The organism is Haloarcula sp. CGMCC 1.2071 (genome assembly GCF_037078445.1).
GTDB lineage: Archaea > Halobacteriota > Halobacteria > Halobacteriales > Haloarculaceae > Haloarcula > Haloarcula amylolytica.
Window position 1 is genome coordinate 1 of record NZ_JAYMGY010000001.1, and the last position, 109,404, is coordinate 109,404.

Annotated in this window: 117 protein-coding genes (1 of these 117 only partly in view); 61 read left to right on the plus strand and 56 right to left on the minus strand. The window is 64.6% G+C overall.

What is annotated here, in order from left to right:
- The 9 genes from VI234_RS00005 to VI234_RS00045 all read left to right on the plus strand — a co-directional run.
- Positions 1 to 235 (plus strand): transposase (locus VI234_RS00005; RefSeq protein WP_336328909.1); only part of this gene is annotated, 235 nt, incomplete at its 5' end.
- A gap of 549 nt (positions 236 to 784) precedes the next feature.
- Positions 785 to 1,282 carry a ribosomal protein S18-alanine N-acetyltransferase gene (gene rimI / locus VI234_RS00010; protein ID WP_008307891.1) on the plus strand — a complete coding sequence of 166 codons (498 nt, stop codon included), beginning with the start codon at positions 785 to 787 and terminating at the stop codon, positions 1,280 to 1,282.
- Positions 1,283 to 1,377: 95 nt separating this feature from the next.
- Complete coding sequence (locus VI234_RS00015) at positions 1,378 to 1,845, plus strand: DUF5810 domain-containing protein (protein ID WP_336328910.1); 468 nt, start codon at positions 1,378 to 1,380, stop codon at positions 1,843 to 1,845.
- 23 nt (positions 1,846 to 1,868) lie between these two features.
- The gene (locus tag VI234_RS00020; RefSeq protein WP_336328911.1) at positions 1,869 to 2,282 is read left to right on the plus strand and encodes a DUF5809 family protein; all 414 of its coding nucleotides are present in this window, start codon (positions 1,869 to 1,871) and stop codon (positions 2,280 to 2,282) included.
- Positions 2,282 to 2,695 carry a hypothetical protein gene (locus tag VI234_RS00025; RefSeq protein ID WP_336328912.1) on the plus strand — a complete coding sequence of 138 codons (414 nt, stop codon included), beginning with the start codon at positions 2,282 to 2,284 and terminating at the stop codon, positions 2,693 to 2,695. The genes VI234_RS00020 and VI234_RS00025 overlap by 1 nt, the downstream gene beginning before the upstream one ends.
- Positions 2,692 to 3,234: an NUDIX hydrolase gene (locus VI234_RS00030; RefSeq protein ID WP_008307898.1), complete on the plus strand. Its 543-nt coding sequence runs from the start codon at positions 2,692 to 2,694 to the stop codon at positions 3,232 to 3,234. Before VI234_RS00025 ends, VI234_RS00030 begins: the two co-directional genes overlap by 4 nt.
- A 38-nt stretch (positions 3,235 to 3,272) precedes the next feature.
- Positions 3,273 to 3,659 carry a rhodanese-like domain-containing protein gene (locus VI234_RS00035; RefSeq protein ID WP_008307899.1) on the plus strand — a complete coding sequence of 129 codons (387 nt, stop codon included), beginning with the start codon at positions 3,273 to 3,275 and terminating at the stop codon, positions 3,657 to 3,659.
- A gap of 406 nt (positions 3,660 to 4,065) precedes the next feature.
- The gene (locus VI234_RS00040) at positions 4,066 to 5,331 is read left to right on the plus strand and encodes a Fic family protein (protein WP_336328913.1); all 1,266 of its coding nucleotides are present in this window, start codon (positions 4,066 to 4,068) and stop codon (positions 5,329 to 5,331) included.
- A 315-nt stretch (positions 5,332 to 5,646) separates the two neighbouring features.
- A complete protein-coding gene (locus VI234_RS00045) occupies positions 5,647 to 6,432 on the plus strand; it encodes a DUF7260 family protein (protein WP_008307901.1) in 786 nt (261 codons plus the stop codon).
- Between the two features lie 43 nt (positions 6,433 to 6,475).
- Here the strand turns inward: VI234_RS00045 and VI234_RS00050 are convergent, their stop codons facing one another.
- Positions 6,476 to 7,480, minus strand: a complete 1,005-nt coding sequence (locus VI234_RS00050) for a phosphate uptake regulator PhoU (protein WP_008307902.1) — start codon at positions 7,478 to 7,480, stop codon at positions 6,476 to 6,478.
- A 331-nt stretch (positions 7,481 to 7,811) separates the two neighbouring features.
- Between VI234_RS00050 and VI234_RS00055 the strand changes: the two genes are divergently transcribed.
- Genes VI234_RS00055 through thiE form a run of 7 tightly spaced genes read left to right on the plus strand, consistent with a single transcriptional unit; the run spans position 7,812 to position 16,152 of the window.
- Entirely contained in the window at positions 7,812 to 8,963 is a 1,152-nt protein-coding gene (locus VI234_RS00055; RefSeq protein ID WP_336328914.1) for a substrate-binding domain-containing protein, read from the plus strand.
- A 59-nt stretch (positions 8,964 to 9,022) separates the two neighbouring features.
- Positions 9,023 to 10,144, plus strand: a complete 1,122-nt coding sequence (gene pstC / locus VI234_RS00060) for a phosphate ABC transporter permease subunit PstC (RefSeq protein WP_008307904.1) — start codon at positions 9,023 to 9,025, stop codon at positions 10,142 to 10,144.
- A complete protein-coding gene (gene pstA, locus VI234_RS00065) occupies positions 10,141 to 12,795 on the plus strand; it encodes a phosphate ABC transporter permease PstA (RefSeq protein ID WP_336328915.1) in 2,655 nt (884 codons plus the stop codon). Before pstC ends, pstA begins: the two co-directional genes overlap by 4 nt.
- A complete protein-coding gene (gene pstB / locus VI234_RS00070) occupies positions 12,788 to 13,729 on the plus strand; it encodes a phosphate ABC transporter ATP-binding protein PstB (RefSeq protein WP_008307907.1) in 942 nt (313 codons plus the stop codon). Before pstA ends, pstB begins: the two co-directional genes overlap by 8 nt.
- A 3-nt stretch (positions 13,730 to 13,732) precedes the next feature.
- Entirely contained in the window at positions 13,733 to 14,410 is a 678-nt protein-coding gene (gene phoU / locus VI234_RS00075; RefSeq protein ID WP_336328916.1) for a phosphate signaling complex protein PhoU, read from the plus strand.
- A gap of 2 nt (positions 14,411 to 14,412) precedes the next feature.
- Positions 14,413 to 15,474, plus strand: coding sequence for a phosphate uptake regulator PhoU (locus tag VI234_RS00080; RefSeq protein ID WP_336328917.1), 1,062 nt, complete (start codon positions 14,413 to 14,415; stop codon positions 15,472 to 15,474).
- A 42-nt stretch (positions 15,475 to 15,516) separates the two neighbouring features.
- Positions 15,517 to 16,152 (plus strand): thiamine phosphate synthase, encoded by a 636-nt coding sequence (gene thiE, locus VI234_RS00085; RefSeq protein WP_336328918.1) that lies wholly within the window; start codon positions 15,517 to 15,519, stop codon positions 16,150 to 16,152.
- A gap of 85 nt (positions 16,153 to 16,237) precedes the next feature.
- On the opposite strand, the gene VI234_RS00090 is transcribed toward thiE, so the two are convergent.
- Together VI234_RS00090 and VI234_RS00095 are read right to left on the minus strand one after the other, a co-directional pair.
- Positions 16,238 to 16,534 carry a hypothetical protein gene (locus VI234_RS00090; protein ID WP_008307913.1) on the minus strand — a complete coding sequence of 99 codons (297 nt, stop codon included), beginning with the start codon at positions 16,532 to 16,534 and terminating at the stop codon, positions 16,238 to 16,240.
- A 105-nt stretch (positions 16,535 to 16,639) separates the two neighbouring features.
- Positions 16,640 to 16,894: a glutaredoxin family protein gene (locus VI234_RS00095; protein ID WP_008307915.1), complete on the minus strand. Its 255-nt coding sequence runs from the start codon at positions 16,892 to 16,894 to the stop codon at positions 16,640 to 16,642.
- 85 nt (positions 16,895 to 16,979) lie between these two features.
- Between VI234_RS00095 and VI234_RS00100 the strand changes: the two genes are divergently transcribed.
- The 3 genes from VI234_RS00100 to VI234_RS00110 all read left to right on the plus strand — a co-directional run bounded on the left by VI234_RS00100 (position 16,980) and on the right by VI234_RS00110 (position 19,906).
- Positions 16,980 to 17,921: an oxidoreductase gene (locus VI234_RS00100; RefSeq protein WP_336328919.1), complete on the plus strand. Its 942-nt coding sequence runs from the start codon at positions 16,980 to 16,982 to the stop codon at positions 17,919 to 17,921.
- An 83-nt stretch (positions 17,922 to 18,004) separates the two neighbouring features.
- Complete coding sequence (locus VI234_RS00105) at positions 18,005 to 19,081, plus strand: hemolysin family protein (RefSeq protein WP_336328920.1); 1,077 nt, start codon at positions 18,005 to 18,007, stop codon at positions 19,079 to 19,081.
- Between the two features lie 39 nt (positions 19,082 to 19,120).
- Entirely contained in the window at positions 19,121 to 19,906 is a 786-nt protein-coding gene (locus tag VI234_RS00110) for a hypothetical protein (RefSeq protein ID WP_336328921.1), read from the plus strand.
- Between the two features lie 5 nt (positions 19,907 to 19,911).
- Here the strand turns inward: VI234_RS00110 and VI234_RS00115 are convergent, their stop codons facing one another.
- Together VI234_RS00115 and VI234_RS00120 are read right to left on the minus strand one after the other, a co-directional pair.
- Positions 19,912 to 20,214 carry a cupin domain-containing protein gene (locus tag VI234_RS00115; RefSeq protein WP_336328922.1) on the minus strand — a complete coding sequence of 101 codons (303 nt, stop codon included), beginning with the start codon at positions 20,212 to 20,214 and terminating at the stop codon, positions 19,912 to 19,914.
- Positions 20,215 to 20,271: 57 nt separating this feature from the next.
- Positions 20,272 to 21,504 (minus strand): hypothetical protein, encoded by a 1,233-nt coding sequence (locus VI234_RS00120; RefSeq protein WP_336328923.1) that lies wholly within the window; start codon positions 21,502 to 21,504, stop codon positions 20,272 to 20,274.
- A gap of 154 nt (positions 21,505 to 21,658) precedes the next feature.
- On the opposite strand from VI234_RS00120, the gene VI234_RS00125 reads away from it, so the two are divergent.
- A complete protein-coding gene (locus VI234_RS00125) occupies positions 21,659 to 21,838 on the plus strand; it encodes a ribbon-helix-helix protein, CopG family (RefSeq protein ID WP_050037068.1) in 180 nt (59 codons plus the stop codon).
- Between the two features lie 28 nt (positions 21,839 to 21,866).
- Here VI234_RS00125 and VI234_RS00130 read toward each other — a convergent pair whose 3' ends face one another.
- The 3 genes from VI234_RS00130 to VI234_RS00140 form a co-directional block, all read right to left on the minus strand.
- The gene (locus tag VI234_RS00130) at positions 21,867 to 23,102 is read right to left on the minus strand and encodes an MBL fold metallo-hydrolase (RefSeq protein ID WP_336328924.1); all 1,236 of its coding nucleotides are present in this window, start codon (positions 23,100 to 23,102) and stop codon (positions 21,867 to 21,869) included.
- A gap of 412 nt (positions 23,103 to 23,514) precedes the next feature.
- The gene (locus tag VI234_RS00135) at positions 23,515 to 23,820 is read right to left on the minus strand and encodes a hypothetical protein (RefSeq protein WP_008307932.1); all 306 of its coding nucleotides are present in this window, start codon (positions 23,818 to 23,820) and stop codon (positions 23,515 to 23,517) included.
- A gap of 238 nt (positions 23,821 to 24,058) precedes the next feature.
- Positions 24,059 to 24,922, minus strand: a complete 864-nt coding sequence (locus VI234_RS00140; protein WP_008307934.1) for a sulfurtransferase — start codon at positions 24,920 to 24,922, stop codon at positions 24,059 to 24,061.
- 263 nt (positions 24,923 to 25,185) lie between these two features.
- On the opposite strand from VI234_RS00140, the gene VI234_RS00145 reads away from it, so the two are divergent.
- Positions 25,186 to 25,986 carry a sulfurtransferase gene (locus VI234_RS00145; RefSeq protein WP_008307935.1) on the plus strand — a complete coding sequence of 267 codons (801 nt, stop codon included), beginning with the start codon at positions 25,186 to 25,188 and terminating at the stop codon, positions 25,984 to 25,986.
- A 31-nt stretch (positions 25,987 to 26,017) separates the two neighbouring features.
- On the opposite strand, the gene VI234_RS00150 is transcribed toward VI234_RS00145, so the two are convergent.
- Together VI234_RS00150 and VI234_RS00155 are read right to left on the minus strand one after the other, a co-directional pair.
- Entirely contained in the window at positions 26,018 to 27,022 is a 1,005-nt protein-coding gene (locus VI234_RS00150) for an AI-2E family transporter (RefSeq protein ID WP_008307936.1), read from the minus strand.
- Between the two features lie 64 nt (positions 27,023 to 27,086).
- Positions 27,087 to 28,169: a geranylgeranyl reductase family protein gene (locus tag VI234_RS00155; protein ID WP_336328925.1), complete on the minus strand. Its 1,083-nt coding sequence runs from the start codon at positions 28,167 to 28,169 to the stop codon at positions 27,087 to 27,089.
- Between the two features lie 198 nt (positions 28,170 to 28,367).
- Between VI234_RS00155 and VI234_RS00160 the strand changes: the two genes are divergently transcribed.
- Positions 28,368 to 28,754, plus strand: coding sequence for a hypothetical protein (locus VI234_RS00160; protein WP_336328926.1), 387 nt, complete (start codon positions 28,368 to 28,370; stop codon positions 28,752 to 28,754).
- 42 nt (positions 28,755 to 28,796) lie between these two features.
- On the opposite strand, the gene VI234_RS00165 is transcribed toward VI234_RS00160, so the two are convergent.
- From VI234_RS00165 to VI234_RS00175, 3 genes are all read right to left on the minus strand, one after another.
- A complete protein-coding gene (locus VI234_RS00165; protein ID WP_008307949.1) occupies positions 28,797 to 29,771 on the minus strand; it encodes a WD40/YVTN/BNR-like repeat-containing protein in 975 nt (324 codons plus the stop codon).
- Positions 29,772 to 29,872: 101 nt separating this feature from the next.
- Positions 29,873 to 31,780, minus strand: a complete 1,908-nt coding sequence (locus tag VI234_RS00170) for a S9 family peptidase (RefSeq protein WP_336328927.1) — start codon at positions 31,778 to 31,780, stop codon at positions 29,873 to 29,875.
- Positions 31,781 to 31,889: 109 nt separating this feature from the next.
- Positions 31,890 to 32,657, minus strand: a complete 768-nt coding sequence (locus tag VI234_RS00175) for a hypothetical protein (RefSeq protein WP_008307953.1) — start codon at positions 32,655 to 32,657, stop codon at positions 31,890 to 31,892.
- Positions 32,658 to 32,783: 126 nt separating this feature from the next.
- Between VI234_RS00175 and VI234_RS00180 the strand changes: the two genes are divergently transcribed.
- Together VI234_RS00180 and VI234_RS00185 are read left to right on the plus strand one after the other, a co-directional pair.
- Positions 32,784 to 33,080, plus strand: coding sequence for a UPF0175 family protein (locus tag VI234_RS00180; RefSeq protein ID WP_008307955.1), 297 nt, complete (start codon positions 32,784 to 32,786; stop codon positions 33,078 to 33,080).
- Positions 33,077 to 33,658, plus strand: coding sequence for a DUF3368 domain-containing protein (locus VI234_RS00185; protein ID WP_336328928.1), 582 nt, complete (start codon positions 33,077 to 33,079; stop codon positions 33,656 to 33,658). The genes VI234_RS00180 and VI234_RS00185 overlap by 4 nt, the downstream gene beginning before the upstream one ends.
- On the opposite strand, the gene uvrA is transcribed toward VI234_RS00185, so the two are convergent.
- The gene (uvrA, locus tag VI234_RS00190) at positions 33,655 to 36,657 is read right to left on the minus strand and encodes an excinuclease ABC subunit UvrA (RefSeq protein WP_336328929.1); all 3,003 of its coding nucleotides are present in this window, start codon (positions 36,655 to 36,657) and stop codon (positions 33,655 to 33,657) included. The two genes, VI234_RS00185 and uvrA, sit on opposite strands and share 4 nt — an antisense overlap.
- A gap of 135 nt (positions 36,658 to 36,792) precedes the next feature.
- Between uvrA and VI234_RS00195 the strand changes: the two genes are divergently transcribed.
- Together VI234_RS00195 and VI234_RS00200 are read left to right on the plus strand one after the other, a co-directional pair.
- The gene (locus VI234_RS00195) at positions 36,793 to 37,371 is read left to right on the plus strand and encodes an LURP-one-related/scramblase family protein (RefSeq protein WP_008307958.1); all 579 of its coding nucleotides are present in this window, start codon (positions 36,793 to 36,795) and stop codon (positions 37,369 to 37,371) included.
- Positions 37,372 to 37,423: 52 nt separating this feature from the next.
- Positions 37,424 to 38,833: an LVIVD repeat-containing protein gene (locus tag VI234_RS00200; protein ID WP_336328930.1), complete on the plus strand. Its 1,410-nt coding sequence runs from the start codon at positions 37,424 to 37,426 to the stop codon at positions 38,831 to 38,833.
- Positions 38,834 to 38,862: 29 nt separating this feature from the next.
- Here the strand turns inward: VI234_RS00200 and VI234_RS00205 are convergent, their stop codons facing one another.
- The 3 genes from VI234_RS00205 to VI234_RS00215 are packed head-to-tail and all read right to left on the minus strand — an operon-like array spanning position 38,863 to position 40,843.
- Entirely contained in the window at positions 38,863 to 40,266 is a 1,404-nt protein-coding gene (locus VI234_RS00205; RefSeq protein WP_336328931.1) for a DUF402 domain-containing protein, read from the minus strand.
- A complete protein-coding gene (locus VI234_RS00210; RefSeq protein ID WP_008307961.1) occupies positions 40,263 to 40,637 on the minus strand; it encodes a DUF7532 family protein in 375 nt (124 codons plus the stop codon). The genes VI234_RS00205 and VI234_RS00210 overlap by 4 nt, the downstream gene beginning before the upstream one ends.
- 44 nt (positions 40,638 to 40,681) lie before the next feature.
- On the minus strand, positions 40,682 to 40,843 hold the full coding sequence (locus tag VI234_RS00215; RefSeq protein ID WP_004514908.1) for a preprotein translocase subunit Sec61beta: 162 nt from the start codon (positions 40,841 to 40,843) through the stop codon (positions 40,682 to 40,684).
- A 115-nt stretch (positions 40,844 to 40,958) separates the two neighbouring features.
- Here VI234_RS00215 and VI234_RS00220 point away from each other — a divergent pair, with 115 nt between their 5' ends.
- Positions 40,959 to 41,225, plus strand: coding sequence for a thioredoxin family protein (locus VI234_RS00220; protein WP_008307970.1), 267 nt, complete (start codon positions 40,959 to 40,961; stop codon positions 41,223 to 41,225).
- 284 nt (positions 41,226 to 41,509) lie between these two features.
- Here the strand turns inward: VI234_RS00220 and npdG are convergent, their stop codons facing one another.
- From npdG to VI234_RS00240, 4 genes are all read right to left on the minus strand, one after another.
- On the minus strand, positions 41,510 to 42,178 hold the full coding sequence (gene npdG / locus VI234_RS00225) for an NADPH-dependent F420 reductase (RefSeq protein WP_336328932.1): 669 nt from the start codon (positions 42,176 to 42,178) through the stop codon (positions 41,510 to 41,512).
- Positions 42,179 to 42,307: 129 nt separating this feature from the next.
- Positions 42,308 to 42,697: a hypothetical protein gene (locus tag VI234_RS00230; protein ID WP_336328933.1), complete on the minus strand. Its 390-nt coding sequence runs from the start codon at positions 42,695 to 42,697 to the stop codon at positions 42,308 to 42,310.
- Between the two features lie 70 nt (positions 42,698 to 42,767).
- A complete protein-coding gene (locus tag VI234_RS00235) occupies positions 42,768 to 43,640 on the minus strand; it encodes a TIGR01548 family HAD-type hydrolase (RefSeq protein ID WP_336328934.1) in 873 nt (290 codons plus the stop codon).
- A 19-nt stretch (positions 43,641 to 43,659) separates the two neighbouring features.
- Positions 43,660 to 44,073 carry a UPF0146 family protein gene (locus VI234_RS00240; protein WP_336328935.1) on the minus strand — a complete coding sequence of 138 codons (414 nt, stop codon included), beginning with the start codon at positions 44,071 to 44,073 and terminating at the stop codon, positions 43,660 to 43,662.
- Between the two features lie 30 nt (positions 44,074 to 44,103).
- Here VI234_RS00240 and VI234_RS00245 point away from each other — a divergent pair, with 30 nt between their 5' ends.
- The gene (locus tag VI234_RS00245) at positions 44,104 to 44,625 is read left to right on the plus strand and encodes an archaemetzincin family Zn-dependent metalloprotease (RefSeq protein WP_004514915.1); all 522 of its coding nucleotides are present in this window, start codon (positions 44,104 to 44,106) and stop codon (positions 44,623 to 44,625) included.
- Positions 44,626 to 44,693: 68 nt separating this feature from the next.
- The gene (locus VI234_RS00250; RefSeq protein WP_008307977.1) at positions 44,694 to 44,909 is read left to right on the plus strand and encodes a hypothetical protein; all 216 of its coding nucleotides are present in this window, start codon (positions 44,694 to 44,696) and stop codon (positions 44,907 to 44,909) included.
- Positions 44,910 to 45,188: 279 nt separating this feature from the next.
- Here the strand turns inward: VI234_RS00250 and VI234_RS00255 are convergent, their stop codons facing one another.
- Both VI234_RS00255 and VI234_RS00260 read right to left on the minus strand, forming a co-directional pair.
- A complete protein-coding gene (locus VI234_RS00255; RefSeq protein WP_336328936.1) occupies positions 45,189 to 47,018 on the minus strand; it encodes a ribosome biogenesis/translation initiation ATPase RLI in 1,830 nt (609 codons plus the stop codon).
- A gap of 2 nt (positions 47,019 to 47,020) precedes the next feature.
- Positions 47,021 to 47,317: an EMC6-like membrane protein gene (locus tag VI234_RS00260; protein WP_023843411.1), complete on the minus strand. Its 297-nt coding sequence runs from the start codon at positions 47,315 to 47,317 to the stop codon at positions 47,021 to 47,023.
- A gap of 125 nt (positions 47,318 to 47,442) precedes the next feature.
- Between VI234_RS00260 and VI234_RS00265 the strand changes: the two genes are divergently transcribed.
- Positions 47,443 to 47,706 (plus strand): winged helix-turn-helix domain-containing protein, encoded by a 264-nt coding sequence (locus VI234_RS00265; protein WP_004514919.1) that lies wholly within the window; start codon positions 47,443 to 47,445, stop codon positions 47,704 to 47,706.
- Positions 47,707 to 47,829: 123 nt separating this feature from the next.
- On the opposite strand, the gene VI234_RS00270 is transcribed toward VI234_RS00265, so the two are convergent.
- Both VI234_RS00270 and VI234_RS00275 read right to left on the minus strand, forming a co-directional pair.
- Positions 47,830 to 49,707 (minus strand): PINc/VapC family ATPase, encoded by a 1,878-nt coding sequence (locus VI234_RS00270; RefSeq protein WP_336328937.1) that lies wholly within the window; start codon positions 49,705 to 49,707, stop codon positions 47,830 to 47,832.
- A gap of 101 nt (positions 49,708 to 49,808) precedes the next feature.
- Positions 49,809 to 50,063, minus strand: a complete 255-nt coding sequence (locus VI234_RS00275; RefSeq protein WP_008307988.1) for a hypothetical protein — start codon at positions 50,061 to 50,063, stop codon at positions 49,809 to 49,811.
- A 137-nt stretch (positions 50,064 to 50,200) separates the two neighbouring features.
- Between VI234_RS00275 and VI234_RS00280 the strand changes: the two genes are divergently transcribed.
- The 5 genes from VI234_RS00280 to VI234_RS00300 all read left to right on the plus strand — a co-directional run bounded on the left by VI234_RS00280 (position 50,201) and on the right by VI234_RS00300 (position 55,464).
- The gene (locus VI234_RS00280) at positions 50,201 to 51,289 is read left to right on the plus strand and encodes a M20 family metallopeptidase (protein WP_336328938.1); all 1,089 of its coding nucleotides are present in this window, start codon (positions 50,201 to 50,203) and stop codon (positions 51,287 to 51,289) included.
- Between the two features lie 212 nt (positions 51,290 to 51,501).
- Complete coding sequence (locus tag VI234_RS00285; RefSeq protein ID WP_336328939.1) at positions 51,502 to 53,004, plus strand: carboxypeptidase M32; 1,503 nt, start codon at positions 51,502 to 51,504, stop codon at positions 53,002 to 53,004.
- Positions 53,005 to 53,093: 89 nt separating this feature from the next.
- Complete coding sequence (locus VI234_RS00290) at positions 53,094 to 54,068, plus strand: methyl-accepting chemotaxis protein (RefSeq protein ID WP_336328940.1); 975 nt, start codon at positions 53,094 to 53,096, stop codon at positions 54,066 to 54,068.
- A gap of 96 nt (positions 54,069 to 54,164) precedes the next feature.
- The gene (gene ubaA / locus VI234_RS00295; RefSeq protein ID WP_336328941.1) at positions 54,165 to 54,980 is read left to right on the plus strand and encodes an SAMP-activating enzyme E1; all 816 of its coding nucleotides are present in this window, start codon (positions 54,165 to 54,167) and stop codon (positions 54,978 to 54,980) included.
- 112 nt (positions 54,981 to 55,092) lie between these two features.
- Positions 55,093 to 55,464 carry a DUF5658 family protein gene (locus VI234_RS00300; protein WP_336328942.1) on the plus strand — a complete coding sequence of 124 codons (372 nt, stop codon included), beginning with the start codon at positions 55,093 to 55,095 and terminating at the stop codon, positions 55,462 to 55,464.
- On the opposite strand, the gene VI234_RS00305 is transcribed toward VI234_RS00300, so the two are convergent.
- Positions 55,461 to 56,372: a cobalamin-binding protein gene (locus VI234_RS00305; RefSeq protein WP_336328943.1), complete on the minus strand. Its 912-nt coding sequence runs from the start codon at positions 56,370 to 56,372 to the stop codon at positions 55,461 to 55,463. The genes VI234_RS00300 and VI234_RS00305 overlap by 4 nt on opposite strands.
- Before the next feature lie 95 nt (positions 56,373 to 56,467).
- Between VI234_RS00305 and VI234_RS00310 the strand changes: the two genes are divergently transcribed.
- Complete coding sequence (locus tag VI234_RS00310) at positions 56,468 to 56,992, plus strand: RNA-binding protein (RefSeq protein ID WP_008308000.1); 525 nt, start codon at positions 56,468 to 56,470, stop codon at positions 56,990 to 56,992.
- Positions 56,993 to 57,018: 26 nt separating this feature from the next.
- Here VI234_RS00310 and VI234_RS00315 read toward each other — a convergent pair whose 3' ends face one another.
- On the minus strand, positions 57,019 to 57,438 hold the full coding sequence (locus tag VI234_RS00315) for a hypothetical protein (RefSeq protein WP_008308003.1): 420 nt from the start codon (positions 57,436 to 57,438) through the stop codon (positions 57,019 to 57,021).
- Between the two features lie 144 nt (positions 57,439 to 57,582).
- Here VI234_RS00315 and VI234_RS00320 point away from each other — a divergent pair, with 144 nt between their 5' ends.
- The 3 genes from VI234_RS00320 to VI234_RS00330 all read left to right on the plus strand — a co-directional run bounded on the left by VI234_RS00320 (position 57,583) and on the right by VI234_RS00330 (position 59,774).
- Positions 57,583 to 57,942, plus strand: coding sequence for a cell division protein SepF (locus VI234_RS00320; protein ID WP_008308005.1), 360 nt, complete (start codon positions 57,583 to 57,585; stop codon positions 57,940 to 57,942).
- Positions 57,943 to 58,065: 123 nt separating this feature from the next.
- Positions 58,066 to 59,010, plus strand: coding sequence for an ABC transporter ATP-binding protein (locus tag VI234_RS00325; RefSeq protein ID WP_008308007.1), 945 nt, complete (start codon positions 58,066 to 58,068; stop codon positions 59,008 to 59,010).
- Positions 59,007 to 59,774 carry an ABC transporter permease gene (locus VI234_RS00330; protein WP_008308008.1) on the plus strand — a complete coding sequence of 256 codons (768 nt, stop codon included), beginning with the start codon at positions 59,007 to 59,009 and terminating at the stop codon, positions 59,772 to 59,774. The genes VI234_RS00325 and VI234_RS00330 overlap by 4 nt, the downstream gene beginning before the upstream one ends.
- Positions 59,775 to 60,181: 407 nt before the next feature.
- Here VI234_RS00330 and VI234_RS00335 read toward each other — a convergent pair whose 3' ends face one another.
- Positions 60,182 to 60,574: a DUF5611 family protein gene (locus tag VI234_RS00335; RefSeq protein WP_008308010.1), complete on the minus strand. Its 393-nt coding sequence runs from the start codon at positions 60,572 to 60,574 to the stop codon at positions 60,182 to 60,184.
- 38 nt (positions 60,575 to 60,612) lie between these two features.
- Positions 60,613 to 61,470: a DUF7093 family protein gene (locus VI234_RS00340; RefSeq protein ID WP_008308011.1), complete on the minus strand. Its 858-nt coding sequence runs from the start codon at positions 61,468 to 61,470 to the stop codon at positions 60,613 to 60,615.
- Between the two features lie 148 nt (positions 61,471 to 61,618).
- On the opposite strand from VI234_RS00340, the gene VI234_RS00345 reads away from it, so the two are divergent.
- From VI234_RS00345 to VI234_RS00360, 4 genes are all read left to right on the plus strand, one after another.
- The gene (locus tag VI234_RS00345) at positions 61,619 to 62,959 is read left to right on the plus strand and encodes a PKD domain-containing protein (protein ID WP_336328944.1); all 1,341 of its coding nucleotides are present in this window, start codon (positions 61,619 to 61,621) and stop codon (positions 62,957 to 62,959) included.
- Positions 62,960 to 63,019: 60 nt separating this feature from the next.
- A complete protein-coding gene (locus tag VI234_RS00350) occupies positions 63,020 to 63,433 on the plus strand; it encodes a hypothetical protein (RefSeq protein ID WP_049942807.1) in 414 nt (137 codons plus the stop codon).
- Entirely contained in the window at positions 63,426 to 64,100 is a 675-nt protein-coding gene (locus VI234_RS00355) for a hypothetical protein (RefSeq protein WP_336328945.1), read from the plus strand. The genes VI234_RS00350 and VI234_RS00355 overlap by 8 nt, the downstream gene beginning before the upstream one ends.
- Positions 64,101 to 64,266: 166 nt before the next feature.
- Positions 64,267 to 64,560 (plus strand): DUF6432 family protein, encoded by a 294-nt coding sequence (locus VI234_RS00360; RefSeq protein WP_008308015.1) that lies wholly within the window; start codon positions 64,267 to 64,269, stop codon positions 64,558 to 64,560.
- Between the two features lie 19 nt (positions 64,561 to 64,579).
- Here the strand turns inward: VI234_RS00360 and VI234_RS00365 are convergent, their stop codons facing one another.
- The gene (locus VI234_RS00365; RefSeq protein WP_336328946.1) at positions 64,580 to 65,758 is read right to left on the minus strand and encodes an MBL fold metallo-hydrolase; all 1,179 of its coding nucleotides are present in this window, start codon (positions 65,756 to 65,758) and stop codon (positions 64,580 to 64,582) included.
- Positions 65,759 to 65,828: 70 nt separating this feature from the next.
- Between VI234_RS00365 and VI234_RS00370 the strand changes: the two genes are divergently transcribed.
- Positions 65,829 to 66,431 carry a transcription antitermination protein gene (locus VI234_RS00370; RefSeq protein ID WP_336328947.1) on the plus strand — a complete coding sequence of 201 codons (603 nt, stop codon included), beginning with the start codon at positions 65,829 to 65,831 and terminating at the stop codon, positions 66,429 to 66,431.
- Here VI234_RS00370 and VI234_RS00375 read toward each other — a convergent pair.
- The 4 genes from VI234_RS00375 to VI234_RS00390 all read right to left on the minus strand — a co-directional run bounded on the left by VI234_RS00375 (position 66,428) and on the right by VI234_RS00390 (position 70,783).
- Positions 66,428 to 68,038: a hypothetical protein gene (locus tag VI234_RS00375; RefSeq protein WP_336328948.1), complete on the minus strand. Its 1,611-nt coding sequence runs from the start codon at positions 68,036 to 68,038 to the stop codon at positions 66,428 to 66,430. The genes VI234_RS00370 and VI234_RS00375 overlap by 4 nt on opposite strands.
- Positions 68,035 to 68,775, minus strand: coding sequence for an ABC transporter ATP-binding protein (locus tag VI234_RS00380; protein ID WP_336328949.1), 741 nt, complete (start codon positions 68,773 to 68,775; stop codon positions 68,035 to 68,037). Before VI234_RS00380 ends, VI234_RS00375 begins: the two co-directional genes overlap by 4 nt.
- Positions 68,776 to 69,058: 283 nt before the next feature.
- Positions 69,059 to 70,432 (minus strand): RNB domain-containing ribonuclease, encoded by a 1,374-nt coding sequence (locus tag VI234_RS00385; RefSeq protein WP_008308023.1) that lies wholly within the window; start codon positions 70,430 to 70,432, stop codon positions 69,059 to 69,061.
- Positions 70,433 to 70,498: 66 nt separating this feature from the next.
- On the minus strand, positions 70,499 to 70,783 hold the full coding sequence (locus VI234_RS00390) for a DUF7562 family protein (protein ID WP_151145319.1): 285 nt from the start codon (positions 70,781 to 70,783) through the stop codon (positions 70,499 to 70,501).
- A 128-nt stretch (positions 70,784 to 70,911) separates the two neighbouring features.
- On the opposite strand from VI234_RS00390, the gene VI234_RS00395 reads away from it, so the two are divergent.
- The 4 genes from VI234_RS00395 to VI234_RS00410 all read left to right on the plus strand — a co-directional run bounded on the left by VI234_RS00395 (position 70,912) and on the right by VI234_RS00410 (position 75,516).
- On the plus strand, positions 70,912 to 72,492 hold the full coding sequence (locus tag VI234_RS00395; RefSeq protein WP_151145322.1) for a bacterio-opsin activator domain-containing protein: 1,581 nt from the start codon (positions 70,912 to 70,914) through the stop codon (positions 72,490 to 72,492).
- A gap of 256 nt (positions 72,493 to 72,748) precedes the next feature.
- Positions 72,749 to 73,720, plus strand: a complete 972-nt coding sequence (locus VI234_RS00400) for a phytoene/squalene synthase family protein (protein ID WP_008308030.1) — start codon at positions 72,749 to 72,751, stop codon at positions 73,718 to 73,720.
- 48 nt (positions 73,721 to 73,768) lie between these two features.
- A complete protein-coding gene (locus tag VI234_RS00405; protein ID WP_008308032.1) occupies positions 73,769 to 74,494 on the plus strand; it encodes a lycopene cyclase domain-containing protein in 726 nt (241 codons plus the stop codon).
- Positions 74,491 to 75,516, plus strand: coding sequence for a Brp/Blh family beta-carotene 15,15'-dioxygenase (locus VI234_RS00410; RefSeq protein ID WP_336328950.1), 1,026 nt, complete (start codon positions 74,491 to 74,493; stop codon positions 75,514 to 75,516). Before VI234_RS00405 ends, VI234_RS00410 begins: the two co-directional genes overlap by 4 nt.
- 307 nt (positions 75,517 to 75,823) lie before the next feature.
- Here the strand turns inward: VI234_RS00410 and VI234_RS00415 are convergent, their stop codons facing one another.
- Complete coding sequence (locus tag VI234_RS00415) at positions 75,824 to 76,414, minus strand: 50S ribosomal protein L15e (protein WP_008308034.1); 591 nt, start codon at positions 76,412 to 76,414, stop codon at positions 75,824 to 75,826.
- A 258-nt stretch (positions 76,415 to 76,672) separates the two neighbouring features.
- Here VI234_RS00415 and VI234_RS00420 point away from each other — a divergent pair, with 258 nt between their 5' ends.
- Positions 76,673 to 78,619: an aldehyde ferredoxin oxidoreductase family protein gene (locus VI234_RS00420; protein ID WP_008308035.1), complete on the plus strand. Its 1,947-nt coding sequence runs from the start codon at positions 76,673 to 76,675 to the stop codon at positions 78,617 to 78,619.
- 36 nt (positions 78,620 to 78,655) lie between these two features.
- Positions 78,656 to 79,021: a hypothetical protein gene (locus VI234_RS00425; protein ID WP_336328951.1), complete on the plus strand. Its 366-nt coding sequence runs from the start codon at positions 78,656 to 78,658 to the stop codon at positions 79,019 to 79,021.
- On the opposite strand, the gene VI234_RS00430 is transcribed toward VI234_RS00425, so the two are convergent.
- From VI234_RS00430 to VI234_RS00440, 3 genes are all read right to left on the minus strand, one after another.
- Positions 79,005 to 79,373 carry a hypothetical protein gene (locus VI234_RS00430; RefSeq protein WP_336328952.1) on the minus strand — a complete coding sequence of 123 codons (369 nt, stop codon included), beginning with the start codon at positions 79,371 to 79,373 and terminating at the stop codon, positions 79,005 to 79,007. The genes VI234_RS00425 and VI234_RS00430 overlap by 17 nt on opposite strands.
- Positions 79,374 to 79,383: 10 nt before the next feature.
- Positions 79,384 to 79,638 carry a hypothetical protein gene (locus VI234_RS00435; protein WP_004958362.1) on the minus strand — a complete coding sequence of 85 codons (255 nt, stop codon included), beginning with the start codon at positions 79,636 to 79,638 and terminating at the stop codon, positions 79,384 to 79,386.
- Positions 79,639 to 79,745: 107 nt separating this feature from the next.
- Positions 79,746 to 80,114 (minus strand): hypothetical protein, encoded by a 369-nt coding sequence (locus VI234_RS00440; RefSeq protein ID WP_008308040.1) that lies wholly within the window; start codon positions 80,112 to 80,114, stop codon positions 79,746 to 79,748.
- Positions 80,115 to 80,205: 91 nt separating this feature from the next.
- Here VI234_RS00440 and VI234_RS00445 point away from each other — a divergent pair, with 91 nt between their 5' ends.
- On the plus strand, positions 80,206 to 80,607 hold the full coding sequence (locus VI234_RS00445; protein ID WP_008308042.1) for a MoaD/ThiS family protein: 402 nt from the start codon (positions 80,206 to 80,208) through the stop codon (positions 80,605 to 80,607).
- Positions 80,608 to 80,637: 30 nt separating this feature from the next.
- Here the strand turns inward: VI234_RS00445 and VI234_RS00450 are convergent, their stop codons facing one another.
- Complete coding sequence (locus tag VI234_RS00450; RefSeq protein ID WP_008308044.1) at positions 80,638 to 80,910, minus strand: ubiquitin-like small modifier protein 1; 273 nt, start codon at positions 80,908 to 80,910, stop codon at positions 80,638 to 80,640.
- Between the two features lie 164 nt (positions 80,911 to 81,074).
- Here VI234_RS00450 and VI234_RS00455 point away from each other — a divergent pair, with 164 nt between their 5' ends.
- Positions 81,075 to 82,037, plus strand: a complete 963-nt coding sequence (locus tag VI234_RS00455; protein ID WP_008308046.1) for a C-terminal binding protein — start codon at positions 81,075 to 81,077, stop codon at positions 82,035 to 82,037.
- Positions 82,038 to 82,101: 64 nt separating this feature from the next.
- On the opposite strand, the gene VI234_RS00460 is transcribed toward VI234_RS00455, so the two are convergent.
- Positions 82,102 to 82,503 carry a hypothetical protein gene (locus VI234_RS00460; protein WP_008308049.1) on the minus strand — a complete coding sequence of 134 codons (402 nt, stop codon included), beginning with the start codon at positions 82,501 to 82,503 and terminating at the stop codon, positions 82,102 to 82,104.
- A gap of 95 nt (positions 82,504 to 82,598) precedes the next feature.
- On the opposite strand from VI234_RS00460, the gene VI234_RS00465 reads away from it, so the two are divergent.
- A complete protein-coding gene (locus VI234_RS00465; protein ID WP_008308050.1) occupies positions 82,599 to 83,384 on the plus strand; it encodes a helix-turn-helix domain-containing protein in 786 nt (261 codons plus the stop codon).
- Between the two features lie 218 nt (positions 83,385 to 83,602).
- Positions 83,603 to 84,622, plus strand: a complete 1,020-nt coding sequence (locus VI234_RS00470; RefSeq protein WP_008308052.1) for a transcription initiation factor IIB — start codon at positions 83,603 to 83,605, stop codon at positions 84,620 to 84,622.
- Positions 84,623 to 84,647: 25 nt separating this feature from the next.
- Here the strand turns inward: VI234_RS00470 and VI234_RS00475 are convergent, their stop codons facing one another.
- From VI234_RS00475 to VI234_RS00490, 4 genes are all read right to left on the minus strand, one after another.
- Complete coding sequence (locus tag VI234_RS00475) at positions 84,648 to 85,442, minus strand: HpcH/HpaI aldolase family protein (RefSeq protein ID WP_336328953.1); 795 nt, start codon at positions 85,440 to 85,442, stop codon at positions 84,648 to 84,650.
- Between the two features lie 78 nt (positions 85,443 to 85,520).
- Positions 85,521 to 85,847: a cupin domain-containing protein gene (locus tag VI234_RS00480; RefSeq protein ID WP_008308055.1), complete on the minus strand. Its 327-nt coding sequence runs from the start codon at positions 85,845 to 85,847 to the stop codon at positions 85,521 to 85,523.
- Between the two features lie 368 nt (positions 85,848 to 86,215).
- Positions 86,216 to 86,947, minus strand: coding sequence for a class I SAM-dependent methyltransferase (locus VI234_RS00485; RefSeq protein ID WP_336329289.1), 732 nt, complete (start codon positions 86,945 to 86,947; stop codon positions 86,216 to 86,218).
- A complete protein-coding gene (locus VI234_RS00490) occupies positions 86,944 to 87,828 on the minus strand; it encodes an aldo/keto reductase (protein ID WP_336328954.1) in 885 nt (294 codons plus the stop codon). Before VI234_RS00490 ends, VI234_RS00485 begins: the two co-directional genes overlap by 4 nt.
- Before the next feature lie 127 nt (positions 87,829 to 87,955).
- On the opposite strand from VI234_RS00490, the gene VI234_RS00495 reads away from it, so the two are divergent.
- Together VI234_RS00495 and VI234_RS00500 are read left to right on the plus strand one after the other, a co-directional pair.
- On the plus strand, positions 87,956 to 88,915 hold the full coding sequence (locus tag VI234_RS00495) for a S49 family peptidase (RefSeq protein WP_336328955.1): 960 nt from the start codon (positions 87,956 to 87,958) through the stop codon (positions 88,913 to 88,915).
- Complete coding sequence (locus VI234_RS00500; RefSeq protein ID WP_151103769.1) at positions 88,908 to 89,951, plus strand: DUF4350 domain-containing protein; 1,044 nt, start codon at positions 88,908 to 88,910, stop codon at positions 89,949 to 89,951. Before VI234_RS00495 ends, VI234_RS00500 begins: the two co-directional genes overlap by 8 nt.
- Before the next feature lie 33 nt (positions 89,952 to 89,984).
- On the opposite strand, the gene VI234_RS00505 is transcribed toward VI234_RS00500, so the two are convergent.
- From VI234_RS00505 to VI234_RS00530, 6 genes are read right to left on the minus strand one after another with little or no spacing between them, the layout of a single operon-like run.
- On the minus strand, positions 89,985 to 90,515 hold the full coding sequence (locus VI234_RS00505; RefSeq protein WP_336328956.1) for a hypothetical protein: 531 nt from the start codon (positions 90,513 to 90,515) through the stop codon (positions 89,985 to 89,987).
- A 42-nt stretch (positions 90,516 to 90,557) separates the two neighbouring features.
- Positions 90,558 to 91,874 (minus strand): ABC transporter ATP-binding protein, encoded by a 1,317-nt coding sequence (locus VI234_RS00510; protein WP_151103767.1) that lies wholly within the window; start codon positions 91,872 to 91,874, stop codon positions 90,558 to 90,560.
- Positions 91,867 to 93,045 (minus strand): ABC transporter ATP-binding protein, encoded by a 1,179-nt coding sequence (locus VI234_RS00515; protein WP_336328957.1) that lies wholly within the window; start codon positions 93,043 to 93,045, stop codon positions 91,867 to 91,869. Before VI234_RS00515 ends, VI234_RS00510 begins: the two co-directional genes overlap by 8 nt.
- Positions 93,045 to 94,082 (minus strand): ABC transporter permease, encoded by a 1,038-nt coding sequence (locus VI234_RS00520; protein WP_336328958.1) that lies wholly within the window; start codon positions 94,080 to 94,082, stop codon positions 93,045 to 93,047. Before VI234_RS00520 ends, VI234_RS00515 begins: the two co-directional genes overlap by 1 nt.
- A 3-nt stretch (positions 94,083 to 94,085) precedes the next feature.
- A complete protein-coding gene (locus VI234_RS00525) occupies positions 94,086 to 95,039 on the minus strand; it encodes an ABC transporter permease (protein WP_058994369.1) in 954 nt (317 codons plus the stop codon).
- Between the two features lie 3 nt (positions 95,040 to 95,042).
- On the minus strand, positions 95,043 to 96,992 hold the full coding sequence (locus tag VI234_RS00530; protein ID WP_336328959.1) for an ABC transporter substrate-binding protein: 1,950 nt from the start codon (positions 96,990 to 96,992) through the stop codon (positions 95,043 to 95,045).
- A 208-nt stretch (positions 96,993 to 97,200) separates the two neighbouring features.
- On the opposite strand from VI234_RS00530, the gene VI234_RS00535 reads away from it, so the two are divergent.
- Entirely contained in the window at positions 97,201 to 98,862 is a 1,662-nt protein-coding gene (locus VI234_RS00535) for an aldehyde ferredoxin oxidoreductase family protein (protein WP_336328960.1), read from the plus strand.
- Between the two features lie 216 nt (positions 98,863 to 99,078).
- Here the strand turns inward: VI234_RS00535 and VI234_RS00540 are convergent, their stop codons facing one another.
- Positions 99,079 to 99,501 carry a metal-dependent transcriptional regulator gene (locus VI234_RS00540; protein ID WP_008308073.1) on the minus strand — a complete coding sequence of 141 codons (423 nt, stop codon included), beginning with the start codon at positions 99,499 to 99,501 and terminating at the stop codon, positions 99,079 to 99,081.
- A 694-nt stretch (positions 99,502 to 100,195) separates the two neighbouring features.
- The gene (locus tag VI234_RS00545; RefSeq protein WP_008308075.1) at positions 100,196 to 101,104 is read right to left on the minus strand and encodes a serine/threonine-protein kinase RIO2; all 909 of its coding nucleotides are present in this window, start codon (positions 101,102 to 101,104) and stop codon (positions 100,196 to 100,198) included.
- Positions 101,105 to 101,956: 852 nt separating this feature from the next.
- Between VI234_RS00545 and VI234_RS00550 the strand changes: the two genes are divergently transcribed.
- Positions 101,957 to 103,189 (plus strand): DolP-mannose mannosyltransferase, encoded by a 1,233-nt coding sequence (locus VI234_RS00550; protein ID WP_008308077.1) that lies wholly within the window; start codon positions 101,957 to 101,959, stop codon positions 103,187 to 103,189.
- Positions 103,190 to 103,199: 10 nt separating this feature from the next.
- Here VI234_RS00550 and VI234_RS00555 read toward each other — a convergent pair whose 3' ends face one another.
- The 4 genes from VI234_RS00555 to VI234_RS00570 all read right to left on the minus strand — a co-directional run bounded on the left by VI234_RS00555 (position 103,200) and on the right by VI234_RS00570 (position 107,131).
- Positions 103,200 to 104,384, minus strand: a complete 1,185-nt coding sequence (locus VI234_RS00555) for an AI-2E family transporter (protein WP_008308079.1) — start codon at positions 104,382 to 104,384, stop codon at positions 103,200 to 103,202.
- Positions 104,385 to 104,488: 104 nt separating this feature from the next.
- A complete protein-coding gene (locus VI234_RS00560) occupies positions 104,489 to 104,908 on the minus strand; it encodes an acyl-CoA thioesterase (protein WP_008308081.1) in 420 nt (139 codons plus the stop codon).
- Complete coding sequence (gene msrA, locus VI234_RS00565) at positions 104,905 to 105,429, minus strand: peptide-methionine (S)-S-oxide reductase MsrA (protein ID WP_336328961.1); 525 nt, start codon at positions 105,427 to 105,429, stop codon at positions 104,905 to 104,907. The genes VI234_RS00560 and msrA overlap by 4 nt, the downstream gene beginning before the upstream one ends.
- 64 nt (positions 105,430 to 105,493) lie before the next feature.
- Positions 105,494 to 107,131 carry an NADH-quinone oxidoreductase subunit D gene (locus VI234_RS00570; protein WP_336328962.1) on the minus strand — a complete coding sequence of 546 codons (1,638 nt, stop codon included), beginning with the start codon at positions 107,129 to 107,131 and terminating at the stop codon, positions 105,494 to 105,496.
- A gap of 88 nt (positions 107,132 to 107,219) precedes the next feature.
- Here VI234_RS00570 and VI234_RS00575 point away from each other — a divergent pair, with 88 nt between their 5' ends.
- The 3 genes from VI234_RS00575 to VI234_RS00585 form a co-directional block, all read left to right on the plus strand.
- Entirely contained in the window at positions 107,220 to 107,897 is a 678-nt protein-coding gene (locus VI234_RS00575) for a helix-turn-helix domain-containing protein (protein ID WP_336328963.1), read from the plus strand.
- A gap of 144 nt (positions 107,898 to 108,041) precedes the next feature.
- Positions 108,042 to 108,518, plus strand: a complete 477-nt coding sequence (locus VI234_RS00580) for a cupin domain-containing protein (protein ID WP_336328964.1) — start codon at positions 108,042 to 108,044, stop codon at positions 108,516 to 108,518.
- Positions 108,519 to 109,050: 532 nt separating this feature from the next.
- Positions 109,051 to 109,404, plus strand: the 5' end (the start) of a protein-coding gene (locus VI234_RS00585) for a lipoate--protein ligase family protein (protein WP_008308087.1). The gene runs 441 nt beyond the window's last position; 354 of the gene's 795 nt are visible here — the first part of the coding sequence; its start codon is at positions 109,051 to 109,053; its stop codon lies beyond the right edge, outside the window.

The following is a 109,404-nucleotide window of genomic DNA, read 5'->3' on the forward strand; positions in this document are numbered from 1 at the left end:
AGCACACGAGCTCGGGATAGATTTGATATTTCTCCCAGTCGGGTCGCCCGATCTCAATCCGATCGAACCAGTTTGGAAGAGTCTCAAGTGGGAGTCTTCGCCGTTCATTGTCGAAGGTGGCGACGAGTATCGAAGACGAATCACAGAACTATTCGGGAATCTGACTAATCAACTTAGCTTCGCCTCCTCGTGGATCGAGAATCACCTTGACAACTATCTCAATAAGTTAGTTTAGCCACTAAGGTCCCGCGAGCAGAGCGATTCCGAGCGTCGCGCGGTCGCCTTGCGACCGCGGTTTTTTTTGTGAGCAGTGAAGCCGGAATAGCGAAGACGCTCGGTTTGTGCGAACGGCGCTTCGCGCCGTGAGACAGTGGGTTGCCCCTCGACCGTGATTTTTCCGGCAGTGAAACCAGGCTTAGTACCACGGCTGTCTCAGGTCAACGGCGATATACGAAGTCTGCCTCGCGACAGTGCCAGACCCATCGTGCCCTTCTGTGACTGCTGTCGCTTCCCCGGCGTGTGCAGTCGGTTCTGACAGAACCTACATCTAGTACAACTCGGCAGCGATGGAAAAGTTCGGAAAGAGGGGTGGGGGTGGGGGTGGTGGCACCCAAAACGGGTGCAACTACACGTAGACTCGTCAGACTAAAGAACCTTCCGGCGTTCTAACTCTGTCTCGGCCCTATCGATGCATGAACTATCAGCACCTATCGACAAACAGTCAGATACCAGGGTATCTTCGGTCGGCGGTAACACATATGTAGGGCCACACCGAAGTACACATGTGACAACGGTCGCTCCTGACGGGCCGGAGACGCCGGATACGCCAGCGGTTCGGCGCGCCGTCCGCGCGGATCTCATCGAGATCCACCGCATCGAACAGGCGTCGTTTCCACAGCCGTGGCCGTTTTCGGCGCTGGAGAGCTACCTCGACGAAGCGGGATTTCTCGTCGCCGAGACCGGCAACGACGACGGCGACCCGCCTGCTGTCGCGGGCTACGTCATCGCGGATACAGTGCCGAACCACGGGACCCCGCTGGGCCACATCAAGGATCTCGCCGTTCGGCCGGCGTACCGTCGGCAGGGGGTTGCGAGCGCGCTGTTGCGGCGCGCGATGGAGGTCATCGGCGAGACGGGTGCCGGGTCGATAAAACTGGAAGTCCGAGCCGACAACGAGGGAGCGCGACGGCTCTACCGGCGCTTCGGGTTCGAACACCGGAAGACTATCCCGAATTACTACAGCAACGGCGAGGACGCGCTCGTGATGGTCCGGCTGCTGTAAGTGTGGTCTCTGGCCGTAGCAGCTACATCCCCGGCCGCGCATCTCTCCGAGATCCCGACCGCATATACGGCTCCGTGTCCTCGGTTCGTACACCGATGGGATACGCCTGTCCAGTGTGTGACGACCCGCAAGCCGACGACGTGCATCTGGCGAACCACCTCGCGTTCACGGCGATGACCGGCGGCGACGACCACGAGGCGTGGCTCGACGAGCGCGTCCCCGACTGGGGCCAACTCGGCGAGGACGAACTGTCCACCGAGGTCGTCGAGTACGCCGAAGAGACGGAGTTCCCGCAGGTGTTCGAGGACACCGTCGACCGTAGCGGCGACGGGCACAGTCACGACCACGAGCACGGCACAGGCCACGACCACGACGACCTCCCGCGGGGCGCGGACCAACACCGGGGGTCAAACGCGCTCAGCGACCACGACAGCGAGGTGCTGGCCGAGGCCCGGGACCTGACGCGGGAGATGTTGCGCGACAGCGACGACGGCGACACGGAGGACGACGGTTCGGATGCTGATGCTGCGGACGCGACCGAGTCCGGAGACGAAACCGAATAGTCCCGCCGGCGGCAAGGGGACGTATGGACACTGAGGGGCAGTTCGCGCCGGCATCGGCAGCCGAGGCCCGCGAGCGGTACGAGGCGTTCGGGCCGACGGCGCAGGTCGTCGTCAAGGAAGTCGCGAAGGCGATGGGTCTCGACGTGGAGACCTACGAGGAGCGGGTCACCAGCGAGGTGGTCGAAACCGCCCGCGACGTGTTGTTCGCGGAATCGCTCGCGGTCCAGGTCGGGTCGATGGCGGAGTTCGAGGAGTGGCGCGAAGACACCGACTGCGAGGTGACACTGGTCGGCGCGGAGAACGTCGACAACGTCGTCTGGCACGCCGCGCCCTTCGCAGAGCAAGCCGTCGCGGCGACGTTTCAGGACGAACGCCGGGCCGCCGTCGGGACGCTCCGTCGCCAGGCCTTCGGTCGCATCTACCGCGAGGTCGTCTGATGCGCCCGGTCACACGGAACACCCTGCTCGGCATCATCGCCGTCGTCATCCTGTTGCTGGCGCTGGGTGCGCTGCCGGGCCTCCTCAAGAGCGGGGACCCCTACTACACTGTCGCCACGCCCACCGACGGCGAGTATAGCGTCGACAACGGCACGGCGATCAACTGGAGCACCCAGTCCGAGCGACGCTTCCCGTACACGAGCGCGGCGCTGGCTGACGCATCCCCGTCGGCCGCCGGGCAGTCCGAACCGTACTGGCGCGGGCCGCTCGGATTCAAGGGCGCGTTCACCCACTCGCCCTTCGACGAGCGAGACGCTTTACGACAGCAGTACGACGGAGCTGTGACCGACGAGGGCGTCGTCGTCAGGCACAACGGCACGTTTTACCACGTCGCGGTCCGACAGGACGTATGACCCGCGAACCGGCCCACGAGTGGCCAATCGTCGAGAGCGAACGCGAGTACGAGACCGGCTGGTACACCGGCGGCTACGACCGGGTTCGCCAGCCCGACGGCTCCGAGAAGGACTACTACTGGGCTGAACTGCCCGATGCAGCGGTCGTGGTCGCCACGACCGGCGACGAACTCGTCATGGTCGACCAGTACCGCCCGACCATCCGCGAGCAGTGTCTCGAACTCCCGGCCGGAATCGTCGAGGACGACGAGTCCTACACGGCCGCCGGCGCGCGCGAACTCCGCGAGGAGACCGGCTTCGAGGCCGCCGGCGTTTCACTTATCGAGGAGTTCTCGTGTTCGACCGGCGTGCTCCGCCATCGCCGAGGCATCGTCTTCGCCGAGGGGCTCGAACCCGTCGACCGGGAACTCGACGACAACGAGTTCCTCTCGGTGACGACGGTACCCATCGACGAGGCGCTGCAGGTCGCCCGGCGCGAACCGGCCAACGACGCAACCATCGAAGGTATCCTGCTGGCACAGGCTGACGGTTTGCTGTAGCCGGTGAAGGTTTAGGTATCGCCCGCTAGCGGCTGGATATGGACGGCGAAATCGACGCCGACGAGCTGCGGTCGAAACTCGAAGACGGGACGGTCCGAGTGGTCGACATCCGGTCCCCGGGTGCGTTCGAACGAGGTCACATCCCGGAGAGCGAGAATATCCCGTTCCCGTCGCTCGTCGATGAGGTCGAACGGTTCGAAGGCGACGACGAGGTCGTGACAGTGTGTCCGAAAGGAAAGTCAAGCGTGCAGGCCGCCCGGCTCATCGCGTCGTACGAAGGCTTTGATGGCGACGTGGTAAGCTTCGAACCCGGGCTGAACGGCTGGGACGGACCGCTGGAGCGCGAGAACGCTGGCGGAGAGACGATGTCGGACAGTGCGACTGCCGACGGAGACACCGACGAAGGCCCTGCTGCACCGTTTTAGCCGCTGTTTGGAGTCGAAATGGTGGCTCAGGAAAAGTCCATCGTCACAAGGGGCTCAGCGGGGGTAACATTTCGTCATCGCCACCGTTGTTCCGTAGCAGGCCGGGGCTGAAAAGCAGTCCGTTCCTGGTGTGGTATCGATTGCGTGATTTATTTCTCGTTGCATAGCCTTGGATACTGTCCGAGCTAACGAAACAGGCCCCGACTGGCGTCGGCGTGGGGACCGACGTGTTCCCTCGGACAAGACTGAACTGATACCATCGATATCGGCTTGGACTGCAATAGTCGTGATTTAGCACCATACAATCCAAATTTTCAGGTGGATATTGTCATACGCTCTCTCAAGCACAATTGCAATTCTAATAATACACAGAAATTTTTAATCAAATGGGGTTCAAGCATGTGCAATGAGAGACGGATACGATCTCCCTTCAACTGCACCCGGGCAGTACATGCCACTCCGGACCGATGAACATCTCTCGAAGGCGTACTTCCCGGATAAACTGCCTCCGACACTGGAACTCTCGGATGCCGTTGTTGCGGAAGTCTCGAGAGCGATGTGGTCCCTCGGCAGACTAGAGGGACTCGGCAGTGAGATCGACAATCCCGGCGCTGTGTTCAGTTCGTTTGTCTACAAGGAGGCTGAGCAGTCGTCCCAGGTCGAAGGGACAGCCGTGACTGTGTCTGATCTCTACCGATACGATGTCGACGAACTCCAGATTAGAGAGACAGTCGAGAGTGCCCACGAAGCCGATGTCAGAGAGGCTCGAAACTACATCACCGCTCTCGACGATGCTATTTCGTTTCTCCAGACCGCGGGTATTGAACGACAGAGCATCACGACAGAACTCATCAAGTCGCTCCACGAGCAGTTACTGATCAAGGGAAGATCAGATGGCGACGAACCATTGCCTGGCGAGTTTCGACCGGGATATACTGCAATAGAAGAGGAAGGGCCGCACGGAATCGGGACGCAGATTCGGTTCGTTCCGCCGAAGCCAGATATGGTTCCGGGGCTGATGGACGATTTAGAGCGTTTCGTTCAGCAGGGCTCTGATTGGCCCGATCTAATCGATGTCGCAATCGCTCATTATCAGTTTGAAACGATCCATCCGTTCAAAGACGGTAACGGACGGGTGGGACGACTGCTCGTGGTCCTCATGCTCATCTCGAGTGGATTACTCCACTACCCAATGCTCTATCTCAGTTCGTATATCGAACGACACCGCACCGAGTATGCCGATCGGTTGCTCGCTGTGAGTGAAGAGGGCGCCTGGGACGAATGGCTCCAGTTCTTTCTCCGAGGCATCCGAGAGCAGGCAGAAGAGGCGTTCCTCCGAGCAAGGCTGCTCGTCGACAAGCGAAAAGAGTACAAGTCTCGATACTCGGACGCAGCGAAATCTGTCCATCACCTCTCACTCGCACTGTTCGAAGATCCGTATTTTACCGTCCGCGAAGCCAGTGAGCGGATTGGTGTCGTGTATCAGACTGCGAACAATGCTGTCGAAACACTCGAATCAGATGGCGTCGTGGAGGAGATAACCGGAAACAATCAAAACCGCGTCTTCAGAGCCGCCGACATCATGGATATCGTTGAACGGCCTGTGAACCAACTACCCGAATCCGACGAACTTGTCGATGTCGAGCAGGGGTGGAAGCTACCCGAGCGATAAGCGCATATATTACTAGAAACCGAGGCTCAGCGGGGGTAACATCTCGTCATCGCCACCGTCGAGCCGTACCTGCCCGTGTGGCAAAAGTGCATCCGCTGACGACGATGCGAACGGACAATCTGACAGCATGGCTGCCCGGTATGATCTCCCCGCGTCCTGCTATTCCCGAAACCGCTGGAACAAGAGTAGTCGCGCGGCCTGCCGAACTTGTCCCGAACCACCCGTTGGCTGCTCGGCGATAGCGGTACTGTCGACTATATAGCGAACATATAAAATACCTATACGACGACAGCTGACGGTTCGGTCGAGTACTCCGTGTCTGACACTGAGACGAGCCAGCCACAGATCGAGCAGGCGCTCGCCGTCGTTCAGCGGGAGATTGACTGTATCGAGGCTGAACTGTCGGCTTTCAGGCGCTTTCGGACCAGACTCGTGTCCATCGAACCGACGGGACAATCCGCAGGCACTGTCGACACCTCAGCCGGGGGGATGTCGGCGCTCAGTGCCCGGCAGCCGAAACCAGAGACGAGCCTGCGCGCCGTCCGGGAAGCCTACCGGGAGACGGTCATGGCCGTGCCACACTTCGAGGCCGAGTACGACGACTCGCTGGAGGCGAATATGTCGATGGAGTTCGGGCCGGAACTCGGCACGCAGATCGCCACGGGAACACGCTTGACCCCGAAACTGTACGAGGCACTGCTGACCGCGAGCGAGGGGGCACGCGACGAACGCGAGACGTTGCTCCCGGCGCTCGAACGCGAACGGGAGTCGTTACAGTCGGTACGAGCGACGCTCGACGACTGTGAACGCCGCGGGGCCGCACTGGGTGCGAACGCACGGCGAACGACCGACCCAGCCCGACTCGACACTATTGACGACCAGCTCGCCGAAATCGAAGCCGACTGTGAGACGGCAGCAGCGACCCGCCAGCGACAGCTACACAGCCGGTCGGCCGCTGCCATCTCGGGCATCGACGGGACCAGTCTCGTCCGGTATCTCTACGGCGACTGTTCGGCGACGTGTCCGGCGCTCGCCGACATCCTCGCGTGCCTCGATACGATCAGGCGGCACCGCCGTCACTGTCTGGTTTCGACACGTTGAGATCACAGGACGGCTGTCCGTCGTTCTCTGTATTGACGACCCGTCAGGACTGCGGTCGCGGTGCGGCCTTCTGGAGCGCGCTCTCGGCGATGTTGCCGCCGTAGTCGGCGGTCCGGGACAGGGAGTCGACGATGAGGCCCAGTACCTGTGCGCTCTGTGGGTCGAACTCGCGGATCTGCCCGTCGACTTCGCGAGCGGTTCCGTCGACGTCGGGGATCTGGCTCCGGGCCTCGTTTGCCAGTTCGACGGCCTCGTCGGAGTCCTCGGTCAACAGCGCGTCCATCGCGGTCTCGGGGACGGCGATAGCCTCGGCTTCCAGCTGATCGAGCAGTTCTGCGGTTTCCCCAGTTATTTCCCCGATTTCCTGGGAGAGGCTGGCGACCTTGGTCGCGTGGTCGGCGATACGCTCTAGCTGGCGGGCGCTGGACTGGAAATCGAACACGGTCTCGCGTGGGAAACCGATCTCGTCAGCTGTCGTCGGGTTTCGGAGGACGGTGCGAAACACGCGCGAAACCATGTACCAGAGGCGGTCGACGTCGTCGTCGCGCTGGATCACGTCCGCCGCGAGGTCGTCGTCGTCCTCGATGAGCGCCTCGACAGCGTCGGAGAGCATCGTCAGCGAGACCAGCCGCATTCGTGTGATCGCGTTGTGGACCGACAGCTCCGAGGAGTCCAGCAGGTCCTGCAGGACGACCCGGTCGGTCGTCTCTTCGATCATCTCTAAACCGACCAGTCCCTGAGTCGCATCGCGGATGATGCGTCGCTGTTCGGCTGTTATCCGCGTCGCTTCGAGCTGGATGATGTCGAAGCCGCTGACGTACATCGTCATCACCGCCCGCGTGAGTTCGTGCCTGTTTTCGAGTCCTTCCACGTCGAGACTCCCCTCCACGCGGCCGTTGTTCCGCTGTGGAGCGAGCAACAGCAGGTCCCGCTCGGCGTGGAATTCGACGACGCTGCCCGCACTCACGTCGTTTTCTGTCGCCCACTCTTTGGGGAGGGAGACGGTGTATGTCGACCCGCCTGTCACCTGGACCTTGCGTGTCTCCATGTGGCTGGCACTCGTTCACGGGATGATATAAATCCACTCATATCTATATACTATATCCAAGCTCTAATATTTGGGGACATATTCTCCGGATAACCGTCGATTCGGCGACGAAATTCGCCGGTGTAGGTAGTTCAAACGGCTGAAAAAGCTATACTCGGCCACTCGCCCATATGCGGCGTATTCGGGGGGCTGAAGGCACAATGACGACGTGCTCGCTGATATATGCCTGCCCATTTGTGGCCGTTTAGCATACTATATCTATATAGTAATAACCCAATAGATATAGCAATCTTAGCAGGTTACTTATTAGCCGTCCTGCTTGACTCTGGTGATGGCGCACGACCCAGACGGGCTGTCAGAGTTCGTATCGCGGCGGAAATTCATCGCAACGACAGGTGCGACCGGTATCGCTGCGATCGCTGGCTGTTCCAGCGGTAGCGGCGACTCCGAGTCGGACGGGAGCTCCGGCGAGAGTGCGGACACCGAAGCGGTGTCGACGGAGATGGAAGCGACCGAAAGCACCGACGAGGGCGGTAGCTCCGGCGGTACCAGCGCACTCTCGTCCGGCGGCTCCTCGACGGTGTACCCCATCGCGAACACGGCAGCGTCCTACTGGAACGCGAACCGACCGGCCAGCGACACCGAGTACTGGCCCCACGAAGAGTACGACATCGACACGGACCAGAACCTCGCCGACTACTGGGCGGGTCTCTATGGGTTCGAGGCCGGCGGCGAGGACGGCCCACCGTTCCAGTTCACTGTCGGTCTCTCCCACTCAGGGACCGGCGTCGAGAAGGTGATGAACGGCCAGAACGACATCGGCAACTCCTCCGGGAACGTCGAGGACGAACTGCCGGACCGTGATTCCTACGACCAGTTCATCGACCACGTCGTCGGCGTCGACGGCCAGCCGCTGGTCGTCTCTCAGGAAATCGCCGACGCCGGCGTCGAGAAAATCACCGGCGACCAGCTCAAGGGGCTCTACAAGGGCGAAATCACCAACTGGAGCGAACTCGGCGGTCCGGACCGTGAGATTCAGGTCCTCGCCCGCGTCAAAGGCTCCGGAACGCGAACTTCCTTCGTCTCCAACGTCTTCGGCAACCCCGAGGAAGACACCTCCGTTGCCAACCGCTACGGCCAGAACCAGCGTCTCGCCCAGGCTATCGCACAGGCCGACAACGCTATCAGCTACCTCGCGCTGGCGTTCATTGACACCGACGGGCTGGCCCCCATCTCGCTGGAATGGGAGGGGACAACCTACAGCTATCAGGACGACCAGAACGGTCTCGATTCGAAGGCGTACCCGCTGTCGCGCGACCTCCACATGTACACCTGGGAAGGCACCTCGGAGAAAGAGGCCGCAGTCATCAACATGATCCTGTCCGACTTCGGTCAGGACACCTTCGTCGCACCGAACAACTACTTCAAGCTCGGCTCGCGCCGCCGCGAGGAAGAGCGCGCCAAGCTCCCCGACCAGGTGTGATCGACCGCAACTGAGAGTCGTCGGACGACTATCGACCGTGCCGGTCGATTTTCCATACTATGACAGAGGACATACCTACGACGGAGGGCGAGACGGTGTCGAGCGAGGACAGAGCTGACGGGTCGACGCTTGCTGTCGGCGCGGTCGCGACGACGCTGGTGGCGACGATTCTCGTCTTCCTGTTTCGGCCCGCTCTTGCGTTGCCCATGCTGCTGGCGTTCGTGTTCGTCACCGCGGTCGGCTGGGTTACCTATCAGGCCGAAGTCGCACGCCTGCTCACGCTGGTCGCGACGGTCCTTACGGTGCTGACCGTCGCGTTCATCACGTTCTTCCTGTTCGCGAGCGCGTTGCCGGCGTTTCTCGAACACGGGACCGGACTGCTACTGATTCCGGAGCAGGGCGGGGAGGCCCGCTGGTTCTTCTGGCTCGAAACCGTCCTGCCGTCGGACTCGACGTACTGGAACCCGCTCAGCGGGGCGTACTCGCTGATACCGATGATCTGGGCGACGGTAGTCGTCACCGTCATCGCGGGCGCGGTGGCGGGGCCGCTCGGCCTGTTCGGCGCGCTGTTCATCGCCGAGGTCGCTAGCGACCGTCTGCGGGAGATCATCAAGCCCGGCGTCGAGATCCTGGCCGGCATCCCCTCCATCGTCTACGGGTTCATCGGCTTTCAGGTGCTGAACGGCTTCATCCAGACGAACTTCCTCGACGACGGGGCGAGCTTCCTCATCGCCGGTATCGTCGTTGGCGTGATGGCGCTGCCGACGGTCGTCTCCGTCGGCGAGGATGCCCTCTCCAGCGTCCCCCAGTCGATGGGTGACGGCTCCGTCGCCATGGGCGCGACCGAGTGGCAGACGATGAAGAGCATCTCTATCCCGGCGGCGTTCTCGGGTATCTCCGCGGCCGTCATTCTCGGACTGGGCCGGGCCATCGGCGAGACGATGGCCGTCGCCGCGATCATGGCCTCGGGGACGCAGTTCGCCGACCCGCTGTTCGACGTCTTCGACGCGAACGCGACGCTGACCAGCCTGATTGCGACCCAGTACGGGAGCGCATCCGAGAGCACTGTCGACGTGCTGTTCGTCGCCGGCGTCATGCTGTTCGTCATCGTCGCCGGGATGAGCATCGTCTCGCAGTACATCGAGCGACGTATGCAGCGGAAACTGAAGGGGCAACAATGAGTGACGCCTACGCGACCACCGACCGACTCGTCAGTGCGGACTCGAACAGCTACGACCGGGGGCTCGATGCGGCAATCGCACTCAGCGTTATCGGCTTCACGCTCGGGCTCGTCACGCTCGTGAACCTGGTTCCGCCCGGTGCCAGCGGCAGCAGCCTCACCACGGCGCTCGGGACACTGCTTGCTGTCGTCGTCGGGGCCGTCGGAATCACCGGCCTCGCCTCCTACGCCAACGTCGTCCCGGTCACCTCACAGCGGGTGCGCGGCATCGGGCTGGGCCTCGTCGTCTCGGTGGTCGCGCTGACTGTCCTCGCGGCGCTCCTTCCGGTGACGATGGCGACGCTACTCGGGGCCGTGTTACTGGTCGAGGCGCTGGCTATCACTGCCGCTGGCGTCACCTCCCGACTCGAACTCGTGGACACGGAACCGAACATGAGCGCCGGGCTGCTCTCCGGCGTGGCCTTCGGCGCAATCGGCCTCGCTATGGGCGCGGCTGTCGGGGGTGCCCTCGTCGGGTTCGGCTCGCTCCCGTGGCTCATCGGGGCCGCCGTCGCCGGCGTCGGCCTGTTCCTGCTTGCGATTCTCCCCCGCGAGGACCTCGGTTCGACGCTCCCGACGGCGCTCGTCGTCGGCGCGCTCGGGCTGACAATCGTGACCGGCACCATCGGCGTCGGCTGGCAGTGGAACCCCCAGACGCTCTCCGGTGGCTTCACCGGCGGCGCGGTCATCCCGGTGTTCCTCCTCGTCGGGACGCTCCTGTCAGCCTGGTCGGCCGCCAAGTGTCGGGCCGGGTTCGGCGCTCGGGGCCGCGAGTACGGAGCCTTCCTCGTCATCAACCTCAACGCCTTCCTGATGGTGGCCGTGATGGCGACAATCGTCGTGTTCGTGACGCTCAAGGGCGTCGGCTACGCTGTCCGCGGACTTTCGGTCGGTGCGCTGACCGCGCTGGTCTTCCTGACGCCAGCCCTCCTCGCCGCCGTCCAGTTCGCTCGCACACCCGCGGGCACAAACGACTGGAACGACGGCGCTCGACAACTGTTTCGGGTCCTCCCGCTGGCGGCGGTCGGTGCGCTCGCCGCAACGTTCGTGAGTGTGCTCGTCACCGGGTCCCCGCTGCGCTACTCCTACGCCTACACTGTCCAGGTCAACCGACAGGGGCAGGCACTCGATACGGCACTCGCAGTGACCCCCGACACGACGGTCGGGCCGCTACTGCTGCTCGCACCAGCGGTGCTGCTCGCAGTCACCTTCTTCCGCTCGTTCGGCTCGCTCCGAAACGTCGGGACGCAGTCCGAGCGGACCGGGTCGATCCGACAGGCCGTCCCGACCGCAGCTCTCGTGCTGGTCGTCCTCATCGGCTTCTTCCTGATTCTCGGCCCGGCTCCGTTCGGTCTGCCTCTCGGTGAGACGCTCGGATTCGCCGCCGTCGTCGCCGGAGCAGTCGCTGCGGGCGGCCTCGCCGTCACCCCCCTCGTCGGCGTGCTCACCAGCGACGGGCCGACGCTGGCCGACAGCGCACAGCGCGAGGCCCCCCTGTTCACGCTGGGGGTGTTCGGCGGACTCGGGCTGTTGCTGGCCGCGCTGTTGCTCCAGCCCGTCGCCGGCATCAATCCGCGGGTCGGCCCGGTGAACCTCGTGCCCGTGGTCGCGTTCGGGGCCGCCGTCGCCTCGCTCGCACTGGCGACACTCACGACTGTCGCAAAGCGGTCCAGCGAGGAGACGATCACCCGCCGGTTGCTGACCGAGGAGACGCGCCTCGGCCTCGTCGGCGCGGCCGGCTTCACCGCCCTGGTCGGCCTGCACGTCGCCGCGACCGGCGTCTCGTTCACCGTGCTCGGCGTCGCTGTCTCGAACGAGGGGAGCTTCTCGTGGCCGATGGTGATGCAGGCCTACATCCCGCTTGGGGCCGAACCCGGCGGGATCATGCCCGCAATCGTCGGCACGGTGTGGCTGGTCGTCGGGGCGACGCTGTTCGCCGTCCCGCTGGGGGTCGGTGCGGCGGTGTTCCTCACCGAGTACGCCGAGCAGGGCCGGTTCACCGCGGTCGTCGAAATCGCGACGAACGCGCTCTGGAGCACGCCGAGTATCGTCTTCGGCCTGTTCGGGGCGGCGTTCCTGATTCCGCGGCTGGGCGGCGACGAGTCGCTGCTGGCCGGAATGCTGGTGCTTGGTTTCATGCTCCTGCCGCTTGTGCTCATCACCTCGCGGGAATCGATCAAGGCCGTTCCCGACGAGTACCGGGACGCCAGCGCGGCCCTGGGTGTGACCCAGTGGGAGACGATCAAGAGCGTCGTCCTGCCGGCGGCGATGCCGGGCGTCATCACCGGCGTCATCCTCGGCGTCGGCCGTATCGCCGGTGAGACTGCCCCGCTCATTCTGGTGCTGGGGTCGACGCTGAACGCGACAGAAAGCGTCGACGTCATCGACGGCTTCCGCTTCGTCTCGGGGCCGCCGTTCATCGCCAACGACGCCCTGCTGACGGCCTCGGCGTCACTGCCGACGCAGGTGTGGGCCGTCATCGCGGCCGGAGTGTCGGGGTCGCCGCAGATGGGATGGGCGACCGCGTTCATCCTGCTGATGGTCGTCCTGACGTTCTACGCGGTCGGTATCACGGCGCGGACGTACTTCCGGAGGAAACTCAACTATGAGTGATAGCATCAACACGGAGCCGAGCACGGACACGCAAACGAACGGCGAGCAGACGGTCACAGCCGCCTCGCCGAGCACCGAAACGACGGCCGGTGAGAGCGAGGAGCAGGTCCGCGAGGAGTGGCGGCAGTACGAGTTCGACGGCGATACGAAGCTCTCGGTCGAGAACCTCGACGTCTGGTACGGCGACGACCACGCGCTGAAAGACGTCTCGATGGAGATTCCGGAAAACAGCGTCACGGCGCTCATCGGCCCGTCGGGCTGTGGCAAATCGACGTACCTGCGGTGTCTGAACCGCATGAACGACCGTATCAAGGCCGCTCGAATCGACGGCTCGGTTGAGCTGGACGGTACTGAGATTTACGACCCCAACGCCAATCTCGTCGAGCTTCGCAAACGCATCGGGATGGTGTTCCAGTCGCCGAACCCGTTCCCCAAGTCCATCCGGGAGAACATCTCCTACGGTCCCCGCAAGCACGGCGACATCAACAAGGGCCTGCTCGCGCGCCTGTTCGGCCGCGATGACACGGAACAGGAGGGTGAACTCGTCGAACGCTCGCTGAAGCAGGCCGCCCTGTGGGACGAGGTCAGTGACCGCCTCGACGACAACGCGCTGGGCCTCTCGGGCGGCCAGCAACAGCGGCTCTGTATCGCCCGCTGTCTGGCCGTCGACCCCGAGGTCATCCTGATGGACGAGCCGGCGTCGGCGCTCGACCCGATCGCCACGTCGAAGATCGAGGACCTCGTCGAGGAACTGTCGAAGGACTACACCGTCGTCATCGTCACTCACAATATGCAGCAGGCCGCTCGCATCTCTGACCAGACCGCCGTGTTCCTCACCGGCGGCGAACTCGTGGAGTACGACGACACGGACAAGATCTTCGAGAACCCCGAGAGCCAGCGCGTCGAGGACTACATCACCGGCAAGTTCGGGTGACCCATGTCACGAGAGTCGTACCAGCAAGCACTGGACGAACTCCGGGAGAACGTCGTCGAGATGGGAGACCTCGTCGTCGAGCGGCTCGAAGCGGCACTCACTGCGCTTCGGTCCGTCGACGAGGACCTGGCACAGTCGGTCATCGACGGCGACGACGAAATAAACGACCTGTATCTGGCACTCGAAGCCGACTGCATCGACCTCTTCGCCCTCCAGCAGCCGGTCGCAACCGACCTCCGATTCGTGGCCGCCTCGTTCAAGATTATCACCGACCTCGAACGCGTCGCGGACCTCGCCACGAACCTCGCGGCCTACGCGCAGTCCGCCGACCGTCGTCTCGCCCCGGAAGTCGACGTCGACACAATCGGCCGCGAGGCCACCGAGATGGTCGAGCGCAGTATCGACGCGTACAGACGTGAAGACATTGACGAATGCCGCGCCGTCGCGGCTGACGACGACGAACTCGACGCGCTCTGTCAGCGGGCCAGCGAGACCGTTGCCCGGGACCTCATCGAGCGGGAGGCCGACGGCGACGACGGCTGGGCCGTCGAGCAGCTCCTCGACGACGTTTCGGCGCTGTTGCTTACGGTGCGGGACCTCGAACGCGTGGGCGACCACGCCGTCAACATCGCGGCACGCACGCTGTACATGGTCGAAACCGACTCGGAACTCATCTACTAAGCATGGACACCCGAAAGATACAGACCGTCGGCGGCGGCACGTACACCGTTTCGCTGCCGAAAGAGTGGGCCGAATCGGAGAACTGTACGGCCGGGACGACGGTGAACCTCCACACGCACATCGACGGCCTGCTAGTGATCCAGACCCCCGAGTCCCAGACGACGGCGCGGAACCGCGTCGAACTCGAAGCCGGGACCGACGACCCGGCCGAGATAGAACAGTTACTTCGGGCAGCCTACGCCGCCGGCGTCGAATCAGTCGTCCTCGAAGTCCCTGATGGCTACACTGACGAACAACTCCGGGCTATCGAACGCGTCACTCGGAACCTGACCGGCGTGACCGTCGCCGAGGAAACCGAGACACAAGTCACGGTCCAGACGTTGCTCGACGCCGGCGAGGTGTCGGTCAGGCAGTCGGTCCGCCAGCTCCAGTTCGTCGCCCTGTCGATGCACCGGGATGCGATGGCCGCGCTCACGACCGGGACGACCAGCGACCGGTGGGCCGACCGAGACGAGCAGGCCGACCGGCTGTACGCCATGATCGACCGCTACTTCGAGCGGGGACTGGCACGGCTCGACGAGATCGACGCGCTCGGGCTGACCCGTCCCGAACTGTTCAGCCTCTGGGCGACCGCCAACGAACTCGAACGCGTGGCCGACCACGCCGAGCGAATCGGGACCGTCGCCGACCAGCTCGACGGCCAGCCAGGGCGGACCATCGTCACAGCCCTCGAAGGTATCGCTCAGGAAGTCCGAACCGTCGTCGAAGACGCCGTCCGTGTCATCATCGGTGACGCCTGCGTCGCTACCGCTCGACAGACGCTGGCCACGCGCCGGGCCGTCCGCCAGCGGATAACCGACCTCGACCGACAGCTGTTCGAAGCCGGCGACGCCGACTACCGGCTCACGCGTGCCCTCGATAGCCTCTCCAGAACAGCGGAACACGGCGGCAACATCGCCGAGTTCGGCCTTCGGATGGCCGTCCGCGACGGCGCGCTCACGGCTGACAACGCCGGCACTGACGAGGCGAACGCGCCGAGTTCGACAGCCGAAACGGAGTCCTGACGAACGCACAGCACACAAGGGCCATCGGTTCCGAAATCCGCTATGGTCGACTGGGACGTGTACCTCGTCACGCAGGCGTCGCTCTCGGCGGGCCGGACAACCGCCGACATCGTCGCGGACGCGATCGACGGCGGCGTCGGCGTCGTTCAGCTCCGCGAGAAGGACCGGACCGCGCGCGAACGCTACGAACTCGGTCGGGAACTGCGAGCGCTGACCCGCGAGGCTGGCGTCGCGTTCGTCGTCAACGACCGCGTGGACATCGCACAGGCCCTCGACGCCGACGGGGTCCACCTCGGCGACGACGACCTTCCCGTTCCCGTTGCGCGGGAGCTTCTGGGTGACGACGCGCTCATCGGCCGCTCCGTCTCGACTGTCGCAGACGCCGAAGCGGCCGCGGCCGCCGGCGCGGACTACCTCGGCGTCGGCGCGGTGTTTGCCACCGGATCGAAAGACGACATCGACGACGACGAGTACGCCATCGGCACCGACCGCGTCGCCGCTATCGCCGAGGCAGTGGACATTCCCTTCGTCGGTATCGGCGGCGTCACGGCCGAGAACGCCACCGAGGTCGTCGAAGCCGGGGCCGACGGCGTAGCTGTTATCACCGAGATTACGCAGGCCGACGACCCGGCGGCGGCCGCTGAAGCACTGAAACACGCGGTCGAACGCGGTCAGTAGCACCGGCGTTCGTCGGCGACCGTGCGCACACTCCTGAAGTAGCCCAGCCAAAGGGGAACGATGCCACTCCCACACAGTACAGCGGTCAGCCAACGATGAACTCGGGTGCAACGATGGACGCAACGACGAGACTGAGGAACACGAGAATCGCGACGGACCGGAGGATACCGGCCGCTTGGTGTCGGCTCTTCGGAAGCGCTTCCGCAGTGCCGGCTAATCCGGTCCCGATTACCATGGCGAGCAACCAAGCAGCCGGGGTGCCATCGACGACCCAGCCGTAGAGATACAGGCCGGCGAAGATGAGTGCCCCGGCGGCGTGGACGAGTGTAATCGGGCGTCCGGACGGCTCACTAAAGAGCGTCTCGCTGATACTGGAGGGCATCGCCGACGTATTCTCATCGAGAAATAATAAACAGCACTGGTACTTGCCCAATAGCGCTGACCCGGTCCCGACAGCGAACGGCTCTGGTAGGTCCGGCCCCTGCGGTTACGCCCACTGCTGCAGTTTCTCGCGCAACTCTCCCTCGACGACGTGGTATTTGAACGCCGGCGACCCGTCGACGAAGACGTAGGGGACGCGCTCGCCGTACTCCTCGCGGAGGTCGGGGTCCTCGTCGACGTCGATGAGGTCCAGTTCGATGGCGACCCCCTCGTCGTCGGCGACCCGCTCGATTGTCTCGATGGCCTCTTCACAGAGATGGCAGTCCTCCCGCGTGTAGACGGTGACCGACACGTCGCTCATTACTGGAAACACGGGGGCGACGGCATAAGACTCTCACTCTCCCACCGGCGATGGGTTTCAGTGTCTCGCGCCCGTAACTCCGTCAATGACTGGCTGGACTATCGAAGACATGCCCCCGCTGAGGGGCCGAACTGTGGTCGTGACTGGCGCGAACAGCGGGCTGGGTCTCGAAGGCTCGAAAGCGTTCGCTCGCAGGGGTGCAACAGTGGTGATGGCCTGCCGGAGCGTCGAGCGCGGAGAATCAGCCGCCGCGGAGATTCGCGAGGCCGTTCCGAACGCGACGCTCGACATCCGGGAGTGTGATCTGGCCGACCTGTCGAACGTCGCGTCGTTCGCCGACAGCCTCCGGGACGACTACGACGCTATCGACATCCTCTGTAACAACGCCGGCGTCATGGCGATTCCCCGGAGCGAGACGGCCGACGGCTTCGAGACGCAGTTCGGCGTCAACCACCTGGGCCATTTCGCCCTGACCGGACACCTGCTCGACCTGCTCCGGGCCGCCGCCGGCGAATCCCGGATCGTCACGCAGTCGAGCGGCGCACACGAGATGGGCGAAATCGACTTCGACGACCTCCAGCGCGAGCGCTCCTACGGGAAGTGGTCGGCCTACGGCCAGAGCAAACACGCAAACCTCCTCTTCGCCTACGAACTCCAGCGCCGTCTGGGAAACCACGGCTGGGACGACGTGCTAAGCGTCGCCTGCCACCCCGGCTACGCCGACACCGACCTCCAGTTCCGCGGGCCGAGGGAGATGGGCTCGACGCTGCGAACCGCGGTCATGGGCATCGCCAACGCCGTCTTCGCCCAATCCGCCGAACAGGGCGCGCTGCCGATGCTGTACGCCGCCACCGCCGATGACGTCATCGGCGGCGAGTACGTCGGACCCGGCGGCCTGTTCGATATGCGTGGTTCGCCCGAGTTCCAGCAGTCGAACGAGGCCTCGCGTGACGAGGAGACCGCCGAGCGGCTCTGGGCGGTCTCGACCGACCTCACTGGCGTCGAGTACGACTTCGAAAGCACCTGAGAACGGCCAACGGTACTGCCGTGGCGTGAGTGGAGACTGCAATCCTCACTTTTTCACCGCCGGAACGTGAACCCTGCCGGCACATGCAACCAGTCGAAATCGCGTTCAGGCTGCTTGCAGGAATCGCCCTGATCCTCGCAAACGGCTTCTTCGTCGCCATCGAGTTCGCGCTGACGCGGGCCAGACAGTACACCGAATCGGAGTTCGACGAGCCCGGCCTCCGGCGCGCCTGGGAGATGACCGACGACCTCGAGATCTACCTGACGAGCTGTCAGGTCGGTATCACCGCCTCCAGCATCGCCGTCGGTATCGTCGCCGAACCGGCGCTCGCGGCCATCTTCGAGCCGTACTTCCAGTCCTCCGCGCTGGCCGGGGTCGGGGCCGGCGCGGCCATCGCCTTCCTCATCATCAACCTCGTCCACCTGACCCACGGCGAGCAGACGCCGACGTACCTCGGCGTCGAGCGCGCGAAGTTCGTCTGTCGGTACGGCGCGACGCCGCTGTACTACTTCGCGTGGGTCATCTCGCCGATTATCAAGGTCGGCGACGGGGTCGCAAAGTGGACGCTGGGGCTGTTCGGCGTAGAGATGTCCGGCGCGTGGCTCGAAGCTGAAGTCGAGAGCATCGAGTCCCGCGCGGAACTGCGCAACGAACTCGGCTCTGTTCTGGACCGCGGCGACGTGCCCGACGAGCGCCGTGAAGAGGTCCTCTCCGCGTTCCGCGTCGGCGACCGCGAAGTCAGCGAGGTGATGGTCCCGCGGGACGACATCGTTGCGCTGTCGCCCACCGACGACGACGCAACCAACGCCGAGCGGATCGCCGAGACGCCACACACCCGCTACCCGCTCGTCGGCGAGACGCTCGAAGAGTTCCTCGGTATCGTTTACATTCCCGCCCTCGTCGACGAGCGTGAGGAGCAGGACGGGTCGGGCGGTCTGCTGGACGGTATCGACCTCGAAGCCGTCGCCTCGCCGCCGATGACGATGTCGCCGGACACGACCGTCAGCGACGCCATCGACCAGTTCCAGGCCGAGCATCAGGAACTCGCGTTCGTCCTTGAGGACGGCGAAGTCATCGGGCTGGTGACGGTCACGGACCTGCTCGAAGAGGTCGTCGGCGACATTCAGGACCCGATGGATGCCGAGGCCGGCGTCGCCTGACGCTGAAAGCATTTACCGCTCGGCCGGAAATCGGCGACTATGCCCTCCCGCCGGACCGTTCTTGGAGCCATCGCCTGTACACTCGTGACCGGCTGTTCCGGGCTCAGCGACGATCCCTCGACAGAAGAAGCCACGGCGACAGCGACGCCAGGCCCGGTAGTGCTGTCACCGGTCGACGCCGCAGCAGTGCCCGAAACGGCGACTGTCGGCGTCCTTCCCGAGACGTTCGGGGAACTCGAAGCGGCTACCCGCGATACGTCGGCAGACGTGACCGACCACAGGTGGGCGCATGTCCTTCGCGACTTCGACTGCTTCGCGTTCGAGGGCACGACGTACGCGGTCGTCGAGCGGACCAGCGGGTCCGGCGGGTACGTCAACGAGTACAGCGTGAGCGAAGTCGACGACTCCGGGAATGAGTCGACGGTTCGCGTGGCCGACCTCCCGGACAGTGACCGGCGCGAAGCCATCGATGCGATAGAAGCGGGAGAGCACCGGTACGACTCCGACGTGGGCGGCTTCGACCCGAACAGCTCGGTGTACGTCCACAACGGCTCGTACTACGTGTTCTCGCTTGCGGTCCACGGCGACAAGCCGGCCGAAGTCACGTATGCAGTCGAATCGACGAACGATGACCGGTGTGTGACACTCGAACCGCTGTCGCTCGCCGACGCTCAAGTTGAGGCACTTGACGCGACCCTCCGGGCGGACGAGGCGGCGACTGTCACCGGTGAGGTAGCCCGCACGCTCAGCGCGTCGGACGTGGCCTTCGTCCTTCGGGACGAGTCCTGTTACGAACTGTCTCCGGTCGACGACACCGAGTCCTGAGACGGCTATCGCGGCGGCGTGTAGAAGTTGACTGTCTCCAGTGGCTCGCCCCCGTCGTTTTCGATGCCGTGGCGTTCGCCGGCCTCGATGCGGACAAGGTCGCCGGCGTCGACCCGGTGGGTGTCACCGTCGACAGTGACGACACCGGTGCCGCTGACCACGAACAGCCACTGGTCGCTGTGCTCGTGATAGTTTTCCGGGCCGCCAACGGACCGACCCGGCTCGACAGTCATCTCCGCGGCCTGTGCCTCGTCGGTCTCCATTGCGACCTCGAAGTAGCGGTCGAAACCGAGATGTGTCTGTTCCATACGTTTCGGTCCGTCTGCACCGTAGAGCCGCTTTCGGGAACAGAGGTCGTCAGAGACTCAATCACCGCTGGTGAGCCGCCCGACCCGCCCGGTGAGTCGGGCCGCGAGACCCTCGAAGTGGGCGGTACTCCAGCCCGCGACGACGAGTGCGCCGACCGTATTGAACACGAGGTCGTTCACGATGTCGCTCGTGCCGTACTGGGCGAGGACCGCCTCGCCGCCGATCATCGATGCGATGCCGCCGCTGGTGAACTCCATGATCTCCCAGCCGACGCCCACCGCGAGGACGAACAGAACGACGAAGGTCGCGCGGAACTTCCTGTTGAAAGCAACCGCTCCGGAGTGGCGTTCGACTGCTCGTGCGACCGCGTATCCCACGCCGGCCACGAGCGATGCCGAGACGGCGTGGGCCAGACTGTCGTACCAGCCAAACGCTCCGTACAGTTCGAACGCGCCGGCCGCGTGCAGCGTCGACGCCACCGTGATCCACAGCACGATACCGGTGTCCATCGCGTAGTCGTACTCCCGGCGGAACAGCGCCGGCAGGAACGTTATCGCCAGCGGGCCACCGCTGTTGACGAACAGCGTCACGTTGCCCCGAACGAGCGCGAATGCGGATATCACACCGAGGATAGCCTGTAGCGTCCGGACAGCGATGTGATGGTGCGTTCCGTTTCCAGGAAGGGACGCTTCCGACTGGTCAACTGCCGGGGGATCCGGGTTCGAGACGCGGAGTCGAGCGATGCGTGCTGACCGCTCGACGTACAGTTCGAACACGACGCCGGCGACGATACCGGCACCCGCTGCAGTGACGAGATCCCACATCAGTTCGGTCTGCCCGTCGAGAAACGTGGTTCCCAGTAGCGTGTCAGTCGCGTAGATGCCGACTGCCCAGACGCCCGCGACGGCCATTGTCACGATGACGACGAACACCGTCGCGAACCGCGGCGTCATCGTCAGTGAGGTACACGCATCGAGCACGACGGCCAGCAACAGCGCAACCCCGGCGACAACGAGGAACGGCGTGACCTGCGGGAAGCCGCCGAACGCCCGGACGAGTACCGGTACCGCGACCAGTCCGAGCAACTCCGCGGGCACCGTCGTTTCGAGGTCCCGCGTGGCGAACGGAACTGTGACCGCGATAGCCACGAGGAGTGCCGTGAGCACTGCCCAATCGAATTCGCCACCGGCCGCGAACCGTCCGACGCCACCCACGAGAATTCCCGTTACCGCCCACGCGCCGAGCGCGTCGAGCCGGTGGGGACCGATGAGAGACTGTAGCGAGCCCATCACTGACTATGGATACGACGCGAGTCGTAATCAAAGCATGGCGGTCTCCTGACACCCTTCTGGAACTCCCCGCCTTCGCGGTCGCCGTCACGCGACTGACCGACGGCTGTCTGACGAGGATATATTTCTCTGGCCGTCCAACTCCCCGTAATCAATGGACGAAGCGTTTCTGGACCTCGAATCGATTGAGGTCGAACTGGACGAGGAGTTGCTCGACGCGATTGACGACAAGGCGTTCGCCGACCACCGCGACAACCGGGACGCCGCAATCCGCGACCTGCTCGACGAGTGGCTGAAACAGCGAGCCACCGGAGACGCGGACGAGAGTGACTGAGCGGGGCCGAGGTCGGCTGTGTAACCGTCTACTCGATGGCGACGGTCGCGCCTAGCTCGGGCGCTGTCGCGTCGTAGCCGTCCTCGCGGAGCGTGGTCGCAAAGGCCTCACAGCGGTCGCCGTGGTTCACGAGTACCGGCGTGTCACGGTAGCTGTCGAGGAACTCAAACAACCCGTCGCGGTCGGCGTGTGCCGAGAAGTCGTACTGCTCGACGCGCGCGCTGACCGGCATAATCCGACCGTCTATCTCGGCGCTGCCGGTCTCTATGAGGTCCCGCCCCGGCGTCCCCTCGACCTGATACCCGGTCATGGTGATCTTGTTCATCGGATTCCCGCGGATTTCGGGGATGTACGTCATCGCCGGGCCGCCGGAGAGCATCCCACTGGTGGTGACGATGGCCGCCTTCTGGTCGGTGATGCGCTTTCGCTGGCCGTCCCTGCCTGTGACGAACCGCGCGTGGGACTTCGCCCGCTGGAGCGCATCCGCGTCGCGGACGAACTCGGGGTACTGCCCAAGCATCTCGGTCACTTGTTTGCCCATCCCGTCCACGTAACAGGGGATGTCGTGCGCTTCGCAGATGAGCAGCATCTCCTGGGTTCGGCCGATGGCGAAAGCAGGCACGACGACGGTCCCGCCTTCCCAGAGCGTCGTTTCGACGCTCTCGACGAACCGCTCCTCGACTGTCTTCCTGGGTTCGTGGTCGACATCGGCGTAGGTGCTCTCACAGATAATCGCGTCCGCGTCGGGGCGTGCTGTCGTCCCCGAGACGAGGCGCTGGTCGTCGGTGTGGAAATCACCCGTGTACAGCAGTCGGGTGTCGCCATCGTCGACGAGGACGTGTGCGCTCCCCGGGATGTGGCCGGCGTTGTAGAACGTGACTTCGTAGCCGGCGGCCTCGAACGACTCGCGGTAGCCGTGGGTCTCTGACACCTGCGTGACCCGTCTGACGTTTGTCTCGGTGAACGGGCAGTTGACCGTCCCGCCGTGGAGTTTGAGCGTGTCCCGCGCGAGCGTCATCGCCAGTTCGTACGTCGGCGGCGTCCAGTGAATCGGCGGCCGCGCGTCGCCCGACACCAGCGCCGGGATGGTCCCGACGTGGTCCAGGTGGCCGTGCGAGACGACGACGGCGTCCGGAGACGGCGTTCGCACCGGAAACTGTGGCGGCGAGTCGGTCAACATCCCGAAATCCAGCAACAGCGACTCGTCGATGAGGACGGCACTCCGGCCGATCTCACCCGCCCCGCCGAGAAACTGCACATCCATTATGCGGACGGAAGCGTCGCGCCCGTTTCCGTTCGTCGGTTCTGACCGAACCGTGTTCTTAGCCACCGGACCGACGGAATATCTATGAACTAGAATATGACGATATCTGGACGTTTAGCCACTCTGAATTGTCAGGGGACTGTTTTCGGTTCCGGTATTGTGTGAAGATAACACGTCGACTGGGCAGTGTTATCACGCTAGCATAAACAATTATTATACTCGGGGCTCATTGTTCAGTTGTCATGGCGACACGCCAGCAACCCCCGACGACGTACCACACGTGCAGTTGCGGTGAGGAGTTCGACACGACGGAGGAACTCCTCGAACACGCACGAGAGGCACACGGGCTTAGCGTACACTGACTGGCGTCGCGCCGTTTTTCCATCCACGCAGAAACACCGACAGCGACAGGTCAGGACGTCTTGTCGATGTCCTGTCGCACGCTGAACCGCGCGTAGCCGCCGTGTGAGAGGTCAAGCGCACCCAGCCACCAGTTCCACCGCTCGGCGAGTTGATAGTCCTCGGGCGCGTCCGCGAGGTTGTCGACGACATCCCCCACCGTCAGCTCCGCCCCGAAGTCGGTCACGAACTGGTCCGATTCCGAGAGGTCCCGTGCCTGTCTGGCCACGACCGTGACGATATCGGGGTCGGCGTCGAAGGCGTCGCGGAGTTCCCGTTCGAGTTCCTTTCGGTCCACATTCGGGTGTACGACCCGCATCTGACTTGAATGTACGGTTGGGGACAACGCTGTATGTCGAGGTCGGCGACTGACTGTTCGGTGCGGAGCCCTGTCTCAGCGACGCTCTTGCTCTCGAACAACGCTACAAAAATCAGAAAGTAAGCCGTCACCGCTTCGATTCGAGGCTTCGTGCGCTATCGCTTACTCAGCTTCGCCTGTTCCACGGGTCGCCCGACGGGCTCCCCGTTCCACTACGAAGCGAACTCCTTCGCTGCGCTTAGTCGTCCGCTTCGCCCTTCTCTATAGGCGCACCAACCAGATTGCCCCATTCGGTCCAGGAGCCGTCGTAGTTGATGGTGTCGTCGTAGCCCAGCAGTTCGTGCAGGGCGAACCAGGCGACGGAGGAGCGCTCACCGATGCGGCAGTAGGCGACCGTCGTGGAGTCGCCGTCGATGCCGTACTCGGCGTAGAGCGCTTCGAGTTCGTCGTAGTCCTTGAAGGTGCCGTCGTCGTTGGTGACGGCCGCCCAGGAGATGTTCTGGGCACCGGGTACGTGGCCGCCGCGCTGGGCGGTCTCCTGGAGTCCAGGGGGTGCGAGGATCTCGCCGGAGAACTCCTCGGGCGAGCGGACGTCGACGAGCGGCAGTTCACGCTCGATGGCGTTCTCGACGTCCTCTCGGTAGGCGCGGATGGACTCGCGCGGACCGGCGGCCTCGTAGTCGACTTCGGAGAACTCGGGCACTTCGTCGGTGAGTTCGTAGTCGTTCTCGACCCAGTACTCGCGGCCGCCGTCGAGGAGCTTCACGTCGTCGTGGCCGTAGTACTTGAACTGCCAGTATGTGTAGGCGGCGAACCAGTTGGAGTTGTCACCGTAGAGGACAACTGTCGAGTCCTCGCTGATGCCATGGGCACCGAGCAGGTCCTCGAAGTCGTCCTTGTCGAGGATGTCCCGCGTGGTCTGGTCCTGGAGGTCTGTCTCCCAGTTGAAGCCGATTGCGCCGGGTGCGTGGCTCTCGTCGTACAGTTCCGTGTCGACGTCCACCTCTACCAGTCGGTGGGCGGGGTCGTCGCTCTGGAACTCGTCCAGATGCTCGCTGACCCAGTCGGCCGAGACGAGCACGTCGTTAGCGTAGTCAGTCATAGTGCATCGAAGCGTAAGTCTACCAGACATATATTACCACGACTTTCGGCATGTTCGGCCACTCATCCACCCTGGCGGCATATATTACCCCTATTTGGAGGGGGCGAAAGACGGCGTTCCAGCGGTGGAGGGAATAAGGGCCATGGAGTACCATGTCCGGGACGGCTCGGTCTGTTCTCCCGCGAGAATGGGCAATATTTGCAACCACCTTCGACCGACTGCGATGGGAGTTTTCAAGCGGACAGAGCGGTAACGCCACGACAATGACTGATTTCGTCTCTGCGGAGTGGGTGGCGAGCCAGGACGAGGGTATCCGAATCGTCGACGTGCGCGACGCCTGGGAGTACGACGGCCTCGGCCACCTCCCGAATGCGGTGAGCGTGCCCTTCGATTCGTTCCGGGCAGACGAACACGGCGCGGAGTCCGACGCCGACGCTGGCGAAGGGATGCTCCCCGACAAAGGCGACTGGGCAGAGTTGCTCTCGGAGGCCGGCGTCTCCCCGGAGAGCGACATCGTCGCGTACGACGACCACCACGGCGTCTTCGCCGCGCGGTTCCTCGTCACGGCCGAACTATTCGGCCACGACCCCGACCGGCTCCATCTCCTCGACGGCGACTTCTCCAGTTGGCAACTGGAACGGGAAACGTCGAGCGAGTCGCCGGCCGTCGAGCCGACCGACTACGAGGTGACGCGTCCCGACTCGACGCCGCTGGTCGGCCCGGACGCGGTCGCTGACGCCGCGGACGACCCTGACGCGGTGCTGGTCGACACACGCGAGGACGGGGAGTACGACGAGGGCCACATCCCCGGTGCGGTCCTGCTGGACTGGCGGGACCTCGTCGACGACGAGACGCGGGGACTGCTTCCGAAAGACGAGGCACGATCAGTTCTCGAACGTGCGGGCATCGTCCCCGAGAAACGCGTCGTCCTCTACTGTAACACCGCCCGTCGCATCAGCCACACCTACGTCGTCTTGCGGCATCTCGGCTTCGAGCAGGTGGATTTCTACGAAGGGAGCCTGACCGAATGGGAGGCACAGGGGCGGCCGCTGGAGACAAACTGAGTCGGCGTCGCGACCGCTTACACAGTCCACACTACGTCAGTTGCTGCTGGTCTCCTTGCTGCTCGTTCGTCAACAGCGACGACAGTTCGACCAACAGCGCGATGACGACTGGCCCGGCGATAAAGCCGATGACGCCCAGCGTCAGCACGCCGCCGGTGAACCCGACGAAGTAGAGACTGGCCGGGAGGCCGGTCGTGTAGCGGGCGAGTTTCGGCCTGATGACTGCGTCGGGGAGGAAGCCGACGAAGACGAGGCCGAACACGGTCACCAGTATCGCGCCGGTGATGTTTCCGTTGATGAGGTCCGCGACAGCGATGGTAAGGACGACGACGCTGGGGCCGATGACGGGGACGAACTGCAGGATGCCGGCGACCACCGCCAGCGCGAACGCGCCCTGATAGCCCAGCAGCCAAAACACGACCCACGCCACGACGAAGGTCCCGAACGCCGTCGCCGCCTGGAGAACGTAAATCGCGTACAGCGTCCCCCGGAGTCGCTGATGGAGTCGGTTGACGACCTCGTGATACGACGCCGGCACCGTCCGATAGGCGGCCTTTTTCGGTGCCTGTGGCCGCCACAGCATCGCGTAGACGAGAATCGTAAACAGGACGGCTTTCAGCGCCAGGACGGGCGATTCTGCCGCGAGGTCGACTGCGAAATCCGTGAGTATCCGTCGCGCTGATAGCAACGTCGGCGCGATCTCGACCGGGTAGCTAAACCCGCCGACATCGATGGTCACCATCGGAGGGAGTTGCTGGAAGAACGAAAACAGGTCACGACGGCGGAGATACAGCACGGCCCCGAGCGGGACGACGATGAGTGTGCCGCTGACGAAGGCGATACCAGTCGTCACGGCCGCCGACACTCGCTTGTTGAGCCCGTGGCGCCCGAGCCACTTCGAGACGGGGAACAGGACGTATGCGACTGTGATTGCGAAGAATATCGTCGATAGCACTCGCGCGAGCAGGACTGTCGTCAGACAGCCGGTGAGAACGAGCAGGCCCGCGAGGACGTAGGTTCGTCGGCGTGTTACCACGCCCGTCCTTTTATATTGGTCGGTAAAAACGTTATCTGCACACACCAGTCGAGTAACAGGTCCGTCAGGACCGGGAGAACAGCGCCGCCAACTGCTCGCGGGAGAACAGCGTCGTCGGTCGGTCCATGTGGACGCCGATCTCGCCCTCGAAGGCCTTCATCCCGGCTTTCTGTATCGGCTCCGGCGCGGAGTAGCCGGCCCGAACCGCATGGCCCAGACGGATCTCCTGCCGGAGATCGTCGCGCCACGCTCGCTCGTACTCGCCCAGCGTCGCCGGGTCCCCGGGGTCGATTTCCCGGGCCGCGTGGTCGGCCGCGGTCATGCCGTAGCGGATGCCGCCGCCGGTGAAGGGCTTGGTCTGTGCCGCGGCGTCGCCGACGAGGAACGACCGCCGACCGGTGACCCGCTTCGGCGGGCCGATGGGAATGAGCCCCGAGCACCGGCGGTCGGTCTCGACGCCGTAGCCGTCGACGAACTCTTCGAAGCGGCCGCGGGCGTCATCCCCTGGCGGCACGGCCAGCCCGTACTCGACGCCGGCCTCGCCCCGCGGGATGCGCCAGGCGAAAAAGCGAGGCACAGTGAGGTGCACGTCGACGAAGTCGCCGTGGTCCACCTCGTCGCTGAACCCGAGCACGCCGTGGAGCAGTTCGTCGGGCTCCGGCAGGTCCAGTTCCCGCCGGACGCGGCTCTTCGGGCCGTCACAGCCGGCAACCATTTTCGCTCGGTGCGTCTCGACGCCGTCGTCGCCCCGGACCTCCACGGTGACGCCGTCCCTGTCTTCGGTGACCCCGACGACCGAATGCCCCTCACGCACGTCCGCGCCTGCGTCGCGGGCCAACCCCGCGAGGTGCTTGTCCAGGCCGACGCGGTCGATGACGTTCGAGATGACCTCGTCCTTGTAGAATGGGTGGTCTTGGCTCCCGGGGCCGCCGGTGTGGAACCGCGCGCCGGAGATCTCGTTCTGGAACAGTTCGTCGCGGGCGTCCTCGGTGAAATCCCAGATATCTGTACTCACATGGCCCGAGCAGGCCAGCGGCTTGCCGATCTCCCCCTGTTCGAACACCACCACGTCGAGCCCCCGACTCGCCGCCTGGCGCGCGTACCGGGACCCAGCCGGACCCGCACCGACCACCACAACATCGTGCATACACGTTCTCTCGGTGTCACGAACCAAATACCTTCTCGATTCAGACGGCTGTTGTACCCGTTTTCCGGACGACCGCCGGGTCAGCTATCCGTCTCAGGGACTCGCGAATGAGCCTGTTTCTCGGCTAACCGCCGAAACGGTCGTCGCGTCACCAGCCGAAGCAGGGCGTATTTGTCGGTGTAGCCCCTGTCACCGCCCATGGCAGAGTACCAGCCCGGCGTCTGCAACATCGGGGCGAACCAGCGCCGTGCCCGCCGACTGTCGGCCATTGCTTCGTTTGCAGTCGCCATCGGTATCGCCCTCGCCACCACCCTCGGCGCGATACCCGACCTGTCGCTGTGGGCGGCTGTTCCCTTTGTTTTCGGCGGGTACGTCGGCGCGCTGCAGGATTACTTCCGGTTCTGCGTCGCCTTCGGGGCACTCGCCCGCTACGACCTCTCCGGGTCGGGCGGCTCCAGCGGGCGCGTTGACGCGAGCGAGGCTGTTCGCGCCGACCGGCGAAAGGCGGCGAAGATTCTCCTGCTCGCGACCGTTGCGACGGCCGTGACGAGTGGTCTCGGTGCCGTTTTGCTCCGACTGGCGTAGCTGCGGACGGACTCTGATGCCGGCCACTTGCTCGGCCGCCCCTCACACGACGGCCAGTCCGCTCGGGACCTGGTCGTACTCGGCTGGCCAGCCCACGCCGTCGGGACCCTCCCGAGTCCACGTCTCCCCGCGCTGCGACTGGAACAGGCCGTAGTTCGTCAACGCGAGGAAGCCGTCGTCCGGGTCGGCGGTGAGAATCGGCCGGGCCAGTCCCGCCGGCCCCGGTAGACCGTCCATCGACTGTCTCCACCGGTCACCACCCCATCGATACACGTAGCTCTCGCCGCTGGTGCTGTGGGCCGACCGAGGGCCGCTGGCCGCCGAGACGACGATGCAGTCCGGATCGTCAGGATGGACGGCTAGCCCCCACACGTACCGATGTTCTAATCCTTCCTGCGGGTGGGTCCATGTCTCGCCGCGGTCGGTCGACAGCGCGTAGCCGTCACCGGCGGCGGTGTACACCCGGTCCGGGGCGTCGGGGTGGGTCGCCAGCGTGTGGTTGTCCCGCCGCGCGCCGTCGGGGTGGTCGACCCACCTCTCGCCGCCGTCGGGACTGCGGACGAACGCGCCGGCCTCGATGGCGGCGTACACCTGCTCCGGGTCGTCCGGCGCGAGGGCGATCCACCGGACGTGATGGGTGTCGGGCCGCGGCGGGAACGACCACCGCGAAGCCGAGTCCAGTTCCGTCAGCCCGGAGTTCTCAGTCCACGTCTCTCCACCGTCGGTCGACTGATAGACCGCGCTCGGCTCCGTCCCGGCCCACACCACGTCGGCGTCGTGTGGGCTGACTGTGACGCTCGTCACGCGGTCCCCGGCGTCAAGGGCCGACTCCCACGTCGCTCCGCCATCGGTCGTCCGCTGGAGGCCAGCAGCGGCGGTTCCCACGAAGGCACGCCCCAATTCGGCCGCTCCTGCAGCGACACACTCGATATTGTGGCCGAGGAGGCCGTCGTCCCAGCCGCTGTGGCCGTCGCCGACGAGGACGCGATCACCGAGCGCAGCGTAGGCGGTGTGCATGGCCGACTGTACGACGCCCGAGCCAAGAACACTGGCGGTGTCAGCGACTGACCGACCGCGTCAACGCGAAGACGTACAGCGCGGCGAAGCAGCCGCCGAGCTTAGTCGTCGGCGGCGACCGTTTCGGTCCCGATCCGGCGGTCGAGGAAGCCATCGAGCAGGCGGAACAGCCGCGTTTTCTGCTCGATGTCGGAAGAGGCGTGGCCCTCCTCGCCGAGTTCCCGATACTCGAAATCGCCGTCCGGTCCCTCGGTGTAGCCGGCGGCTTCGAGCGCGTCGCGGAACAGGCGGGCCTGCGAGACGGGGACCCGGCGGTCGTTGACGCCGTGGACGATGAACAGCGGGGCGTCGAGGTTATCGGCGTGGGTGACGGGCGACCGCTCCTCGTACAGGGCCGGGTTCTCCGCCGGGGTGCCCATGTTCTTCTCCATGAGCTCAGTCCGGTAGTGTGGCATCGTGTTCTCGTACTGGTCTTCGAGGTCCGTGAGGCCGATCCAGGCGACGCCGGCGTCGTACAGGTCAGGGTACTGGACCATTTGCCAGTACGCCGAGTAGCCGCCGTAGGAGCCGCCGAAGACGACGACGCGGTCCTCGTCTACCCACTCACGCGTCGCGAGGACGTGCTCGGCGGCCGAGGCCACGTCGCCCTGCTCGGCCCCGCCCCAGTCGTCGTACAGTTCGCGGATGAACTCGCGGCCGTGGCCGGTCGAGCCCCGGTAGTTCACCTGCAACACCGAGAAGCCCCGGTGGACGAGGAACTGCGTGTAGAGGTCGAAGGACTTGCTGTCCATCCCGCGCGGGCCGCCGTGGGGATTCACGATGAGCGGCGACGGCCGCTCGCCAGAATCGTAGAGGAGACAGCCGATCTCCAGCGTGTTGTAAGGGTCGTACTCGACTGCGGCCTGCCACGTCTCTGGGACGCCGTCGGACTCGATGGCGAAGTACTCGGCGTCGGCGAAGGCCTCGGGCGAGAACGGTCCGTACTCCGCCTCGACGAGAGTCGTCGTTTCGTCGGCGGTGAGGTCGTAGGCGAGCAGTTCGGGCCGGTTCGTCGGCGTTGTGTGGAGCGTCAGCAAGCGGTCCCCGGAAAGCACCGGGTCGCCGCCCATCATGCCGAAGGAGGCGACGCCCTCGGGCAGGTCGAGTTCGCGCTCCTCGCCGGATTCGATGCCGTACACGACGGGCACCTTCGTGGCCTCACGGGTCCGAACGGCCAAGAACCGCTCACCGTCGGGCAGGAACGCCTGTGGCTCCTCCTCGTACTCACCACCGAACCACGTTACCTCGTCCGTCTCCAGGTCGTAGACGCCGCTCCGGGACAGGTCGTCGCTGTTGTCCACGACCAGCAGGCGGTCGCCGTCGGGTCGCCAGTCGGCCGGGGCGGCCTCCGCGCCGGTGACACCGATTTCGAGGGGCTTCGGGTTTGCCCCGTCAGCGTCGCTCACGTACACGTCCATGTTGTCGAAGTCGTCGGTCTCGTTGGTCGTGTACGCCAGCTGCGAGCCGTCGGGTGAGAGGATGCCCGTGTGAACCGCGCGGTCGTAATCGGTCAGCTTCGCCGTCTCGCCGCTCGCCAGGTCGTGGCCGTAGAGGTTCATCTGGCCGTCGCGTGTCGACCCCAGAAGCAGCGTCTCGCCGTCCTCGCCCACGTCCTGTATCACCACCTGCCCGTCCATCTCGACGACTGCCTCGACCGACCCGTCGCGGTCGATGGCGTACACGTCGTTCTGTTCGTTGCCGTCGTCGTCGAGGTGGAAGAACACGCGCTCGCCATCGGCTCCCCACTCGACGTGCCAGCGGGCGTTCCGTGGCACCTCGCCGTCGCTCCACTGCTCGCAGGTCCCGCTCTCGACATCGAGGATGTGGAGTTCGTTGCGCCCGCTCACGTCGTAGTAGAAGGCCACTTCGTCGCCGTCGGGGGACGCCGTCGGATGGGCCAGCGTCGGGAGTCCGGCGAGTTCCTCCAGTACCGTTTCGGGGTCCGTTTCACCGCTTTCAGGGTCGGACATACGACGTGTGCTAACTCCGGCTAGATTGTAGTTGTTCTGCCGACACGAGAGCGCATGTGGTCTGGATTACTGTTCCTGTCGCCTCCGATGGGCGGTACCCACAGACAGACTACGGCGTCCACCAGCGCAGGCCGACCATCACGAACACGATTGCCAGTTGCAACAGCCCCTGCAGGCCGCCCAGCTTGGCGTTTCGCATCCCTATCTCGGAGACGAGCTCAACGTCCGGGTTCTCGGAGACGACCTGCCGGTAGATGCGGATTTCGCCGGGGAGGATGACGCCGAAGCCCTGCACGGACAGCAGGGTCACGATAGCGAGCGTCGCGACGATCCACCACGAGGTCATCGCGAAGGCCGGCAGCGTGGCCGCCAGATACGCGCCGGAACCAACGACGGCGACGCCGAGGACGCCCAGCGTCTTCGGGTCGGTCAGCGCATCGAACTGGGAGCCGATGAGGAGGACGACCGGAATCAGCGTCGCGGCGGTCAGCAGCGCCAGCCACGGGTCGGCGTTGGGGAACTTCCCGAGCCTGAGCGCCAGCAGGATGCCGCCGGCGATGGTCACCGTCGCCAGTGTCGGCATCAGGAACGTCATCTTGGGCGTGAACGAGGCGAAGAAGTCGGCCCGTGCCTCAGATTCCTGGCCGCCAAGCACTGGCCCCAACACGAGCCCCATGAACAGGTCGATGCCGGTCCACAGCACCCCAGCCATCACATGTACGTAGGTTAGCGCCCGGATGTTGCCGCTGGCGACGGCCCCCGCAAACGCAATGAGCGGGACTGCGACTGCGCCCACGGCAAAGGCCGGGTTCGCCTGCTTCGCCAGCCCACCGATACCCCGTTTCCGCTCGATGCGGTCCGCTGTCGACTGCGCCATAGCTGGCTATATCAGGTTTCGCCGTCGACTAAAACGTGGTGGCAGGTGCGGAGATTTATCCCGGAACACGGCATCACTCTCAGGTATGACCGCACGCTTAATACGATGCAATACGTTGCATTTCGCATGGAGAACGTCACTACTCGAATGAGCGATACGGAACTCGATCTGGTGGCGCGTCTCGCTGAGGCGAAAGGAGAGAGTCGGAGCGACGCGATCCGACAGGCGATCCGGCAAGGCGCTCGCGAGGAACTCATTCGGGTCGCCCTCCAGCGCTATCAGGACGGAGCGGTCGGGATGCGCGGTGCGGCGGAGTTGGCAGGGCTCACCATCGCGGAGATGATGGCTGAAGCGAACGACCGCGGAGTTCTGTCGAACTACGACGAGGTCGATCTGGCCGACGACGTAGACGCACTTCGATGATCTGGAACGGGCGGGTCGTACTTCTTGATGCGAGCGTTATTATTACATTAGCTGAAACCGGGTCGATTGATTTACTCGATTCCGTGCGTGGAGGATTGGTCGTCCCTCGGGCGGTAAAATTCGAGATCTCGAAAGAGCCTGCTAAATCAGCACTCGACACCTGCATAGATGAAGGGAGTATCGTTCAAACTAATATTCTCGCCTGGGCCGGAGAGGAAGATCAAGATGAACTCGTTTCCGATTCAGCGGCTCGACTCGGGAACGATCCTGGGTCAGTAATCGATACCGAAAGAAAAGTTCCAATGATCGTCGACGGCGATGTTGCACTGCTCACCGGCGCTCGACTTGCGGACGAGTGTGTCGTCATCACCGATGACAAACCGCTCCGGAAGGCTTGTAAGTCAATATCGCTACCGGTTTCGGGGACAATCGGTGTACTCGTCCGTGCCGTGGAAACCGGGGATATCGATCCAGACGCCGCAAAGGAGACGCTCTATGCGATGGATGAAGTCGGAGCCCGCCTCAGTGCGAGTCTCGTGAGGCGAGCGGAGCGATTGATCGACGACGCGTCCGATTAGTCGTCGTCCGCAGCCGGCTGTTCGGCCGATAGCTCGCGGTCTGCTCGCGGCCCCTCAAGCTCGACGTTCGGCAGGAGGTCACGGAGGTACTGCCCGGTGTAGGACGCCTCGGTCCGGGCCACGTCCTCCGGGGTGCCCTCGGCGACGAGTTCGCCGCCGTTCTCGCCGCCCTCCGGCCCGAGGTCGATGATGTGGTCGGCGTTCTTCACGAGGTCGAGTTCGTGCTCGATGACAACCACCGTGTTGCCGTCGTCAGTGAGCCGGTGGAGCACGTCGATGAGCTTGCGCTCGTCCTCGGGGTGGAGCCCGGTGGTGGGCTCGTCAAGCAGGTACAGCGTCTCGCCGGAGTCCTTCTTGCCGAGTTCCTCGGCGAGCTTGACGCGCTGGGCCTCGCCGCCGGAGAGGGTCGTCGAGGGCTGACCGAGGCGCATGTAATCCAGGCCCACGTCCTTCAGGAGTTCCAGCCGGCGGCGAATCCCCGAATGGCTCTCGAAGAAGTCGTAGGCCTCCTCGACGGTCATCTCCAGCACGTCGGCGATGGTCGCGCCCTTGTAGGTCACGTCCAGCGTCTCGTCGTTGTAGCGCGCGCCGCCACACTCCTCGCAGGGCACCGTCACGTCCGAGAGGAAGTTCATGTCGATGGTGACCGTCCCCTGGCCGCCACAGCCCTCACAGCGGCCGCCCTTGACGTTGAACGAGAACCGGCCGACCTCGTAGCCGCGCTGTTTCGACAGGCTGGTCTCGGCGAACAGCTCCCGGATGTGGTCGAAGACGTTGGTGTACGTCGCCGGGTTCGAGCGAGGGGTGCGGCCGATGGGCGACTGGTCGATGAGCCGCACCGTCTCGATGTCGTCGAGGCCGTCGATGGCGTCGTGTTCGCCCGGGTTCACGTCAGTATCGTTCATCCGACGGACAACGCCCTTGTACAGCACGTCGTGCATCAGCGTCGACTTCCCGGAGCCGGAGACGCCTGTGATGGCGGTGAAGGTCCCCAGCGGGATGGACACGTCGAGGTCCGCGAGATTGTGCTGGCGAGCGCCCCGGACCGTGAGTTCGCCGTCGGCCTCGCGGCGGCTGTCGGGGACCGGAATCGTCCGCTCGCCCGAGAGGTACTCCCCGGTCACCGACGCCTCGGTGTCGATGACCTCGTCCATCGGGCCGTTGACGACGACTTCGCCGCCGCGCTTGCCCGGGCCGGGGCCCATGTCGATTATCTGGTCGGCCCGCCGCATCGTCTCGGTGTCGTGCTCGACCACGAGCAGGGTGTTGCCGAGGTCCCGGAGCTCTTCGAGGGTGTTCAGCAGGCGGTCGTTGTCCCGCTGGTGCAGGCCAATCGACGGCTCGTCGAGGACGTAGAGGACGCCGACGAGGCCGCTGCCGATCTGCGTTGCGAGGCGAATCCGCTGGCTCTCGCCGCCGGACAGCGTCGAGGCCTCGCGGTCCAGCGTCAGGTAGTCTAGGCCGACCTCGGTCATGAAGCCAAGGCGGGCCCGGATTTCCTTGAGGATCTCCTCGGCGATCTTTCGGTCGCGGGCCGAGAGGGTCTCTTCCATGCCCTCGAAGTGCGCCAGCGCGTCGCTGATGGACATCTCGTTGACCTCCGTGATGGAGGTGCCGTCGACGAGCACTGCCCGTGACTCCGCTTTGAGTCGCGTGCCCTCACAGGCCGGGCACGTCGTCGTCGCCATGAACTCCTCGATGTGCTCGCGGGCGCGGTCCGAATCCGTCTCGACGTGGCGCCGCTCCAGATTGGGGATGACGCCCTCGAAGCGCTCGGTCTTCTCTCGGGTGCCGTTCTTCGTTCGCCACTCGAAGTGGACCTGGCTGTCGGTCCCGTAGAGGAACTGCCGCCGGATGGACTCGTCTAGCTCCTCGAACGGTGTCGAGAGGTCCACGCCGAAGTGCTCGGCGACGTTGTCCAGTTGCCGCGAGTAGTACGTCCGGTCGTAGCTCCAGGGCTCGAAGACGTGCTTGAGCGGCTTCGTCGGGTCGGTGATGACGAGGTCCTCGCTGACCTCTTTCGTCTCGCCCAACCCCTCACACTCCGGGCAGGCTCCGTGGGGTGAGTTGAACGAGAACGACCGCGTCTCTATTTCGGAGATATCGATGCCACAGTGGGTACAGGCCAGATCCTCGGAGAGTTCGACGACGACGCGGTCGTTCGCTCGCGGGCTCTGCCCGCTCGCGTCGCCCGAGGCGCTTCGCGCCTCGCTCGCGAGGTCTCCCGTTGCCCGGGCGTCCGACCCGCCGAGGGTCTCCGCAGCGCCCTCCGCTGGATCCGGCAGGATGACTTTCAGTGTCCCGTCGGCCTCTTCGAGCGCGGTCTCGACGGAGTCCGTGATGCGCGAGCGGGCGTCCGGCGAGATCTTCACGCGGTCCACGACCACGTCGACCGTGTGGTCGTAGTTCTCGTCCAGTTCAGGTCGGTCCATCGTGAGGTCGAACTCCTCGCCGTCGACCTCGACGCGGCTGTACCCCTCGCTCACGAGGTCGTCGAACAGGTCTTCGAAGGCTCCCTTCTGGTCGCGGACGACCGGCGCACACAGCTTGGCGCGGGTCCCCTCGGGGAGTTCCAGAATCCGGGAGACCATGTTCTGTGCGGACTGCTCACCGACCTCGCGGCCACACTCCGGACAGTGGGGCGTGCCGACGCGCGCGTAGAGCAAACGGAGGTAGTCGTGCAGTTCAGTGACGGTCCCGACCGTCGAGCGGGGGTTGTTGGCCGCGTTCTTCTGGTCGATAGAGATGGCCGGTGACAGGCCCTCGACGTTCTCGACCTGTGGCTTGTCCATCTGCCCCAGGAAGTTCCGTGCGTAGGAGGAGAGCGATTCGATGTAGCGCCGCTGGCCCTCGGCGTACACCGTCTCGAATGCGAGCGAGGATTTGCCCGACCCCGACAGCCCGGTGACGACTGTCAGTTCCTCGCGGGGAATCTCCACGTCGACGTCCTTGAGGTTGTGTTCCTCGGCCCCTCGGACCTCGATTATATCCTTGCTCATTCTTGGATTTTACTTGGTCGGTAGGCGGGAAACCCTGTCGGTTCGGGTCTCGGCGGCGGACTCCTTGCGTGGGCCTATTTTTATTTTGAACAGTGTGGCGAAAGATTTACCACGAATATCGAATATGAGATTGGTATGGGAACGAGCGACTACGATATCACCGGAATCGACCTCTCCGACGACAGCTACACAGTCGAACAGAGCCTGATACGCAGCAAGTACAAAGCCATGGACGCCGCCGGGAACGTCGTCCTCCGCGGGAAACAGAAGATGATGAAGATGAAAGAGGAGTTCCCGTTCGTCGACGCAAACGACAACGAGGTGTTCCAGGTCAAGGCCGGCGGCATCATTGACGTGGCCGGTAACTACGTGCTGACCGACTCCAAGACCGGCGAGGACATCGTCATCCTCGACAACGACTATTCCATCTTCCAAGATACGTGGAAGATTCGGGACGCCAGTACCGAGGCGAAGATCGCCGAAATCAACTCTCAAGGCGCGCTCGTGACCATCGCCCGCAACGTCGTCCCGTTCGGCGGCTGGATTCCCCACAAGTACGAGATCACCGACCAGGACGGCAACCACGTCGGCAACATCGACGGACAGTTCTCGCTGAAAGACCGCTACGAGATAACTATCGACGACGCCAGCACGGTTCCCAAGGAGCCAATCATCGCCGCGGCGATGGTCATCGACGCTATCCAGGGGAACTAATCGATCTGCGGGCACCGGAATCCTTCTTGCCCTGGCTCCCGCAGGGACGGCTATGCGCCGCCGGACGGTCCTCCGACGACTCGCCCTCGCAGGAACAGGTGTCGGTCTGGCTACGGGGACGACCCGTGGCCATCCGTCGCCGACCGGTGACGGGACGGCCGAGCCAGCGGCCTCCGACACCCCGGTCGGCGAGGACCCGCTGGGCGTGCTGGAGATGGAGACGGTGTACGAGGTCGTTACCAGCCCCGACGGACACACGGCCTACGTCGCGACGGGCGACGGCGTCGCGCTCGTCGACCTCGTCACGCCGACCAGTCCGCGACCGCTCAGCCGACGGACGGACCTGCTGGCCGACAGTGACAACGGACCGATACAGCGCGTGCAGGACCTCGCTGTCAGCGGCTCGCGGTTGCTGGCCGCTGGGCCGGCCCACCCCGCCGATGGTGCCCACGGCTTCGTCGTCTTCGACGTGAGCGACAGGCGGGACCCGACACGAATCGCGGGCCTCGAACTGGACACGCGTATCCACAACTGCCACTTCGACGGCCGTTACGCCTATCTGACCGCGAACGACCGCGACGGTAACCCCTTGCTCGTCGTCGACACTGAAACTGAGCAGGAAGTCGGCGAGTGGTCGCTGTTAGACGCCGGCGACGCCTGGGCCGACGTGCCGACCAGCCTCTGGCCGCTGCACGACGTGTGGGTGCAGCACGACCGGGCGTATCTGGCGTACTGGGACGGCGGGACGTGGATTGTCGACGTATCAGACCCGAGTGATATCTCGTTGGTAGCGAACGTCCGTGGCCGGACTCCCGAGGACCTCGCCGCCATCGAGGACCCCGGGACCGAGCGAAGCGAGCCACCGGGCAACGACCACTTCGTGACGGTCGACGAGGACGCGTCGCTGCTGGGCGTCGGCGGCGAGTCGTGGGACCTCAGTGACGACGGCAGCGGCGGCCCGAGCGGCATCGACCTGTACGACATCAGCGACCCGGACGACGCCGAGCTGCTGTCGACGCTCGACCCACCGCCGACCTCGGACCCCACGCCGGGGGGCATCCTCACGACGGCACACAACTTCGAACTGACCGACAACCGCTGTTACTCCGCGTGGTACAACGGCGGCGTCCGCGTTCACGACCTGACGGACCCGACCGCCCCCGAACAGGTTTTCGAGTGGCGAAACACCGACGCGACTTCCTTCTGGACCGCCCAGCGGGCCGCCGGCTGTTTCGTCGCCGGGAGCACGAACGCGAGTCAGGGGACGGAGGTCCAGCCCGCGCTGTACACGTTCCCGGACCCGCGGATACGGACGCCGACGGCCGACGCGTCGGCTACGGACGCCGGGGCCGGTGGCACTGACGGCACCTCCCTCGGTGTCGGCGGCCCCGGCTTCGGCGTCGGCTCGGCGCTGGCTGCAGTCGGGCTGGCAGCCTGGCGCGCCCGACGCCGGCACGACTGACGCCGCGTCGCGTGACTGGCCTCGCTCCGTCACTCTAGCGCGCTCTTCACAGCGGCGGCGACGCTCCGGGCGCGCTCGGCCAGCGGTTCGGAGATGTGTCCCCGCTCGACGGCCGCGTCGAGTTCGTCGTCGTCGACCCGCTCGACGGTGCCGTCGGCGTGTTTCACCACGTCGACGTGGAGGTCCACGTACCGGGCGGTGTCGGGGAATACCTCGACGGGCGTGCAGACGTTGACGTAGGTGCCCTTCTTCTCGCCGTCGCTGTCGCGGTACACCGTCGGATACCACCAGCGCCCCTCCTTGACCTTTGTCTCGGCGATGTCGCCGGCCTCCTTCGGGACGCCGAGGGCGTCGTAGGTGCCGCCGGGACTCATCTCCCGCTCGATGGTCACCGTTCCGTCGTCGTCGACCGACTGGACCTCGCCGTTGCCCAGCGTGATGAGCCGACCGTCGGGCTTGCCGTGACCCAGCGACAGCGACCCGCCGACCTGCGGGCCGAACTGCCGGGCTGTCACGGCGAAGGGGAAGTCGGTCTCGCCGTCGGCCGCGATGTCGTCACACAGCGCCTCGACGTAGTCGACGGCGGCGCTGGCGGCGCGGTCCCCGGCCTTCACGCGGTGGTGGCCCGGCATCGTCGCCGTCACCTCGCGGCGGGCCTCGTCGAGCGCGAACCGGCTCTCGCGGCCGAACCACAGCCACGCCGTCGAAAGCCCCTCGTCGTAGCGACCGGGGGCGCAGTCCTCGGGGGCGTCGGCTCCCGCAAGCGCGTCGTCGACGGTCGCCGCGCGGTCGTTGGCGGCGTCGAGGGCCTCGGCCAGCGCGTCGAAGCTCGCGTCCTCGCTCGCCGACTCCCACGAGACGCCCCAGCCGTCTCGGGGCTCCGCGGCGATGAGGTCAAGCATTGCCGGGCCGCCAGTCCCCGGTGTGCTGGCGGTCTCGCCGCGCACGAGCGAGAGCAGCGACCCGCGGACCGCGACGGTCGTGTCCAGCACGGGTCGGCCGTTCGTCCACGGCGCGCTCGCCCCGACGACCTGCACCCGGAGCGTATCGCCGGTCTCGACGCGTTCGTCCGAGGACGAGTACGGGAGAAAGCCTTCGCCGTCGCCGAGGTCGACGACAGCCCCGCTCCCCAGCGTCCCGGTCACGGTGCCGGCGTAGACCGCGCCCTCTGGCGTCGGGTCGTCCCAGTGGAGCGTGTCCCGGCCAATTTCGGTCAGGCGGTCGATGACACCTTTGGCGATATCGGTGTCCCCCATGACGCCGACGCCCTGCTGGTCGTCCGTCGTCGCCACGGTGACCGCCGCCCGCTCGTCGGCGAACTCGCCGTCGAAGCGGTTCTGGATCGGTTCCGACGCCTGAACGACCTCGTGGTCTGCCTCGCGCAGCAACCGGGTCAGCGCCGTCGCGTAGATGCCCCTGACCCGGACGGTCATAGCGCGTCCTCGGCGGCGGCAAAGCGGACCCGTCCGTGGACTGTCGGCCCCAGCGAGAGCTCTACTTTCTCGTCGCTCAGAACGCGTCCGCCCTCGACCGGGACGCCCCAGGTGCCGAAGCGCAGATACCCCCGGATGTCGTCGGCGTGGGTGAACAGGTCGCAGTATTCGACAGTGTGTTCCTGAATCTCGCTGGAACTGTGGGCGATGTCCATATCGGAGTACACCGTCTCGCGGCCGTCGAAGAAAGCTTCGAGTTCTGCGGCCGCGTCGTCGGTGGCTGCGACCACTGCGTCGGAGGCCGTTTCGATGGTCTCCTGATCGACGCCGGCGTCGCGGAGCGCCTGCTGTTCGCGTTGCGTGAAGTGCATACCCGCGAGTCAGTGGCGGGGAGCAGAAAACAGTGCGGAATCGCCTACACGATCATCGCGTTCAGCACGAGCATCAACAGCCCGAACATGACGCCGGTCGCGACGATTGTTCGAGGGTCGATACGGATCGTGTTCTGGTCTTCGGCGTCGAAATATCGGACCAGTCCCGCACTGGACATCAGTCCGCCGCCGTCGCTGCCACTCATACTTCAGGGTGGTGTATCACCAACACTAAGCCTTTCGGGTCGCCCGCGATTGCGTGCCTCCGGTACACATGGATAACCCTTATCAGATACCGCGGGCTAACACGAACAGAGTACTATGACGGTTACACTGAAGGACTTCTACGCGGACTGGTGCGGCCCTTGCAAAACGCAGGACCCGATCCTCGAAGACCTCGAGGAGGACTGGACGGACGTCGAGTTCGAGAAGATCAACGTCGACGAGGAACAGGACGTTGCCAACGAGTACCAGGTGCGCTCCCTCCCGACGCTCATCATCGAGAACGACGACGGCATCGTTGAGCGCTTCGTCGGCGTCACGCAGGCTGACGACATCGACGACGCGCTGCAGCAGGCCTCAGCGTAACTCAGTCGTTTTTTGTGGTTCGTCACCCCGATAGCGGCCGCGCCAGCGTCTCGTCGCTGGCGTCGGGGAAGGGTAGGGCTGCCGCCGAAGCAGGACTAGTAGTAGCGCCGCCGTTGCGGTAGCCGAGTGAGTGCAGCAAAACATACCGCTCGCCAGCGGCGAGCGGTTTCACTTCTCGCGACCAGCGGGAGCGAGAAGGTCGTTTTTAGCGTAGATTTTTGCGAACCCGCTCCCCACAGCGCGCTCTGTGAGCGCGCGAGGAGAGGGGGTGACGTAAAAAGGTACTATTGGAAGCGGACGCCCAGGTCGTGCAGGCCGTCGTTGTGGCGGGCGACGTTGATGAGCAGCGGCGTCAGCCCCTCGATTTCGGCGGCGTTGGCGAGCGGACCGCCATCGAGGGCGCGAATCCCCTCGATGCCCTCGGCGAGTTCACAGACGGTGTCCTTGGCGTCGGTGTCGTCGCCGACGACGATGGTGTCCCAGTCGAGGTCGGCGTCGAGGTTGGCGAGGCGACCGGCCGCGAGGTTGTGGAACGCGCCGACAACAGGCGTGTCGTCGGGGGCGGCGTTGGCGGCCAGTTGCGTGACGCTGCCGGCACCGGGGCGGTTGTAGTGGAAGCCGTCCTCGTCGCGTTGCATCCCGACGGCGGGGGAAACGAGCGTAGTGTCGTCAAGTTCGTCGGCGACGGCGTCGATGGTGTCCGTGAGGTGGTAGGCGGGGACAGCGGCGACAACGACGTCGGCGCGGGCGGCGGCGTCCTCGTTACCCAGGCCGGCGATCGCCACGTCGTCGTGGCCGCGGCTGGCCAGTTCTGTCTCGTACTCCTCCGCTTTGTTCGCCGCCTTCTGGGCTTTCCGGGAGCCGATGATGATCGTGTGGTTGGTGTCGTCAGCCCAGCGGAGGGCGAGGCCTTGGCCGATATCTCCAGTACCGCCAAGCAACGCGATGTCCATACTTACGGCGTAGGCCGATCACTGAATAAACGTTGTGTGACAGGTTCGGTCATACTGTTGGCTGTCTCTAGTGTCCGATATTCGCCACCCCGTGTGGCGCAATTCTTCACAGACGCACAGCCGACGGTATCAGGTGTACTCCTCCCAGGCCCGGTCGAACCCGCCGGCGAAGGCGACGTACAGCGCGCTCCCGAGGCTCACCAGATAGCTGAGCCACTGTGTCGCGACGCCGGGGACCGAGGTGGCCCCGAGCCAGAGAGCAAATATCGTCGAGAGCGGGACCATCACGAAAAAGAGGACGATGATGAACATCCCGACACGGCCCGGCCGGTGGACGGATTCGAGGATGTCGTCGCGTTCGCGCATCGTCCAGTAGGCCGCGACGAGGCCGATTAGCTGGCAGGTGACGGCATACAGCGGCACCAGATCGACCGACGGCTCACGGATGACCGCGCCCCCGACGAGCCCGGCCCAGATGCTCACCAGGAATGCCCAGCCAAACGTCGGCAGTCGTCGCATACCCGAGGTCTCTGTCCCGCCGGTGAAACCGTTGCTGTTTGCGGTCGAGGGGCGCTGCCGGTGACGCGGGCTACGCCGCGTCGAGAAGTTCCGGGAGGTCGGTGACCGATTCGATGACGGCGCTCGCGCCGTTGTTGGCGAACGTCCGGCGGCCGGCGTCGCCGGTCAGCCCGCCGGTGAGGACGCCGATGCCGTAGTACACGCGGTCGTCGTCGGCTTCGTCGGCGTTGACCGCGGTCGCAACGTCGTCGAGGGTGTCCCCGGCGAAGGCGACCCGCTCGGCGTCGAAGCGCTCGGCGAGTGTTTGCAGGGCGGCGGGGTGGGGCTTGCCTTCGTCCCAGTCGTCCATGGTGAAGCGGTGTTCCGGCGGCAGGTCAAGGCCGACCCGCTTCAGCGCGATGTCGGCCTCGGCGGCGGGGCGGCCGGTGACGACGCCGACGGCGAAGCGGTCCTGCAGGGCCGCCAGCGTCTCGTCGTCGACCAGCAGCGGCTCGTGATGAATGAACCCCGGCGCGTCAAACATCGGTTCCCCACCTTCAATATCACGGTAGAGGTCGGTTCCGAGATACAGCGTCTGGAACACGTCCCGGAGCTGTTCGGGGTCCCAGGCGTCAAAGACCCGGTCTTCGGCCGAATCGTCGAGCAGGTCACGAACCACGGCTTCGGCCGCGTCGAGACCGCCGCCGCGCTCGGCGATGGCGTCGGTAAACGCCGCCAGGTCGGAGACAGCCGACACGCGGCCGGCGAGAACGAACAGCGCGGCTGCGTAGGTCAGTTCCCAGTCGTTGTTGAACCCGCCGGCGTCCTTGAACTGCTGGACCGCCGATTTCTCGATTGTATCGCCGTACACCCGGTCGATGGATTCGACGATAGCTCGGCGGTAGGAGTCGGCCACGTCCACCAGCACGCCGTCGATGTCGAGGACGACCGCGTCGATTTGCATGAGCGAGCGAAGGCGGTCCTCACTCAAGCGCCTTGCTATCTTTCGCCCGGTACAGCGTCTCCCCGCCCGGGAGCTGTTCGCGCTCGACGGCGACCGTCGGCTGGTCGCCACCCAGCGTGGTGAACCAGAACGCCGCCCCGACGGCGTTGGCGACGGCTAGCGTCGGCCGGTGCAGTTCCGGTGGTAAATTCCGGGCGAACACGATATCACACCCCGCATAGACAGACTCGTCGGAGTCGAGAATATCGTCGACAACGAACCGCACATCCTCGGGGACCGCCCGTTCGACGATGTCCGTTGCGGTCACGTCCACGCCCCGCTCGGCCAGGGCCCCGGCTACGTCAGGGTGGTTTCCGACGCCGACCTCGACGACCGAATCGACGGACGCCAGTCGGTCGACGAGCGGGTCGGTGGTGTCGGTCACGTCGTACAATTTATGAGATGCGGGCGCATATGCGTTCCCATGCACGTCGACATCGTGCCGGTGGGCGAGGTCTCGGCCCAGGTCAAACGCGAGGCCTCGGACGGACTTCGCTCCGTCTACGACTGTGAGGTCTCGATGCACGAGCCACAGTCCATTCCCGCCGGCGCGTACGATGGGGACCGCGACCAGTACCGCGCAGAGGAGTTTATCGACCTCGCCCGCCGGGTCGGCTCCGGCGGCAAAAACATCGCTATCACGCCGAAAGACCTCTTCTACCGCCGTCGGAACTACGTTTTCGGTCTCGCGTACCTCGGCGGCTCCGGCAGCGTCATCTCCACGTATCGGCTCCAGACCTCCTCCGATGGCGGCTTCTCGAACCGCTCGGCCGGCGAAATCTTCTCACAGCGGGTCCGCAAGGAGGTCGTCCACGAGGTCGGCCACACGCTCGGGCTGGAGCACTGTGACAACAAGCGCTGCGTGATGAACTTCTCCCCCACTGTCCGACAAGTCGACGTGAAGGAAGTCTCGCTGTGTGGCTCTTGCCAGCGAAACGTCCTGTAGTTTGCGAACAGATACCAAACTGATTCGGTATAGCGCCTACACTCCTGTGGTACTTGTACACATACGCGATGAGCAAGAGTCAGTCCCCCGAGCGCGTTGCGGAACTGCGAGACATCTTCGTGACGGTCACCGGTGACGAATCAGTCACTGAACCCCAGACAGACGAGCAGACCGACCGCGAACTCGACCCCGATGAGGAGTTCGACCCGGCAGAAGTCGCCGACGGTCTTGACGATGCAGTCGCAGGGTCCGAGACGAGCAGTGACAGTGATCCAGCGGCGTAACGCCGCGGACTATTCCTGCGTCTCCCCTTTGCGAGTAGCGGCTGTACTACCACCTGTGACGTAGTCTCACCAGCTAACTCCCGAGATGATCTGTGGATTCAACAGCACGCCGAGCGCGGTTCGGCAGGCGCGACCGTCGAGCAGCGACCTCCGTCGACGAAACCGCTTGAGCACAGCTGTTCTCGCAAAAACGGCTCCGGCTGAGCTCCCTCCACCCGTAGATTTCCGATGACGAGACAGTCGCCGTCTGGCTCTCGCCGACCTCGCTCCGCCCTGAGCCTACGGCGCGTAGTAGTACTCGCCGGCGTTCTTCTGCTCGCGGTCCAGTTGCGAGTCGGGCTTGTTGATGCGGGGCCGTGAGGTCCGCTCGTCGCGGCGGAAGGTGATATCGAGGTTCTTCAGGAACTCGTTCATCCCCTCGCGCATGCCCTGTGGCGGCGCGGCGTGGCCGTTCCGGGCCGGCTCGCCGTCGAAGACGAGCAGGCGGTCGGCCAGCAGGTCGATCATATAGATGTCGTGGTCGATGACCATCGCCGTCGCGTCGTGGTTCTCCGCGTAGCGCCGGATGGCAGAGGTCGCCATGACGCGCTGCTCCACGTCCAGATGGGCAGAAGGCTCGTCCAGCAGGTAGAGGTCGGCGTCCTTCGAGAGGCAGGCCGCGATGGCGACCCGCTGGCGCTCCCCGCCCGAGAGGTCGGTGAGCTGCTGTTCCATCACCGACTCCAGTTGGAGCGGCTGTGCGATTTCGGTGTTCCAGTAGGAACTCCCGAAGTCGTCCGTAATCGACGCGAGGAAGGCGTCGACGCGCATCGGCTGGTCTATCTCGATGTACTGGGGCTTGTAGGCGATGTCGAGGCTGGTGTCGATGTCGCCCGCGGTCGGTTCGAGCCGGCCGGCGAGCATCTTCGCGAACGTCGACTTCCCGATACCGTTCGGGCCGACGACGCCCAGCACTTCGCTCTCGCGGATGGTGCCGGCCTCGACGTCCAGCGAGAACTCGCCGCTGCCGTAGCTCTTCTGGAGCTCGGGGTACTCGATAACCACGTCGCCGGTGGAAGCGCTCCGTGGCGCGTGCTCCTCGAACTCGATGTCCGTCTGGCGGATGCGCATGTTCTCGTTTTCGAGGTAGCCCGAGAGGTACTCGTTGATGCCCTTCTTCGTCGATTTTGGGGGCGTGATGACACCGAACGCGCCGGGGGTCCCGTAGGCGACGTTGATATTGTCCGCGAGCAGGTCCAGGATGGCGAGGTCGTGCTCGACGACGAGCATCGAGCGGTCCTCCTCCTCGGCGAGTTCCCGGATGAGCCGTGCGGCGGTCATCCGCTGGCCGATGTCCAGATACGGCGTGATCTCGTCGAGGAAGTAGAAATCGGCGTCCCGCGCCAGCGTGGCGACGAGCGCGACCCGCTGGAGTTCCCCGCCGGAGAGGTCGTCGATGTGGTTGTCGACGACCGGCTCGATACCCGTCTGCTCGATGAGGTAGTCGAGGTCGCCGCGTTCGTCGGTCTGGTCCAGCAGCTCGATGGCTTTGCCGTCGAACTGGTCCGGAATCCGGTCGACGTACTGGGGCTTGCGAGCGACGCTCACGTCGCCGTCGCGCATCTGTTCGAGGTACTCTTGCAGGGCGGTCCCGCGGTACTCGTCGAGAATTTCGTCCCAGTTCGGTTCCTCGTCGTACCGGCCCAGGTTGGGTTGCATCTCGTCGGCGAGGATGCGGACGGCGGTGGTCTTCCCGATGCCGTTCGGGCCGAGAATCCCGGTGACCTGGCCCTCGGCGGGACTCGGAAGCCCGTACAGCGCGAAGGCGTTCTCCCCGTAGCGGTGGACCGGGTCGTCGGTCAGCTCCTGTGGGAGATTGATGATCTCGATAGCGTCGAACGGGCACTTGTTGACGCAGATACCGCAGGACTCACCCAGACAGATCTCCTCGGAGATGCGGACCTGGTCGGGCTGGCCTTCGAAGGGCTCGTCCTCCTCGTACTCGTCCTCCCGCTTGACGATGCACTCTTTCCCGCTGCGGTTTGGCGGGCAGTAGTTCATGCACTCGTAGTTACAGCGGTCGGGTTGACACCGCTCCAGGTCGACGACGGCGATACTGTCTTCAGCCATCGTTACGCTCCCGTCGTGAGGAGAATGCCCCACGAGACGAACCACAGCGAGAAGGTCATGAAGCCGATGTAGAGCACGTCCTTCGCCGAGAGGTCGTCCGTGTCGATGCCGATCACCCGCAGAATCGGGAACTGTGCTGCGATAGCGACCGCGAGGACAAGTATCCCTTGCGGGGCGTCCGGCGTGGCCGCTAACTCGTTGGAACCGAACGCGGCGGCGATGCCAGCGACGGCTGTCAGCGTCGTGACAGTGAGCCCCCGCATATGGGAGCTCATTCCGTCCGCCGTTTCCGTAGCCATACCACACGTTCCACTACCCGCAACCAAAAGGTGCGCGGTTCGGTACTGAGACGCGGCCGCGAATGCTTGCGGCGGCGAGACGGACTCCTCAATCTTTATGCGCCCGGCGCTTGTGATTACGGGTAATGACGGACTCTGATGGGGAGGCCATCGCAGACCTTCCGCCGAGCGCAAAGCTCGTATACAAGGTTCTGGAGTACGACGGCCCGCTGACACAGAAAGGCATCGTCGAAGAGTCGATGCTCTCGGCACGGACCGTTCGCTACGCTCTGGAACGACTCGACGAAGTCGGTGTCATCGAAGAAGACGTTTACTTCGCCGACGCGCGGCAGAACCTCTACGAGATTATCGACCAACCGGCGGAAGCGGACGCCGCCGTCTCGGACTGACACGCCTTCTCACTTGGCTGTGTAGCAACGGCGGTCAGTAGCCGCCGCTGACTGTGACACGAGGCGTCTCTTCGACGGAAAGCCGTACGATTGTTCCGGTCGTCGCACCGCTTACGACGGTAATTACGACGGCACGACGGTAATCGTGCTGCCGCGGTCGATAGCTCGCTCCAGTTCCTCGGCGATGCCCGACCCGCGCGAGACCTGAATCTCGCCGCTGCGGGAGACGGTCGCGGTGAAGAGGTACTCGCCGTCGGCCTGGAGTTCGACCGTGTCGCCGGCGTGGCCGTCCAGCGGGACGATGACGTGCCGTGAGGTGACCTCGGGCTGGACGATTTCGCCCTCCTTGCCGCCGGACTCGGTCTGGGGGCCGCCGGAGGGACCTGACGGCCGTTCCTCGAAGGTCCGCACGTCGATGTCGATGCCGAGGCGGTTCTCCACGTCGGAGATGCGGCCGCCGCCCTTGCCGATGACCTGCGAGATGTCGTCGTCCTCGACCCAGACGACGGCGGTGTTAGGCCCGCGCAGTTCGACCTCGACGTGGCCGCGGGCGATAGAGCGAATCTCGCGCTCGACCTCCTGCTTGGCGAGGCGGTCGACGCCGGAGTCCTGCTCGTCCTCGTCGTCGCCCAGCGGGACCGTGACGACCTGGTTGTTGAAGGTGTAGATTTCGAACTCCGGCCGGCCGGTCTCGAAGTCCTTGACCATGATGACCGGTCGCGCGAGGTCTTCCTCCATGAGTCCCTGCGGGACCTTGACCTCCGTCGTCACGTCGTAGACCGTGTCGACCTCCCCGGCCTCGATGTAGACGACGGTGTCGACGATCTGGGGGATGAGTCCCAGTTCGACGCGGCCGATGAGCCGCTGGAGCGCGTCGATGGCGCGGGTCGCATGGACGACGCCGACCATGCCAACGCCGGCCAGTCGCATATCAGCGAACACTTCGAAGTCATCGGTCTTGCGCACCTCGTCGTAGATGGTGTAGTCCGGCCGGACCATCAGCAGCGAGTCGGCCGTTTTCTCCATCGAGCCGCCGAGTTCGGTGTACTGCGTGATGTTCGGGCCGACCTGAAGGTCCCGCGGCTTCTCCATCGTCTTGACTGCGTAGTCGGCGTCGACGAGGAACTCCCCGACCGCCTGTGCGAACGTGGACTTCCCGGCCCCGGGCGAGCCGGAGATGAGGACGCCGCGCTGGTGTTCGGTGAAGCGATCCCGGAGCTGGTCCGCGTACTCGTAATCGTCCAGCTCGGTCTTGACGATGGGCCGGACCGCCGTGATTTCCAGTGCGTCGGAAAAGGGCGGCCGCGCGATGGCGATCCGGAAGTCCCGGAACTGTGTGATGGTCATCCCGGGTTCGTCGAGTTCGAGGAAGCCGTCCGGCGAGGCGCGCGCGCTCTCCTCGATGTCGGCGGCGTACTCCCGTAGCTCACTTTCGGTTGCAGGGTCGTCGCGGATCGGCGTGTACTGCATGTCGCCGATAGAGCCTTTCTTGGCGTAGGGCTGGACGCCGACCTTGAGGTGGACGCTCATCGTCCCCTCGTCGAAGAAGTTCTCGATCTGCAGGCGGTCGACCGTCCGCTTGACCGGCTCGACGAACTCCACTGCGAGCCCTTTCGCGCGGGCCACCTGGGCCTGCACGTCGTCGCTGGTCACGAGCGTGGCACCGCGGTCACCGGCGATGTCCCGGATGAGCGCGTCAATCTGCCCCTCGCCGGCCTCTCGTTTCTCGATAGCGTCTGGCCGCCGGCCGACGTACTCCACGTCGATGGTGCCTTCCTCGGCCAGGTCGACGAGCGTCTGGAGCTCTTCGAGCCCCTCCCAGCCCGTCTCTCGGCCGTCGTTCGCCTGTGCTTCGAGTTCGCCGACGACGGCTTCGGGAACGACGACCGTCGCGCCGGCAAAGCCCATGCCGTCGACGTCGGTGTCGGGGTCGGCATCGGCCTTCACTTGGTCGGACACGCGGCCGTCGATGACCACGCTCGTGTCCGGTACGATTTCCATATCGGCAGTTGGAGACTGCCGTTGATAAGGGTGTGGAGTCCGTACGCTGTCTCTGTGCACCACAACTGGGAAAACGGGACAGACGCTGTAGCGCAGCCGACCTAGACGGCCTTTTGCAACCGCGTTCGGACACTCCGGTCGGCTGCGGCGAGCGCCGCCTGTCCGAACTCCCGAGCGCTACGTTCGCGAACTAGGAGCGTCCGGGTCAGCTCTCGGAGGCCGCGCCGCTCACCGCTGAGTTCGACTGTTTCGGCGTTCGTCGCAACGAGGTCGACGCGCTGGTTGCCCCGCAGTGCCCGCCGCAGTTCGCTGACTTCCTCGGCTGTGGCCGCTTCGACCGCTATTTCAGAACGCATCACCTCAATATACGTATTTGGTATGTATTTGGGCACTACCGAACTGTTTAGGGCTGTCCCGTAGTTCTCTGTTCGGCGAGACACAGCCCCCCGAGCCCGTCGCGGATTTTTTGCTGCCCGCGCTCCCGAGCCACGGTATGGAGACGCTGCCGTCGCTGACTCGCGACCTCGTTTCGATCCCCAGTCACGACGACGAAGCGGCTGCCGGAGAGCACATCACAGCGTGGCTCCGGGACCACACCGACGCACAGGTCACCCGCGACGACCACGGGAACGTCATCGCCCGCAAGGGCCAGGGCGATACGTCGCTCGCCCTCGTCGGCCACCACGACGTGGTCCCGCCGGACGGGTCGCAGGTTGACGCCGGCGGCGAGTACGTCGTCGAGGAACACGACAGCCGCCTCTACGGCCGTGGTGCGGCAGACATGAAGGGATGTGTCGCCGCGGCGATGCTGGCCTTCCGGGATGCCGACCCCGCCGGGGAACTCGTTTTCGCCTCCTTCGCTGGCGAGGAACAGGGCGGCGTCGGCTGTCAGGCTGCCATCGAGGACGGCTTCGCCCCCGACTACGCTGTCGTCGGCGAGGGGTCGACCGGCTACTCCGCACCCGGAACGACGGACGTGGCCGTCGCCCACAAGGGCCGGCGGGGGTCGACTATCGTCGCCGAGGGTGCCGCGGCCCACGCCAGCGAACCCGAGGCCGGCGCGAACGCCATCTACCGTGCGACTGACGCCGTCGACGTGGTCCGGGACCTCGACTTCCCGTCGACAACCGTGCTCGGTCACGAGATGAGCGGGAGTGTCGCCGTCACCGAAATCGACGGCGGCTCGGCCTGGAACGTCATCCCCGAGCGCTGTGCGGTCACGGTCGACGAGCGGACGGTCCCCGGCGAGCGCGCGCCGCTTGACAGGGTCGAGGCCATCGACGGCGTCTCCTGGCGCGTCGACCAGGACCTCCCGCCGATGGCCTGTGGCGACGCCGACTTCGCCAACGCGGCACTGGACGCCGCTACCGCCGCGCAGGACGCTACACCCGAACACGTCGTCAAACCGCACGCGACCGACGCCGGCTGGCTCGCCCAGGCCGGGACCGAGTGTGTAATCGTCGGCGCGGCCGAACCCGGCGAGGCCCACACTGGTGATGAGAGCGTGTCGCTGGCTGTGTTGGAACGGTGTCAGGACATCTACGAGCGTGTTGCCGAGTCGTGGCCACAGTCCCGGCTGTGAGTGTGTGGCCGCGTGTCGTATTCGTCTTCTCACCAAATTCAGTGCGCCTGAAATCCCATCCGGTCGCTGTTTAGCCCGCCGACATGGCGGGGCTTTCTGGCTGTTTGAAGACAGTGCTCCAATCCAACAGATTTCGTTGAACCGTCATGCCAACCACCACACTCCTTACCGGCGGCATCGGTTCTTTAGGGACCCCGGCCTAACGCCGCTGTATGGCAACAGCGAGCGAGGACAGCGAGTCCACGTACGAGCAGTTCCTGGATCACGTCCGCCGCCTCCACTACATCGAGGACGCCGGGGGCGTCCTCAACTGGGACCAGCAGGTGATGATGCCCGACGCCGGCACGCCGGCCCGGGCGAAACAGACCTCCGCCATTTCGACGCTCCATCACGATCTGCTTACCGACGACGCCCTGGCCGACTGGCTGGACGAACTCGACGACGCCGACCTCGACCCCGATCAGGAGGCCGTCGTTCGGGAGGTCCGGCGGGACCACGAGCGAGCCACGAAGGTCCCCGCAGATCTGGTCGAACGCCTCTCCGAAGCGTCTTCGAACGCCCTACCGGTCTGGAAGGAGGCCAAGGCCGAGGACGACTTCGACGCCTTCGCCGACACGCTCGAAGAACTGGTCGAACTCCGCCGGGAGTACGCCGCCGCCATCGACCCCGACCGCGACCCCTACGAGGTGCTGTTCGAGGAGTACGAGCCGTATCTCGGCATCGACACTGCCGAGGAAGTACTCACGAACCTCCGTGACGCGCTCGTTCCGCTCATCGACGACATCGCCGACAGCGACGTGACGCTTGCCGACCCATTCGAGGGCACCTACGACGACGACACCCAGCACGACCTCGTCGAGACGGCGCTTGACACGCTTGGCTACGACTGGGACCGCGGCCGCCTCGACACTGCACCCCACCCGTTCTCGATGGGGACGCAGTTCGACGCCCGCGTCACCACTCGCTTCACCCCCGAGGACCCGCTTGACGCGCTCGGCTCGACCATCCACGAGTTCGGCCACGCGACGTACACGCTCGGCCTGCCACAGGAAGCGTACGGCACGCCGCTGGGCGACAATCGCGACCTCTCCGTTCACGAGTCACAGTCCCGCTTCTGGGAGAACCACGTCGGCCGCTCGCGTTCGTTCTGGGACTTCTTCACCGAGACGGCCAACGACCATCTCGGGACCGACGCCACCGCCCAGCAGTTCTACGAAGCGTTCAACGAGGTGTACGACGACAACCTCATCCGGGTCGAGGCGGACGAGCTAACGTATCACATGCACATCATCGTCCGCTTCGAAATCGAACGGGACCTCATCCGCGGGGACCTCGACGTCGAAGACGTACCGGCGGTCTGGAACGACAAGATGGAAGAGTATCTCGGTATCCGCCCCGACACCGACGCCGAGGGCTGCCTGCAGGACATCCACTGGACCAACGGGGCCTTCGGGTACTTCCCGACCTACACGCTTGGGTCGGTGCTGGCCGCGCAACTGGACCACCACGCTCGGCAGGACATCGACGGCTTCGACGACCACGTCCGCGCCGGCGAGTTCGGCCCCATCCACGACTGGCTCACCGAGAACGTCCACCAGCACGGCGCACGCTATCGGACTGACGACCTCGTCGAAGAAGCGACGGGTGAGTCCTTCACTGCCGAACACTTCCTCGACTACGCCGACGAGAAGTACCGTGCGCTGTACGACTGCTGACACGACGGTCGACGGACTCCGTTCCAGATATCGACTCTGATATTATCGGGCAACTCGTTTTATATTCCCCTCCCATTGTGACGACTACTATGGCTGAGAGACCGACGGAAAATGTACCGAACCAAACAGGGACGGGGATCGACACAGACATCCAGGACGACGTCGCGGAGAATATCGACACGGAGGCCGGCTACAGCCACACTGCAGCGAGCGAGGTCCAGACGATGCTGGCCGAGCTGGAGGACTCGTCGGTCGGAATCGCGGAGGAAACTGCCGAGATCCGCGAACAGGCCGCCGAGCAGTACGAGGGACTGACAGACATCGCAAACGAGGTGTCGAACCTCTCGGCGTCGGTCGAGCAGATCGCCTCGTCGTCCGAGGAGGTGTCCGCGGCCTCCCGCGAAGCGAAGGAACTCGCCGAACGCGGGCAGGGGAACGCTGACGACGTCCACGAGGCGATGGAGAACATCCAGCAGGCGGCCGACAGCGTCGCCGAGGACGTCAAGACGATTCAGGAGAGCGTCGAGGAGATCGACGAGATCGTCGACGTCATCAACGACATCGCCGACCAGACCAACATGTTGGCGCTGAACGCGTCTATCGAGGCCGCCCGCGCCGGCGAGGCAGGTGAAGGGTTCGCCGTCGTCGCAAACGAGGTCAAGAGCCTCGCCGAGGAGTCACAGGAGCAGGCGACGACCATCGAGCAGATGATCGACGGTATTCAGGACGATACCGAGAACGCCGTCGAGAGCCTCGAAGAGAGCAACGACGAGATAGACGAGGGTATCGACACCGTCGAGGAATCGACCGAAATCCTCGAGGAGATTGACGACACCGTCCGGGAGGTCAACAACGGTATCGAGGAGGTCGCCACCGCCACAGACCAGCAGGCCGCCTCGACCGAGGAAGTGGCCAGCATGATCGACCAGTCCACGGACGCAGCCGAGGATATCGCCGACGGTACGGCCGACATCGCCGAGGAATCCGATGAGCAAACCGACCTTCTCAGCGATATCAATCAGGCGATAGACGACCTCGTTGCGGACCTCGAGCGAAACAACTGAGCGGCCGGCTGTTCTGGCTGTGCGTCTCGGCGCTCCGTCCCGAACTGCATCCACGACGAACCCGGCGTTTATTTCTCCGGGCTGCCAAGCCTCGCTATGCGACCGGATCTGGACCCAGAACAGCTTGACCGGTACTCCCGGCATATCATCATGAACGACGTGGGGCCGGAGGGCCAGGCCGCGCTGCTCGACACTGACGTGTTGGTCGTCGGGGCCGGTGGCCTCGGCGCACCGGTCCTCCAGTACCTCGCGGCTGCGGGTATCGGCCGGCTCGGAATCGTCGACGACGATACCGTCGAGCGGTCGAACCTCCAGCGGCAGGTCATCCACGGCGACGACGACGTTGGCCGGCCGAAGGTCGACAGCGCTGCCGAGTTCGTCACCGGCCTCAATCCCGACGTGACCGTCGACCGCCACGAACTGCGACTGGCGCGGGAGAACGCGACCGACCTGGTGGCCGACTACGACATCGTCGTCGACGCCTCCGACAACTTCGCCACGCGGTTCCTCGTCAACGACGCCTGCACGCTCTCGGGCACGCCCTTTTCACACGGCGCTATCTTCCAGTTCGAGGGACAGGTGACGACGTTCTCGGGCGACAGCCCGTGTTACCGCTGTCTGTTCCCCGAAGCGCCGCCGGAGGGAACTGTCCCTGATTGCGCGACTGCGGGCGTTTTAGGCGTGCTACCGGGTACCATCGGATGCATGCAGGCGACCGAAGTCGTCAAGCTCGCGATGGACTACGGCGAGACGCTGGACGGCCGACTCATCGCCTACGACGCCGCCGAGATGTCCTTCGAGGAAATCCCCGTCGCCGCCAACCCCGACTGCCCGGTGTGTGGCGACGACCCGGCCATCGCGAGCGTCGCCGACGCCAGCTACGAGGGTCGCTGTTCGCTCGCCGAGGACTGACCGGCTCGCTTTGTACTGGCCGGCTCGCTCTGTACTTGCGCCAGTTTTCACGGCTGATACTGCGGAACCGAGTTTTATGCGCTGATAGCCGCGAGTAACGGTAGCCACTCACATGTCCCACCCTGACCACGCGTCTCACCCCCTCTCGGTTCGTCTCCAGATGCCCAGCTACGTCGAACTGGTGTTCTCGCTGGTGCTCGTCTGGGGCTTTGGCGACGCGCTGTCGACGCTGTTTGCCGCCCGGTTTGCCGGGCCGGGACTGGAAGCTAACCCCTGGATACGGACCCTCCTTATCCACGAACCGCTGCTCGTAATCGCTTTGAAGATGGCTGTGGTTCTCTACGTCGGCGTCGTCCTGCTTGAGTGTCGTGACGTGGTCGAGCGGGTCCCGCTGTGGCGGGCCTGGCTCCTGTCCGTCGTCGCCCTCGGCGCGGCCGTCGTGGTCGGCAACACCTACGTTGGCCTGGCCGCGGCCGCCGCTTAGGCCCGGACGGTCCCGAGTTTGACGGCAGCATCTTTCGGCGGCGTTTCGAACAGGTCCGGGTGACACAGCGCCGCCAGGAACTCAAGCGTGTCCACGAGGCGCGGCCCCGACCGATTCACGTAGTGGTGGCCGTCCATCACGTACGCCCGGCCGTCCCGGACCGCGGTCAGGTCGTCGAACCCGGGCCGCTCAGTCAGGTCGGCGAGGTTCTCGCGGGTCTGTGCCACGTCGAAGCCACAGGGCGCGGCCACCAGCACCTCGGGGTCGTAGTCGACGACCTCCTCCCACTCGCGGGGCCGGGAGTGAGCGCCCGCCTCTTCCATGCCGTAGGTGCCGCCGGCTTTCCGGACCATCTCGGGCACCCAGTGCCCGCCGACCATCACCGGGTCGAGCCAGTCGAGCACCGCTACGCGGGGCGTCGTCTCGGCTCGCGCCGCCGTGGTTTCGACCGCCGCGACGCGGTCCCGGAGGTCCGCGACGAGGTCTGCGGCGCGGTCGTCGCGCCCGACCGCCGCACCGACTCGGTGGATGGACTCGAACAGGTCGTCGAGACTGTGGACGTCCAGCGTCAGCACGTCGGCGTCCAGTCCCAGTTCCTCGACGGCCTCGGCGACGATGACGTGATCGACGGCACACACGTCACAGACGCCCTGGGTGACGATGAGGTCGGGGTCCAGTTCTGCCAGCGTCTCGCGGTCGATAGCGTAGACGCCGCCGCTCTCCTCGGCAGCCGCGACTTGCTCGTTGATCTCGCCGCTCGACGCCGTCGGGTCGACGCGCGAGCGATTGACCGACGGCTTCTCGCGGGCCGCCGGCGGATGGTCGCACTCGTGTGAGACACCGACCGGCTCGACGCCGAGCGCGTAGACGATTTCCGTCGCCGAGGGCAGCAGCGTGACGACTCGCATACCCTGACCTTAGCCCGCGCGGACAAAAACCTGCGTCCGCCACACCGTCCGCACGGTTCGTTACGCTTACCCTCTGTCGCCGAGGAGATGCGGGTATGGAAGTCAAGTCGCGACACCACCTCCGTTCGGACGAGGTCGACACCATCACGACGGCGCTGTCGGACAACCTCGGTGTCGAACTCGACGCGGACAGCTTCGAGAAGGTCGAGTTCGACGACAGCGACTGGGACGTCGTCCTCGTCGATGGCGACCCGCTCGTGCTTTATCTGGATCGCGAGGGACCCCGTCCCTCGGATGGAGGCGGCGAAGCCGCCGAGAAAGAACCGTTCCTCACAGTACAAGGTGCCAATCAGCATCCGCCACAGAAACACGTCGTCACCGTCGACGCCGGGGCCGTCTCCTTTGTCTCGGACGGCGCTGACATCATGCGGCCGGGCATCACCGAGGCCGACGACGACATCAGCGAGGGCGACCTGGTCGTCATCAACGAGGAGTCCCACGGGAAGTTCCTCGCCGTCGGCCGCGCACAGACCAGCGGAGACGACATGGTCGGCGACAGCGGGAAAGTCGTCAAGTCGCTCCACCACGTCGGCGACGACCTGTTCGAGTTCTCGGTGTAGCGCAGTCCACCGATATCGCACTCCAGTCACACCAGCGGCCGAAGCCCGGACCGGTCGAGGGTACGGTCTATGCCGATTCTGACCACCGCTTCGACCACGCCAGCGCCCACGGCCACCCCGAGCAGCAGGGGCCAGACGGTGAGATACGACGACAGCGGGTGGAGATGCGTCCCGTACAGCCACTGAGACACAGTGTTGCCGAGCAGCCAGAGTGTCATGAGCACCGGCGTGACGAGTGAGAGGCGGCTACAGAGATACAGCGGGACAGCGGCTACGAGGACCATCCCAACGGCGGCGTAGCCGGCCCCGAACGCGAATGTCGTCGGGTCCTGCGACGCGAAGTGGACGCCGTTCGCAAACAGCCACGACAGCACAGCGACGGCATAAAGGACACCACCGACTGCCGTGACGGTGAGGGGAGTTTTCCTGATGGAGGGCGGGCGCATCGTTTCCGGTGTTTGTTCCGCCACTGAATAACGTCTTGTGCAGTACACGCTGTTCCTGATCGTCACCACGGCTGATCAGGGTGTGCTGTGGCGATACGTTCGATGGACGAAAAGTTGAAACGGGTAGCGCACGCCGTGAGTGACATGGGACTGATGAGCAAGATCCTCGGGGAGTCTGGATCCTCTCGGAACACCGAGGATTACGTCGAACTGGACGCGAACGAATTCGAGATGACCGGGACGGAACTCGAACGCCAGGTCCGGATCGCCCGTATCAGCGACAAGCAGGACGTCATCGACATCAAAGACGCCGTCTACGACGGTGACGTGGTCGTCGCGGACATCACGCGCCACTCCACGCAGGACCGCACGATGGAACACATCAGCGACGAACTCAAGCAGGTCGCCAACGAGGTCGGCGGCGACATCGTCCAGAAGGACGACGACCAGCTCATCATCACGCCGGCTGGCGTCGGCATCTCCCGGGAACGCCTCGGTCAGTAGGATTGTGACAGCCCGGCCGACGGGACCTCGCCGTTCGGTCGATCTTGTCAGCTTGTATCAGTCTAACTGCCGGTTTTCGGGGGCTTCAATGCGTTTTTCGGTGTCGCCACGCTAAGGGCGGCAATGACTGAACCGGCGATACGCGCCAGTGGATTACAGAAGCGTTACGGCGACGTCCAGGCGCTCGACGACCTAGAATTGACAGTAGAGCAAGGCGAGTTCTTCGGGCTGCTCGGGCCGAACGGGGCCGGCAAGACAACGTTCATCAACACGCTGGTCGGCCTCGTCCACAAGGACCAGGGGACCGCCGAAGTGTTCGGCTTCGACGTGGAAGAGGACTACCGGGAGGCCCGCGACCGCATCGGCGTCGCGCCACAGGAGTTCAACGTCGACCGTTTCTTCCCCATCATCGAGGTGCTGGAACACAAGGCCGGCTACCACGGAATCGGTCGGGCCGAGGCCCAAGAGCGCGCCGAAGACGCGCTGAAGACGGTCGGTATCTGGGACAAGCGCGACACGCGCTTCGACTGGCTCTCCGGCGGGATGAAACGCCGGTTCGTCCTTGCGCGTGCGCTGGTTTCCGATCCGGATCTGCTCATCCTCGACGAGCCGACGGCCGGGGTCGACGTCCAGCTCCGCCACGACCTCTGGGAGATTATCAACCGAATGAACGACGCCGGGACAACGATTCTGCTGACGACGCACTACATCGAGGAGGCCGAACGCCTCTGTGACCGGGTCGCGATCATGGACGACGGACAGAAGGTCGAGGTGGCGACTCCCGACGACCTGATGGCCCGTGGCACCGACACTATCGTCCTCGAACTCGCCGAGATGCCGCGGACGGCCCCGCGACTCGACGTGGAGGGGATCACCGACGTCGAACTGACCGACGAAGGGCTGGCCGTCACCGCGATGGGCGGGAGCCAGACCGCGCCAGCGATAATGCGCGAACTCGAAGCACAGGGCCACACCGTCACCTCGCTGGAGATCCGCCGCGCGTCGCTCGAAGAGGTGTTTGTCGACATGACCCGCGACGACCGCGAGTACGCGGAGGTGTCCGCATGAACGCGAACGCGACCCAGTTCCTGACGCTGGTCCGCCGGGAGATACTCCGGTTCGTCCGCCGGCCGTACAACACGTTCCTCCCGCCGATTATCACGAACGCGCTGTATTTCTCCGTGTTCGGCGTGATTCTGGGGAGCCGGATTGGGGAAATTGCGGGCGTGAGCTACCTCCAGTTCGTCCTGCCCGGACTGGTCGTACTCGGGGCCATCTCGGACAGTTTCGAGAACGCCTCCTTCACTATCTTCCACGGGCGCTGGAACGACTACATCCAGGCGGTCCTCACCTCCCCGATGTCGAACCGGAGCATGGTGGCCGCCTATGTCTCGGCCAGCGCACTCCGGGGGGTCGTCACGTCGCTGCTGATCGTCGGCGTGGGACTGGTGTTCACCTCCGTCCCTGTCGCCAACCCCGTGTATCTCGTTTCGTTCCTGCTGGTGATTACCACGCTGTTCGGCGGCCTCGGCGTCATCGGTGGCCTCTGGGCGAGCGACTTCGACTACCTCACGGTGATGAACCAGTTCATCCTCCGGCCGCTGGTCTTTTTCGGCGCGGTGTTCTACTCGCTCGAAGTCCTGCCGGCGTTCTGGCGGAACGTCTCGCTGCTCAATCCCATGGTGTACATGGTCAACGGCGTTCGCTACGGCATGATCGGCGTCACCGAAATCGACCCGAACACGTCGCTGGCCGTCCTGACCGGGACGACCGTGGTCGTGCTGTCAATCGACTACGTGCTGTTCAAGCGCGGTTACGGGCTCGCCGAGTAGCGCCGTTCTGACTCTCGAATCTTTCCGATCAACGGCTGCATTTTGTCGTCGATATCGCGCCGATAAAACGGGAATGCCGGCTCGGTAACTGGCCTGGCCGCGCTCGAATGCCGGATTGGGTCCGCTCCGGCGGGCGGACAAACTATGACAGGCTGCCCCGGAGCTGGCTCCGTGGCAACACGAGGGGTGTCTCGTGCCCCGGATACTTGTGCGCGCCTCCGGGTGAGGCGTATGTGAACCTATGCCACAAGCGTATTTAGATGTGACGCCCGTCTGACGCTGCGTGATACTGGCGGTACTCAGTGTCGATATCGAAGAACTCCCGGATGGCTACGCGGGCCGTGTCGAACCGATACGCAGTACCAGCCTGCCGGTACTCACGGACTGCGTGCGCCCGACGCCCGTCGTTAGACGTTGTCCGGGGCGTCGGCGTCGTCCTCGACCGAGCGCTTCAGTGAGTCGCGTCGTGCCTTCGCGTCGCGGTCGGTCGCCTCCTCCAGGAAATCGTTCTTGATAGCGACGGCGTCCTCGGCCGCGTCAACGTTGCCCTCGGCGATGACGTCCTCTGCCGGTCGCTCGTCGATGTGGAGTGCGATCTTGTCTTTCTTCGAGCCGTACTCGACGCGGCCCGCGACGACCCGGTCGAACACGGGGTTGTCGGGGTCGTCGACGACCAGCAGGTCGTTGCCTTCGTACTCTTCTGTATCCGTTACTTCGCCGAAGTATTCCTCGACGAACGCTTCCATGTCTGGGACGCGGTCTTCGAGATGCTCGCCCCGTCGCATCTTGTACTCTCGCATGGGCGAGTTTTTGCGAGGGGCTGTCTTACCCTTTGCGTTCACTCCTCGTCCCGGGTGATAAGTGACCCCTTGTGACACTCCGGACAGAAGTCCCCAGCGCGCAACGACGTCGATTCCACCTCGGTGGTGAATCCACACTCCGGACAGGCGAACTCGCCTTCCGGAACCGTCACGGCGCTGTCGCTGGTCGGTTCGACGCTCGAATCGTCGTCCGTTCCGGTATCGACCGGCATCGTCTCCGGCGACCAGCCGTCCCCGTCGTCCCCCGGTTCATCGGGCCACTCACCGGGCTGGCGGTCGTCGCCGGCCGACTCCGATTCCTCTTCCTCGCCGAGAATGAGCCCGTCGTCTTTCTCCGGGTCGGTCTCGTCCTCGGTCACCGGTTCCTCGCCTTCGGCGTCCGGGACGTCGACCGTCGTCGTCGGCTCGTCCAGTTCCACGTCGCCGCTTTCCTCCTCGCCATCGTCACTGTCGTCGATAATCTCAGCGTCGTCAGCCGACGGATCGACCGGTTCCCCGGCGTCTACGCTTTCGTCGCCGATTCCTGCATCGTCCGGTGCTTCGACCGGGTCGTCGACGCTATCCCAGCCACCCGAGCGCTCCGATTCCTCGTCTGTGGGTTCGGCCACGCTGTCAGCAGGTTCGTCTTCCGGCGGTGACTCGGATTCGGACGTTTCGGATTCGGACTCGTCTTCGACGAGATCGCTGGCGATGTCCGACGGCGTCTCGATTGCCGTGACCTCCTTGTTCTCCGAGACGATCCGCGTATTTCCACACCGCTCACAGGTCTCCCGTTCCTGGATGGTGATGACGACTTCGCTACCCTGCTCTTCGCGCTCGCGCTCGACGGTGGTCTCACCGTACTTGTGCCCGAGGACGGAACATTTGAGACCCATTGCCAGAACTTCCCACCGTGGCGTACTTAAACCCTGCCCGTTAGCTCGACCATTCGTGACAGAGCGCTACCTGTTTCACGACGCAGCTATATTAATTTCAACCTGAATTGTGAAATTTTATAACCGATACCGGCCCTACGCTACGCCAATGCAGCGGACGACGACACTCGTGGTGTCGGTCCTCGCCCTCTCGGCGCTTCTCGGCGGGACAGCGGTGGCGGCCGAGAACCAGCCACCGCTTGCCGACGCCGGACTGGACCAGTCCGTCGAGCGAGAGACGACGGTCCAGTTGGACGCCAACGGCTCGCGCGACCCCGACGGCACAATTGAGAGGGTCGAGTGGTCCATCGAAACGCCGGACGGCACGACGCGCACGCCTGACTGCCAGACCTGCGTTCAGACGACGTTCTCGCCGGCCGAGACCGGCCAGTACAACGTCACTGTCACGGTTACTGATGACGACGGAGCGTCGCGCTCGGACACGCTCCATGTCGATGTGGTGGCCGCCGGTGGGCCGTCAGTCTCGATGTCGGCCCCGCCCGCGGTTCCCGTTGGCCTCCAGCGGAATCTAACTGCAAACGCGACCGCCGGTGATGCCGACCTCCGAACGCTCGCCTGGGTCGTCAACGGCACCGCCCAAAACCAGACGCGACTCGCCGGTGAGAACGGGACCGCGACCATTACGCACACATTCAACCAGTCCGGCTCCGTGTCCGTCCGTGCGGTCGCCTACGATGCCGCTGGACGGCGTGGCGTCGCCAATCGAACGGTTCAGGTCGCCGACTCGTCCGGCAACGGTGGCGGCGGCAGTAATTGCCCGGGTGGTAGCGGAAGCTACTACGTCGACGGGCAGAACAAGGGCTGTACTTCGGCCGCGATGACTATCGGCGACACCATCGTCGACACTGACGGCCGGGACGGCCTGTGGGTGTACGTGGATAATGAACTCACCAAGATCATCGATGAAGAGAACATGAACAAGTACTCCGAGGACGGTTATGGAGGCACGTTCAGTAAGGAGACTGTCGATGAACGAAAAGACGATATAAAGGAACAGGAAGAGAATCAGGACGGTTTCATTGATGTTGATAATGGCGGCAGTTACAATGACGACGATTCCAGCGATGAGAGTCGTAGTACTCGTCCAGCATCCAGCGTGCCAAATAACCTGATGAACCCAGATAGCGGAGACGATGACGACGATGAGGACGGTGGCGACGATGACAACGGTGGATATGACTGGTCATACGATGACGATGACGGCAGTAGTAGTGACGATGATGATAGCAACGGTAACGATGATGATAGTGGTGGCAGTGATAACGATGATCAGGGAGGTCTCCTTGACGGCATAATCGGTGGCGGTGATGACGATGATGAGGACAGCGGTGGTGATGACGACGGTGACACCGGGAGTTGGTTCGGAGGCGGTAGCGACGATGACGATGACAGTGGCGGCGACGGTAGCGGAGGGTGGAGTTTTTGGTAACAGATTTCAGATCTGACTTCGGAATTAAAACTTATAGATGACAATAAATAAATTCTAAATATGATTTATGTAAAGAATAGTACACAAGAGGTAGTCGCCTGCCTGTTAGCGACGGTTGCAGGCACTCTCTTACCCACAGTCACCACTCCGCTTATGATGTGGACGGACGCCCATTGGTATGCAAATAAGGAATCACCGATGCCCGGAATCCAGTCCGGAGAGGGGTACGTTAGCATCTTGACTGCGTTCGCCTACGTGGCTGTCTTCACCGTCCTTGTCCGCGGAATCACATTTTTGAGCGCCGGTGGCGAGACTGTACATGATTCACCATCTGCGGGAGTGGACGGCGACGGATCAGCAACTGGCACGTTACCAGAACCAACGCCAAACCTGACTGCAACTCTGAATCTCCCACCTACTGAAAAAGAAAACAAGGAAACAGACCTCAACAATGAGACCCAAAACGATGAGTGAGACTAGAACTATCGTTAGCTCTGTCGCCATTGCTCTCTTAATTATCTCTGCCGGCTGCTCTGCGTTCGCGGGAGGCAGCGGGCCAGCCGAAGAGACAGTTTCGCCGACGGAGACGCCAGAACCCACGCCAGAGAGTATTGAGACCCAAACACCTGAGCCAACGGAAACCGAGAGTACGCCAGTAGCTACCAAAGGAACTGAAACGGAAACCGAATCTACTACTGAAGGCGATCTCAGCAAGGCAGAGAAGTTTGAGGAATTCGATGAGAACATGCAGTATCTATACGATGCAGATGAGGAGAACCGTTCTGTCGAGATGGAGGCCTTCCCTGACAATGACTCATACCACATAACGGTTGAAATGCGTGACACCACAAACTTCACTAAGACCCGAAATGACCGGCTAAACCCGCTCTGGAAGTATTATGCCATTGTAGAAGACTATAACAATAATGATGACCACCTTCCAGACCGGGACCACACGTACATTCCTGATACGGTCAATGTAACGTTTGTTACGGAAGACGGCGGGGTGTTTGAAACCACTCACATCAAATACATTTGGGCGTACAAGTACTATACCGACGAATGGTCGCTCCAAGTCTTCATGGCAAAGTATGGCTCTACCACTGAGGAGGGACCAGCCTATCACGAGAATGGGCGGTAGCGAATCACTCGGTTCAGAATCACAAGTCACAGCGAGCTTGTCGCTGACGACCGCTTCGATCAGGGGTCTACCTTACCGGTTCAGAAGTTTATAACACGTCGGATCAGGTTCCCAGATTAGATTCACGAGGGACAAAGATTAGACCCAGCCGGTTTTAGAGGGACATATGAGAGCGAAGCCGGAGTATCGCGACCGGGACGACACAGAGGTTGCGGTGCTCGATGCGCTCGCGGACCGCCGCGATGAGGGGATGACCGTCTTCGAGCTTCGGTCGCGGACGGAAGAGAATATCGACCGTATCGAGGACGCGCTCGCGGCTCTCAAGGCGGACGGCCTCATCGAGGTCGAGGACAACGGGGAGCGAACCGTCATTCTCCCGGGCGAGGGCGTGGTGGGGGAATCACAGCCGGACGAAGACGAATCGATTCTCGATCAGATCCGCAAGCGACTCCCGTTGTAGCTGCTGTCTCGCGGCGGTGTCACACCGCGTCCGACGGCGCGGCCGCGCAGTTGTTCGGGCCGAGTTCGAGTTCGAACGCGGTGTCGTCGTCGGCCGTCTCCGTTCCGAGATTGATGGCGATAATCCGCTCGAAGTTGGCGGGGCGCGGCGGGATGTCGTCACAGACGTACTCGACGAACGACTCGCGGTCCATCGCGAACCCCGGGAGCCGGTCGCGGAGAGTGCCCAGGGTAGCCGTGAACGTACCGTCGTCAGCCGGTGTCGTCGGTCCGCTGTAGTGGCCCGGGGCGACGAGCGTCTCATCGGGTAGCGCCGCGAGTCGGTCGGTCAGCGTGCGATGGAGGTCGCGGGCAAGGTCGCGAGCGCCATCGGCCCCGGCTTCGAGGTCCGGGCGGGCGACGCTGTCGAGAAAGACGCTGTCGCCGGCCAGCAGCACGTCACCGACGGTGAAGCCAGTCATGCCAGTTGTGTGGCCAGGCAGGGGGCGAGGCTCCAGTGTGGCCGACCCGACCGGTAGCGTTTCGTCGTCGGCCAGTGCAGTCACGTCGTCGACACCGCGGGCGACCGCCCGTTCGGAAAGGATCGGTTCGGCATCGGTTTCCTCGGCGAGGCGGCGAACGCCGCTGACGTGGTCGGCGTGGACGTGCGTGTCGATAGCGTGGGTGAGTGAGGCGTCGTGGTCGGCGGCGTCGGCGACGTACCGGTCGGTGAACGCTCGGAGTGGGTCGACGACAGCGGCCGAGCCGTCGCTGACGACCATGTAGCCGAGACAGCCGGACGACGGCCGGCGGTACTGGAGGACGGTTGCGGCGTCGCAGGGAATCTCGCGGGCCTCGTAGAGCCGTGCCCACCCCTCCATGCCGTCGCTGAGGTTCTGCGCCTCCACGCCGTGTTCAGTCAGCAGTCCGGCGACGAAGGCGCTGGCCTCGCCGCGGCCACAGACGACCGTTATCGGGCCGGTGCCGGCCACGTCGCCGACGACGTCGTCTACTTCGCCGGTCACCTTCGCCTGGAGGAACTTCGTAAAGGGGAGCTGTGTCGCCGTCACCGACGCGCCGCGAATCCGCCACTGCTCGTACTCGTCGCGGTTGCGAACGTCGAGCAACCGGAGCGACTTGCCGGCGTCCAGTTTCGCCTGCAACGCCGCTGCCGATAGTGACGGCGGGTCCGTCGGCGGGTCAGGGTAGTCCTCGGCCATACCGACTGTAGCGCTGCCCGGCGGATAAATCGGGCGGGAATTTCAAGCCCCTGCCGCGCCCAGCGGACGTATGGACGCTGGAGCCACTATCGACGCCGTCCGTGACCAGACCGAGACAGAGCGAGACAGGCTGGGCTCGGACAAGGTGCTTATCGCAGCGACAGATGCGACGCTGGAGACGGAGGCGGTGCTCACAGCAGCGGCGACCCGCGAGTCAGGACTCGCAGATATCCTCGACCGGTGGGCTGCCGAGACTGATAGCGACGTGGCGACGCAGTTCGAGGCAGCCGCCGAGGCCGCGGCCGAGCGGGCGGACCGTATCGACGCAGACGCTGGGAACTCCGATGGGTTCATTGATCACCTCGAAACCGTCAGTGGGACTGCGCGGCGCGTCGGGGCCGACCTCGTCGCCGCGCCGCTGGTCGCCGACCGGTTCTACCTGCAGGTGGTGAGCTTCTTCATCAACGAGGCGGCCGAACAGCGGGCCGATACGTTCCGCGAGGTTCGACAGGAAGCGGCAGCGCTCGATGACGGGGAGGCCGCTCTCGGAAACCTCCCGGAATCCGAGCGCGAGACGGCAGCGGCGGCTGCGACCGAAGCCATCGACGCGGCGTACGCCGACTACGCGGAAACGCTGGAGGCGATGGGACTGGACCCGAAGCCCATCTGCTAGTCGAGTCGGTAGGTCGCCACGCGGTTGGCGGCATAGAGGAACCCGGCGACAGCGCCAGCGACGGCGATCCCGACGCTCGCCACCAGTCCCCCGCTGAGGAGCCACGTCACACCGAATGGTATCGCGAACAGGCCGCGAACGGCGAGCAGGTACGCCAGGCTTCCTGGCACGACGGCCACGCCGAGGACGAGGAAGTACAGCCCGAACGCCCAGCCGCTCGGGACCACCACTTCCCGGCCCTGTACTGACGACGACTCGAACTTCGGAAACACGACGCCGGTTCCGACGGCGATGGCCGGCGCGGCGAGGGTTGCCACGAGTGCGAGTGTGAGTCCGGCGGCGAGCGTGACTGGCGGTGTCCCGGCCGCGACGCCGAGGCCGACGACCAATAGCGTCGTCACCACGACGCCGGGGAGTGCGCCCGCGAGGACGAGTCCGGTGACGAAGGCCCGGCCGGAGACGTTGGCGGTCAGTGTCAGCGGCAGCACGCCCTCCTCGCCGCCGAGCGGGTTGAGCGAGAACGCGGCCCCGAACGCCGCCGCGCTGGCGAGGCCGGCGCTGAGCGGGAGCGTCGGCGGCACTACCCGTTCCAGAATGACAATCTGGAGGTGATACACCAGAAAGAAGAACGGCATGACTGCGAACTGGACGGTGACGGGGGCTCGCTTGGCTCGGAGCCACGACTTCTGTGCGACTACACGGGTCGCGGTTGGGACCCGCCCCGCCAGCAGGCGGTCTGAAAGCGTTCGTTCGTCGGCGTCGAACTCGTGGTCGGGCTGGACCGGATCGGCATACCAGGCCCGCCCGGCCAGCCACAGACACGCAACCGCGCCGACCGGGAGCGCGCCGAAAATCCCCGCTGTGGCGACGGCGGCAGTGACCGGATTGCCGCCGGTTCCCAGTACGAGCAGGACGACATCGGCGGGCCACGAGAGCGGGGACTGGGTCGCCAGCTGGAGCACGCGAAGCTGTACTGTCGGGACGGCCGTCATTGCGACCCAGCCAAGCGGCAGGACGAGCGAGACGGCGGCTCCGACGCTCGCACGGTGACTGGCGACGAAGGCCGAGCGGTTCGCCACCAGTTTCGTCACCAGCCCCAGGCCGAAGCCGAGAACCGTCCCCAGCAAGGCGACCGCGACCGACCCGACGAGGGCCACGGCTGCGACGAGCACCCCGGCATCACCGGCCGCGAGCCCGCCCACCAGCGCCAGAATCGGGATGGCGAGCGCGAGCGACACGCGACCAGCCTCAGCGGCCAACAGCCCGGCCGCCGCGTCCTCGTAGGGGACCGTCGTCAGCAGGCCGTCAGCGGCGTCGGGCTCGCCGGCCGACTTCACCGTATGCTGAAGCGTGAAGAAGCCGACGAGGCCGAGCAGTCCGACGATACCCGCCGTCGTCGCAAGCCTGACGGTGTGGGGGTCGCTGTCGGCGAGGAAGCCGCCGAGAAAGAACGCCCCTGCGCCGATAGCGAGACTGTATATGAGGATGCCCAACCCGCCGCCGAGCAGTAGGAGCGTCCCGCGCGTCGTTCCCATGAGCTTGCGCCAGGTGCGCCGCAGCTCCGTCCGCGCTATCAGCCGCGTCCGCCGTCCGTCCGGCCGTCTCATCGCTCTCCCGGGCGCTCGCTGGTTACGTCGAGGAACACGTCTTCGAGCGTGCTTCCGGACTCGACGCTGCCGGTCAGGTCGTCGGGAGCCCCTTCCGCGACGAGGTCGCCGTCGTACAGAACGCCGACGGTGTCGGCCAGCTCCTCGACGACGGGCAGGATATGCGTCGAGAGAAAGACCGTCGTGTCAGCGGCCGCGACTTCGCTGATGGTGTCACGCACTGTCCGGGCGGCCCGCGGGTCCAGCCCTGAGGTGGGTTCGTCCAGAAAGAGAACCTCCGGCTCGTGCAACAGCGCCTGGACGAGGCCGAGCTTCTGTTTCATTCCCTTCGAGTACGTCTCGACGCGCCGGTCGGCGTCCCCGTCGAGGTCGAACCGGTCGAGCAGCGATTCCACACGGTCCCAGTCCTCGTGGCCGCGCAGGCCGGCGACGTACTCCAGTTGCTCCCGGCCGGTGAGTTCGTCGTACAGCGGCGGTTCCTCGGGGAGGAAGCCGATGTGTTCGACCACCGCGGCGCGGTCGGCGACCGACTCGCCCGCGACTCGGGCGGTGCCGCTTGTCGGGTTCGTCAACGTCGTCAGGATGCGAATCGTCGAGGTCTTGCCCGCGCCGTTGGGACCGAGGAAGCCGAAGACCGTCCCGCGCGGGACTGTGAAGTCAAGGTCCGCTATCGCCGAGACCCCACTGTAGCGCTTCGTCAACCCCTCGGTGACGATTGCGGGTGCTGGAGGGCACATACGGGCAGTGCCGCACCGATTGTGAAAAGGTCTTGCTGTTGCTATGCGCGACTCTCTGGGATGGTTGTTTGGTGCTGCTACGGCTTTGTGGTGGTATTTGAACAGCCAGAAAGCCCCCGCGCTATCGGCTCCTGCGCCTCGCTGCGCGCGCTTCGCGTGCTTGCGTCGTCGGAGTTCGCCGATAGCACGGCCCCTTTCAGTCCCACCCAGCCGGGGCTTTCTGGCTCCCGACGGCCGTAGCTGCAGAACCATGCACAACAGAACCCGATACTTTAGCTAGCCGTTACTCTTCAACGGCTGCGTCGGCGGCATCGGCTTCAGCGTCTTCATCCTCGCCATCGTCGTCAGGATTCTCCACCACTTCGATGCCGCGGTTGTTGACGGCAGACGGGTCCAAGCCGACCTCCTGCAGGAAGTTCTTGTACTCGCGCTCGCACTGCTCGGCGTCCTTCTGGCGGTCGCTGGCGCGGTCACACAGCGCGATGAGGTCCTCGGGCACGTCGTTAGTGTAGACGATCCAGTGGTTGATGAGGTCAGACAGGCGGCGGATCGGCGAGGTGAAGTGGCCGTAAATCTCGAAGTTCAGGGCGTGGTGGCCGCCGAAGGGGTCGTTCATGTACTTCGCGCGGGGCATCACCTTCATCACGGCCCACTGAATCTTGTCGAGCTGGCGACCGGGGGCCTGTTCGAGTGTCGCGTTGACGGCCTTCCGCGGGTCGTCCCAGGCGTCGCCGGGGATAGAGACGCCGTCGAGTTCCTGAATCTCGACCAGCGCCTCGTCCCACTCGTCGGGGCTGGGCTGCGGGTGGACGCGGTACATCGCCTCGACGCCGCGGTTCCACATCAGCTCGTGCGTGACGGCCTTGTTAGCCTTCAGCATACACTCCTCGATGATGGTGTGGGCGCGGTCGCGGGCGGGGTTGAGGACGAGCGAGCCCTCCTCCTTGCGCTGCTCGTGCATCCGGTCGGCCAGTTCCCAGACGCGCTCGGTTTTCTCCGCGAGGTCGACGCTCTGGTCTTCCAGCACGTCTTCTGCGGTCTCTGGCTCGTCCAGCAGGCGCTCGGCCTCGGTGTAGGTTAGCCGGGCGTCGCTGCGGATGACGGACTTGTAGATGTTGATCTCCTCGTAGCCGAGGTTCTCCTTGTCGAGGTGCATCTCAACGGTGTGGGCCAGCCGGTCCTCGTTGGGGACCAGCGAGCAGACCGTCTCGGCGAGGACGGGCGGCAGCATGTGGACGGTGTAGGCCGGGAGATAGACGGTGTTCCCGCGCTCGACGGCCTGCTCCCACATCTTCGTGTCGGGGTTGACGTAGTGAGTCACGTCGGCGATGTGGACCCAGAGGACGATTTCGTCCTCGCGCTCCTCGATGGAGATGGCGTCGTCGAAGTCCTGGGCGTCGATAGGGTCGGTCGTCCAGGTGGTCATCTCACGGAGGTCTTCGCGTTCGTCGACCTCGTCCTCGATTTCGGCCTGCACGTCCTGCGTGCGCTCTTTGGCCTCCTCCAGTACCTCGGGCGGGAATTCGTCGGGGATGCCGAACTTCTCGAACAGTTCCTCGCGCTTGTTCTCCAGATGGCGGGCCATCTCCGGGTCGATCTCGACGGGGCCTTGCCCCTCGGCGGTCCCGGCGGCCGCTTGCGCGTCCTCTGTAGTCATGTCACCCGGTACGAACAGGGCGTAGTTAGGGCTGTCGGGGTGGGACTGGGCCGTGACTTCCCCGTCTCATTCCCTGTGCGTGTCGCCCTCGGAGAGTTCTCGGAACCGTCTCAGGAAGGTCTCTTGGTCGGCCTCGCCGGCCCCGGCGGCGTCGAGCGTCGTTTCGAGGCCGTCCCGCGGCTGCTGGCACAGGTCGGCAAAACAGGCTTTACAGAGGTGTTCGAACGTCTTGTTCCGGCGGTCCCACCGGTCGCCGTGTTTGTCGTACTCGCGGGCCTCGGTCCGCGAGACGGACTCCCCACACGCGATACAGGTGACCGACTCCGCCCGGGAGTTCCGGGACCCGAACATACGAACCAGTTGCGACTGACAGCGCTTAGAGTTTTCCGCACAGGCAACAGTTCCCCGTTCCGGGCCACACGTTTATTCACCCGCCGCCACTACACAGGGTATCGGCTATTCGGAGCCAGGGACACTGAATGAAGCCACCAGAGACACTCGCTCACTCGACGTTGGACACGCTACCCATCAATATCGCTGTCCTCGACGACGAGGGGACGATTCTGTTTACCAACCGCGCCTGGCGGGAGTTCGCGGGCGACGAGGATGGGGAGATGGAGGGGACGAACTACTTCGCGACGACCGACATCGACGCCGACGAGTACGCCGGGCAGGCACTCGGCGGCATCGAGTCGGTCATCGACGGTGAGCAGGACCTGTTCACGATGGAGTACCCGTGTCACTCCCCGGAGGAGAAGCAGTGGTTTCTGATGCGGGTCGCACCGCTCCCCGACGACGAGGCCGGGAGCGCGGTCGTCGCACACATCGACATCACCCAGCGGAAGCTCGCCGAACTGGCGGCCGAGCGCCGCAGCGAGGAGCTCAAAGCCGAGCGCCAGAACCTCAAACAGCTCGTCGACCGGGTCGACGGGCTGCTGAAAGCGGTGATGGGCGACGTACTGACCGTCGACTCGCGCGAGGCCATCCAGCAGACCGTCTGTGACCGGCTGGCCGAGGTCGACTCCTACCAGTTCGCCTGGGTGTCCGAACTGGATCTACGCGACGAGACGCTGTCGTCGACGGCACTCTCCGCCGACCACCCGACAACGCTGTCCATCCCGCTTAACGCCGACGACCCGGTTGCGGAGGCGGCCCGAACCGAGGAGATGCAGGTCGTGACCGGTGACATCGACGAGCAACACAGCCGACTCGCCGACTCCGACGTCGCGTCGGTCGCGGCAGTCCCGCTCGTCTCCGGCGAGTCGCTGTACGGCGTCCTCACCGTCTACGCCGACAGCGACGACGTGTTTGATCCCCGAGAACAGGCCGTGCTCGGGACCATCGGCCGGGCGACTGCGGCGGCCATCGACGCCCGCGAGACCAGCCGGCTGTTGACCGCCGACAACGTCACCGAACTCGAACTGCAGGTCACCGACCCCGACGTGTTCTACATCGACGTGGCGAGCGAACTCGGCTGCTCGATGGAGTACGGCGGGAGCGTCCCCGACGGCGAGGAGACGGTGATGTTCTTCCTCGTCGAGACGGACGACCCCTCGGCTGTCTGTGCCGTCGCCGCCGACCACCCGCAGGTATCGGGCGTCTCACACGTCTCGACGGCGGACTCGTCGGCGCTGTTCGAATTCACCGTGTCGGACCCGCCGGTCGTCTCGGTCGTCGCCGACCGCGGGGCCCAGACGGGCGACATTCTGGTCGAACCAGGGAAGGCGACAGTCACCGTCACGCTCCCGGCGTCGATGGAGACCCGAAGCGTGGTCGAGCAGGTCCGCAGCCAGTATCCGGAGACGGAACTGCTCTCCGTGCGAGAACGGGACGAACCGCCAGTCTCCCGGCAGGCGTTCATCGCAAACGTCGAAGAGCGGTTGACCAACCGCCAGCTAACGGCGCTCCGGAAGGGGTTTCTCGGCGGCTTCTTCGACTGGCCACGCGACGTCTCCGGCGAGCAACTGGCCGAGTCGATGGACATCTGTCCGTCGACGTTCCACCAGCACCTCCGTGCGGGTGAGCGAAAGCTACTGGAAGAAGTGTTCGAAAACTGGTAACCAGTGCTTGCGAATCCCTACGCCTGCGGCGGACTCCTGGCACGATCCCCGAAGCAGTTTGGTAGTCCGCTTATACCGATAACAACCGTATATACATGTAGTGATACAGAACCAGTGTCCTGTTTGTCTCCGGCGAACCGACGGGACACAGTCCCCCGTGACAGCGGCACACTCACGGATCGACCGAACTATTACGGACAGCCTGCCGACAAGCGCGCGACGCATCGCCCGCCGAATGACCGCCCGATAGCTTTCAATGCACTCCGATAACATCCAGACCAGCAAATCGATACAGCAGGAGACCGGACGGACGTTTCACCTCGCGACGCGTCTGCTTCCGGAGCGTATCCGCCACCCGACCTACGTCATGTACGCGTTCTTCCGGGTCGCGGACGAGGTCGTCGACCAGACGGACGGGCCGCCCCCGACCGTCCAGCACGAGCAACTGGAGGTAATCCGCGAGGCCGCGCTCGGGAACGTCGACCCGGCCGAAACCGACCACGAGGCGGTCATGGCGGCGTTTCAGGACCTGGCCGAGCGTCACGACATCTCCGAGGAGACGATCAACGTCTTCATCGACGCGATGGAGATGGACATCGCACAGGCCCGCTACGAGACGTTCGAGGACCTCCGTGAGTACATGGGCGGCTCTGCCGTCGCTGTCGGCCACATGATGACGGAGGTGATGGACCCGCCACAGAAGGCGGAGGCCCTGCCCCACGCGACGGCGCTGGCCGAAGCGTTCCAGCTATCGAACTTCCTGCGGGACGTCCGCGAGGACATCCACGACTACGGCCGGGTGTACCTCCCACAGGAGACGCTCGACCGCCACGGCGTCACCGAGGAGCAACTGGCCGACGCCGAGGTCGACGACGCCTTCCGTGCCGTGATGCAGGAGGAACTGGCTCGGACCGACGAACTGTACCGCGAGGGCGTGGCCGGTATCCGATACCTCCCGGAGGACTGCCAGTTCGGCGTGCTGCTGGCTGCGGTCCTGTACGCTGACCACCACCGACTCATCCGTGACCGTGGCTACGACGTGCTGACGGAGACGCCAGACCTCACTCGCCGCCGCCGGCTGTGGTTGCTCGCCCGTACGTGGTGGCACTGGCGGCGCAACGGCGACCCCGAAGCGACGTTCTACACCGTGAGCGCTGTCTCCGAGCGCGGCCCCGGCGAGACGCCGACGGACGCCCACGGCCACGGGCAACCCGCGTGGCGTGGATGACAGCCACGCACCGGGTATCGTTTCTGACTCCCTGTTGTACCTGAACTAATGTTGCCCACGCTCACGTATCTCCAGTTCCACGCCCTGTTCGTGGTGCCGGTCGTGGCTGGATTGGCACTGACAGCCACCTACCGCCTCGGGAGCCGCCGGGACGTACTCACGGGGACGGCAATCCTCGCAGGACTGGCCCTCGTCTACACGACGCCGTGGGACGGCGCGCTCATCCGGCGCGGCGTCTGGTGGTACGGCGACGGCACCGTGCTGGCGCGGTTCTGGTCGATACCCCTCGGCGAGTACCTCTTTTTCGTCCTGCAGACCGCGATGGTCGGGCTGTGGGTGGCCCGGTTTCGGGTGGACACGGAGCGCCCACTGACCACGCCGATGCGAACGCGACTCGTCGGACTCGCCGCCGCGCTCGTCGTCGTTCTGTCCGGCCTCGCGCTCCTGCGCTCCGACTCGGGACTGTACCTCGGGTCCCTGCTGGTCTGGAGCGGGCCGATTCTCGCCATCCAGTGGCTGTTCGGGTGGCACTTCCTCGTCGGCAAGTGGCGGACCGTCGGCGGCGCGACACTGGTCCCGACGGCCTATCTCTGTGGTATCGACAGCGTCGCCATCCGACTCGGCGTCTGGACCCTCTCGAAACAGTACACGACCGGCTACACGATTCCCCTGCTCGACCTGCCCATCGAGGAGGCGGTGTTCTTCTTCCTGACGACGCTGTTCGTCGTGCAGGGGGTCGTGCTCTACGTCTGGCTTCGAGACAGATGGGAATGAGCCGCCGCACCACCGTCGAGCCGTCGGTTCTCTACCGGGTCGCGCTGGTCCCCGGCTGGGTTGCCAGCCTCGCCGTCGTTGCTCCGTTCCTCGCCGGGGTCTCGATACCGCCCGCGCTCCAGTACGCCCCGCTGGTCGTCAGTGCCGTTCTGCTCGGCCTCCCCCACGGCGCGGTCGACCACCTCGCGGTCGCACGCACTCGCGGCGAGCGCCCGAACCTGGCCGCTATCGCCCGAATATTTGCTCTCTACGGCGTCTTCGGCGGAGCCTACGCAGCCGCCTGGTTCCTCGCGCCCGCGGCGGCGTTTGTCCTCTTCATCGCCGTGACGTGGTTCCACTGGGGCCAGGGCGACCTGTACGCGCTGCGCGCGCTGGCCGACGCCGATCACCTCCGGTCGCTCCCACAGCGGGTCGGGACCGTCCTCGTCCGCGGCGGCCTGCCGATGCTGGTCCCGTTGCTCGCCTTCCCCGACTGGTACCGCCGCGTGGCGACGGATCTGGTATCGCTGTTCGCGCCCGACGCCGTGGCCGCTATCGGCTGGGCGTTCCGGACGGACGTTCGAACCGCGCTCGCAATCGCCTACGGCGCGCTCGTCGTGGCAACGCTGGCGGTCGGGTTCACCCGCGCCGACGCCCGACGCCCGTGGCTGCTCGACGCCGGTGAGACGCTGGGACTCCTTGCCTACTTCGCCCTCGTACCGCCGGTGCTTGCCATCGGCGTCTACTTCTGTCTCTGGCACTCGCTGCGCCACGTCGCCCGCCTGCTGCTGGTCGACGACGACGCTACCGCCGCGCTCGAAAACCGCGATCCGACGGCCGCCCTGGCGCGGTTCGCCCGCGACGCCGCACCCCTGACCGTCGCCTCGCTCGCCCTGCTCGGCGGGCTGTACTTCCTGGTCCCGAACCCGCCCGGGTCGGTTCCGGAATGGGTCGCGCTGTATCTGGTGTTCATCGCCGTCGTCACGCTGCCACACGTCGTCGTTGTCAGTATCATGGACCGCCAACAGGGCGTCTGGGTGTAGTCGGCTACCTCTATAGATGGCGCTAGGGCCGGATGTCTGGAAGAATTGAAGTCGAAAATCACGGAGGGGCATCCGCGCGAGCGAAGCAAGCGCGGTTCACCGAACGCGAGTGGAGCGAGCGTTCGGCCTTTTTCGCCACCGAAAGACTCGCGTTGCTCGCTCGTCTTTCGAGCTGCTCGGAAATCGAAGATTTCCGGCATGACGAGACGGCAATGCCGTCTCGAACCACCTCGCTCGCTTCGCTCACGAGGACCACGTTTTTGCGCCGAGTGGTGCGCTTCGCGCACCCGAGGCGGAAAAAGGTGGGTTACTTGCCCTTGCCGCGGTTGCTGCGCAGCGACGGGCGGGTCTTCTCGCTCCCCTTGCCCTTGCCGCTGAGGCCGCGGTTGCGGCGGCCGGCACCGGTCAGACCGCGGAAGACGCGGTCGGCCTGGTCGTCGGCGCAGATCCACGACAGGTCGTCGTCGTTCTGGATGGCCGGGTGGTTCGGGTCGATGAGGATGACTTCGTGCCACTTCTGGCGGCCGTCCTGGCCGACGGAGTAGCTGTTGAGCACGCGCAGGTTCGGGAAGGTGCGGGAGGCGCGTTCCTCGGCGACGCGCTGGATGTCCTTCCGGCGGGTGATGCGCGTGACGCCCTGGCGCTTGGACCGACGGCCGGCCTTGTGTCGGCGCTTGCGTGCGCCGCCCTTGCGGACGGAGACGCGGGCGACGACGACGCCCTGTTTCGCCTTGTAGCCCTGCGAGCGGGCCTTGTCGAGGCGGGTCGGGCGCTCGATGCGCTCGACGGCCCCTTCGTCGCGCCACTCCTGCTGGCGCTGCCACTGTAGTTCTGCGAGCTGTCCGTCGCCCGGGTTCTTCCATGCGTCTCGAATGTACGAATATGCGCTTCGTGCCATATGTATTCACCACGGGCGTTGCGTGGTTCAAGTCGCGCTCGACGCGACTCACATCCCGACCTGCACACGCAGGTGCCCGCTGGTGCCCGTCGTCCAGCGAGTTACCCGGAGTTTGCCGTTCGGAGTCTTAAACGGTTCGGACCAGACTCGCGGATGTGACCCGCTCACGCAGGGACGCGACCGCTGAAAACGTCGGATATCTGTGGTTTAGCAACACAAATCGTTAAGTTGTTCCCAGCCGGAGAGTCATGTATTACCATGACAGACCTTGGTGGCTTTCAGGACCATGTGGCGCGAATCGACCTCGGGGACGGGGACGTAGCCTACGAAGGTATCGACGAGGAAGACGCGAAAAAGTACATCGGTGCACGCGGGCTCGGCGTGAAGTACGTCTTCGATCAGGGACCGGACGTGGACCCGCTGGGTCCGGATAACCTGCTGGCGTTCATGAACGGGCCGCTGACGGGGACACAGGTGACGATGAGCGGCCGGATCGCCATCTGTACGAAGTCGCCGCTGACGGGGACGGTCACTGACTCCCACCACGGCGGCTGGTCCGGAGCGCGGCTGAAATGGTCGGGCTTCGACGGACTGCTGTTCGAGGGCCAGGCCGACGAGCCGGTGTATGCGCTCGTCGAAGACGGCGAAGTGGAACTGCGCGACGCCTCGCACCTCTGGGGGCAGGGCGTCCACGACACCATCGACGACCTCGAAGGCGAAATCGAGGGCGGCTCGCTGGGCAAGAACCTCTCGGTGATGGCCATCGGACAGGGCGGTGAAAACGAGGTCAAGTACGCCTGTATCATCAACGAGGACGACCGCGCGTCGGGCCGCGGCGGCACCGGCTGCGTGATGGGCAACAAGAACCTCAAGGCTGTCGTCGTCAAGTCCAGCACCCGGATGCCCAAGCCGAAGGACCAGGAGACGTTCCAGGAGGGTCACAAGCAGGCGATGCAGGTCATTCAGGAGTCCGACGTGACCGCGCCCAACGAGGGCGGCCTCTCGATGTACGGCACGAACGTCCTGATGAACCTCACCGAGGAGATGGACGGCCTCCCGACGAAAAACGCGAAGTACTCCTCGACGCGATCGATGTCCGAGTCGGAGGGCGACGGCGAACGCATCATCGACTCCGAGAAGGTGAGCGGCGAAAACGTCCGGGAGAACATCCTGGTCGACGAGCCGACCTGTCACTCCTGTCCGGTCGCCTGCAAGAAGGAAGTCGAGGTGCAGGCGATGCACAAGGGCGAGGAGATGAACGTCCGCACGGAGTCCTACGAGTACGAGTCCGCGTGGGCGCTCGGTCCGAACTCCGGCCACGTCGAGCGCGACAAGATCGCCGTGATGCTCGAACGGTGTAACGACGTCGGCGTCGACACCATCGACGTTGGCAACACCATGGCGATGGCGATGGAGATGACCGAGGAGGGCAAGCTCGACGAGCTCGGCGACGGCCTGGACTGGGGCGACGCCGACACGATGATCGACATGATCGAGATGATCGCCAACCGCGAGACGGAACTCGCGGACCACCTCGCCGAGGGGCCGGACCACCTCGCCGAGGAGTTCGACGCCCACACCAACTCTCTCGCTGTCAAGGGCCAGACCATGGCCGCCTACGACCCGCGGTGCATGAAGGGAATGGCAATCGGGTACGCGACCTCGAACCGCGGGGCGTGTCACCTGCGCGGCTACACGCCGGCAGCCGAAATCCTGGGCATCCCGGAGAAGGTCAACCCGCGCGAGTGGGAGGGCAAAGGCGAACTGTGTGCTACCTTCCAGGACCTCCACGCCATCAGTGACTCCTTCGACATCTGCAAGTTCAACGCCTTCGCGGAAGGTATCGAGGAGTACGTCCTGCAGTACAACGGCATGACCGGGCTGGACGTGAGCGAGGAGGAACTGATGGAAGCCGGCGAGCGCATCTACAACCTCGAACGGTACTACAACAACCTCGCCGGCTTCGACGGAGCCGACGACGACCTGCCCAACCGGTTCGTCGAGGGCGACGAGCACGCGATGCCGGCACAGGGCGGCTCCGAGGGGGAACTCGCGGAGCTCTCGAAGATGAAAGACGAGTACTACGAGGTGCGTGACTGGGAGGACGGCGTCGTGCCCGACGAGAAACTCGACGAACTTGGCATCGACATCGGCCCCGGAACCGGCGTCAGCTCCGGCGGCGCGGCGGCCCCGAGCGACGACTGAATTCGCACTGACCGCCGAACACACTTCAGTTCTCTAATGCGCAAGGAAGATATCGACGACTTCGAATTCCAGGTAGAGTCCCGACTGACCAGCCACGGCGTCTACGTCACCGAGTTCGACGACGAGGGCGAGACGTACCGGCTCACCTACGAATCGATTTCGGCCGACGAGGCGGCTGTCATCCCCCACCGGGAAATCGGCCGCGTCATCAACGTCTTCCGGGATCTGCACGCCGATGACTGGTCCGGGGTCGACATCGAGGCGACCGTGACGGACCTCGACGACACTGAACTCGGCGAGTGGTCGGTCGACAGCGAATGGATCGACGACCTCGAAAACGGCGACCTCTCGGAGACGGACTTCTCTCAGCGCGTGCTGGAGACGATTACGGTTCGGAACTGACCGCCAGCACGTCCCTGATCTCAAGCGTCGTCTCGAACTCCTCACCTCTGTCCAGCCGCCGGCCGTCGCGCTCGAACTGGGCGACGTGGGCCCGCCGAACCGCGTCCTGCTCGCGGTCGCTCAGTCCGAGTTCTGTGCCGATACTGTCCCAGCGGCCCGACTCGGCACAGACGTAATCGGCCTCTCTGGGGCCGCTGATGCGTTCGTACTCCCTGTCGTATGTCGCCCGATTCGCCCGGAGGTAGGTCTGTACCTGTCCGAGCAGGTCGGGGAGTCGGTCGAGCGGGACGCTGGCCTGCGTGCCGGCCAGCAAGACGATTTGCCCCTCGATGGGGTACGTCGGGTCGGCCATCGCGCCCCGGTCAGCCGCCCGCCCGCATCGCTTTCTGTGCGAACTTCTCGATGAGCGGCTCTAGCGTCTCCGGGTCGCCGTCGAACTGGATCGTCACCTCGTTGAGCTGGAGGCTCGGCCCGATAGCGACTTTCTCCTCCGACAGTGTCGCCGCCCAGCCGTCGCCTTCGACGGTCGCCTCGCCGCGTTGCTCGCCGCCGAGGTTCTCCAGATAGCCGATAGCGGCTCGCACCGAGATGCCGCGAAAACTCCGTTCACGCTCCATTACGTGGTCGTTACGGGTGCGGTCGTCTAAACCTATCGGCGGTCCGGCGCTCGTTTGCCACAACAGCGCTATCCCGGATGGCTCCACCTCTCCCGGACGGATACCCTCTATCCTGGCCGGATGCCGTCGTCGACGATGCGGGCGTTTCGCTCGCGGTTGATGCGCTCGTCTAGGTCGGCGTGGTCGTAAATCTGAGCGATGACGGCGGCGTGGAGGTCGCGCCAGGCCATCGCGTAGATGGGGGACTGGCCCCAGGCCCGGAGTTCGACGACGTACTCGTCGTAGGCCTCCCACCGACTCTCGAACTGCTCGATGTGGTCGACGACGGCGCTGGCCGGCTCCTCGGAATCGAGGGCCGCGTTGAGTTCCCGCTCCCAGCCACCGACGGCCTGCTCCATGTCGCGTTTCGTGTCCTCGCTGTCCGGCGGCAGCGAGTCGACAATCCCGGACGGAATCCCCAGTTCGATGTCGTCCATATCGCCACACAGAGTTCGCGGCCAATAAATCCCAGCGATAGGCGAACATGTTCGCATCTACTGCTTTGTGTCGGCGGGCTGTAGAATACATATGAGCAGTGAGACAGTAGAGCGACAGTCGTCGGCACCGGACCTGACCACTGTCGAGGTCAGGTGTACCGGCCACGTTCGCCGGGTCGTCGGCGAACCGTCGCTGTCGTACACGTTCGAAGGGGACACGCTGCGTGACTTCCTCGACGCGTTCTTCCGGGAGTACGACGTGAGCGACATGCTCATCGCGGAAACCGAAGCTGACGCCACCACCGAGGGCTGGGCCCCGGAGATGGCGGACCTGCCGGGCGACTGGGCGAAAAACCCCGAAGGCGAGCAGACCAGATGCTACGCGCGAGTGACGGTCAACGGCGAGTTCAACGAACACCTCGACGGACTGGATACGGAACTGGAAGCCGGTGACCGCGTCGGGCTGATGTTCCCGTTCATCTTCTGCTGCTGATTCGAGTCCCGCCTGCTCCGCCGGACCGAGCTACCCCCCGGCGACTGGCGGGAACACGCTGAGCTCGTCCCCGTCCTCCAGCGCGGTCTCCAGCCCGTCGAGATGGGCAATATCCGTTCCGTTCCGGAGAATCGTCAGGTACTCCCGTAGTTCGCCGTCCTCGAACAGGTCCATCTCGGTGTACTCCTCGGAGAGCTGCCGGAGCACGTCACCCGCCTGGAGGCCGCTCTCGTACTCACGCTGAACCGTTTTCTGCCCCACGGCTTCCCGGAAGTTGGCGAAAAACCGCAGCTCGATTTGCATACCGCTGGGTTGGCGGTCGAGTGGCTTAAATCACAGCGCTCGGACCGCGTGAATCGAACGAGCAACTGATTTATTCGTTGTATTCAATCGATCATGGACCTCGAATTCCTATCCGATGGGAACGACTTCGACCCGTTTTAGCGTCCCAGCCCATGACTCCGCGTATGGAACGTGTGGTCGCAAGCGATGACCCGATGATAGCTGTCGACCGACTGCGGGCGGAACTCGACGCCGATGTCGTCGTCGCGGAGACAGATGACGAGGACGCGGTCCGGGACGCTGCCGCCGGTGCAGCGGCGCTCGTCGTGGACGTGAACACGCCGGTCACCGCCGCGGTGCTCGACGCGCTGGACGACCTTCAGATCGTCGCGCGAGCGGGTGTCGGTATCGACAACATCGACGTGTCCGCGGCGGCGGACAACGGCGTGACCGTCACGAACGTCCCTGAGTACTGCACGGACGAGGTCGCGACCCACACGGTGACGCTCCTGCTCGACTGCGTTCGGACGCTCACGGCCTACGACCGCGATGTTCGCGACGGCGGGTGGGGCTGGGAGCGGACCCGCCCGGTCCATCGCGTCCGCGACCGGACGCTCGGCCTCGTCTCCTTCGGCCCCATCGCGCGGCGAGTGCGCGACCAACTGCGAGGGTTCGACATCGACGTCATCGCGTACGACCCGTACGTCGACGCCGAGGAGATGGCCGAAGCCGATGTCGAGAAAGTCACGCTGGGGACGCTATACGAGCGGGCCGACTACGTCTCCCTCCACGCGCCGTTGACCGAGAGCACGGCGGAGATGATAGACGCTGACGCGCTCGCGGCGATGCGCGACCACGCCGTCCTCGTCAACACCGGCCGCGGCGGCCTCGTCGACGAGAGAGCGCTTCGGGCGGCGTTGGACGATGGGACGATTGCGGCCGCCGGCCTCGACGTACTGGGCGAAGAGCCGCCGACGGCTGCCCATCCGCTGGTCGGCCTCGACAACTGTATCGTCACGCCACACGCGGCGTGGTACTCCGAGGAAGCTCGCGACGACCTCAACGCCGCCGTCGCTGCGAACGTCGAGGCCGCGCTGGCCGGTGAGACGCCACCGAACCGGATCGACCCCGAGACGGACTGGCTGTAAATATACGGCCAGGGTTGACCGCTAACACCGTCGAAACGGTTGTCGGCGAGTGGCGTGACCGCGCTCAGCAGCGGATGAACTCCCGACGCTGGTCGCCGAGGGCGCTCTGACCCGTGACTGCTGTCTTGATATCTCGGACGAGGTTCGAGAGATACGCGCGAAGCCCGGGGTCACACGTCCCGACGCGCCTGGCCTGCCGGTAATCACAGCAGAGCGCGACCGGCAATAGCGGGGCCGCAAACAGTCCCGAAAGCGTGACGCCCAACTGGAAGGGGTGGCCGGCCGGGACGGCGAGCCACGCAGCGGCCACGACCGCCCAAGACACCACCCCGTAGAGGACGGTGTGTCGCCAGTTGTGTGCCGGCAGTTCGTATCCGCGAATGCGTGACGAAGAGTCGTCCGGCGTGCCGCCGGTGACCGGGCCACCGGGCGACTCGCCAGTAGATGAGGAGAGAGGACACGACATACTCTATCGGTGGCCTTGCGTGTTAATCACGGCTTGTTTGGCATACGCCGAATGAGACAGTGCGTATAAGCCGCTCGACGCGCAACGGGACGTATATGCGAGAGTTCATCTTCACTATCGACTACGAGCGGAACGTCGACCCCGTGATGGACGTGTTCATCGACTACCCGGAGACCCACTCCCGGACTATCGCGTGCAACGTCACGCGAGACGGGATGTGGCGGCTCGAACGGGTCGCCGGCCCGGAGACCGCCCTCGAACAGCTTGACGACGTGTACGACGACCCGGTCCAGTGTACCGAGTGCATCGGGACCCGCAACTGCAAGACCGACTGGACGTACGAGGTCATCGGCTCGGACCCCGGGGCCCGGACGGTGTACAGCTACCGGTCCGAAGCGGGTGACTGTCACTCGATTCCGCGGCTGGCCATCGACCACGTCGGCCGCGGCGTCCTCGTCGAGACCGAACGCCGTGGGAGCCGGTGTGAGTGGCGGCTGCTCCTGTGCAGCGACGCCGGCGTCGACGGGCTGTTCGAGGAGATGGAATCCGAACTCCGCGAAGGGCTCACCGTCGAGTTCCGGCAGCTTAGCTCGCCCTCGTACTGGGTCGACGAGGCCGTGACACTGGCGGAGCTCCCGCCGGAGCAACAGGCCGCCGTCGAGGCTGCCGTCGAACACGGCTACTACCGGACGCCGCGGGACACTTCGCTCACCGACCTCGCCGAGACGCTCGACGTGTCGCGGTCGACGCTCCAGTACCGCCTCCAGCGGGCCGAAGCGTGGATCGTCCGGTCGTTCGTCACGCGGTCGATGGGGCCGGTTCAGGCCGACGAAGACGTCGCCGAGGGCGGACGGCTCCGCATCGGTCGCTCCGGCGTGTAGTCGTCGCCGTCACATTCTGGCTCCTGAATCGGACCGGGGCGTATCACCCCGTCCACAGCGGTTCAGAGCGGGAACAGAGTCCCGGACTGCAGTAGAACATCTCACACATACTCACCGACTGTCCAAAGTTCGGCGTGTGCCAAACGAGTCGTCATGGGGGATGCACCCCTATAATTGGGTACGACCGCGGGCGTCCCACGCGCTCGCAGAGGCACACTATGACGACACGCAGCATCTATTCCCCCGACGAACGCGGTGACAGTGTGGACGAACAGGCCGAGTCCGAGGCGAGCACCGGCCACGCCTGCCCGGACTGTGGCGGGAGCCTCGTCACCGACGACAGCCGCGGCGAAACGGTCTGTGAATCCTGTGGCCTCGTCGTCGACGAGGACGAGATCGACCACGGGCCGGAGTGGCGCGCCTTCGACAGCCAGGAGCGCGACAACAAGCGCCGCGTCGGTGCCCCGACGACGGAGATGAAACACGACAAGGGCCTCTCGACCAACATCGGCTGGCAGAACAAGGACGCCTACGGCAACTCCCTGTCGACGCGCCAGCGCGAGAAGATGCAGCGCCTGCGGACCTGGGACGAGCGGTTCCGAACCCGCGACCACGCCGAGCGAAACCTCAAGCAGGCGCTGGGCGAGATCGACCGGATGGGGAGCGCCCTCGGCGTCCCCGAGAGCGCCCGCGAGACGGCCAGCGTCATCTACCGCCGCGCCCTCGATGAGGGGATGCTTCCCGGCCGCTCCATCGAAGGGATGGCGACTGCCGCGCTGTACGCCGCAATCAGACAGTCGAACCTCCCGCAGACGCTCGACGATATGGCCGTCGTCAGCCGCGTCGATGAGATGGAGTTCACCCGTGCGTACCGCTATCTCAACCGGGAACTCTCCTTGCAGGTCGGCCCGCCGGACCCCGCGACCTACCTCAGCAAGTTCATCTCTGAACTCGACGCCGACGACGCCCTCGAACGCCAGGCCCGCGCCCTCATCGAGGCGGGGAAGGAAGCGAACGTCCACAGCGGCAAGAGCCCCGTCGGCCTCGCCGCCGCGGCCATCTACGCCGCCGGCCTGCTACTGGGCGAGGAGATGACCCAGGAAACCGTCAGCGAGGCCACCGACATCAGCACCGTGACCATCCGCGAGCGCTACCGCGAACTGCTGGAAGCCGAGGCGGAACTCGACGACAGCGCCGTCGACGCGACGAGCGGTGCCGAGTCCGGCGCAAGCGCCTAAGCCGTCACGGAACCCCAATCTTCTCTTAGCCCCGCTGTCCCTCGAAATCGTCCAGCCATCCGCGGATGACGCTCTCTATCGCGCCGGTCGTGCTCCCGACGTGCAGTATCTGGTACCCCGACTCGGCCTTCTCGTTCACGTCGTCCATCCCGAACCCGAGACCGCCGACGGTGACGTCCGCTTCCACTGCCGCCGAGCGGACCGTCTCCACCGCCTCCTGCACCTCCGGATGCTCGATTTCGCCGGGATAACCGAGCGACACCGACAGGTCGAACGGCCCGATGAACACGAAACCGAGTTCAGGTACGTCCAGAATCGCGTCAATATTGTCGACGGCCTCCTTCGTCTCGATTGTGGTCCCGACCAGCGTCTCCTCGTCCGAGGCCTCGATGTAGTTCTCGCCCAGGCCCCAGCGGCGCGCTCGGGGCGCTGCCAGTCCCCGGTCGCCCGGGTCGCCGTCGTACCGGAACCGCCCTGACTTGACGGCTTCCCTGACTTCGTCGGCGGTTTCGACCCGCGGCAGGAAGACGTTCTTGACCCCCAGGTCCAGCGCCTTCCGCACCAGCGTCGGGGATGTATCCGGCAGGCGGACCAGTAGCTCCGTCCCGGTGCCGTCGGCCGCCCGCAGGAGGTTCTCGACTGTCGCCGCGTCCCACGGGTCCGGCCCGCCGTGCTCGAAGTCGAGCCAGATGAAATCGACCCCGAGGTCGCCGTAGAACTCTACCAGTGTCGGGCTGTATGTGTTATCGAGGACGCCCAGCGCGACGCCGCCGCTATCGACTGTCTTGCGGAGTCCGTTCGTCGGCAGTGATTCGGCCATGTCTTGTCAGTGAACTGCAACACCGATAAGCGTGGTGCGGAAACGGCCGGTCAGTTCTGGTATCCCGACAGCGACCCCTTACTGTCCCGGCAGCGGACAGAGGCTCGCGGTCAGCACGACGACGCCATCGGTGTGATTGTGCGCGCCGTGGGCCTGCCCCCGCTCGTTCAGCACGACCCCCGGCGCGGCGATGGCTTCCTCTCTCTCCTCCTGCTGGACCGTCACCTCGCCGCGGACGACGTGGAACACGTTCGTCGCGTCATCGTGTTCGTGCGGGTCGATTGTCGCGTCCGGCCCCAGCGCGAACGCCTTCACCAGCACGTCGTCGGTCACTGCCAGTTCCCCGTCGATGACTTCGCCCTCTTCCGGTTCGGCGTCGAACTCGGACAAGCGGTCGAGCGTCATATTTGCCCGTGGGTCGGGGCGTCCTTAGCCGTTCGGTTGCTAGGAAAAGTTGCATCTGTTTGTGTGGTTGCGTGATTGAACAACCAGAAAGCCCCCGCGTTCTCAGCTCCCGCGACTCGCTGCGCTCCAGTAGGTGCTTGCGTCGTCGGGGTTCGCTGAGAACGCGGCCCCTTTCAGTCCCATCCCTGCCGGCTGGCCAAACAGCTACGAGGTGGGACTGAAAGGGGCGGCTGGCTGAACGACGGCGGACGACGTAAGGACCACAGTGAGCGGAGCGAGCGAGGACCGCAGCGAGTCCCCCGAGTTCAGCCAGCCGGGGCTTTCTGGCTGTTAGACTACGCACTCGCGCTGCAGTGTCTCCAAACGTCTCACACATCTACTAGCCGGAAGGCGAGACTGTACATCGTCCCGGTTCGCTCGGAGCCGATAGCAGACACGAGGTCAGCAGCTATCGCGGCCAGCGGTTCCCCAATCACGTCCGGAAGCTCGTCTGCGTATCCACGCACCACGTCGGCGTGGGCGTCCAGATGCGCCTCGGTCCAGGGAACGGGGTCGAGCAGCGTCTTTCGGCGTTCGACAGTCCAGCCGTGATCGGCAAACACCGCAGCCAGCACGGCGACGGGGTAGAACGTCAGCGCCGGCCGGCCGTCGACCACCCGCGCGGCGGCGTTCTCAAGCGCGAACAGCCGGTTGACAGCCCCGTCGGTGGGTGGCACCGCGTAGTCGTCGACGACGAGACGCCCACCGGGTTTCGCCACCCGTGCCAGTTCGGCCGCGACGGCGTCCAGGTCGGCAGGCGGCAGGACGTTACAGAGCCCGTGGGCGGTGACGAGGTCGACGCTGCCGGTCCCAAGCGGCGTCGCCCGGAGGTCGGCCTCGATGACCACGAGGCGGTCGGCGTTCCCGTCGCCGACGCGCTCGCGGACCGTCGCGGCGTGGTCGGCGTCGTTCGTCACCGCGTACACCCGCTTCGCGCCCGCGGCCAGCAGTCCGGCCGTCGTGTTCCCGACGCCGGCCCCCGCCTCAAGACAGACCTGGCCTTCGACCTGCCGGTCGGCGAGGGCGGCCGTCACCGTCTCCGGAACGCCGTCCACGCTCAGTGGTGCAGTTGCTCGGGCACCGGGCTGTCGTCGTGGCGCGCCTCCTCGATGAGCGCGCGCTGGCGGGCCTCGTCCATCCCCTCCGAGCGGCTGGCGGCGTCGAGCACCATCGCCACGAGCTTCGGGTCGCCGGGGCTGACGACGGTATCGAGGCCCTGGGCGGCGGCGAAGTCGAACCGTTCACGGATGACTTCCGGCGTGTCGACCGGCTCGTACCAGTTCGCGTACGGGCGGTCGGCCTCGGCCAGTTCGTCGGTCGGCGGCCACGACCCCTTCGCGAAGGCCTTGATGCCCAGCGTGCCGATGCCCTCCGCTTCACAGCGGTCCAGCACGGCCTCGTAGTCGTACTCGTCGCCGTCCTTGCCGGCGACGACGGGGTTCAGTGGGAACATCACCGTCTCCAGGTCGTCGATGCGGTCGATGGCGTCGAGGATGAGTTCGGGATTACCGTGGCTCGTCAGCCCGATGTGGTCGATTTTCCCGTCGTCTTTCGCCTCGCGTATCGCGTCCAGCGCGCCGCCGTCGGCGGTGATCGTGTCCAGTTCCTCCTCGTACTCCAGGCCGTGAATCTGGTAGAGGTCGATGGTGTCGATGCCGAGGCGGTTCAGCGAGCGGTCGATCTTCCGGGCTGCCCCCTCGTACTCGCGCTCCTGGGTCTTGCAGCCCAGGAAGACCTCCTCGCGGTACTGACGGAGCTTCGGCCCCAGTTTCAGCTCCGCGTCGCCGTAGGTCGGTGCCACGTCGAAGTGGTTGACGCCGTGGTCGAGTACAAGTTCGACCAGCTGGTTCGCCCCCGCCTGTTCGAGCCAGTTGAGTGCTATCGAGCCGAACGTCAGCACCGTGCTCTCCTGCCCAGTGTCGCCCAGTGCTCGGGTTTCCATACCGGTTGCACGACCCGGAGCCCAATAACCGTTGGTTGCTGCTCTCTCAGCCTGTCCAGTGCGGCAGACCGCGACAGGGGACGCCGACCGGGGTTTATTACTCCCGCAGTCCGAACGGGATGTATAGATGTTTGGGAGAGAACAACTGTTCTCGGCGATGACGGCGTCGTACGTGATCGCAGTCACGCTCGCCCTCGTCGTCGCCGCGATATTCGCGCCGGTCATCTGGAACGGCGTGCCAAGCGGTGGCGACGACGACCCGAGCGTCGCCGTCGTCACCCTTCGCGGCGGCACAACCGACGCTAACGTCAACGCCGTCACGCAGGACCTCCGCGAAGCACGGAACAACGGATCAATCGAGGCAGTCGTCCTCCGGGTCGACAGCCCCGGCGGGCCGGTCGACTCGAGCGAGGAGTTCTACCTCGCCGTGAACCGGACCGCCAGCGAGATGCCCGTCGTCGCCTACGTCGAGGGCACGGCCGCCTCGGGCGGCTACTACGGCATCGCTCCGGCCGACGAGATCGTGGTCAAGCCGAGTTCGAACGTCGGCAGTATCGGCGTCATCGTCCAGGCCCCGCTGAGCCTCATCGAGCAGACCGAACAGCAGGGCGAGACGTTCGTCCGCTCGGGTCCGGACAAGGCCCAGATAAGCAAGGACGGTCTCCGCGAGGACATCGAGGTGCTCCAGCGGTCCTTCGTCGGGACGGTCATGCGCCACCGCGGCGAGCAACTGGCGGTCTCCCGCGAGGAAGTCGCCAACGGGGGCACGTACCTCGGCGCACAGGCGACCGAGAACGGCTTCGCCGACCGCATCGGTGACTCCGAACTGGCCATCGAGCGGGCCGCCGCGCTCTCGAACGACATCGAGGGCGACGGGTACGACGTGGCGTATCTGGGAAGCGGCGGTGCCCAATTCAACGCCATCATCGTCCCTGCCGGCGCTGAAACCGTACAGGGCGCGAACAACGTGACCTATCTCGTCCATCCCGACGACAGCGAGACGACGTTCCGGGAGCCGGTGAAGTACTACGCCGTCTGGGGAATCCCCGCCGAGGACAACAACGCAACGGTGATCCGCAATGACTGAGGGCCGTATCGTCAAGCCGCTCGCCGTGTTTATCGTCGTTCTCGTGGCGATACTGGGCGGGACGTTCCTCCTCGCAGTCGCTAACCCGGGGTCGTCCGGTCCGCCGGACGGGCAGTCGATCGACGGCCAGTCGCCGTCGCAGTACCAGCCCGAGGCTGTCAACGCGCCTGTCGACCCCGAAGACGGGGAAATATCGGTCGACTCCGAGGCGAGTGACAAGCGAATACTCGTCGACACGAGCCACGGCAATCAGGTGTCCGAATCGGAACTCGAACCGATTACCGAGGCGGTGTTCGAGGCGGGCCACAGCATCGAGTACGGCACGTCCGGCACCGCCTCGTTCGCCGATTCACTGGGCCAGTACGACGGTGTGCTCATCGTCCAACCGCTCGGGAGCTACTCGCAAGCGGAACGCGAAGCGCTACAGGAGTACACGGACGACGGCGGGCGTGTCGTCGTCCTGGCCGAACCGACACAGACGCGCCTGTCGACCGGGTTCACCCAGTCGACGACGACGGTGTCGTTCGGGGCCAACAACGCCACCGAGCGATACGGCGTCCGGATGGGTGCCGAACAGCTGTACAACGTCGACGACGAGGCCAACGACAACAACTTCAAGGCCATCTACGCGTCGCCGAGCGACGACGGCGAACTGACCGACGGTGTCGAGACGATCACGTTCGACACCGCCGGCTACGCGGTGGTGAACGGCGATGCCGAGACGAAGTTCACCGCTGCCGAGGGCACCCGAACGCTGGAGACGCGCCGCACCGGCACGTACGCGACAGTCGTCCGCAACGACAACATGGTGTTTGTCACCGACTCGACGTTCATCCGGAGTTCCGAGATATACGACGCCGACAACGAGGTGTTCATCGGGAACCTGCTTTCGTTCCTGCTCGACGGTGAAGCACCCGACCCGAATGCCGGGGGTGCCTTCGGTGGCGGCTTCGGGACAGACGAGGAAGCTGTAACCCCGACTGAAACACCGGCAGAGCCGACTCCCACACCTGCGCCGATCCCTGCCGAATCCTGATCCGCGTCGTCCGGTGCGCGATTGCTCGCGTCGTTACTGATCGCGAATGCTGACTGTCGTCTTGCTGTACAGGCCACGCTCGCCAGCGTCGGCCACGCTCAGCCCGGCGCCGATAGTGTACTCCCCGGCCGATGCAGGCTCCCACTCGTCGTCGCTGACCCGGAACATCCGGTCCCACCGACGTCTGAACTGCTTCCGCTCGCCGCGGTCGAACCGGAGACTGCCGTTCCCGCTGGGCACGCTGTCGACGTGGGACGCCTCGGGCACCCCGTCGACGTACCACGTCCACGGCCGCGGCGAGTCCGTCGGGAGCGTTATCGGCACCGGAAGCGCGTTCTGCATCGTCACGACGAACGGCACCTCGGTTCCCGCCGGATACTCCGTCTGTGGTACCTCGATGTCGACCGAGACGGCGCGATAGCGGAGCCACGTCGGCACCAGACGGTCGCTCCAGGCCCCGCCGTCGATACTGCGTGCGGCCTGTGGCCGTGCCCCGCGCTCAGTGGGTGTCTGTGGCTCGTCGTCGTCGCGGTGGAGCGCCCCCGAGTCGTAGATGCGACGCATTGTCGGATTGTGGGCTGGCGTGCGCAAAAGCGTTGCTCGGGGCTACCCCGTCCGCGTCGGCGTGTCCGGCCGCTCGTCGTCGTGCAACAGGCAGGCGATGCGGTGGTCGTCACCGACACCGAACAGCGTGGGGTCAGTCCGCTCACAGGGGGAGCTGAAGGCGTCGTTCATCGCCGCCAGCGCGTCCTCGAAGGCCTCGTCGTGAAGGTGGTCGAGCACCGCCGCGAGCACGTCCTCGGCCTCCCGGTCGCCGACCGTGTCCGGGAGGCCGAACTCGGCGCGGACCCGGGTCTCGAGTGCGGACCGCGAGAGCTGACTCAGGTCTTCGTCTTCGACGCCCTCTTGTACGGCGGTGACGGCCTCGAGCGAGTCGGCTTTGCGGAGCCGCTGTTTCAGGTCCATCAGTGACCGCCACTCGGACTGGGCCATGTCGGTGCCTTCGGGCTGGATGACCTTCGGACAGCGGGTGTGGAACCGACAGCCCGACGGGGGGTTCAGCGGCGACGGAACGTCGCCGGAGAGGAAAATACGGTCCCCTTCCCAGCCGGGGTCCGGCTCCGGAATGGCCGACAGCAGCGCCTCGGCGTAGGGGTGATACGGCGGCTGGAACACGTCCTCGGTTGGGCCGACTTCGGCGAACTCCCCGAGATACAGGACGCCCACGCGGTCGGAGATATGCTCGACGACAGAGAGGTCGTGGGCGATGACGACGTAGGAGAGGCCGAACTCCGACTGCAGGTCCGCAAGCAGGTTCAGAATCTGGGCCTGCACGCTCACGTCCAGCGCCGAGACGGGTTCGTCACAGACGATGACCTCGGGGTCGACGGCGAGCGCGCGGGCGATGCCGATACGCTGGCGCTGGCCACCGGAGAACTCGTGGGGGTAGCGGTGTGTGTGACGCGGGCTCAGCCCGACGGTCTCAAGCAACTCTTTGACACGCTCGGTTCGCTCCTCACCGTCCGCGATCCCGTGGATGTCCAGCGGCTCGCCGACGATGTCGCCGACCGTCAGCCGCGGATTGAGGCTGGCGAAGGGGTCCTGGAAGATGTACTGGATGTCCTTCCGGAGCGCCCGCAGGCGGTCGTCCGAGGCTCCCGTCAAGTCCTCGCCCTTGTAGCGGACCGAGCCGGCCGTGGGCTCGATGAGCCGCAGCAGCGTCTGGGCGAGCGTCGTCTTGCCACAGCCGGACTCGCCGACGATACCCAGCGTCTCACCGGGGTAGAGTTCAAGGTCGACGCCGTCCAGGGCTTTCACCTCCTGACTCCGGCCCAGCAGGGTGTCAACGATGGTCCCGCCAGACTCGTAGTACTTCGTGAGGTTCTCGACCTCCAGGATCGGGCTATCGGCCGTCTTAGCCATCCTGTTGCCCTCCCGAGTCGTCTGGGCCATCGCGGTCTAACAGGTCGGTGTCGAGACCGACCGGGTCGGAGTCGGCCTGGGGTGGTTCCGTGTCCGTGCGCCCGCCGCGGGGGTCGGGCTGGGTATCGTCGGGCGGACTCCCCCGACCCCCTTTCACTTCGACTTCGTAGTCCAGTTCGCTATCGAGGTCCCCAGTGTAGGCCAGGCAGGCCGCCGAGCGGTCGGACGGACCGACACCGTCGCCGGTTTCGGGGTCGACGAGCGGCGGCTGTTTGCGCGTACAGGCCTCCTCGGCGAAGGGACAGCGCGGGTGGAAGCTACAGCCAGAGGGGACCTCAACAAGGTCCGGCATCGTCCCGGGAATCGTCTGGAGCCGGTCCTGCCGGTCGCCGATGCGTGGGATGGCGCTCATCAGCCCGACGGTGTAGGGGTGTTTCGGGTCGTAGTACAGCTCCTCGACAGGGGCGTTCTCGACGGCGCGGCCGGCGTACATCACCAGCACCCGGTCGCACATCTCCGCGATGACGCCGAGGTCGTGGGTGATGAGCTGAATGGCCGTGTCGTACTCGTCGGCGAGGCGGTCGAGGCGGTCCAGGATCTTCGCCTCGATAGTCACGTCCAGCGCCGTCGTCGGCTCGTCGGCGATGAGCAGTTCCGGGTCACAGGACAGCGCCATCGCAATGATGGCCCGCTGTTGCATCCCGCCGGAGAACTCGTGGGGGTAGTCGTCGTAGCGGGCCTCCGGTTCCGGGATACCAACGTCATCGAGCAGCCGAATCGTGCGGTCCCGGGCGGCCGCGTCGCCGTAGTCGAGGTGGTGACGGATGGCCTCGGAGATCTGCTCGCCGACGGTGTACACTGGGTTCAGTGCGGTCTGGGCGTCCTGGAATATCATCGCGATGTCGTTGCCCCGCACGTCCCGCACCGCTGAATCGGACAGTTCCATCAGGTCCTGGCCGTCGAAGCGGATGGTCCCGCTCTCGATGCGGCCCGGTTCCTCGATGAGGCGCATCACCGACAGCGCGGTGACGCTTTTGCCCGCGCCGCTCTCGCCGACGACGCCGAACTTCTCGCCGCGGTCGATGTGAAAGGAGAGGTCGTCGACGGCGGTGACGACGCCCTCCTCAGTGTAGAAGTTCACCGTGAGGTCTTCGACTTCCAGCAGTGACATCAGACCTCGCCTCCAGTGGCTACGTCAGTGCCTTCCTGCGCGTTGAGCGCGTCGTTGATGCCGTCACCGATGAGGTTCATCGACATTACGAACAGGAAGATCGCGCCGCCGGGGAATACGGTGACCCACCAGGGAATCGTCCCGCCGGGACCCTGGACGATGGTCTCGCGCGTCGCGTCCAGCATCGTCCCCCACTCGGCGGACCCGGGCGGGAGCCCGAGGCCAAGGAAGCCAAGCGCCGCCACGCCGATGACGACCGTCCCGATGGAGAGGGAGGCCTGGACGACCAGCGGTGCGATAGCGTTGGGGACGACGTGTCTGAAGATGACGCGACGGTCACGCGCGCCCAGCGCCTTCGCGGCCATGACGTACTCGTTTTCCTTGACCTTCAGTATCTCACCGCGTATCAGTCGGGCGTAGCCGGCCCAGCCGAACGCGGTGAACGCGAGCACCAGCTCCCAGTACCCCTTGCCGAGCACGGCGACGATAATCAACGCCAGCAGGAGGCCGGGGAACGCGAAGATAAGGTCGAGCAGCCGCATCATCACTTCGTCGATCCGGCCGCCGTAGTAGCCCGCAATGGCACCGTACACCAGCCCGATGACGGCGGTAATCGAGACCACGATGAAGCCAATCGAGAGGCTGAACCGGCCGCCGTACAGCACGCGGGAGAACACGTCCCGGGCGGAGCCGTCGGTGCCGAACGGATGGGCCAGCGACGGGGCCTCGTACGCGCTCACGTCGAGACCCTGCACGTACAGAATCGCGCTCGGGTCGTAGGGGGCCAGCGAGAAGGGCTGGACCGTCACGCCCGCGATTGTCACTGGGCGTGCGAATACAGCCAGGATTCCCATCAGGGCAACAATATAGAGCCCGAGCATCGCGCTCCGGTTGTCACGGAACTCGCCCCAGGCGCGCTCCCAGCGACTCTCGGTTTCGGTGTCTCGTTCCTCTGTCCAGTCGGATAGCGGTTCGCGGGACTCGACGCGGTCGGCGTCGAACCCCGTTATGCGTATGCGTCCTCGTTCAGTACTCATTGGTCAGTCGTAGCGGATTCGTGGGTCTAACAGCGCGTACACAATGTCTGCGAGCAGGTTCGCCAGGATGATCGTCACACCGGTAAACAGCGTGATCGCCATGATGAGGTCGACTTCGCGGCCGGAGATCGCCTTGACGAAGGCTCTTCCCAGCCCGGGCCAGGCGAACACCGATTCGACGACGACAGCGCCGGCGAAGATACTCGCCGTCAGGAACGCGGCGATAGTGGTCACCGAGATGAGCGAGTTCCGCAGGACGTGTTTCAACACGACCGTCCGCTCGGGCAGCCCCTTCGCCCGGGCCGCCGTGACGTACTCCTTGTTCATCTCCTCGGCCATCGACGACCGCATCACCCGCATCAGCGTGGCCGACGACGCCGTCCCGATGGTGACGCCCGGGAGGACGAGATACTTCAGCATTGCCGGCGAGAACAGCGGTTTGTTCGGGGCCAGCACCGGCCAGAGGTCGAGCCAGAGCGCGAACACGAGGATGAGCATCAGGCCGAGCCAGAAGTTCGGCAGCGAGATGCCTGATAGCGCGAACACCCGCGAGAGGTCGTCGCCCAGCGTGTCCTTGTTCACGGCGGCGTAGATGCCGGTCGGAATCGCGATGAGCAGGGCAATAACCCAGCCGAACAGGCCCAGTGCGATAGTCTGTGGTAACCGGTCCATAATGTACGGACCGACCGGCTGGTCGACGTTGATGACCGTCCCGAAATCGCCCTGGAGGACGTTGGTTATCCAGGTGAGGTACTGCTGCCACACCGGGCCGTCGAGCCCGTATCTGGCACGTATCGCCGCCTCCTCGGCGGCCGAAATCTGGGGGTTTAGCGCCACTAACTGGTCGATTGGGTCTCCTGGCGTCAGGTGGACCATCGCGAAGGTGAACATCGAGACTCCGAACAGTATCGGGATGGTCGTGAGCACCCGGACTGCGATGAAGCGTCTGAGACCCATGGGTTACTCCCGGTTCAGATAGGCGACCTGCTGGTCTTCTGGGGCGTGCAGGCCGTAGGGCAGGATGCTGCTGGAGAACGTGTACGTGTTGTAGCCGACGTACTCCGCCGACAGCGCCGTCACGTTTGTCCCGAAGACAGTGTAGCTGTTCGGGGCCTGCTCGATAAGTCCCTGCCACACCTTGTCGTACTGCTCGCCCCGGAACTGTGAGTCTTCGACGGCTTCGACGGAGAACCGCGCCTCCGTCGCGATTTCGTCCAGCTCCGGCGTGTCAATCCGGTTGAAGTTACAGCACTGGCCGAAGTTGTCGATGGAGTTGACGGCGTCGTAGAAACTGCCGGGGTTGAACGTCCCCGAGAGGCCGATGAGGACGATGTTGCCCTGCTGGTAGTACTCGGAGCCGAGGATGCGCTGGATGAATGTTGTGAACTCGAAGTCCTCGACGCTGATGTCGAAAAACTCCGTGTTGCTCAGCACCTGCGCGATGAGTTCGGCCTCGCGCAGGCGGTCGTCCGTCGCGTTCGTCTCGATTGTGGCCTCGATTGGCGTCTCGACGCCGCGGTCGTCGACGGCCTCCTGCAGCAGTTCGGTCGCCGCCTCGGTGTTCTGCTCGGTCTGTGGGCGCAGTTCCTCGGTGAGTGCCTCGTAGTCCACCGTCCCCGCTTTGGCGGCCATTTCAGGCAGCGGCGTGTAGGCCGGATTCCGATACCCGTTGTAGATGTTCTCGGCGATCTGGGCACGGGGAATCAGCTGATTGACGCCCCGGCGGATGCGCGGGTCGTCCCACGGCGACTGGGTGACGGGGTACTGGAGGAAGTTGTACGCGCCGGCATTAGTCACGCTGAGCCGGAAGTCCTCGGCACTCCGGTACTCGCCGTACGTGCCGGTGTTGAGCCCGTACGTGAGGTCGATCTCGCCGTTGTTGAGCGCCGCGGCACGGGTCGCGTTGTCCTGCACGATAGCGACCACGACTTCGTCGACGACCGGACTCGTCGGGAAGCCGTCCGGGCCGTCCCACCACTCCAGCGCGTCGAGGCCGAGGTCGTCGAGCCAGTAGTCGTCGAAGGAACTGAACTCGGCACGTTCCTCGGTCTCGTAGGATTCGAACTGGTACGGTCCCGTCCCGATGGGGGTGTGGTCGTTGCGCGGGTCCGCGCCCGTGTCTGGGTACTCCTCGATGTGCTCCATCGGGTACACGTCGACCGGGAGCTGGTTGTCGGCTTCCGCATCGGGCTCTTGCCCGTAGATGTTGACCGTGTAGTCATCAACAACTTCGGCGTAGAGGAACGAGTCGAACGTCTGGGCCGAAATCGAGGAGTTCTCGACGACCTCGTAGGACCGGGCGACGTTCTCGGCGGTCATCTCCTCGCCGTTGTGGAATGTGACGCCCTCGTGGAGTTTGGCCTGGTACTTGATGCCGTAGGTACCGTCTTCGACGGCGTCGGGGGCCTCGTTGACAGTCAGAACTTCACCGGCCTCCTGATTCCGGATGAGTATCTGGTCGTCGGCGACGAGGTTCCCGTCGTCGTCCGTATCCGCCGACACCATGTACGGTTCGTAGGCTCCGTCTTCGATTTCCTGTACGTCCAACCGTTCCCAGGACTTCGCTAGCCAGGGATAGACGGTGCCTGCGGCGTCCTGTGTGATGATACTCTCGTAGACGAGGCCGTGGACGTTCCCGGACGGCGCACTGGTGCTGTAGGACGGGTCAAAGGAGTCGATTCCGGCACCGAGGCCGAACCGGAGGGTCCCCCCGTCCTGAATCTCGTCGACATCGACGTCGACGCGCTCACGGACCGGGTCGGGGGCCCCACCGCCGCCTCCGCTACTGGCTCCGTCGTTGGTACCGGTGTTACAGCCGGCGAGTGCGGCCAGTGTGGCGGCACCCGTAGTCTGAAGCATCCGTCGTCGCGATACTGTCGACGTTCCGCTGGCATCTGCATCTTGAGACATGAACACATCCCTCGGAGGGTAAGATATGTGTTATTGTTGATCATACTTATAGTGTAAACATGATTTCATGAACTGCGACCGAAACCACGGTAAAACGCCATTACACCGACTATGGGTTTTATTGCTTCCTGATGGAGGTAGGAACGGCTTCAGTTGAACAGTCGCCCATGGCACAATCGATAAGATCATCGCTAGTCAAGGAACAATCATGATACATTCAACGGGGCCGCTACTGACAGTCGACCTGTCAGCGGGTGAGACAAACACGGAGGAGATAGACGGCATCCTCGAACAGTACCTCGGTGGTCGCGGTGTCGGGACGCGGCTCGCCCACGAGCGGATCCCGTTCGACGTTGACCCGCTCGGATCGGAGAACCGACTGGTGTTCTCGACGGGGCCGATGCAGGCCGCCCAGATGAGCTTCACCGGCCGGATGAACTGCACCGGCGTCTCGCCGCTGACTGACGGGCTGCTCTCCTCGAACGCCGGCGGGTTCATGTCCAGGAACTTCGCCGATACCGGGTACAGCGCTGTCGAACTCACCGGCGAGAGCGACGAACTCGTCATCCTCCACGTTCGGGACGACGGCGTCGAGTTCGAGGCCGTCCCCGACCTCGCCGGCGCGACTGTTCCCGAGACGCTGGAGTACCTCGACGCCGAACACGGTATCGAGGCCGACCAGACGGCCGTTATCGGCCCGGCCGGCGAGAACCGGGTTCGGTTCGCGTCCATCATGACGAGCGGGGAACGAGCGTTCGGCCGCGGCGGCCTCGGCGCGGTCATGGGTGCGAAAAACGTCAAGGGACTCACGTTCGCGGGCGACTCCCCGCCGGACATCGAGATTCCACCGATACAGACGGATATTCACCGGGAAGCCGCCACAGCGGACCACATCATGAAACGGCAGGGAACCGTCTCGGTGATGGACCTCGCCAACGAGGTCAACGGGCTCCCGTCCTACTACTTCTCCGAGCAGTCGTTCCCGGGTGTAGAGGGCATCAACGGCGACGCAGTCGAATCGAAGAAGTACAAGAAGGGGACCTGCTCGGCGTGTGCGTTCGCTTGCAAGCTCCCGACACGGGACGAGGAGCGCGGCGTCGAAACCGAAGGCCCCGAGTTCGAGGTGGCGATGGCGTTCGGGTCGAACTCCGGCGTCGACGACATCGTGGACGTGATGCAGTCCAACGAACTCTGTGACCGCCTCGGGATGGACGCCATCTCCGCCGGCAACACCGTCGCCGCGTATCTCGACAGCGAGGACGCGTTTGGCGATACCGAGTTGATTCACGAGACCGTCGAGAAAATCGCCCACCGCGACGGTATCGGCGACACGCTGGCGGAGGGTATCGACCGCTGCCACGACGACCTCGGCGTCGAGAACTGGACGGTCAAGGGGATGGACTTCGCGGCTCACGAGGGCCGTGTCCTCCACGGCCAGGGGCTCTCCTACGCCGTCGCCAACCGCGGCGCGGACCACATGTACGCGACGTTCTACTCCGTCGAGTACCCGCTCGTCCCCGACGAACAGGCGGTGGCTCCGGAGGGGACGCTCGGGAAAGCCGGCGTGCTGGTCGAGCGGGAGAACCTGATGGCGCTGAACGACAGCGGCGTCGTCTGCAAGTTCTCGCGGGACTTCATGACCCCCGAGCGCTACGAACAGCTCTTCGATGCCGATTTCGAGGACCTGCTGGCCGTTGGCGCTCGCACCGTGACCCTCGAACGCCACTTCAACAACCAGCGCGGCTTCGACCGGACGGACGACGCGCTCCCCTACGAACTCCCGTCGTTCGAGGCAGCGCTCGACGAGTACTACGACGCGCGCGGCTGGTCCGACGACGGCACGGTCCCCGAGAATACATTGCCGGTCTAGTTCCCGCCCTGGAATCCTCGCAGATAGCTACCTGGCTCCGTCCACACACTGACTCAGTCCGGCCGATCCACCGCCTTCTCCTCGACGGCGAACGCTGTCCGGTGTGAATAAAACCGAGTCCCGGCCAGTATCGAGAAAATGCCGACAGTTGCGATCCAGATACGAGCGGACGCTCAGAACGCCGGCTGTAATCCTCGCACCTTGACCGATACGCTCTCACGCAGTGTCCCCATCGGAGGTCGTCGAGTCTGAATCGGCAACCCCCCGTGTACCTTCTGCCCCGGCGTCACAGGGCAGTGTGGCCGCCAACCGCTCGGCGACCATCGGACTGACCAGACCGGCCAGTTCCATCGCTTCCGTCTCGTGGTCGTCGAGATCGAGCACGCCTCGGAAGAACCACGAGACGGTCACGTACGTCTCGTGTAACTCTGCGGCTTCCTCGCGCCCCGATTCAGTTAGCGTCACGCCATCGTAGGGCTCGTACGAGACGAGACCGTCTTCGGCGAGTCGTTGGCACATCTCCGTCACCGCCGCCGGAGACCGATCGAGCATCTCCCCCAACTCTCCCGGTGCGACTGGCGGGTCGTTCCGGTGCTGTGCGATGTAGATCGCCAGCAAATACTCCGGCGCCGTTCTCATCGCTCCGCCGAATCCGCCCCATCCCCGCCGCTTGCTGCGGGCGTACCAGCCGTCGATTCCCCCTTCGACTGCTCCCCGGTCCCGAAGACCACCGCGTAGGCCCAAGCCCACAGTCGAGCGCGCGACCGTTGCGGGCGTTTACCCATCGTCCGGTTCCCCCGATATCCCGCTATCGCTGTCGCCACTCATCAGGCAGACGCCCCCCAATAGTGTCGGCAGAGCACGGGCGGTCGAGCAACTGCTCGCCACTGGGACCTCGGGATATGGCCCGCGGTGCACGCCGCTACCCCGCGAAGGGTGCCGACGTAGTCCTCGACGATACGAAACCGCTTGCCATCGAGCCCTCCGCGGGTCTCTCCCCGTTTGTGCCCCGCACGCAGTACCGTCGTCTGCCATATGTTTTAGGCCAACCTAATAATATAAAACGTCTGCGGTTTTTAGGACTGCCTAATCCAATCTGTGAAGCTCGGTAAGGAACAGTTGAACCCGCTGTTCGGCGAAGCGAGTCTGTCGCGTGGCACTCGGCCTCGCTACCGGGAACACACCGCTACTCTCACCGCTGTCTCGAATCGACCCGTTCAGTACGGTTTGACCGATTTGATATCGCACTATATGGTTTATTTCGACCGCGATCGGTCAAGCTCCGACTCGGCCGTGAACAGCCAACAGAAGGTGAGTAGCGGCTAAAACGTCGCTACTCGGTAAACTCGGTAATAGACTCGAACGCGTCGGTCGCCAGCCGTTCGGCGACTGCGTCCCTGTCCACGTCGCTGATTTCCTGCGGGTACTTTCGTTCGAAGTAGCTCACGATGTTCTCCACATCGCGGGTTAGCAGTTCCCTGGCGTTTTCGTGGTCGGTCGGGACGGCCTGGGGCCAGTCGAAGACGACGACGCCCTCGTTCGTGACGAAGACGTTGTACTCGCTCATGTCCGCGTGGACGTACCCCTCGCGGTAGGCCGTCTGCATCTCCTCAAGCACGAGATCCAGAATCGGCAGTACCTGTTCCGGTTCGAGTTTCGTTCGGGAGAGTTCGACGCCGTCTATCTTCTCCATGACAATCGCATGGCGGTTCGTGTCGATAGGCTGTGGGACTGATACGTCCGGATACAGCGTTTCGAGGGCATCGTACTCCCGTTCGGCGGCCTTCCGGGCGGTGTAGAGCCAGGAGACGTGGTCGCGGTCGGCGGTGTACTCCCGCTCTTTCATCACTTCACGGAAATTGGTGTACCCTTCGCGGTGGTATTTCAGCGCTACCGGTTTGTACGACTGGGCCTCGTACACGTCGCTTTCCTTGCCGACGCCCAGCGGCGACCCAACTCCTTCGATAGTGTCGCGCTCGGCAAAGGTGTGCAGCGCAAGCGTGTCGTACCCCTCGAACGTGAGTTTGAACCCCTCGTACTGGATGGTCTTGCGCTCGACCAGCCCCCGGTCCGCACACCGGTCGAGCCGGTAGTCGACGTCTTCCGTCGTCAGCCGGGAGAACTCGGTCAACTTCTCGCGGGCGACGTACTCCGAGAACCGCATCCCCTGTTCGACGCCGGAGAGCAGATGGAAGTCCTCGGGTTCCAGCTCCGCCATCACTGAAGCCACGTTCTGGACCATTAGGGTTCTCTACTGGGCCAACTGGTAAAAGGCCGACGCGTTCGGCGGAGGGCATTGATAAATTAGTATTCGCTATACAAAATCATGTCTCGGCCTCGTCGCTGTTCGGTTTGCAATCGGACTGTCGATGTGCCGATCAGTACCGCTGGTGGGCGAGCGGGCTGTTCTGCGGAGTATCCAGTGTTGGTCTTGTCAGTCGCTCCGTGCCGAGTAGACGTTTCAAACCCAGTCCAGCGTCCCCGTGCTGAGTCAGATCAAAGCACAGTGCGCTCGTAAGCGGGCCCAGGTTCCCTCGTGCTGGATATACTGCTTTAATATGGGTATCTAGCTACTCCGATACGGACTTGGTTTCGATGTTTCGCGCCCAACAGCGTCTGAGACAATGTCCTGCCGAGTAGGGAATACTTTAACCCACATGGTACAGGCTCATATAGTAGTATTATCGGTCGGGTATCACCGCTGTACTACCGTTTCTGTAGCTCAAATCACGACTGAGTACTCGTGAACACGGGCTCTGAACGGTTGCAGACTCCCTTTATATGAACGGTGTCTGAACGGAATCACGAGCGACACATCAATCTAAAAACACAATCCTAATCTCGGTAGCAGTATATGTAATGCGAACAGTAGCTGCCTTTGGCTACTGAATATGTTCTAAATTAGTCTATACTTTTGGTCACCTGAACACAAACAGCCCGTGTGAGCAGACGAAACAAAGATCAACTCAGAGATCTGCTTCGCTCGCTTGCCCTCCATCCCCACGATAGACGACTCGCGTTTCCGGTACTGTTTGCCGTCGGCACGCAACTGTACGTTTTCCTGACAATCACACTCGATTCCACTCGACCGCCCATGGCACCCGACGCCGGTATCTTCCAGCATCTCGGCTGGTATTTGACACGCGGAGGGCGGTTGTACGTCGACGCCTGGGAACCGAAGTTGCCGCTGTCCTACGAGACGACCGGGATACTGGCATTGCTGTCCGGTGGCGATATGTACCGACTCCACCTCCTCAGCGTGGTGCTGATGAGCGGTGCGGTGTGTGCAATCGTCGGACTCGTCGTGATACTGGTCTATGACATCACTGGCGATGATATCGCTGCGCTGCTGGCTGGCCTGTCGATGTTCCTGTTGCCGGGATTTGCCGTCCGGCCGGCGTATGGGTTCAAAGCGAAATACCTCCTCGTTCTCTGTGGATTACTGGCGATATATCTGTACACGCGTGGCTACCCGGCACTGAGTGGCGTGGCTGCGGCAGCCAGTGTTGGATACTGGCAGGCTGGGGCCATCTTCCCGCTGATCGTGGTCGGTCTAGCGATCCAACGGCGCGACACGCGGGCGCTTGAGCGTGTCGTCGCCGGCGGTCTCGGTTTTACCGTCGTCATGTTGATACCGGTGTTTCTCCTCTGGCATTCAGCCTCGGAGATGGTCGTTCAGGTTCTCCTCGTACCGTTACAAACGGAGGAACACGCGTCGTTGCTCGCTCGGTTCGTCGCCGGTGTCGTCCACTTCAAATGGGCGTCACCGTTCGTCTTGCTCGGTGGACTCGGCCTCGCTCACACCGCTCGATGCTGTTTCACTGACACTGACGGCGTTGCCGGGCGCACCGAATGGTGGATTCCGGTCGGCGCAGCGTGGTTCGCGTTTCTGGTACTGTTCGTCGATTTCGAAACTGGCGGCTACACCGACCTCATTCCGGGGCTCGCGTTCGTCGCAATCGGTATCGGCATGATTGCCACGGTGCTTCGCGACAGACAACAGGCGCAGAATCTCGGCGTCATCCTCGCGCTGGTCCTCGTCGTGAACGTCGCCTTCCTCGGTAGCGTCGGCGTCGTCTTCACACCCGTCGAGACGCCGGGACCGGTGCCGATGTCGGACCTCGAAACCCACGACCTCCCAGCGGCCTACGACGAGGCCGAACCAGTACCGGACGTCCGGTACATCTACTGGCAACAGATCGAGCCGTCGACGTGTCACTACCGGCTCTCGGTGATGGAACTGCGGTGGCTCGACCGAGTCGACTCGTCGGTCGACAGTCGCTGTCTCGACTTCGGGACCGCCAGCGCCCGACTCGGGAACGGATAGCCCGTTACGGTTACGACTCCGCGGAGTCGTAGTCGGAGAGCGACGTTTGCGTCGTTGCGACTGAGCCCGTGATGATGTAGGGAACGATAATCCGGAAGAACTGGGCGGCAAGGACCAGCAGGATCGGGCCCAGGAAGATGCCGTAGAAGCCGAACACGATCGGTCCGAGGATGTACGCGAACATCAACAGGCCGATGTGGGTCAGGTCGCCGCTGACGTACGGCCGAATCAGGAAATCCGGGATCGTGTCGACGACGACCAGCGTGACTGTGAGAAAGAGGACAACCCATGCCAGGGCCGCTGGCTGTCCCGTGACGACCGCGGAGACCGCAAGCAGTGCAGTGACGGGCAGGTAAACGATTTTCATTCCGACAACGGGAACGAGGCTCCCGATGCCGGTGAGTGCGCCGACGAGTGGTGCAAACGGAACCTGCACTGAGCCGGGAGCGACCAGATTGTACAGCGAGAACACGAAAATCCCGATGACACCAGTCACCAGTGCGTTCAGGATGTTCCCGAAGAGAATCGAGGACAGTTCTTCATCGACTGCTGCCGCGTACTCCCTGAGGACGCCCGATCCGTCGAAGGTATCGAGGAACCAGCCGACGAGGCGCGGTCCGTCGGTAAGCAGGTAGTACGTTCCGGCGAACATGATGAACACGCGCAGCAGTAGCGCCGTAAGCATACTTACGGAGTCGATGAGCGTATCGGATATTTGCCCCAGCCACGACTGGACTCTCGCGTTTCGCAACAGGTCGATCACCTCAGCCGGTCCCATTGCCAGCACATCGGTGAAGCCGAGGTCGGCGAGCGGCCCTGGCAGTGAACCACCCTGGAGATCCTGGAACTGCGCGAGGTACGCCGCGCCCAGGCCGCCCTCGCCGAAGAACGCCTGTAACTCGGGGACAATGAGGACGAGCGTGTAGCCGACCAGAACCACGAACGGCAGGAGAAAGAAGAAAATCGTGGCCGCCGCATGGACCTGCTTCTGGTAGGGGACAGCTCGATTCAGGAACGAATCGGGCATCGGGAGCCGCCCGAGCCGTCGATAAATCGGTCGGCTGGCGTAGTACAGGAAGACGGTAAACACGAGCGTCGGGAGGAACTGGGACAGGACGAACCCGACCACGAGGAGGAGTGCTACGCCTGCGAGGGCAAAGAGGGCGCGCCGTCCGAGGTCGGTACTATATTCCATATGTTTTCAATACAACATCTCGATGAAAAATAAAACCACCGGTCGGCTCGATGATTTCTAGCGTGGGCGGAACGAAATGGGCGGCGTCATGCTATCGGCTGTGGCTACAGCCCTTCGAACTGCGCAATCCGCTCCCGCCAGTCTTCGGGGATCGGACGCGAGGATTCCGTGTCGCGATCGTACGTGACGACAGTCGTTTCCCCGGTCGCAGCCACACCGTCTTCGGTCCGGACCTCGTACTCGAAGGGGAAGCTCTTCCCGCCCAGACGGGGCACCCGGACGGCAACGGCGACGGAGTCGCTGATCCGGACCGGTTGGATGTAATCGACTTCGAGGTTCGCGATGACCATGCCGGTGCCCGACTCGCTGCCCGAGAGCAGCGCTTCGCCGCAGTCGACCACGTCGTGCAGGTAGTCGATGCGAGCCTCCTCGAAGTAGGTCGCGTACGTCGCGTTGTTGACGTGGCCGTACGTGTCGATGTCCGTGTACCGGACCTCGACCTCCGTCGTGTACTCGAAGCTCATGCCAGCAGTTCCGCGTGTTTCTCTTTGAGCTTCTCGATTTTCGGCGGGATGGTCAACTGACAGTAACTCTGGTCCGGATTCTTCTCGAAGTAGTCTTGATGGTGCTCCTCGGCGGGATAGAACGTCTCCAGCGGCTCGACTTCGGTGACGATGTCGCTGTCGTAGCCCGGCTCTATCTCCTCGATGAGGGCTTCGACGGTTTCGCGCTGGGCCTCGTCGTGGTAGAACACGGCCGAGCGGTACTGCGTGCCGACGTCGTTGCCCTCCCGGTCTTTCGTCGTCGGGGTGTGCGTCGTGAAGTGGACTGCGAGCAGGTCCTCGTAGCTCACCTCGTCCGGATCGAAAGTGAGCTGTACACACTCGGCGTGGCCCGTCTCCCCGCGGCAGACCGCCTCGTAGCTGGGGTCGGCGACGTGGCCGCCGGCGTAGCCCGAAATCACATCGGTCACGCCGTCGACCTGCTTGAACACCGATTCCGTACACCAGAAGCAACCGCCCGCGAATGTCGCTTGTTCAGTCATCACCGGACGTACGTGCCCGGCGTACAAAACTCACTGGCTGTGTTCGTCGCAGATGGGTGCCGGCCTACCGGTCGACCTCGCCCATGATGGTGTCAAGACTACCTATCGTCGCTACGAGGTCGGGGATGTACTCGCCACGCGCCATCTCGGACAGCGCCTGGACGTGCGAGAAGGAGGGGCCGCGGATCTTGAACCGGGCCGGCGTCTCCGTCCCGTCCGAGCGGATGTAGATGCCGAGTTCGCCCTTCGCGGCCTCGACGGCGCGGTAGATTTCGGTGTCGGGGTCGGGCCGGAGCGTGCGGGGGACGTTGGCCTGTATCTCGCGGTCGTCCTCGGGCCAGTCCTCCAGCAGGTCGACACACTGGCCGATGATTTTCGCGGACTCCTCCACCTCGCGCAGGCGCACGAGCAGGCGCGAGAAGTTGTCGCCGCCCTGCTCGGTGACGACCGACCAGTCGAGTTCGTCGTAGTAGCCGTATGGGTCGTCCCGTCGGAGGTCGTAGTCGACGCCGGATGCTCGCGCGACCGGCCCGGTACAGCCGTAGGCCTTCGCGGTTTCGGGCGGGAGGTGGCCCGTGTCAATCGTCCGCAACTGGAGGATCTCGTTGCTGGTGAGCATGTCGTGGTACTCTGTGAGCTTGTGGGGCAGGTCGTCGAGGAACGCGCGTATCTTCTCGAAGAACGCCTCGCGGGGCTCGGGCAGGTCCCAGGCGACGCCGCCCAGCCGCAGGTAGTTGAACATCAGCCGCTGGCCGGTGAGGTCTTCGAGGATGTCCTGGACGAGTTCGCGGTCCCGGACCCCCCACTGGAAGGTGGCGGTGAACTCGCCGACTACGTCCAGCGCGTAGGTCGCGACCGCGAGCATGTGCGAGAGGATGCGCGAGAGCTCCCCGCCCATCGTCCGGATGATCTGGGCGTAGGCCGGCACCTCGATGTCGGCGAGGTCCTCGGCCGCGCGGGCGTAGGCCCACTCGTTCAACAGCCCGGCCCCGCCCCAGTCCCAGCGGTCCGGGTACGGCATGATCTGGTGGCGGTAGGTGCCCTGCTGACACATCTGTTCCTCACAGCGGTGGATGTAGCCGATGTCTGGGTCGACGGCCGCCACCTGCTCGCCGTCGAGTTGGGCGTTCAGGTGCAGGACGCCGTGAGTCGAAGGGTGGTGTGGCCCCATGTTGAGGTGCATCGTCTCCGGCCCCTCGCGGCGGTCTTCGAGCAGGCGCTCGTGCTCGCGAAAGGAGACGATCTGTGGCTGGTCCTGATTGTAGTCCCGGCTCAGCGGGTGGCCCTGCCAGGTCTCGGGCAGGAGAATGCGCCGGAGGTCAGGGTGGTCCGCGTACTCGATGCCGACCAGGTCGTAGGCCTCCCGCTCGTGCCACGCCGCCGTCGGGTACACGGGTGCGGCTGACTCGCTGCTCGGCGACTCCCTGGGCGTCGGAACGACGACCGAGAGTTCCTGTGTCGGGTCGGCGTAGCGCCGCAGGTGATAGATCGTTTCGAACCGGTCGGCGTACTCCTGTGCCGTGACGCAGGCGCAGTGGTCCAAGCCGATATTCTCTTTCAGCGTCGAGAGGACGGTCTGTACTTCGTCAGCGCGGATGACGACAGCCGGAGCGTTCTCGTGGCGTTCGGTGGAGAGGACGTGGTCGGCAATCGGCTCGATAAGCGGATGGACGTCGTCGGTGCGGTGGACTGTCTGGGCCATCTCAGTGTCCGTGCGTTCGGCGGCCGAGTGCCTCGGACTATCCCCTCACGCCCGAGGTTATTTTAAATACTGCTCGGAACAGCCAGGTATGAAATACGTCACGCTCTCGCTGTGGATGGCCCCCGAGGTCCGCCACCCGATGCATCAGTTCGTCGTCGAGCACGACGGCTACGAGGGGAGCTATCTCCTCCGGGGCAACGACATAGGTGCCGACCTCCAGACGCTGCTGTTTCATGTCGACGGCTTCCCGCCGGAGCCCTACCGGGCGGCGCTGGAACAGGCTGACACCGTCCGGGAGTACGCCATTTCGACGTGCCCCGACGAGACGTTCTACCTCTACGTACAGGACTCGCCGTCGACGACCGGCCACGACCTCGTCGACGCGCTCACACGGGCCGGCCTGGTCATCGTCTCGCCGGTGGCCTACCGCGCCGACGGAACGGTCGGGCTCACGCTGGTCGGCCCGGGCGGGACGGTCCAGCAGGCAGTCGAGACGGTGCCCGACGGCGTCTCCGTCGACGTTCGGGAGGTCGGGGAGTACGACAGCCGGCGGCTCGATACCGGGGCGGCGCTCACCGACCGGCAGTTCGAAGCTGTCGCCGCTGCCGTCGACTGCGGGTACTACGCTGACCCCCGCGAGGGCGGTGTCGACGACGTCGCCGCCGAACTGGGCTGTGCTCCCGGAACCGCTGCCGAACACCTTCGGAAGGCCGAGGCCCATGTGATGGCTGACGTACTCGAACAGCGGCCCACATCAGCGGAATAGCCCGCTCTGTACGGTAACCGCCGGAGCGGCCGACTACTGTTTGCCTTCCCGAAAAACTATAAACTCTGGAACAGTGTCTCCTAATGCTGGGTTGCGAACACACCACAGGGGCCAGCGGTGGCCCGACTCAGGACGACACTGATCATGGACACAGTAACTATCGACGACGTACCGGTCGAACGGAACCCGATGCAGGTACACGACATCCGCAAGCCCGTCTCCCGGAAACTCGGGACCGAGCATTTCGCGGCGAACTACTTCGAACTCGAACCCGGTGACTCCTTCTCGGGGAGCCTCCACCGCCATCACGACCAGGAAGAAGTGTTCTACATCGAGCAGGGACAGACCACCTTCGAGGTGGGCCTCGACCGCGAGGAGGTCGACGTCTCGGGCGGCGAACTCATTCGCTTCGAACCCGGCGAGTTCCAGCAGGGATACAACGCCGGCGACGAGCGCGTCGTCGGCTGGGCCTTCGGCGCGCCCGGTGCAACTCACGACTGGGACGACCTGGAATCGAGAGCGCACTGCCCGGAGTGTGACGCGGAGACGACCCAGAGCGTCGCCCTCGCCGAGGGCCGGTTCGAACTCACCTGTACCGACTGCGGGAACGTTCAGGGCTAGGACCCACTTCTGTCGCTCTCGTGATTGGAAACAGGTGTTTGTACAGCCAGAAAGCCCCGGCCGGCTGAACTCGGGGGGCTCGCTGCGCTCCTTGTCACTCCCTCCGGTCGCTCCTGTGGTGCTTACATCGCCCGCCTTCGTCCAGCCGGCCACCGGGAGACCTGCGGTCTCCCGAGCAGTCGGCGCACAGCGCCGACAACGCCCCTTTCAGTCCCGCCCAGCATTCTTTGTCCAACCGGCTACGGGTGGGACTGAAAGGGGCCGCTCGCTCGACGTTCGAGGCGATGCAAGCACTGACGAGCGACGTTGAGGAGCGAGGAAGCGCGCAGCGAGTCGCAGGAGTCGAGCGAGCGGGGGCTTTCTGGCTCTTTGCATAAACAACGACCCCGTCAGTCATTCCACCCGCTGCTATAGTAACAATTGAAACGATTTACACACTGATCACACTGCCATCGTGCGATCAGGTGTGCATTGATTTTCAATGGCTACTATAGCCCGCAATTCATATCGCATCGCGTCACGAAGCCCGGGTATGTCACTGGCCGACCTGGAGTGGCGCGTCATCGGCGAGGAAACACGACCCGGACCGATGACGATGGCGCTGGAAGCGGCCGCTGCCGAAACCGTCGCCGCTGGCGGTCCGGCAACGGTTCGAGTGTACACCTGGCCCGATACGCTGTCGCTGGGCTACGGACAGGACCCCGACACGATCGACTGGGAGTTCTGCGAGCGCGAGGACGTTGGGGTGACGCGACGGCCCACCGGCGGTGGGGCGATCTACCACGACAGCGTGGCGGACATCTCGTACGGCATCATCGCGCCGGCCGAGGCCGTGCCGGGCGATCTGATGGCGTGTTACGAGCAGTTCTGCGAGCCGGTGCTCGAA

Excerpts from the sequence above, each read along its gene's own strand:
- VI234_RS00275 (WP_008307988.1), bottom strand. The coding sequence starts at position 50,063 with ATGCGTTCTGAAATAGCGGTCGAAGCGGCCACAGCCGAGGAAGTCAGC.
- msrA (WP_336328961.1), bottom strand. The coding sequence starts at position 105,429 with ATGACTGAACAAGCGACATTCGCGGGCGGTTGCTTCTGGTGTACGGAA.
- VI234_RS00415 (WP_008308034.1), bottom strand. The coding sequence starts at position 76,414 with ATGGCACGAAGCGCATATTCGTACATTCGAGACGCATGGAAGAACCCG.
- VI234_RS00285 (WP_336328939.1), top strand. The coding sequence starts at position 51,502 with ATGGCAACAGCGAGCGAGGACAGCGAGTCCACGTACGAGCAGTTCCTG.
- VI234_RS00235 (WP_336328934.1), bottom strand. The coding sequence starts at position 43,640 with ATGCAAATCGACGCGGTCGTCCTCGACATCGACGGCGTGCTGGTGGAC.
- VI234_RS00430 (WP_336328952.1), bottom strand. The coding sequence starts at position 79,373 with ATGGCCGACCCGACGTACCCCATCGAGGGGCAAATCGTCTTGCTGGCC.
- VI234_RS00400 (WP_008308030.1), top strand. The coding sequence starts at position 72,749 with ATGCACTCCGATAACATCCAGACCAGCAAATCGATACAGCAGGAGACC.
- VI234_RS00040 (WP_336328913.1), top strand. The coding sequence starts at position 4,066 with ATGAGAGACGGATACGATCTCCCTTCAACTGCACCCGGGCAGTACATG.
- VI234_RS00015 (WP_336328910.1), top strand. The coding sequence starts at position 1,378 with ATGGGATACGCCTGTCCAGTGTGTGACGACCCGCAAGCCGACGACGTG.
- VI234_RS00020 (WP_336328911.1), top strand. The coding sequence starts at position 1,869 with ATGGACACTGAGGGGCAGTTCGCGCCGGCATCGGCAGCCGAGGCCCGC.
- VI234_RS00465 (WP_008308050.1), top strand. The coding sequence starts at position 82,599 with ATGCGAGAGTTCATCTTCACTATCGACTACGAGCGGAACGTCGACCCC.
- pstB (WP_008307907.1), top strand. The coding sequence starts at position 12,788 with ATGAGTGATAGCATCAACACGGAGCCGAGCACGGACACGCAAACGAAC.
- VI234_RS00450 (WP_008308044.1), bottom strand. The coding sequence starts at position 80,910 with ATGCAAATCGAGCTGCGGTTTTTCGCCAACTTCCGGGAAGCCGTGGGG.
- VI234_RS00340 (WP_008308011.1), bottom strand. The coding sequence starts at position 61,470 with ATGGGTCTCAAATGTTCCGTCCTCGGGCACAAGTACGGTGAGACCACC.
- VI234_RS00475 (WP_336328953.1), bottom strand. The coding sequence starts at position 85,442 with ATGGCCGAATCACTGCCGACGAACGGACTCCGCAAGACAGTCGATAGC.
- VI234_RS00535 (WP_336328960.1), top strand. The coding sequence starts at position 97,201 with ATGATACATTCAACGGGGCCGCTACTGACAGTCGACCTGTCAGCGGGT.
- VI234_RS00185 (WP_336328928.1), top strand. The coding sequence starts at position 33,077 with ATGATCTGGAACGGGCGGGTCGTACTTCTTGATGCGAGCGTTATTATT.
- VI234_RS00315 (WP_008308003.1), bottom strand. The coding sequence starts at position 57,438 with ATGCGCCCGCCCTCCATCAGGAAAACTCCCCTCACCGTCACGGCAGTC.
- VI234_RS00100 (WP_336328919.1), top strand. The coding sequence starts at position 16,980 with ATGACTGGCTGGACTATCGAAGACATGCCCCCGCTGAGGGGCCGAACT.
- VI234_RS00290 (WP_336328940.1), top strand. The coding sequence starts at position 53,094 with ATGGCTGAGAGACCGACGGAAAATGTACCGAACCAAACAGGGACGGGG.
- ubaA (WP_336328941.1), top strand. The coding sequence starts at position 54,165 with ATGCGACCGGATCTGGACCCAGAACAGCTTGACCGGTACTCCCGGCAT.
- pstC (WP_008307904.1), top strand. The coding sequence starts at position 9,023 with ATGACAGAGGACATACCTACGACGGAGGGCGAGACGGTGTCGAGCGAG.
- VI234_RS00260 (WP_023843411.1), bottom strand. The coding sequence starts at position 47,317 with ATGGCTACGGAAACGGCGGACGGAATGAGCTCCCATATGCGGGGGCTC.
- VI234_RS00545 (WP_008308075.1), bottom strand. The coding sequence starts at position 101,104 with ATGGTCCAGAACGTGGCTTCAGTGATGGCGGAGCTGGAACCCGAGGAC.
- VI234_RS00120 (WP_336328923.1), bottom strand. The coding sequence starts at position 21,504 with ATGGGCTCGCTACAGTCTCTCATCGGTCCCCACCGGCTCGACGCGCTC.
- VI234_RS00320 (WP_008308005.1), top strand. The coding sequence starts at position 57,583 with ATGGGACTGATGAGCAAGATCCTCGGGGAGTCTGGATCCTCTCGGAAC.
- VI234_RS00305 (WP_336328943.1), bottom strand. The coding sequence starts at position 56,372 with ATGCGAGTCGTCACGCTGCTGCCCTCGGCGACGGAAATCGTCTACGCG.
- VI234_RS00530 (WP_336328959.1), bottom strand. The coding sequence starts at position 96,992 with ATGTCTCAAGATGCAGATGCCAGCGGAACGTCGACAGTATCGCGACGA.
- VI234_RS00500 (WP_151103769.1), top strand. The coding sequence starts at position 88,908 with ATGACTGAGGGCCGTATCGTCAAGCCGCTCGCCGTGTTTATCGTCGTT.
- VI234_RS00510 (WP_151103767.1), bottom strand. The coding sequence starts at position 91,874 with ATGGCTAAGACGGCCGATAGCCCGATCCTGGAGGTCGAGAACCTCACG.
- VI234_RS00170 (WP_336328927.1), bottom strand. The coding sequence starts at position 31,780 with ATGTCCGACCCTGAAAGCGGTGAAACGGACCCCGAAACGGTACTGGAG.
- VI234_RS00180 (WP_008307955.1), top strand. The coding sequence starts at position 32,784 with ATGGAGAACGTCACTACTCGAATGAGCGATACGGAACTCGATCTGGTG.
- VI234_RS00540 (WP_008308073.1), bottom strand. The coding sequence starts at position 99,501 with ATGAGAACGGCGCCGGAGTATTTGCTGGCGATCTACATCGCACAGCAC.
- npdG (WP_336328932.1), bottom strand. The coding sequence starts at position 42,178 with ATGGACATCGCGTTGCTTGGCGGTACTGGAGATATCGGCCAAGGCCTC.
- VI234_RS00160 (WP_336328926.1), top strand. The coding sequence starts at position 28,368 with ATGGCAGAGTACCAGCCCGGCGTCTGCAACATCGGGGCGAACCAGCGC.
- VI234_RS00570 (WP_336328962.1), bottom strand. The coding sequence starts at position 107,131 with ATGGCCCAGACAGTCCACCGCACCGACGACGTCCATCCGCTTATCGAG.
- VI234_RS00195 (WP_008307958.1), top strand. The coding sequence starts at position 36,793 with ATGGGAACGAGCGACTACGATATCACCGGAATCGACCTCTCCGACGAC.
- VI234_RS00555 (WP_008308079.1), bottom strand. The coding sequence starts at position 104,384 with ATGGAATATAGTACCGACCTCGGACGGCGCGCCCTCTTTGCCCTCGCA.
- phoU (WP_336328916.1), top strand. The coding sequence starts at position 13,733 with ATGTCACGAGAGTCGTACCAGCAAGCACTGGACGAACTCCGGGAGAAC.
- VI234_RS00440 (WP_008308040.1), bottom strand. The coding sequence starts at position 80,114 with ATGGACGACATCGAACTGGGGATTCCGTCCGGGATTGTCGACTCGCTG.
- pstA (WP_336328915.1), top strand. The coding sequence starts at position 10,141 with ATGAGTGACGCCTACGCGACCACCGACCGACTCGTCAGTGCGGACTCG.
- VI234_RS00115 (WP_336328922.1), bottom strand. The coding sequence starts at position 20,214 with ATGGAACAGACACATCTCGGTTTCGACCGCTACTTCGAGGTCGCAATG.
- VI234_RS00130 (WP_336328924.1), bottom strand. The coding sequence starts at position 23,102 with ATGGATGTGCAGTTTCTCGGCGGGGCGGGTGAGATCGGCCGGAGTGCC.
- VI234_RS00445 (WP_008308042.1), top strand. The coding sequence starts at position 80,206 with ATGAGCAGTGAGACAGTAGAGCGACAGTCGTCGGCACCGGACCTGACC.
- VI234_RS00515 (WP_336328957.1), bottom strand. The coding sequence starts at position 93,045 with ATGTCACTGCTGGAAGTCGAAGACCTCACGGTGAACTTCTACACTGAG.
- VI234_RS00520 (WP_336328958.1), bottom strand. The coding sequence starts at position 94,082 with ATGAGTACTGAACGAGGACGCATACGCATAACGGGGTTCGACGCCGAC.
- VI234_RS00470 (WP_008308052.1), top strand. The coding sequence starts at position 83,603 with ATGACGACACGCAGCATCTATTCCCCCGACGAACGCGGTGACAGTGTG.
- VI234_RS00080 (WP_336328917.1), top strand. The coding sequence starts at position 14,413 with ATGGACACCCGAAAGATACAGACCGTCGGCGGCGGCACGTACACCGTT.
- VI234_RS00165 (WP_008307949.1), bottom strand. The coding sequence starts at position 29,771 with ATGCACACCGCCTACGCTGCGCTCGGTGATCGCGTCCTCGTCGGCGAC.
- VI234_RS00360 (WP_008308015.1), top strand. The coding sequence starts at position 64,267 with ATGAGAGCGAAGCCGGAGTATCGCGACCGGGACGACACAGAGGTTGCG.
- VI234_RS00395 (WP_151145322.1), top strand. The coding sequence starts at position 70,912 with ATGAAGCCACCAGAGACACTCGCTCACTCGACGTTGGACACGCTACCC.
- VI234_RS00200 (WP_336328930.1), top strand. The coding sequence starts at position 37,424 with ATGCGCCGCCGGACGGTCCTCCGACGACTCGCCCTCGCAGGAACAGGT.
- VI234_RS00460 (WP_008308049.1), bottom strand. The coding sequence starts at position 82,503 with ATGTCGTGTCCTCTCTCCTCATCTACTGGCGAGTCGCCCGGTGGCCCG.
- VI234_RS00255 (WP_336328936.1), bottom strand. The coding sequence starts at position 47,018 with ATGGCTGAAGACAGTATCGCCGTCGTCGACCTGGAGCGGTGTCAACCC.
- VI234_RS00385 (WP_008308023.1), bottom strand. The coding sequence starts at position 70,432 with ATGACTACAGAGGACGCGCAAGCGGCCGCCGGGACCGCCGAGGGGCAA.
- thiE (WP_336328918.1), top strand. The coding sequence starts at position 15,517 with ATGGTCGACTGGGACGTGTACCTCGTCACGCAGGCGTCGCTCTCGGCG.
- VI234_RS00055 (WP_336328914.1), top strand. The coding sequence starts at position 7,812 with ATGGCGCACGACCCAGACGGGCTGTCAGAGTTCGTATCGCGGCGGAAA.
- VI234_RS00560 (WP_008308081.1), bottom strand. The coding sequence starts at position 104,908 with ATGAGCTTCGAGTACACGACGGAGGTCGAGGTCCGGTACACGGACATC.
- VI234_RS00155 (WP_336328925.1), bottom strand. The coding sequence starts at position 28,169 with ATGCACGATGTTGTGGTGGTCGGTGCGGGTCCGGCTGGGTCCCGGTAC.
- VI234_RS00375 (WP_336328948.1), bottom strand. The coding sequence starts at position 68,038 with ATGAGACGGCCGGACGGACGGCGGACGCGGCTGATAGCGCGGACGGAG.
- VI234_RS00205 (WP_336328931.1), bottom strand. The coding sequence starts at position 40,266 with ATGACCGTCCGGGTCAGGGGCATCTACGCGACGGCGCTGACCCGGTTG.
- VI234_RS00435 (WP_004958362.1), bottom strand. The coding sequence starts at position 79,638 with ATGGAGCGTGAACGGAGTTTTCGCGGCATCTCGGTGCGAGCCGCTATC.
- VI234_RS00265 (WP_004514919.1), top strand. The coding sequence starts at position 47,443 with ATGACGGACTCTGATGGGGAGGCCATCGCAGACCTTCCGCCGAGCGCA.
- VI234_RS00280 (WP_336328938.1), top strand. The coding sequence starts at position 50,201 with ATGGAGACGCTGCCGTCGCTGACTCGCGACCTCGTTTCGATCCCCAGT.
- VI234_RS00410 (WP_336328950.1), top strand. The coding sequence starts at position 74,491 with ATGAGCCGCCGCACCACCGTCGAGCCGTCGGTTCTCTACCGGGTCGCG.
- VI234_RS00025 (WP_336328912.1), top strand. The coding sequence starts at position 2,282 with ATGCGCCCGGTCACACGGAACACCCTGCTCGGCATCATCGCCGTCGTC.
- VI234_RS00090 (WP_008307913.1), bottom strand. The coding sequence starts at position 16,534 with ATGCCCTCCAGTATCAGCGAGACGCTCTTTAGTGAGCCGTCCGGACGC.
- VI234_RS00380 (WP_336328949.1), bottom strand. The coding sequence starts at position 68,775 with ATGTGCCCTCCAGCACCCGCAATCGTCACCGAGGGGTTGACGAAGCGC.
- VI234_RS00480 (WP_008308055.1), bottom strand. The coding sequence starts at position 85,847 with ATGACGCTCGACCGCTTGTCCGAGTTCGACGCCGAACCGGAAGAGGGC.
- VI234_RS00550 (WP_008308077.1), top strand. The coding sequence starts at position 101,957 with ATGGCACCCGACGCCGGTATCTTCCAGCATCTCGGCTGGTATTTGACA.
- VI234_RS00030 (WP_008307898.1), top strand. The coding sequence starts at position 2,692 with ATGACCCGCGAACCGGCCCACGAGTGGCCAATCGTCGAGAGCGAACGC.
- VI234_RS00345 (WP_336328944.1), top strand. The coding sequence starts at position 61,619 with ATGCAGCGGACGACGACACTCGTGGTGTCGGTCCTCGCCCTCTCGGCG.
- VI234_RS00250 (WP_008307977.1), top strand. The coding sequence starts at position 44,694 with ATGAGCAAGAGTCAGTCCCCCGAGCGCGTTGCGGAACTGCGAGACATC.
- VI234_RS00580 (WP_336328964.1), top strand. The coding sequence starts at position 108,042 with ATGGACACAGTAACTATCGACGACGTACCGGTCGAACGGAACCCGATG.
- VI234_RS00125 (WP_050037068.1), top strand. The coding sequence starts at position 21,659 with ATGGACGAAGCGTTTCTGGACCTCGAATCGATTGAGGTCGAACTGGAC.
- VI234_RS00210 (WP_008307961.1), bottom strand. The coding sequence starts at position 40,637 with ATGCACTTCACGCAACGCGAACAGCAGGCGCTCCGCGACGCCGGCGTC.
- VI234_RS00490 (WP_336328954.1), bottom strand. The coding sequence starts at position 87,828 with ATGGAAACCCGAGCACTGGGCGACACTGGGCAGGAGAGCACGGTGCTG.
- VI234_RS00505 (WP_336328956.1), bottom strand. The coding sequence starts at position 90,515 with ATGCGTCGCATCTACGACTCGGGGGCGCTCCACCGCGACGACGACGAG.
- VI234_RS00050 (WP_008307902.1), bottom strand. The coding sequence starts at position 7,480 with ATGGAGACACGCAAGGTCCAGGTGACAGGCGGGTCGACATACACCGTC.
- VI234_RS00035 (WP_008307899.1), top strand. The coding sequence starts at position 3,273 with ATGGACGGCGAAATCGACGCCGACGAGCTGCGGTCGAAACTCGAAGAC.
- VI234_RS00145 (WP_008307935.1), top strand. The coding sequence starts at position 25,186 with ATGACTGATTTCGTCTCTGCGGAGTGGGTGGCGAGCCAGGACGAGGGT.
- VI234_RS00105 (WP_336328920.1), top strand. The coding sequence starts at position 18,005 with ATGCAACCAGTCGAAATCGCGTTCAGGCTGCTTGCAGGAATCGCCCTG.
- VI234_RS00390 (WP_151145319.1), bottom strand. The coding sequence starts at position 70,783 with ATGTTCGGGTCCCGGAACTCCCGGGCGGAGTCGGTCACCTGTATCGCG.
- VI234_RS00335 (WP_008308010.1), bottom strand. The coding sequence starts at position 60,574 with ATGCGAGAGTACAAGATGCGACGGGGCGAGCATCTCGAAGACCGCGTC.
- VI234_RS00575 (WP_336328963.1), top strand. The coding sequence starts at position 107,220 with ATGAAATACGTCACGCTCTCGCTGTGGATGGCCCCCGAGGTCCGCCAC.
- VI234_RS00420 (WP_008308035.1), top strand. The coding sequence starts at position 76,673 with ATGACAGACCTTGGTGGCTTTCAGGACCATGTGGCGCGAATCGACCTC.
- VI234_RS00140 (WP_008307934.1), bottom strand. The coding sequence starts at position 24,922 with ATGACTGACTACGCTAACGACGTGCTCGTCTCGGCCGACTGGGTCAGC.
- uvrA (WP_336328929.1), bottom strand. The coding sequence starts at position 36,657 with ATGAGCAAGGATATAATCGAGGTCCGAGGGGCCGAGGAACACAACCTC.
- VI234_RS00350 (WP_049942807.1), top strand. The coding sequence starts at position 63,020 with ATGATTTATGTAAAGAATAGTACACAAGAGGTAGTCGCCTGCCTGTTA.
- VI234_RS00215 (WP_004514908.1), bottom strand. The coding sequence starts at position 40,843 with ATGAGTGGCAGCGACGGCGGCGGACTGATGTCCAGTGCGGGACTGGTC.
- VI234_RS00495 (WP_336328955.1), top strand. The coding sequence starts at position 87,956 with ATGTTTGGGAGAGAACAACTGTTCTCGGCGATGACGGCGTCGTACGTG.
- VI234_RS00095 (WP_008307915.1), bottom strand. The coding sequence starts at position 16,894 with ATGAGCGACGTGTCGGTCACCGTCTACACGCGGGAGGACTGCCATCTC.
- VI234_RS00310 (WP_008308000.1), top strand. The coding sequence starts at position 56,468 with ATGGAAGTCAAGTCGCGACACCACCTCCGTTCGGACGAGGTCGACACC.
- VI234_RS00300 (WP_336328942.1), top strand. The coding sequence starts at position 55,093 with ATGTCCCACCCTGACCACGCGTCTCACCCCCTCTCGGTTCGTCTCCAG.
- VI234_RS00110 (WP_336328921.1), top strand. The coding sequence starts at position 19,121 with ATGCCCTCCCGCCGGACCGTTCTTGGAGCCATCGCCTGTACACTCGTG.
- VI234_RS00330 (WP_008308008.1), top strand. The coding sequence starts at position 59,007 with ATGAACGCGAACGCGACCCAGTTCCTGACGCTGGTCCGCCGGGAGATA.
- VI234_RS00245 (WP_004514915.1), top strand. The coding sequence starts at position 44,104 with ATGCACGTCGACATCGTGCCGGTGGGCGAGGTCTCGGCCCAGGTCAAA.
- VI234_RS00325 (WP_008308007.1), top strand. The coding sequence starts at position 58,066 with ATGACTGAACCGGCGATACGCGCCAGTGGATTACAGAAGCGTTACGGC.
- VI234_RS00370 (WP_336328947.1), top strand. The coding sequence starts at position 65,829 with ATGGACGCTGGAGCCACTATCGACGCCGTCCGTGACCAGACCGAGACA.
- VI234_RS00175 (WP_008307953.1), bottom strand. The coding sequence starts at position 32,657 with ATGGCGCAGTCGACAGCGGACCGCATCGAGCGGAAACGGGGTATCGGT.
- VI234_RS00230 (WP_336328933.1), bottom strand. The coding sequence starts at position 42,697 with ATGCGACGACTGCCGACGTTTGGCTGGGCATTCCTGGTGAGCATCTGG.
- VI234_RS00525 (WP_058994369.1), bottom strand. The coding sequence starts at position 95,039 with ATGGGTCTCAGACGCTTCATCGCAGTCCGGGTGCTCACGACCATCCCG.
- VI234_RS00405 (WP_008308032.1), top strand. The coding sequence starts at position 73,769 with ATGTTGCCCACGCTCACGTATCTCCAGTTCCACGCCCTGTTCGTGGTG.
- VI234_RS00135 (WP_008307932.1), bottom strand. The coding sequence starts at position 23,820 with ATGCGGGTCGTACACCCGAATGTGGACCGAAAGGAACTCGAACGGGAA.
- VI234_RS00425 (WP_336328951.1), top strand. The coding sequence starts at position 78,656 with ATGCGCAAGGAAGATATCGACGACTTCGAATTCCAGGTAGAGTCCCGA.
- VI234_RS00365 (WP_336328946.1), bottom strand. The coding sequence starts at position 65,758 with ATGGCCGAGGACTACCCTGACCCGCCGACGGACCCGCCGTCACTATCG.
- VI234_RS00355 (WP_336328945.1), top strand. The coding sequence starts at position 63,426 with ATGAGTGAGACTAGAACTATCGTTAGCTCTGTCGCCATTGCTCTCTTA.
- VI234_RS00270 (WP_336328937.1), bottom strand. The coding sequence starts at position 49,707 with ATGGAAATCGTACCGGACACGAGCGTGGTCATCGACGGCCGCGTGTCC.
- VI234_RS00220 (WP_008307970.1), top strand. The coding sequence starts at position 40,959 with ATGACGGTTACACTGAAGGACTTCTACGCGGACTGGTGCGGCCCTTGC.
- VI234_RS00455 (WP_008308046.1), top strand. The coding sequence starts at position 81,075 with ATGGAACGTGTGGTCGCAAGCGATGACCCGATGATAGCTGTCGACCGA.